Source organism: Stenotrophomonas sp. 01N47 (assembly GCF_056399165.1).
In genome coordinates this window covers 396803-507761 of the sequence record NZ_JBFTQU010000005.1, presented here as the reverse complement: position 1 = coordinate 507761, position 110959 = coordinate 396803, and the positions used below count along the sequence as shown (strand labels likewise).

The window sequence follows — 110959 nt, the reverse complement described above, 5'->3', positions numbered from 1 at the left end:
CGTGGCCAGTTCGTGCAGGATCATCGCGTGCAGGCTGATCGTGCCCGGCAATGCCTCCACACTTACCTGCAGCCGTGCAGCCAGTTGCGCAGCCACGGCCGGCCGAGCCTGAAGCGCGGCGGCGATGCCTTGATAGAGCTCCATCTGCGGCAGCGCCGCAGCTTCCGCCGATGCCAAGCCCTGCCGAGGCAGTCCCTCGGGCTCGGGGAAGAAATAGTCGAACGCCACCAGGGTGGTCAGCAGGTCGTTGGCCAGTTGTTCGCCGGGCAGATTGGCGCCGCACAGCGACACGCCGCCGTTGTAGTGCTGTGGCAGGCGTTCGAGGGTGGCGATGGCCACCGCACCGCCCATCGAAAAGCCAAGAATCCAAGTGCGACGCACGTCCTTCAATTCGGACAGGGCGCGTGCGCGCAGGTGTTCCATGTCCACGATCGCATCTGCCACCGCCCAGCCCTGGCTGGCATAGGCGCTCTGCGCCACGGCGTAGCCCGCTGCAAGCAGGCCGCCGGTGCTGTCGTTGGCCGGCATCGGTGATGGCTGCGGCACGCCGACCGGCTCATAGCCATGCGCCAGCATTACCAGTTCGCCGTTCCAGCCGGCGGGCACGTCCAGGCGCCAGCGCGCGCCCTGCAGCTCACCGCTGGAGGTGCGTGGCGTGGCGGGCGGCGCGGCGGCCTGCGACACGTGCGGAAGCAGCAGGACCAGTGCCAGGACCAGCCGGTGGAAGGTTCGCATCATGGTGTTTGCCCTGGCTGGTGCGGTCTGCGCGGAAGGTGCCGCCTGTATAGCGCTGCCCCTGCACGGTGGCTAGCCTCTGACGCAATGCAATCGAATTCGATACGATCTGCCGTATCTGCTCCCTTCCATTTGATCTGGGGTCCCGCCATGGTCGATCGCCTCGCCATCCTGCTCGAACGCTTCGCGGTCACCGCCTCGGTGTTCCATGCCGGCGCGCTGTGCGGCATCAACAGCCTGGAGGCCGAAGGCGACGCCGGCCAGCTGCACCTGGTGCGGCGCGGTCCGTTGCAGGTCAGTCATGGCACGCAGACGGTGCAGGTCGACGTTCCCAGCCTGCTGCTGTATCCGCGCCCGCTGCCGCATCGCTTCCACACCGATCCTCAGCACGGCGCCGACATGGCCTGCGCCAACCTCCATTTCGAGGGCGGCAGGCTCAACCCGATCAGTGCTGCGCTGCCCGACTTCATCTGCCTGCCGTTGGCCGAACTGTATGGCGGCCATGCCGCCCTGGAGCTGCTGTTCGAGGAGGCATTCGAGCAGCGCTGCGGTCGCACGGTGATGGTCAACCGCCTGTTCGAGGTGGTGATGATCCAGGTGCTGCGGCAGTTGATGGAGGGGGGGGAGATGCGCGGCGGCCTGTTCGCCGGGCTTGGCCATCCACGGCTGCGGTTGGCGCTGGTGGCCATGCACGAGGCACCCGCCCAGGCCTGGACACTGGAAGATCTGGCCGACGTTGCAGGCATGTCGCGCAGCGTGTTCGCCGCCAGTTTCCGCGAGGCCATGGGAACCACGCCCGGGCAGTATCTGCAGGGCTGGCGGGTAGGCCTGGCGCAGCAGGCGTTGCGGCAGGGGCGACCGTTGAAACGGATCGCCGACGAGGTTGGCTATGGCAGCGAGGCCGCGTTGTCTCGGGCGTTCAAGGCACACACCGGGCAATCGCCACGGCAGTGGCGCGGACAGGCGCGCGCTGCTGTCGGCTGACTGTTACCCCAGCGCGAGCCGGGTCAGCTTCATGCCGGCGAACAGCCCGGCCAGGCCCAGGGCTACCGAGCCGCCGGCGTACAGTGCGGCCAGGCCATGCTGGCCCCGCTGCAGCAGCAGGCCGGTTTCCAGCGAGAAGGTGGAGAACGTGGTGTAGCCACCAAGAATGCCGGTGGCCAGCAGCAGGCGCAGTTGCGGCGACGCGCCGTTGCGCAGCGCAAACGCCTCCACCACCACGCCCATCAGCACGGCGCCGCTGATGTTGACCAGGAACGTCGACCAGGGCCAGGTGCTGCCGGCGGCCACGCGGGCGCCGATCAGATTGCAGGCATGGCGCAGGCAGGCGCCGACACCGCCGCCCAGGAACACCAGCACATAGTTGTTGAACGTCTGCATTGCTTGCCTCGAGTGCGTGTTCGCAGGTTCGACGGCGTACGCAATGGCGGGCACGGCCTGCCATCGACGAACGCCGGGTTCGTCGCAGCAGGAGCCATCAGCCATCTCAGGCGATTATCGGGGGAGCCCCATCCCCATCGACCACCATGCTAACAGCACGCGCTGGGTCAGGGCAGGGCCGTCATCACCACGCGTGCGACCTTGCCGCGGCTGACGCCCTCCATCAGCAGGTCATGGGCCATCAGCCCCAGCGTGGCCTCACGGCGGTAGCCGACTTCCAGGCCACGCTCGGCAAGGATGTGGGCGACAAGCTCATAGGCCGCTTGCCAGACATCCAGATGGGCTTCGCTGGGCATGTGCATGTAAGCCGTGCCGCGTTCGCCGACACCGCGTCCCAACGGGCCGAACAGCAGCTCCCGCGGGTCCAGCTTGACCGCGTCGGCGATGCGGAACAGCTGTTCGGCTTTCACGTGGTTGGCTTTGACGTGGTCGTTGAGCCAGTTGCTGACCGTTGCAGTCGTCGTGTCGGCGGCACGCGCCAGGTCGGCAGGGCGTGCATGCCCGGCTTCCTTCATGGCGACCGCGAGTCGTTGTCCAAGAGTATTCATCTATGCAAGCCAGCTTAACGCGTGGAATCGAAAGAGGCCTTGGCGCAAGAATAAGTTTGATGATGAAAGGGATCGAAAATGGACGAATTCTGGAGCAAGCGGCAGGTCCGCACGCGGCTGGGCTTTTCCACCGACGCAGAGCTCGCCAGGTTGTTTGGAATCAGCAGATCCGCTGTCTCGCAATGGCCCAGAGGCTTTCCCATCCCGCCGCTGAGGCGCTACATCCTGCAGCAGCGATACCCTGCGCTTTTCCCGGTGGATCAGAACTCGCACGATGAAACCGCATGGGATGCGTCGAGGGTTGTCGCGGAAAGACCGTAAAGATCAATTCGCTAAGTAGGCTTAGCAATACGGCCAGGATTGATCCACTTGCCGGTGGCGATAACCTGATCTGTGATGGGCACCCGGGTTCGCGGGCGGGCAATGTCGACATCGGCACGGAGATTCCGGATCCCCGTCGTTGCGTTCTTTCATGAACGATTAATAATTTCAATCGCGAAAGTCGCGGCCTGTAATTGACGTGTCGTGAAATCTGTGACTAATTGGCATCAACCGGTTGTGAAGGCCGGGAGTCTTTCAGTAGCTCGCAAGTGAATTGGTCGACCGTCAACGATGCAGAACAAGTCAAACGGAGGTCGTATGGAATACGGCATGCATGGCTTGGCTGAACGGGTACGCCGCGAACTGGAAGCCAGTTATCACAAACACGGATGCGGTCCGGCGTTCTGGGATACCTACCAGCAGGTGCTTGATCGTCTGGTTCCGCAGGGGACCGGGCGAACTGATGTCACCAATGAAATGGCGCTGATCATCGAACAACTGGGCATCGTCCGTCGCGCCCAGCTGGTTCCGCCGCGCCCGGGCGACCCGGGCTGATTCAGAGCAGGCGCCAAGCGCCGCACACCAGCAGCGCCAACAGCAACGATGCCAGGGCCGTGGTGCGGGGACGCCACCACCGGCGCGGCTGGCCTGCCATCACCTGCGGGCTGCAGTAGCGCACCAGGCTGGGGCCGAAGCCTGCCTGATGCTGCTGCTGGGTGCAGGCTTCCAGACAGGCACCGCAGGCCAGGCAGTCGGCCTGTGGGCCATGGCGGATGTCCAGGCGCATCGGGCACGCGCGTACGCAGGCCATGCAATCGAGGCAGTCGCCCAACCGATCCGCACTGAAGGTGGGCATCGGTCCGGCCAGCAGTGGATGCGCGGCGCGGAAGACGTAGTCCTGCGCAGTGGTCGGATCGAGCCGGCCACGACCGCGGCCGAGTACGCCGCCCAATGCCGGCGGGCGGGCGCCGCGCGGCTCGCCACGGCATGGGTCATACAACATGCGTGGGGTGTGCGGGTCGGTCAGCAACGGCTGCATGCGCGCGAACGGACAGAGTGATCGGCACACCTGCTCGCGCAGGAACCCGGCATTGCCCCACGTGGCGCCGGCATAGAACAGCACCCAGAAGGTCTCCCAGCCACTCCATGCGCCACCGAACGCGCCGGTGACCAGTTCGCGGATCGGGCTGAACAGCCCGACGAACGTGATCCCGGTCCACAGCGACAGCAGCAACCAGGCCAGCTGGGTGGCCGGCCGCGCCAGCTTTGCTGGCAGCACGCGGGCCAATGCCTGCGCGATCCCGTCGAACGCTCGTGTCCACAGCGTCTGCGGGCAGGCATGTCCGCACCACACGCGCCCGGCCAGATGGGTGAGCAGGGCCAGACCCACCGCCATCACCGCCAACAGCCCCAGCAACACACCGATGTCATCCGGCCACAGGGTCCAGGCGAACAGGTCGAAGCGGCGCGCGTTGAGGTCCAGCAGCAGGGCCTGCCGTCCATCCCACTGCAGCCATGGCAGTGCATGGAACAGGACCAGCAACGCAAGGCCCAGGGTGCGGCGCCAATGCCATGCGCGCAGGGGCGAGGATGCGGTGATGCTCATCCCAGTGGCAGCTCCTCATCCTCTTCGTCCGGCATCGGCCGCAGCAGGTAGCCGGTCACCGCGCTGGAAAGTGCGGTGACCGCCCAGAACATGAAGAAGCCTGCGGTGTAGCCCAGCTCACGGCTGATGGCCGTACCCGGGAAGCTGATCGCCTGCAGCCGCAGTGGATCGACGAAGGCGAAGAACACCACGCAGGCCAGGCCGGCGGCGATGAAGCTGGGCCACAGGACTGCACCCCAATGCTGGATACGCCGCTGGCGGATGGAAGTCGGTGTGTTCATGCGGGTTCGGGTTGAAGAAGAGGGCGGCGCGTATACTTCGCCGTGGTTGGCGCAGCATCCGCAGGGCATGCTTCCTGCAAGCGTGCCAGCCTAGGTGCGCCGCAGTGCGCTGACATTGATCTGGATCAACAGCGGTGGTGGCGGCATGCGGCACACTGCCGATCCGCACTTGGTGCCCTGATGAACGCAACGCCCACGACTGCCCTTCCCATTGCTTCGCCAGAGTTGTGCAGCGAGGAGGAAGTGACCCGGTTGGTCCACGATTTCTATGCGCGCGTGCGTGAAGAGGAGCGTCTGGGGCCGGTATTCGACGGGCATGTGCGCGACTGGCCGGAACACCTGGCCCAGCTCGTCGATTTCTGGTCGGCGATGCTGCGCGGGACACGCAGGTTCAAGGGCTCGCCGATGTCCAAGCACATGGCGATCAATCTGGAAAAGGATCTGTTCGACCGCTGGCTGGTGCTGTTCCACATCACCACGGCCGAATGCAACAACCCGCCCATGCAGGCGCTGGCCGACGATGTGGCCGCCCGCATCGCCGACACCTTCTGGCGCCGCTACCAGATGCTGCGCTGGCCGCAGGTCATGCTGCCGGTGCTGGGCGTGCCCACCAAGGATTGATCTGGGTCAAGGCGCACCTGCAGGCTTGGGGCGATGCTGGCGCCATGGACACGTTCTCTCCCGCTGCCGGTGGCTTGGCCTGGACCTTCGATCCCGATCTGCTGCGACGGCATGACCGTCCCGGCCCGCGCTACACCTCCTATCCCACCGCGCCGCACTTCCATGACGGGTTCGACGCACCCGCGCTGCGCCAGGCGATCGCCGACAGCAACCCGTTGGCGCGCGCGTTGTCGTTGTACGTCCACGTCCCATTCTGCTCCAGCCCCTGCTTCTACTGTGGCTGCAACCGGGTGATCACCCGCGACCGCGGGCGTGGGCACAGCTACGTGTCACGCGTGCTGGCCGAGGCGGACCTGCTGGCACCGCAGTTCGCCGATGGTCGTGAAGTGATCCAGCTGCACCTCGGCGGTGGTACGCCGAATTTCCTCGATGCCGATGCGATGACCGCACTGGTCGAGGGCCTGCGCCGCCGCTTCGATTTCAGCGATTCGTCGCAGCGTGATTTTTCCATCGAACTGGACCCGCGTTTCATCGACACCAGCGACGTGGCGATGCTGGCCCGGCTGGGCTTCAACCGCGCCAGCCTGGGCGTGCAGGATTTCGACCCGCAGGTGCAGGAATCGATCAACCGCGTGCAGGGCGTACGGCAGACGCTGGATATCCTGCGTGCGTGCCGCGACAGCGGCATGCGTTCGGTCAACGTCGATCTGATCTACGGCCTGCCCGGGCAGAGCCTTGAGGGCTTCGGCCGTACCCTGGAACTGGTGCTGGCGCTGCGTCCGGATCGACTGGCGGTGTATGGCTATGCGCATCTTCCGCACCTGTTCCGCGCGCAGCGGCAGATCGACGAAAGCCGGATGCCTTCACCGGAAGACAAGCTGGCGCTGCTGGGCCTGGCGGTGGAGCGTCTGTCCGCAGCCGGCTACCAGTACATCGGCATGGATCACTTTGCTTTGCCGGAAGAAGACCTGTCGCGTGCCCAGCGCGCCGGCCAGCTGCATCGCAACTTCATGGGCTACACCACCCACGCAGACACCGATCTGCTCGGCCTTGGCGTAAGTGCGATCAGTCACATCGGTGCCACCTACAGCCAGAATCCGCGTGACCTGCCGTCGTGGGAGAGCGCGGTGGACCAGGGACAGCTGCCGGTCTGGCGCGGCGTCGCACTCAGTGCCGACGACCGGTTGCGCGCCGAGCTGATCCAGCAGTTGATGTGCCAGGGTGAGGTGGATGGAATGTCACTGGCCCAGCGCCATGGCATTGATTTCGAGACCTATTTCGCCGAAGACCTGCAGGCCGTGCAGCGCCTGCAGCAGGATGGCCTGGCCGAATACCGCGATGGCGTGGTGCGCACCAGCGAGCCCGGGCGGCCGCTGCTGCGCCTGCTGGCGATGTGCTTCGATCCCTATCTGCGCGCTGCGCAGGAGCAGCCGCGTTATTCGCGGGCGATCTGAGCGCAGGTCTCAGCGCTTTCCGACGCCGCGTTCGGGGTGGCGAGCGGCCATGCCACCACTGGAGGTGGTGCTCCAGTTGCCGCTCAGATCGCGCACGCTGGTGGAGTAGGAGCCGTCGCTGTACTCGGTGCGCCACCTGCCGCTCAGGTCACGCTTGCTGACCGAGTAGCTGCCGTCACTGTACTGGGTGCGGATGTTGCTGCTCAGGTCAGTGCTGCTGTTGGAGTAGCTGCCATCGCTGTGGGTGGTGCGCTTGCGGCCACTCAGATCGGTGGTGGTGGTCGAACGGCTGCCGTTGCTGTGCTCAGCGGTCACCCGGCCGGACAGGTCGCGCTTGATGCGGCTGGACGATCCGTCACTGTTGCGGATATCCAGGCTTCCGTCGAGGTTGCGATGGCTGTCCGAACGGCTCTGCGCCGATGCCGGTGCAGTAGCCTGGGCGAGCAGCGTGACCAGCGCCAGCGATGATGCGATCCCTATCCACCTCACGGGTGATCTCCTTATGCGTCGTTCGGCGGCCGGTATGGCGCGTTCGATTCTGCCATGCCGGCTTGGAGCCGTCTTGATCGCAGCGACGTCAGCCGAATGGCCGCATCCCTTTCAACGGGCTGCTGTTGAACCAGCGGTGCGTTGGCCCATTGCAGGGGCATCGACGCGTGATTGACTGGTGCCCGGAGCCGGAATCGAACCGGCATGGGGTTGCCCCCGGCGGATTTTAAGTCCGATGCGTCTACCAGTTTCGCCATCCGGGCCTGCAGCGCGCGCCGATTGTAACGGAATCGCCGCCGCTGCCGCCGGCTAACGCGCCTTTTACGCAGTCGGGCGCGGGGCTGGGTACAGTCCGCCAACATTTCCGGGAATGGCGATATGCGTGCACGTGGCGAGCGATGGATCGGATGCAGTGCCGTGCTGGGGCTGATGCTGGCGATCGGCCCGGCCGCCGCGCAGCAGGCACCAGCGCCCACTGGCCCGGTGGTGGATATGGACACGGTGCAGGTGACCGGTGAACAGCCCGGCCCCGGGCTCTGGAAGGTCACCGCTCCGCAGGGGCATGTGCTGTGGATCCTGGGAACGGTCTCGCCGTTGCCAAGCGGCGTGCAATGGCGTTCCGACGAAGTCGAACGGACCATCGCCGGTGTCGACCATGTGCTGGGTGATCCGGGTTTCAGCCTCGATGCGAAGATCGGTGTGTTCAAGGGCCTGATGTTGCTGCCGCTGGCGATGAAGACCGCGCGCGATCCGCAGGGGCGCACGCTGGATCAGATCCTGCCGGCCGCAACACACGCGCGCTGGCTGGCGCTGAAACAGACCTACATGGGCAATGACCGTGGCGTGGAAAAGGACCGTCCGCTGGTGGCCTCCGGCCGCTTGTACCAGGCCTTCCTCAAGCGCAACGGCCTGCGCGATGGCAAGCAGGTCAAGGAAGCACTCGGGCGCGCGTACAAGGCGCACGATCTGAAGCCGGAAGACGTGCAGGTCAAGCTGAAGGTCGACGACATCCGTGGCACGTTGAAGGAGCTGCAGGCCACCGAAGTCGATGACCGCGCGTGCTTCGAACGCACGCTCGACACGGTGGAATTCCAGGCGCCGGTGTTGCGCGAGCGCGCCAACGCTTGGGCACTCGGCGATGTCGCCGCACTGCGTCGGCTGTCGGGCTCGTCGATGGCCCAGACCTGCCGCGAACTGCTGCAGGATTCGGCCTTCGTGCGTAGGCGTGGCTGGAGCGATATGCCGCAGCAGGTGCGCACGCGCTGGCTGCAGGGCGTGGATGCGGCGCTGAGCCGTCATCCAGGCACCTTCGCGACGGTGCCGGTCAGCCTGCTGCTGGGCGAGGGCTATCTGGATGCGCTGGTGCAACGCGGCTACCAGGTCGAGTCGCCGCCGGAATAACCAACGCTTGAAGTCCTCGTGCTTCCTGTCATATTCCTCTGCACTCAGGAGGGGAGTGATGGACATGCCGTTGCATGCGTACGCCTATGTCAGCACGGCCAGGGAGGGACTGGACGTGCCCGAGCTCGATGCATTGCTGGCCGATGCGACCGCGTTCAACCGCATGGCCGGGGTGACCGGGGCGCTGATGTTCGATGGCAGCCGTTTCCTGCAGTACATCGAAGGCCCACGGGATGGGCTGGCTTCGGTGCACGCGCGGATCGGCAACGCACGTCGCCACGGCAGCATCATCCAACTTGCCGCAGGCCCAATCCCGAGCCGCTGGTTCCCGCGCTGGACGATGGCCAACCGGCACGTGGATGCGGCGACGCTGGGCAGCATCGTGGCGGCCCCGTGGCATGGTTTCAGCCTGGCGCAAGAGCCCCCGGAGCATGGCTTCTGCCTGTTGTTGCGGGCCTGGACGGGGCGGCACGGCGAACTCGAGCCGGCGGCCGTCAGCCTCGGATCCTGATCGGGGCGTGGTCTGGCGCCGCTGCCGCGGTTAACCTTGTCGGCATGTTTGCCTGCACCCGGACCCTCGCATGACCCAGTGGACACAGTTGCCGCCTGCTGGACGCCGCGCATGAGCGCGCCGATCGGCGCAGCACAGATGCCGTCCCCGGCCATCATCGGCCTGGGATATGTCGGGCTGCCACTGGCGGTGGCTTTCGGCCGCCAGCTGCCCACCCTGGGATACGATATCGATTCCGCACGCATCGCCGAACTTGCCGGCGGGCAGGACCACACGCTGGAGATGGAACCGGATGAACTGGCCAGCGCGTCGCTGCTGCGCTACAGCAGCGATCCGGCACAGCTCGACGCCTGCAACGTCTACATCGTCACCGTGCCCACGCCGATCGACGCCTACGAGCAGCCTGATCTGGAGCCACTGCGTTCGGCGACGCGACTGATCGCCAGCCATCTTCGCGCCGGTGACCTGGTGATCTACGAATCCACTGTTTACCCGGGCACCACCGAAGAAGTCTGCGTGCCGCTGCTGGAACAGGGCTCGGGCCTGCGCTTCAACGAGGATTTCTACTGCGGCTACAGTCCCGAGCGGGTCAGCCCGGGTGACCGCCAACGGCGCCTGACCGACATCCGCAAGATCACCTCCGGTTCAACGCCGGACGTGGCTGCGGTGGTCGATGGCCTGTACCAGCGGATCATCACCGCCGGCACGTTCCCGGTGCCGTCGATGCGGGTCGCCGAAGCGGCCAAGGTGGTGGAGAACATCCAGCGCGACGTCAATATCGCACTGGTCAACGAGTTGGCGCTGATCTTTGATCGGCTTGGCATCGACACCCAGGATGTGCTCGACGCCGCGGGCAGCAAATGGAACTTCCTGCCGTTCCGGCCGGGGCTGGTGGGTGGCCACTGCATCGGCGTGGACCCGTACTACCTGCTGCACAAGTCCGAAAGCATGGGCTACCACCCCGACCTCATCCACACCGCCCGGCAGGTCAACAACCGGGTGGGCGAGCATGTGGCCAAGCGCGTGCTGGCGATGCTGGCCGAACGTGGTCGCATGCCAGCGCATTCGCGCATCCTGGTGCTGGGCGTGACCTTCAAGGAGGACTGCCCGGACCTGCGCAACAGCCGCGCGCTGGAACTGGCCCAGCGGCTGGCCGGCAGCGGCGCGCAGGTGGACGTCAGCGATCCGTGGGTGGGGCCAGCTGCCATGGCGGACGAGGGCGTGAACTGGCTGGCCGAGCCGGTGCCCGGCAGCTACGACGCGGTGGTGCTGGCGGTGGCGCATGAGAGCTTCAAGGCGATGGACGATGCCCATATCCGCAGCCTGTTGGCGCCCGGTGGGCTGGTCTATGACGTGAAGTCCGCCTGGCCGCGCAGCGTGGTCGACGATCGCCTGTAGGTGCTTGCGCGGTAGACTCGGGGCAGTTGCAACCGAGGAACGCCATGCACCGGTATATCGTCTACCTGCTCGCCATCCTGATGTTTCCGATCTGCCTGAGGCTGGCCACGATCTGGCCGGCCTGGTACTGGGGCGTCGGCATTACAGCTGCGATGGTGGCGCTGGGGACCTGGGACCTGCTGCAGAAGCGCAGCACCCTGCGCCGCAACTATCCGGTGATGGCGCACTTCCGTTATGGCCTGGAATCGATCGGCCCGGAGATCCGCCAGTACTTCGTGCAGAGTGACCTGGAGGATGTGCCGTTCTCGCGGCAGCAGCGCGCGCTGATCTACCAGCGCGCCAAGAACCAGATGGACACGGTGCCCTTCGGGACCCTGCGCAGCACGTATGCGGTGGACTACGAATGGATCAACCATTCGCTGGCGCCCACCACCATCGCCAAGCATGATTTCCGCGTGCTGATCGGTGCGAACTGTGCCAAGCCCTATTCGGCAAGCGTGTTCAACATCTCGGCGATGAGTTTCGGTTCGCTGTCGGCCAATGCGATCCGCGCATTGAACGAAGGCGCACGCCTGGGGGGGTTCTACCACGATACCGGCGAAGGCTCGATTTCGCCGTATCACCGTGAGATGGGCGGTGACCTGGTCTGGGAGATCGGCTCGGGCTACTTCGGGTGCCGTGACGAGAAGGGCGGCTTCAGCGAGGAACGCTTCGTTGCCAATGCCAACCACGATCAGGTGAAGATGATCGAGATCAAGCTGTCGCAGGGCGCCAAGCCCGGCCATGGCGGGGTGCTGCCGGCGCCGAAGGTGACCGCCGAGATCTCGGTGACGCGTGGCGTGCCGATGGGCGTGGACTGCGTGTCGCCATCGCGCCATTCGGCGTTCTCCACGCCGGTTGAACTGCTGCAGTTCGTGGCCCGCCTGCGTGAACTGTCCGGTGGCAAGCCGGTTGGTTTCAAGCTGGCCATCGGCCACCCGTGGGAATGGTTCGGCATTGCCAAGGCGATGCACGAGACCGGTCTGCTGCCTGATTTCATCGTCGTCGATGGCGCCGAAGGCGGTACCGGCGCGGCACCGGCCGAATTCGTCGATCACGTGGGGGTGCCGATGCACGAAGCGTTGCTGCTGGTGCACAACACCCTGGTGGGCCTGGATCTGCGCGAGCACATCCGTATCGGCGCTGCCGGCAAGATCACCAGCGCGTTCGATATCGCCCGCACCATTGCAATGGGCGCCGACTGGTGCAATGCAGGGCGCGGTTTCATGTTCGCGCTGGGCTGCATCCAGTCGCTCAGCTGCCATACCGACAAGTGCCCGACCGGCATCGCGACCCAGGATCCGGCCCGCTGGAAGCATCTGGATGCACCGGACAAGGCCACGCGCGTGTACAGCTTCCACGAGCACACCCTGCACGCGCTGAAGGAGTTGCTGTGCGCGGCGGGCTTGAACGATCCGGCCGAGCTCGGCCCGGAACACATCCTGCGCCGGGTGTCGCCGGTCGAGATCCGCTCGCTGGCCTCGCTGTATCGCTACCTGGAACCGGGCGAGCTGCTGCACAAGGTGCCCGACCACGCGGTGTTCCATTCGTTCTGGGCGGACGCACGCAGCGATTCGTTCCAGCCGCCACCGAAGATCCAGGCGCTGCGGGCCAGCAAGTCGCGATGACCCGCGTCGCAGGGCCGAGCCCATGCTCGACTGCACGAAAACCATCCATGCAAGGAGGCTGCATGCAGTTCAGGACGGGTACCGACGATGATGTGGGCACGCTGTGGGCCCTGCGGACGCGCTGTGTGCGTGAACTGTGCAGCAGCCACTATCCGCCGGAGGTGATTGCACCCTGGTCGGCATCGCCGCCGCCGGTGCAGTATTCGCGGCTGCTGGGGCAGGGCGGCTGCGTCGTGGCCGAGGATGATCGGGGCAATGTGCTGGGGTTCGGTGTATTCGATGCCGAGGGCAACGAGATCGACGCGCTGTTCGTCGATCCGGATCGGGGCGGGCAGGGTATCGGCCAGGCGCTGATACAGCGGTTGCTGGCTCTGGCTGATCCGACGCGCGAGGTGGTGCTGTCGGCCTCGCTCAACGCGGTGCCGTTCTACCAGCGTCAGGGCTTCGTCGCCGAGCGCGAGGAACTGTATCCGCATCCCAGTGGCGTGGCATTGGCGTCGGTGAAGATGCGCCGGCCGGGGTGAAATTTCCGGCGCTATCGCGCGTTGATCAACGCGCGGCCAACCAAGCGGCCACGCCCTCTGCCGCACGCAGTCCGCTGGCATAGCACGCCGTCAACAGGTAGCCACCGGTCGGTGCTTCCCAGTCCAGCATCTCTCCGGCGCAGAACACGCCGGGCAATGCACGCAGCATCAGGCCCTCGTCCAGCGCATCCAGGCGCACGCCGCCGGCCGTGCTGATCACCTCGGCCATCGGCCGCGGGCGCAGCAGGCGCAATGGCAGGCGCTTCAACGTGGCGATCACCGCGGCCAGATCGTTGCCGGCATCCTTGCCCAGTGTTTCGAACACCAGTGCGGTCTTCACTGCGTCCAGTCCAGCCTGGCGACGCAGGTGCTCGCCGAAGCTTCGCCCCTTGCGCGGCTGCGAGAGATCGGCCTGCAGGCGTGCCTCGTCGCGGCCCGGAACCAGGTCCAGCCGCAGCGTGGCATGGCCATCGCGGTTGATGGTGTCGCGCAGGTCGGCCGACAGGGCGTAGATCAGGCTGCCTTCGATACCGTACTCGCTGGCCACGCACTCCCCTTGCAGGGTGCGGGGCTCACCGTCGAGGCCATGCCAATGTGCGACGACCGGCTTCAGTGGTGCGCCCGCATGGCGTTGCGCGAAGAACGGCGTCCATGCAACGTCGAATCCGCAGTTGGCCGATTGCAACGGCGCGATATCCACGGCGCGCGCCTGCAGCGCTGGAACCCATGTGCCGTCGCTGCCCAGCTGCGGCCAGCTTCCGCCGCCCAGTGCCAGTACGGTCGCATCGGCACGCACCTCCAGTTCGCCGTTGTCGGTGGCAAAACGCAGTGCGCCGTCGTCGCTCCAGCCCAGCCAGCGATGGTTGACGTGCAGGCGCACGCCCTGCTCCTTCAGCCGGCGGACCCAGCCGCGCAGCAACGGTGCCGCCTTGCGGTCGACCGGGAACACCCGGCCGGAACTGCCGACGTAGGTCTCCACGCCGAAGCCAGCGGCCCAGTCGCGCAGCGCCTGCGCGTCGAAACCATCCAGCCAGCGGCCGACGCGGGTGGCCTGCTCGCGGTAGCGGCTGTCGAACAGTGGGCGTGGGTCGGAATGGGTGAGGTTGAGCCCACCCTTGCCGGCGATCAGGAATTTGCGGCCCGGCGAGCCCTTGGCCTCGTACAGATCGACATCCAGGCCTGCCGCGCGCAGCCGCTCGGCGGCAAACAACCCGGCTGGGCCGCCGCCGATGACGGCGATGCGGCGCGGCGGGCGGACGTCACTGTTGGACATTGAGCAGCTCGACGTCGAACACCAGCGACGAACCTGCCGGGATCGGGCCGACCTGGCGGTCGCCATAGCCGAATTCCGGCGGAATCATCAGCGTGCGCTTGCCGCCGACCTTCATGCCGGCGACGCCTTCATCCCAGCCACGGATGACCTGGCCCGCACCCAGCGTGAAGGTGAACGGCTCGCCGCGCTCGACCGAACTGTCGAAGGTCTTGCCGTGCTTGTTGTCGGCGCGCTCGTCGTAGATCCAGCCGGTGTAATGCACGCTGACCTTCTGGCCCGGCACGGCCTCGGCACCACTGCCCGGCTGGGTGTCGATGCGCTCGAACGTGGCAATGGTGCCTCCCGGCGGCGGGCCGGACGGCTCCGACGAGCAACCAACGGCGGCGAGGGACAGCAGCAGGGGAAGCAGCAGGCGGCGCATCAGGCGTCTCCAGGGGCGATGAGTCGAGGGCGGCAAGGTTAGCGCATCGGCGCCGGGTATCATGGTGGCATGGCAAAACTCCTGCTCAATCTGCGCAATGTCGGCAACGACGAATATGCCGATGTCTGCACGCTGCTGGACCAGCACGGCATCGCCTGGTACCGCACCGAACCCAGTCCGTGGGGCATCTCCAATGGTGGCCTGTGGCTGCGCGAGGATGCCGACCAGCCGCGTGCCAAGGCGCTGATGGCCGACTACCAGGCGGCCCGCGGGGTGCGGGTCCGTGCCGAGCGCGAACAGGCCCTGCGCGACGGCACTGCCGAGACCTTTGGCAGCCTGTTGCGCCGCCGCCCTGTGTTCGTGGTGCTGGTGCTGCTGGGCATGGCGGTGGCGGCGGCACTGGTGCTGCTGCCGTTCATGCTGCTGCGGGGGTAGGGGGTCCGGCCGGGTTGCACCCGGCACCCGCAGAGGCAAGAGCAACAGCAACAGCGGGCGTTCCGTGGTGGGCGGGGCGGTGTGGGCAGGCGGGGGACGGCAAAAGCTGCTCCTGCGTGCCTCGTAGAGCGCCATCCATGGCGCTCTGCGCCCCCGCCTGTCCACACCGCCCCGCCCCGGACGCGTTCCAAGTGCTGTCGGTAGATGTCGACCTTGGTCGACACTGTGGTAGATCCACGACATGCGTGGATGAACGGTGGAGGCTGATACGGGGGCGGTCAGGCGCTAAAATGGCGGGATGATCGCCAATACCGCTGCCTATCATTTCGCCGTCATCGACGCCCCCCAGGCCCTGTGCGACCAGCTGCAGGCGCGTGCCGAGGCGTCCGGCCTGCAGGGGACGATCCTGGTGGCGGGCGAGGGGCTGAACCTGTTCCTGGCGGGTGCACCGTCCGCGATCGATGGCTTCTATGCGGAACTGCATGCTGATCCGCGCTTCGCCGATATGCGGGTCAAGACCAGCTTCAGCGAGCACCAGCCGTTCGCGCGGCTGAAGGCCAAGGTCAAGGACGAGATCATCAGCTTCCGTCGTGACGATGGCCAGCCGCTGGACTACCCGCGCGCGCCAGCGATTGATCCCGCCACCGTGCAGCGCTGGCTGCGGCAGGGGCACGATGATGCTGGCAAGCCGGTGGTGATGCTTGATACGCGCAACCTGCAGGAGATCGAGTACGGCACCTTCAAGGATGCGCTGGTACTACCCATCCACAAGTTCACCGATCTGCCTGAGGCGCTGGCGCCCCATCGTGAAGCGCTGAAGGACAGCACCGTGGTCAGTTTCTGCACCGGTGGCATCCGCTGCGAGAAGGCAGCGCTGTGGATGCTCAACGACGGCATGGACAACGTGCTGCAGCTCGATGGCGGCATCCTCGGCTACTTCGAGGAAGTCGGCGGTGAGGGCTACGAAGGTCGTTGTTTCGTGTTCGACGAACGGGTGGCGCTGGATGCCGAACTGAAGCCGTTGGTGGACGAGCCGTTGCCCGAGCCACGCCCCAGCGCGTTCTGACGCTTCTACATTGGCCTGCGGGCCTGAACCGGCCAGGCAGGAATCAGCGTCCCGCCACCGGCACTGGCCGTGGGGGCAGGGCGACCCCATCAAACGGGGATCTTGTGACGGAAAACCGCCTGATGATCCCGTTGTCGATCCTCGACCTGGCCCCGGTCTGCGAGGGCAGCGATACCACTGCCGCCTTTGCCAACATGCTTGAGCTCGCCCAGCATGCCGATGCGCTGGGCTACCGCCGCTACTGGCTGGCCGAACACCACAACATGCCTGGCATCGCCAGTGCCGCCACGGCGGTGCTGATCGGCCATGTGGCCGGTGGTACGAAACGTATCCGTGTCGGCGCCGGCGGCATCATGCTGCCCAATCACGCGCCTCTGCAGGTGGCCGAGCAGTTCGGCACCTTGGCCTCGCTGTACCCGGATCGCATCGACCTCGGCCTGGGCCGCGCACCGGGTACCGACCAGCCGACCGCGCGCGCCCTGCGCCGCTATTTCGACAGTGCCGACCAGTTCCCGCAGGACGTACGCGAGCTGCTGCACTACTTCGAACCGGTGCAGCCGGGGCAGGCGGTGCAGGCCGTACCGGGTGGCGGCCTGCGGGTGCCGACCTGGATCCTCGGTTCCAGCCTGTTCGGCGCACGCATGGCCGCCTCGATGGGCCTGCCGTACGCCTTCGCCTCGCACTTCGCCCCCGATTCCATGGATGAAGCGCTCGCGGTGTATCGCCGCGAATTCCGCCCTTCGGCCACGCTCAAGCAGCCGCACGCGATGCTGGCGTTGAACGTGGTGGCCAGTGACAGCGAGGCCGAATCGCGGCGGTTGTTCACCAGCCAGCAGCAGAGCTTCGTCAACCTGCGTCGCGGCCGTCCGGGCAAGATTCCGGCGCCGATCGATGACATCGAAGCGTTCTGGGAACCCCACGAGAAGCTGGGCGTGGAGCGGGCGCTGGCGTGCACCGTGCTGGGTGATCCGCAGCAGGTCGCCGATGGCATTGCGGCGTTCGTCGAACGCCATCAGCCCGACGAACTGATGCTCACTGCCAACCTGTACGACCATCGCGCGCGCCTTCGCTCGTTCGAGCTGGCAATGCACGCCTGGCATGCCCGCCACGCGGGCTGAACAATTGCGTCACGGCAATTTGCGGTGCGGACGCGTCTGATGGGGGCTCCCACTTCCGGAGTCCCCCATGGACGAATCGCGTACCGAGCACATTGCCCAGCTGGCTGAACTGATCAAGGACGTGGAGGTGGCGATGTTCACCACCCGTGGTGTCGATGGGCGCCTCTACAGCCGTCCGCTCGGCACCCAGCAGGTCGCCTTCGATGGCGACCTGTGGTTCGCCACTGCTGCCGACAGCCCGAAGGTGGCCGAGATCGCGCTCGACCCGCGGGTCAACGTGGCCTATGCCTCGCCATCGAAGAATACGTATGTGTCGGTAGCCGGCGTGGCACGGATCATCGATGACCGCGCGAAGGTCGAAGAGCTGTGGTCGCCGGCGATGAAGCTGTTCTTCCCCGGCGGCCCGGATGACCCGAGCCTGCGCTTGATCCACGTGCGTGCAGAGACCGCCGAGTACTGGGACGGACCGGGCACGCTGCTCGGCTCGGCGTTGAGTTTCGTGTTGTCGGCGGTGCAGGATGAGCCGGCACGGTTGGGCGACAACGGATTCATCGATCTGCGTTGATCCCAGCCCGTGGTAACGCGGGTTGATCCGGGCCCGAGGTAGTGCCGGCCGCTGGCCGGTAATCAGGGAAACGTGGCAGCCGGCCGGCGGCCGGCTCTACCACGGTGCGCTCAGAACCAGCGCTGGAACAGGTCGACGGTGTAGCCCACCAGCTGCCCGGAACTGAAGCCGAAGAAAGCGATCGCCACCAGCGCAGCCACCCAGTTGAACAACATCAGCGCGCCGTCGCGTTCAAGCAGGGCCAGCGCAAACAGCAGCAACTGGAAGCCGAACAGATAGTTGGTGAACGGAATCGGCAACGACAGCAGCAGGCCCAGCAGAACCAGCAGCAGACCGCTGAAGGCGTGGGCGGGGGCAGGCGTCAGCAGCTGTGGCATGCGCGGCTTGAGCATGCGGTCGAGACGGCGCAGGGCACCATCGATGCGATCCAGGAACCGGTGCATGGTGCCGCGCTTCGGCCCGCGACGGGCAATGAAGCCGGGCAGCCAGGGCCGGCGCATGCAGAACAGCATCTGCAGGCCGATCAGGATCACCAACGGACCGCTAACCGCGCCGCCCAGCCCCGGGATGGGGATGAAGGCCGGCAGGATGGCGACGAACAGGAATACACCAAAGGCACTCTGCTGCAGATCCTGCAGGATCTGCCCCAGCTTCATGTGCTGGGCCGGGTCACCGAAGGCGAACATCGCCAGCAGGGTCCGGATGCCCTCGTTGCGGTACTCCGGCGATGCAGCGCCGGGGCCGGCGTCAGGCGGTGAGCTCATCGGCCTGCTCGTCGGACAGGGTGCGCAGCAGCAGCTTGTCCACGCGCGCACCGTCCAGATCGACCACCTCGAAGCGCCAGCCGGCCCAGTCGAAGTACTCGCCCGCGTGCGGGATGCGACCGAAGAAGTGGATGCACATGCCGGCCAGGGTGTAGTAATCGCCATCCTCGGCGTCGGGCAGGTCGTTGCTGCCGATCAGCTCGCGCAGGTCCTCGATGGGCAGCGAGCCGTCCACCAGCAGCGAGCCGTCCTCACGGGTTACCACCAGCGCGTCCTCGTCGGCATTCTCCGTCGCCTGCAGGCGGCCGACCACCGCGCCCATCAAATCGCTGATGGTCACCAGGCCCTGGATCTCGCCGTACTCGTCCACCACCAGCGCCATCGACTGCTGTTCTTCGCGGAAGATCTCCAGCAGCTTCATCGCGTGGGTGGATTCGGACACATAAAGCGGTTCGCGCAACGTCTGGAACAGCGCGTTGTCGCCGCGTGCCATCCGCGTGGCCAGTGATTTCAGTTCAAGCACGCCAACCACGTCCATGTCGTTGTCGCGGTACACCGGGTACCGCGAGAACTCGTGCTCGGCCATGATCTCCAGGTTCTTGTCCAGGCCACCCAGGGTGTCCAGCCAGGCGATCCGGTTGCGCGGGGTCATCAGGCTGTCGGCGGTGCGGTCGCCCAGGCGCATCACGCGGTTCATCATGTCGCGCTCGTGGCTGTCGATCACGCCGGCCTCGTGGCTCTCGGCCACCAGCATGCGGATCTCCTCTTCGGTCACCGACGCGACCTCGTCCTTGCCCAGGCCGAACAGGCGCAGCACCAGCTGGGTGGTCTTGGACAGCAGCCAGACGAAGGGGAAGGCCAGCTTGGCCAGCCAGCTCATCGGTAGCGCCACCAGCCCGGCGATGTCCTCTGAACGGGTCAGGGCCAGGCGCTTGGGCACCAGTTCGCCGAAGATCAGCGTGATGAAGGTGATGAAGGTGACCGCCAGCGCCTTGCCAACCGCACCGGCATAGGCGAAGCCCGGCATCAGCCCCTGGATCCAGCCGCCGATGGCCTCACCCAGTGCTTCGCCGCCGAGGAAGCCGGTCAGCACGCCGATTACGGTGATGCCGATCTGGACGGTGGACAGGAAGGCTTCCGGCTTCTCCGACAGCTCCAGCGCCTTGGCCGCGCGCTTGGAGGTACCGGCCAGCTGCTTCAGGCGGCTCTTGCGCGAGGTCATGACCGACATCTCGGACATGGCAAAAAAGCCGTTCAACAGAACGAGCGCGAAGACAATCAGGATCATTTCAAACACGGGCATCGTCCCCGGTTGGTGACAGGGAGGGCGGGTGCTTGCGATGGCGGCAGGCGCTCAGGATCAGGGTCCGGCGCGGCGCTGGGGGATAAGGGTCGTCGTCCATAAGGTGCGCCCGAAGGCGCGCTGGCATCTTAGCAAAGGGCCGTGGTCGGGTGGCAAATGCCTGTTCAGTTTTGGGTGTCCCGACCCCCGGAAAGGGGCAGGGATACCCGTGATGGTCATCTAGCCGTCATAATTCGCACTGGTGCCGTCCTTCCCGCGACGGCTGACAGGTTTCTCAATGTTCTCTCTGCAGACCATTTTCGGTTCCGGCAAACAGTTCTACACCCTGCTTGATGAGGCTGCCGTCGCGGCTTCCGATGCCGCCAAGGCACTGCATTCGATGCTGCGCGACGCCGATCGCCAGCCCGCCCTGGATGCGTTCAAGCTGGCCCGTCTGCGCGAGCGCGCGGCCTCGGACAAGATCAGCCAGGCGCTGGTGGACAGCTTCATGACCCCGATCGAGCGCGAAGACATCGAAGCGCTGGGCTCGGCCCTGTACAAGATTCCCAAGCAGATCGAGAAGTTCGCCGATCGCTATTCGCTGGCCACGACCCACCTGGAGCACATCGACTTCGCGCCCCGCGCGGCGATGCTGGAGCAGGCCGCTGGCGTGGTGGTGGAGATGGTCGCCGACCTGCGCCACATGAACCTGGACCGGATGACCGCGCTCAACGAGCGTCTGCGTTCGCTGGAAAACGAAGCCGACCGCCTGATGCTCGAGCTGTACCGCGACATCTATTCCGGTCGCCTGGACAACCTGCAGATGTTCCTGCTGAAGGAATTCTTCGAGATCCTGGAAAAGGCCATCGACCGCTGCCGCGAAGCCGGCGTGGTGGCCTACCAGATCGTGTTGAAGAACAGCTGACGGACGCCACAGCATGCTGACCCTCGTTCTGGTGGTGATCCTGGCCGCGCTCGTTTTCGAGTTCATCAACGGCTTCCACGACACCGCCAACTCCATCGCCACCGTGGTGGCGACCAAGGTGCTCTCGCCCGGTTGGGCGGTGATGCTCGCCGCGTTCATGAACCTGCTGGGTGCGCTGACCGGCACCGCCGTGGCCCTGACCATTGCGTCGGGCCTGCTCAACACCAACGTGGTCGATGTGACCCCGCAGGTGATCCTGTGCGCGCTGCTGGGCGGCATCATCTGGAACCTGATCACGTGGTGGAAGGGCCTGCCGTCCTCGTCCTCGCACGCACTGATCGGCGGCCTGTGTGGTGCCGGCCTCGCCGCGGCCCACAACAACTGGGACGCGCTGATCTGGTCGGAACGCTTCGGCAGCTGGGCGCAGAACAAGGGCCTGCTGTGGAAGGTGTTCGTGCCGATGATCACCTCGCCGATTGCCGGCTTCCTGCTCGGTATTGTGGTGATGGTGCTGCTGTGGGCACTGATCGCCGGCCTGGCCAAGATCGGCGGCGCAATCGGCCGACTGGCACGCCCGCGCATCGTCAATGCCTTCTTCGGCAAGGCACAGATCGCCTCGGCGGCCTACATGGGCTTTGCCCACGGCCACAACGATGCGCAGAAGACCATGGGCATCATCGCGATGACCCTGATCGGTGCCGAAGCGACCGGCGCGTTGAACGACCTGCCGTCGTGGCTGGCCTTCATGCATCCGGACGCGCACGCCGGTGATGGCATTGCCATGTGGATCGTGCTGACCTGCGCCGTGGTGATGGCCGCCGGTACCGCCTCGGGCGGCTGGAAGATCATCAAGACCTTGGGCCACAAGATGGTCAAGCTGCATCCGATCCACGGTTTCGCTGCGGAGACCAGCTCGGCCACCGTGCTGACCGTGGCTGCCCACTTCGGCATGCCGGTGTCGACCACCCACAGCATCTCGACCGCGATCATGGGCGTCGGCTTTGCCAAGAACCCGCGTTCGCTGCGCCTGGGCGTGATCGAGCGCATCGTCTGGGCATGGATCCTGACCATCCCGGCGGCAGGCGGCTGCGCCTACCTGATCCTGAAGCTGTTCGAGCTGCTCGGCTGGGCCTGAGTTCCACGCCAATTCTGGAAACAAAAAGCCCGCCGGATTCCGGCGGGCTTTTTTCATGGGCAGATCATTTTCCCGTCTCCACGCATGGCGTGGATCTACCGTGTCGGCCAAGGTCGACACCTACCAACAGCAGCAGGAAGTCGACACCCACCAACAGCAGCCGGAACCTGTCGAAGGCGGGGTGGGTCCGGTTGCGGGGGTGTCCGCGGCATGGATGCCGCGGCCAAGCCCCCAAGGGTGAGGGCGCTTTGCTTGCGAAGCACTGCTTCGCAAGCGCCCGAACGCACAGCCGCCAGCGGCAGGGCCGGTCTGGGGGTTTACGGCGCCCCCCGCAACCGGGCCCACCCCGCCAACCCACGGAAAGCCCGCTTTTGACGTTGCCGTTGCGGTCGATTCCGCGGGTGCCGGGCCGCAGGCCCGGCCGACTTCCCCTCAATTGCGCTGGAACAACGCCTGCACGTCCCTGCGGAACGCCGCCTGGCTGTCAGCCCGGCTGTAGAACATGTGCCCGCCCGGATAGCTGCGCACCTGCACGCGGTCCGGATTGCTGCCCATCGTCGGCATCTGGTCCACCGTCAGGATCGAGCCCATGAACGGGCAGGACAGGTCATTCCAGCCGTGCACGATCAGCACCTGCAGATGCGGGTCGATCGCCACGGCCTGGCGCAGCTGGGTCACCGCGCCCTCGCGCAGATCGCCATTGCGATCCCACAGACGGTTCACGTCGTAGTTCAGTGCCTGGTAGCGCGCATCCACCTTCCAGCCGACCTCACGGGTGACGAAGTCGACCATCGCGGTGGTGGTCGGGGCGATGATGCTGTCCAGCAGCGGATCGTTGGCGCGCTGCTCCGGATCGTTCGGGAATGGATCGAATGCTGTGACGTTGGAGTCGTAGCGGCTTCCCAGCGTGCCCTTGTCGCGGAACACCTCGCGCAGGTAGGCCTGGGTTTCCAGGCGACCGCCGGCGCGGCGCACGAACTGCGGGTCCAGGCCGGTCAACTCGGCCACCCGGCGCAACATCACCTCGGTCGCCTGCGGATCGCTGCGGCCCTTCATCAACGCGGTGGCGTAGTCGCCGCGGGTGTACTCGACCACCTCGCGCATCGCCGCGTCGGTCAGCTTGCCCTGGCGCTCCAGGTGCGCGGCAGCGATCGACGGCAGGGTCTGCATCCACGCCATCGGCGAGACATCGGCGTTGTCTTCCAGAGTCGGGCTCAGGTAAGGCGACACCAGCACCAGGCCGTTCATCGCCACGCCCAGACGGGTCTGCAGGAAGTGGGTGATGCGCGGGCCGCGATAGCCGCCATAGCTCTCGCCGGTCAGGTACTTGCGCGAGGCCATGCGCTGGTTGCGCAGCAGCCAGTCGTAGATCGAACGCGACAGGTACTCGATATCGGCGCTGGGGTTGTACAGCTGCTTCTTCGCTTCGTCATCGCCGATGCGGGCACGGCTGAAGCCGGTTCCCACCGGATCGATGAACACCAGGTCGGTGAAGTCCAGCCAGGTGCCGGGATTGTCGTGCAGCTTCGCTGGCGCCGATGCGCTGTCGCCTTCCGACCCGAAGGTCACCACCTTCGGGCCGATGGCGCCCAGGTTGAGGTACACAGAAGACGCGCCGGGGCCGCCATTGAGCGCGAAGGTCACCGGCCGGTCCTTGCCCGGCATCGTGTAGGCGGTGAACACCACATCGGCGATCACCTTGCCCTTCGCATCGCGTACCGGCAGGGTGCCGACGGTGGCGGTGTAGTCGAGGGTGCGCCCAGCCAGGCGCATGCTCTGGCGAGCCGACGCATCGGCCGGCAGGGGCGCGGCTTCGGTCTTTTCTTCTTTCGTTTCGGAGGCGCCGTCAGCAGCAGGCGCGGCCAGCACGCAGGCAGGGGCGATCAGCAGGCCGACGCAGAGCGCGGCAGAGTGCAGCAGGAACTTCATGGCACCGGAACGGCAGCGGAAGGGACCCCGATGCTAGGGCGGGGTGCCGCGTACCGTATGTGTCCAAAGGCATGGGCCAGCGTTGCGGCCTGATCCGGTCAAGCGGAGGTGGCACCTCGCACAGCGTCGTCGGCCAGCAGCCCATACACGGCCGAGTCCGCCAGCTCACCGCGGATGCGCCAGCGCTGCCGCAGCAGGCCTTCGCGGTGGAAGCCCAGGCGTTCGAGCACGTGTGCCGAGGCGTGGTTGCGTGGATCGATCTCCGCTTCCACCCGGTGCAGTTGCAGGGTGTTGAACAGATAGGCCAGCACCTGCTGCAGCGCTTCATGCATGTAGCCGTGGCCCTGCCTGCCAGGTGCCAGCAGATAGCCGATTTCGGCACGTGCCGCGTCCCGATCCAGCGCAAACACCACGCAGATGCCCAGCAGCGGGCCGTCCACCGATTCGCGCAGGGCCAGCTTCAATTGCGTGCCGGTAGCCTGTGCAGCCAGGTCGTCGTCGATCTGCGCGCGTGCTTCGGCGGGGCGCGTCCACGCTGCGTGGTTCCACCAGTGCATCACGTCCGGGTCGGACTGCAGGGCGAACAGGGCCACGGCGTCATCGCGGCGGATGGGGCTCAGCACCAGGCGCGCGCTGTGCAGCGGCAGCCCGGGGAACAGCAGCGAGTTGGCGGGCAATGGGGTCGTCCACGCGGATGAACGCGCATTATGGACCCGCAGGGTTTGCCGATGGCGGCGGATCCATCGACCCAGCAATGCCGGCCGCTGGCCGGCAGCGTGGAGAGGTCTGGTAGTGCCGGCCGCTGGCCGGCAGCACGAAGAGGTCCGGTAGTGCCGGCCGCTGGCCGGCAACCCAGGTATCCCGCTGGTTCACGAAAAGCAGCCGGCCAGCGGCCGGCACTACCACGGGTTCGGGAATCAGACTTCCAGCGAAGCCAGATCGCCCTTGCTCTCCAGCCAGCCCTTGCGATCAGACGCACGCTTCTTGGCCAGCAGCATGTCCATCAGTGAATGGGTCTGCTCGCCATCGTCGATGGTCAACTGCACCAGGCGACGGGTGTCCGGATGGATGGTGGATTCACGCAGCTGCGGCGGATTCATCTCGCCCAGGCCCTTGAAGCGGGTCACGTTGATGGCGCCCTTGATCTTCTCGCGTTCGATCTTGTCCAGCATCGAGCGCTTTTCTTCCTCATCCAGGGCGTAGAACACCTGCTTGCCCACGTCGATGCGGAACAGCGGCGGCATCGCCACGAACACGTGGCCGGCATCGACCAGCGCCGGGAAGTGCTTCAGGAACAGTGCGGTCAGCAGCGTTGCGATATGCAGGCCGTCGGAGTCGGCGTCGGCCAGGATGATCACCTTGCCGTAGCGCAGGCCACTGATGTCTTCCTTGCCCGGGTCACAGCCGATGGCCACCGCCAGGTTGTGCACTTCCTCCGAGGCCAGCACGCTGTTGGAGGACACTTCCCAGGTGTTGAGGATCTTGCCGCGCAGCGGCAGGATCGCCTGGAAATCCTTGTCGCGGGCCTGCTTGGCGCTGCCGCCTGCCGAGTCGCCCTCGACCAGGAACAGTTCGGTGCGCGACAGGTCCTGGCTGATGCAGTCGGCCAGCTTGCCGGGCAGGGCGGGGCCCTGAGTGACCTTCTTGCGGACGACCAGCTTCTCGGTTTTCAGGCGCGCGCTGGCGCGCTCGATCGCGATCTGCGCGATCTTCTCGCCCAGCTCCACGTTCTGGTTCAGCAGCAGGCTGAACGCATCGTGCGCGGCACCTTCGACGAAACCGGCGGCCTGACGCGAGGACAGGCGCTCCTTGGTCTGACCGCTGAACTGCGGGTCGGTCATCTTCAGCGACAGCACGAACGACACGCGGTCCCACACGTCTTCCGGGGCCAGCTTGACGCCGCGTGGCAGCAGGTTGCGGAAGTCGCAGAATTCGCGCAGCGCTTCCGTCAGGCCGGTGCGCAGGCCATTGGCGTGGGTGCCGTGCTGCGCGGTCGGGATCAGGTTGACGTAGCTTTCCTGTACCAGCTCGCCTTCCGGCAGCCAGGCCACGGCCCAGTCGACGATCTCGGTTTCTTTCTTCAGCGTGCCGACAAACAGATCGGCCGGCAGCGATTCGCGATCGCCCAGCTCCAGCCGCAGGTAATCGCGCAGGCCGTCTTCGTAGTGCCAGGTGTCGACCTCGCCGGTGGCTTCGTCGGTCAGCTTGACCGTCAGGCCCGGGCACAGCACAGCCTTGGCGCGCAGCAGGTGCTTGAGCGCGCGCACGGCGAACTTGGGCGTATCGAAGTACTTCGGGTCCGGCCAGAAGCGCAGGCGGGTACCGGTGTTCTTCTTGCCTACGGTGCCGACCACTTCCAGCGGCGAGGCGCGGTCGCCGTTGCGGAAGGTGATGCGGTGTTCGGCACCGTCGCGCTTGATGTGGATTTCCACCAGGGTCGACAGCGCATTGACCACGCTGACGCCGACGCCATGCAGGCCGCCGGAGAAGGTGTAGTTGTTGTTGTTGAACTTGCCGCCGGCATGCAGGCGGGTCAGGATCAGCTCGACGCCCGGGATCTTCTCTTCCGGATGGATGTCCACCGGCATGCCGCGGCCGTCATCGCTGACCTCCACGCTGCCGTCCTTGAACAGGGTGATCTCGATCGAGCGGGCATGGCCGGCGAGGGCCTCGTCCACCGAGTTGTCGATCACTTCCTGCGCCAGGTGGTTCGGGCGCGCGGTGTCGGTATACATGCCGGGGCGGCGCTTGACCGGGTCAAGGCCGGACAGGACTTCAATATCGGCGGCGTTATAGCGGGCGTTCATCTGTCTTCGAAAGCGTGGAGCGACGGGCAAGTGTGCGGTCTGGACCGGGAATTTGCACGCCTGCGGTTCAGCCTCGTTGGCGGGGAGGGGGTAAAATGGCAGCCGCTGGAACCGAACACCGGCGCCCCCCACATCCGAGCCATACCGCGAGGAGGACTCCATGAAGAAGTTGCTGACCATTGCGATCCTGGCTGCCGCCGCTGTTGCAGTGCCGATGGTGCTGGCGCAGAACGCCGGCCAGCCTGCTCCGCAGCAGGGTGACCAGGCCGACAAGGCGCAGTCTGAAGCCGAGGCCAAGGCCAAGCGCCGCGCGCAGGCCAATGCCGAGATGAAGGCCAAGGGCCAGCCGGTGCCGCAGCAGGAAGAAGAGGAAGAGGCACGCAAGAAGAAGTAATTCTTCTGCCCCTCCGAAGCCCTTCCCGCAAGGGTTTCACCCTTGAACGCCCCGCCCAGCGGGGCGTTTCTTTTTGCCGATGGCGTCATCTGCCCCTTGGGTTGGCGGCCATCTATCTGTAAACTATGGCTTTCCGGGAGTAAGTGCGTGTCCACCATTTGCGAATGGGCTGGCACGGCCAAGCGTGGCCTCCAGCAAAGCGGGTCGCAGGTGACGGTCGAAGTGACCGGCACGGCCGCCCCGACCTCGCAGGGTGGTTCCCCGTTGGCGCTCGGCGCCGGCCAGGCCCGCACCTCCCTCGCTGCTCCAGCGAACCGGAAAACCCCCTTTCTGCTCCACGCCCGCCCCCCGGGCAGGCGTGGCGCTGCCGTTTTCCATTTCCAGACAGGATGCTTGCAGCCATGACTCCCTTGATTTTCGTAACCGGCGGCGTGGTGTCCTCGCTCGGCAAAGGTATTGCCGCCGCGTCACTGGCCGCCATTCTCGAAGCGCGTGGCCTGAAGGTCACGATGATGAAGCTCGATCCGTACATCAACGTCGACCCGGGCACCATGAGCCCGTTCCAGCACGGTGAGGTGTATGTCACCGACGACGGCGCCGAGACCGACCTCGACCTGGGCCACTACGAGCGCTTCGTGCGCACCCGCCTGAGTCGCAAGAACTCGGTCACCACCGGTCGCATCTATGAGGAAGTGATCCGCAAGGAGCGCCGCGGCGACTACCTGGGCGCGACCGTACAGGTCATTCCGCACATCACCGACGAGATCCGTCGCTGCATGGATGAAGCCACCGAGGGCTTCGACGTGGCCCTGGTGGAGATCGGCGGCACCGTCGGCGACATCGAGTCGCTGCCGTTCCTGGAGGCGATCCGCCAGGTACGCACCGAGCGTGGCCCGGAAAAGGCACTGTTCATGCACCTCACCCTGGTGCCGTACATCGCCGCCGCGGGTGAGCTGAAGACCAAGCCGACCCAGCACTCGGTGAAGGAGCTGCGCTCGATCGGCATCCAGCCGGACGTGCTGCTGTGCCGTTCGGAACAGCCGGTACCGGATTCGGAGCGTCGCAAGATCGCCCAGTTCACCAACGTCTCCGAGCGCGCGGTGATCAGCGTGCCCGACGTCGATGTGCTGTACCGCATTCCGATGGGCCTGCACGCACAGGGCCTGGACGAGATCGTCATCAACCAGCTGAAGCTGGCCGACAAGGCCGGCCCGGCCGACCTGTCGATGTGGGAAGACGCCGTCGATGCCACCCTGCATCCGCTGGATGCGGTGACCATCGCGGTGGTCGGCAAGTACATCGACCACCAGGACGCCTACAAGTCGGTCGGCGAGGCGCTCAAGCACGGTGGCCTGCGCCAGCGCACCAAGGTCACCCTGAAGTGGCTGGAAGCGCAGGACCTGGAAGGCAGCGACATGTCGGCGCTGGCCGATGTCGACGGCATCCTGGTGCCGGGTGGTTTCGGCGACCGTGGTTTCGAAGGCAAGGTGCTCACCTCGCAGTACGCCCGTGAGCAGAAGGTGCCGTACTTCGGCATCTGCTACGGCATGCAGGCTGCCGTGGTCGACTACGCGCGCCACGTTGTGGGCCTGGAAGACGCCAACAGCACCGAGAACGACCGCCAGTCGCCGAACCCGGTGATCGGCCTGATCACCGAATGGCGCACCGCCACCGGCGACGTGGAAAAGCGTGACGACAAGAGCGACCTGGGCGGCACCATGCGCCTGGGCCTGCAGGAACAGCGCCTGAAGCCGGGCACGCTGGCCCGCGAGCTGTACGGCAAGGACGTGGTCTCCGAGCGCCACCGCCACCGTTACGAGTTCAACAACCGCTATCGCACCCAGCTGGAAGACGCCGGCCTGGTGATCGCCGGCAAGTCGATGGACGACACCCTGGTGGAAGTGATTGAACTGCCGCGCGACCAGCATCCGTGGTTCCTGGCCTGCCAGGCGCACCCGGAATTCCTGTCCACCCCGCGTGATGGCCACCCGCTGTTCATCGGCTTCATCCGTGCCGCGCGCGAGCGCAAGGCCGGTGGCAAGCTGCTGCAGGAAGTGCGCGCCTGACTTGTCATGGGGGCCGCCGGCCCCCATCTTGCTCGCTTCAACCCCAGCGCACCGGCACTGCCGGTGTAGCGGACAACAAGGAAACGCCATGAAACTGTGTGGATTCGAGGTCGGGCTGGACCAGCCCCTGTTCCTGATCGCCGGCCCCTGCGTGATCGAGTCGATGCAGCTGCAGCTGGATACCGCCGGCAAGCTGAAGGAAGTGACCGACAAGCTCGGTGTGAACTTCATCTTCAAGTCCAGCTTCGACAAGGCCAACCGTACCTCCGGCACGGCCTTCCGTGGCCCGGGCATGGAAGAGGGCCTGAAGGTGCTGGCCGAGGTCAAGAAGCAGATCGGCGTGCCGGTGCTGACCGACGTGCACGAGTACACCCCGATGGACGAAGTGGCCTCGGTGGTGGACGTGCTGCAGACCCCGGCGTTCCTGGTCCGCCAGACCGACTTCATCCGCAAGGTGTGCTCGGCCGGCAAGCCGGTCAACATCAAGAAGGGCCAGTTCCTGGCGCCGTGGGACATGAAGCCTGTCGTCGAGAAGGCCAAGGCCACCGGCAACGAGCAGATCATGGTCTGCGAGCGTGGCGCCAGCTTCGGTTACAACAACCTGGTCAGCGACATGCGTTCGCTGGCGGTGATGCGCGATACCGGCTGCCCGGTGGTGTTCGACGCCACCCATTCGGTGCAGCTGCCGGGCGGGCAGGGCACCAGTTCCGGTGGCCAGCGCGAGCATGTGCCGGTCCTGGCCCGTGCCGCAGTCGCCGTGGGCATCTCCGGCCTGTTTGCCGAGACCCATCCGGACCCGTCCAAGGCACTGTCCGATGGCCCCAATGCGTGGCCGCTGGACCAGATGGAAGCCCTGGTCGAGACCCTGATGGAGCTCGATGCGGTGACAAAGAAGCACGGCTTCTCGCGCTTCGCGTGAGTCAGCACCCGCAGGCGGCGCTGGAGATCCAGCGTCGTCGCCGGCAGTGGCGGCGGTGGCCGTGGGGCCCGATCGCACTCGGTCTGGCCCTGCTCTCGGTATCGGGCGTATTCGCCATTGGCATGCTGTTCGGTGCCGGTATGCGCCCGTCCAGCGCCGGCGGCCCGGTAGTGAACCTGATGCCCTTCGTCATCGCCTTGGCGGTGGCCGAAGTGCTGACCATTTCCGCAGGGTTTTTCGCCGCGGTGCTCGGCTGGCGTCTGAACCGGGGCAGGGTCACCGCTGCACTGGCGATGGTCCTGCTGTCGCTGTGGGCGGGCATCCTGCTGCACGATCTTCTTTGATGAATACGATGCCTGAACCCTCGCGCAGCTGGCCGTGGGGCCTGATCGCCCTGTTGCTGTCGGTGCTCGCCTGGGGCGGCTTGCTCGTGGGCGTGCTGGCCTTCGCCGCCAGCTTCCGTCCGCCGGGGGATGGCAACAACGGCGTGCAGGCCATGCAGTACTGGATGCTGGGCGCGCTGGTCACGCTGGTGCTGTCCTTCGTGGGCAGCCTGGTGGCGATGGTGATGGCCTGGCGACGTCGGCGCGGGCCGGTGTGCGCGACCATTGCCGGTGCCCTGCTGGTGATGCTGGTGTCGCTGCTGCTGATCGTGATCGGGTCCAGCTGGGGCTGATGCCCATCACGCCATTTGGCAAGTGAGGGGTAGCCGGGGATAATCACGCGGCATTCGTTTTTGTCGCCCCCTCTCCATACAGGTAACCGGCCCGACCATGAGTACGATCCGCAGCATCCATGCCCGTGAAATCCTCGACAGCCGTGGCAACCCCACGCTGGAAGCCGAAGTCACCCTGGAGGACGGTTCGTTCGGTCGCGCCGCGGTTCCCTCCGGCGCATCGACCGGCACCAAGGAAGCGGTGGAGCTGCGTGACGGCGACAAGACCCGTTACCTCGGCAAGGGCGTGCGCAAGGCCGTCGACAACGTCAACGGCGCCATCGCCAACGCACTGAAGGGCTTCGAGGCCACCGACCAGGCCGGCCTGGACCGTCGCCTGATCGATCTGGATGGCACCGAGAACAAGGGCCGCCTGGGCGCCAACGCACTGCTGGGTGTTTCCATGGCCGCCGCGCATGCCGCTGCTGCCTCCAGCAAGCAGGCACTGTGGCAGTACCTGGCCGGCAAGACCGGTGCGACCCCGTCGCTGCCGGTGCCGATGATGAACATCATCAACGGCGGCGCGCACGCCGACAACAACGTCGATTTCCAGGAGTTCATGGTGCTGCCGGTCGGCTTCACCTCGTTCTCCGAAGCGCTGCGTGCCGGTACCGAAATCTTCCATTCGCTGAAGTCGGTGCTGAAGGGCCACGGCCTGAGCACGGCGGTGGGCGACGAAGGCGGCTTCGCGCCGGACTTCCGCAGCAACGTCGAAGCGCTGGACACCATCCTCGAAGCCATCGGCAAGGCCGGCTACACCGCCGGTGAAGACGTGCTGCTGGGCCTGGACGTGGCCTCCAGCGAATTCTTCGAGAACGGCAAGTACAACCTGGTCGGCGAGAACAAGCGCCTGACCTCCGAGCAGTTCGTCGACTTCCTGTCTGACTGGGCCGCGCAGTACCCGATCATCACCATCGAAGACGGCCTGGCCGAGAACGACTGGGCGGGCTGGAAGCTGCTGACCGATCGCATCGGCAAGAAGGTGCAGCTGGTCGGCGACGATCTGTTCGTCACCAATCCGAAGATCTTCCAGGAAGGCATCGATTCGGGCACCGCCAATGCGATCCTGATCAAGGTCAACCAGATCGGTACCCTCAGCGAAACGCTGGAAGCGATCGCCATGGCCGACCGTGCCGGTTACGCCGCCGTGGTCTCGCACCGTTCGGGTGAAACCGAGGACACCACCATCGCCGACATTGCGGTGGCGACCACCGCTACCCAGATCAAGACCGGCTCGTTGTGCCGCAGCGATCGCGTGGCCAAGTACAACCAGCTGCTGCGCATCGAGGAAGCCCTCGGCGCCGGCGCGCGTTACGCTGGTCGTGACGCGTTCGTGTCGCTGAAGCGCTGAGCCGATGCGCGACTGGCGCTGGCTGCTGTTGTTGCTGGCCCTGCTGCTGGCATGGCTGCAGTACCGTTTCTGGTTCGGCCCGGGCAATTCGGGTGAAGTGATGATGCTCGAAGCCCAGGTCGCCAACCAGGAGCGGGACAATGACGGTCTGCAGCAGCGTAATGACGCGCTTGCTGCCGAAGTGAAGGACCTCAAGGAAGGCCAGTCCGCCATCGAAGAGCGCGCGCGCAGCGAGCTGGGCATGATCAAGCCCGGCGAGAAGTTCTATCGCGTCGTGGAAGATGCACCGACGCGTCCGGCGCAGCCTGCGCCGGTTGCGGCCCCGGCCGGTGACCATCCGGCGGACGTGCCATGAGCGCGGCGATCTGGGTGGTTGTTCCGGCCGCAGGACGCGGCACGCGTTTCGGTGCGCCGTTGCCCAAGCAGTACCTGCAGGCGGGCGGGCAGACCCTGCTCGCCCATACCCTGGACACGCTGCTGGCACACCCGGCCGTGGCCGGGGCGATGGTGGTGATCGGTGCGGACGATGCCGACTGGCCGGGCTGGAGCGAATGGGCCGGAAAGCCGGTGCTGACCTGCACCGGTGGCGCCACCCGCGCCGCCTCGGTGCTGGCGGGGCTGCAGGCCCTGCCGGACAGCGTGCGTGCCGATGAATTCGTGCTGGTGCATGATGCGGCGCGTCCGAACCTGTCGCAGGCCGATCTTGGCCGCCTGCTGGAAGTGGGCCGCACCGATCCGGTCGGCGCCATCCTGGCCGCGCCGGTACGCGACACGCTCAAGCGTGCTGGCGACGATGGCGGCATCGATGGCACCGAGCCACGTGAGCGCCTGTGGCGTGCACTGACGCCGCAGCTGTTCCGCCGTCACCAGCTGATCCGCGCATTGTCCGAAGCGGCCGCTGCCGGTATCGACGTCACCGACGACGCCATGGCCATGGAGCGCCAGGGCCAGCGTCCGCTGCTGGTGGAAGGCAGCGAGGACAACTTCAAGGTCACCACCCCGGCCGATCTCGATCGTTTCGAATTCGTACTCTCCCGCCGCGCCGGCTGACCGCCCGCGCGGCCCTGCTGCAAGGGCTGCATCCATGAGCACCTCCCCGTTCCCGCCCGTCCGTATCGGCCAGGGCTACGACGTCCATGCCTTCGGTGAAGGCGACCACATCATGCTCGGTGGCATCGCGGTGCCGCACAGCTGCGGCGTGCTTGCGCACAGCGACGGCGACGTCATCCTGCACGCGTTGTGTGACGCCATGCTCGGTGCGATCGCGCTGGGCGACATCGGCCAGCACTTCCCGCCCACTGACGACCGCTGGAAGGGCGCGGACAGCAGCGAGTTCGTGCGCCATTGCGATGGCCTGCTGCGCGAGCGCGGCTGGCGTGTCGGCAACACCGACATCACCGTGATCTGCGAACGGCCCAAGGTCGGCCCGCATGCGCTGGCCATGCGCGAGCGCATCGGTGAACTGTTGCAGCTGCCGTTGGATGCGGTGAGCGTCAAGGCCACCACGTCCGAGAAGCTGGGCTTCACCGGCCGTGGCGAAGGCATCGCTGCGCAGGCGGTCGTGCTGCTGGTGCCCGCATGATCCCGTTGCCGCTCGCGTTTGGTGCGCCGCTGCTGCAGGCGCGCATCCGCACCACGCCGGAAGATTTCCAGGTCGATGAGTTGCCCGCTTTCGAAGCGACCGGTGAAGGCGAGCATCTGCTGCTGCATATCCGCAAGCGTGGCGCCAATACGGTGCACGTGGCCAAGGTCCTGGCCAAGTGGGCGGGCCTGCCGGAAATGGCGGTCAGCTACGCCGGCATGAAGGATCGCAACGCGGTCACCACCCAGCGTTTCAGCGTACATCTGCCCAAGCGCGTCGCGCCCGATCTGGCCGAGCTGGCCAGTGACGAGATCGAGGTGATCGACTCCACCTGGCACAACCGCAAGCTGCAGCGCGGTGCGTTGGCGGGCAACCGCTTCAGGCTGGTGCTGCGCGATGTGCAGGGAGATGCAGCGGCAATCGACGAACGCCTTCAGCAGATCGCCACGCGCGGCCTGCCGAACTGGTTCGGCGAGCAGCGCTTCGGGCGCGATGGCGGCAACGTTCCCGCTGCGTTGGCGATGTTCGGTGGCCGTCGCATGCGCAAGGACCAGCGTTCGCTGCTGTTGTCGGCGGCGCGTTCGGCCTTGTTCAACCGCGTGCTCGCTGCACGCGTGGAGCAGGGCAGCTGGGACCAGCCGCTGCAGGGCGAAGTGTGGATGCTGGACGGCAGCCGCAGCGTGTTCGGCCCCGAGCCCTACAGCGACGTGCTGGCCGAGCGCCTGGCACGTTTCGACATCCACCCCAGTGCTCCGTTGTGGGGCGAGGGTGAACTGCGTAGCAGTGACGCGGCCCGTGAGCTGGAGTTGGCGGCGCTGGATGATGACGAATCCAAGGCGCTGCGCGCCGGCCTGGAAGAGGCGCGGCTGAAGCAGGAGCGGCGCGCGCTGCGGCTGCGTCCGGCGCTGCTGCAGCACCAGTGGCTGGCCGATGATGTACTGGAGTTGTCCTTCGCGCTGCCGCCGGGCTGCTATGCCACCGCGGTCCTGCACGAGCTCGGCCAGGTCGAAGACGCTTCGCAGGCCTGACGGAAATGGTGGCGGAGGCGAAGAGCATCCACGCAGGCGTGGATCCACTTTCCTCCGCCCGCCACAGTAGATCCACGCCATGCGTGGATGCGTTACCTCAACGCCGCGCCAGCAGCACCAGCACTGCGCCGGTGCCGCCTTGCCCGGTCGGGGCGGAATGGAAGGCCAGCACGTCGTTGCGCAGGCGCAGCAGCCGGTCCACCAGGTTCTTCAGCACCGGCGCACTTCCATCGGACTGCAGGCCCTTGCCGTGGATGATGCGCACGCAGCCGTACTCGTGGGCGTGCGCCTCCAGCAGGAACTGGCGCAGCATCATCTCGGCCTGCGCGGCGGTGGCGCCGTGCAGGTCCAGTTCGTCCTGCACCGAGTACTGTCCGCGCTTCAGGCGCTGGAACAGGCGTGGCGGCAGGTTGTCGCGCCGGTAGCTGGCAACGTCGCCCGCTTCCAGCGGGGCGTTGTCGCGCAGCAGCCGGGCGAACTCACCGGCGGCTTCTGCGTCGTCGCGCTCGGCCATGCGCGCGCGCGGTCTGGGCCGCGGCGCGGCAGGCGCGGGCTCCACTTCCTTGCGCAGCGGCGTCACTTCGCCGATGGCTGCACGGAACAATGCAGCCGGATCTTCGTCTTCAGGGTGCGACATGCGCACAGGTTAAACCGCCTGCGCGGGTCTGCCTATGACCGTTGGATGTCGCCCGTGACCGCAGACAGGGTAGGACCCAGCGCCCGCTTGCGGCACAATAGTCGGCGCACTTGCGGAGCTGCCGCCTCCCTGGAGGAGACGGGCGGGCTTCGCCCACGTTGCAAGGTGACGGGATCGAATTCTTGGAAAATCAAGCGGTTAAATCGAAGATGCGCATCCTGGTCAGCAATGATGACGGTGTCGACGCGGCGGGCATCCGGATGCTTGCATCCGTGCTGCGCGAGGCCGGGCACGAAGTCACGGTGGTCGCACCCGACCGCGACCGCTCCGGCGCCAGCAATTCGCTGACCCTGGATCTGCCGATCCGGCTCAAGCGCATCGACCACTACACCGTGTCGGTGGCCGGCACGCCCACCGACTGCGTGCACCTTGCGCTGACCGGCCTGCTCGAATTCGAGCCTGACATTGTCGTGTCCGGTATCAACAATGCCGCCAACCTCGGCGACGACGTGATCTATTCCGGCACCGTCTCGGCAGCGATGGAAGGTCGTTTCCTCGGTCTGCCCGCTGTTGCGGTGTCGCTGGTGACCCGCAATCACGACCCCAAGCATTTCGAGACGGCGGCGCGTGCCGCAGTGGAGATTGTTGCCCGCCTCAAGGCCGATCCGCTGCCGGCCGACACCATCCTCAACGTCAATGTGCCGGACCTGCCGTGGAGCGAGGTCAAGGGCTTCGAAGTCACCCGCCTGGGTAACCGCCATCGCGCCGAAGGCTGCATTGCGCAGAAGGACCCGCGCGGCAACGAGGTGTACTGGATCGGTCCGGCCGGCCGCGAGCAGGACTCCGGCCCGGGCACCGATTTCCATGCGGTGCGCACCGGCCATATTTCGATCACGCCGATCCAGGTCGACCTGACCCGCTACCAGGCGCTGGAAAAGGTCGCCAGCTGGGTCGGCGGCCTCACCGCCGCGCTGGACCAGCCGGCATGAGCCCACGCCTGCGCCTGCAGCCGGAAGCGGTCGGCATCGGCATGACATCGCAGCGTGTGCGCGACCGCTTGGTCGACCGCCTGCGCGAAGCTGGCATCGTCGACGAGTCGACGCTGAACGCGATCCGGGTGGTGCCGCGCCATCTGTTCATCGATGAGGCCCTGGCCTCGCGCGCATATGAAGACACCGCGCTGCCGATCGGCCACGGCCAGACCATTTCACAGCCGTGGGTGGTCGCGCGGATGACCGAGGCCGTGTTACAGGTGGCGCCGAAGAAGGTGCTCGAAGTGGGTACCGGCTCCGGCTATCAGGCCGCAGTGCTTGGTGCGCTGGGGCTGGAGGTCTATACCGTCGAGCGCATCGGTGACCTGCTGCGGCAGGCGCGCAAGCGTTTCCGCGCGCTGGGCATGAACATCCGCACCAAGCACGACGACGGTCGCGTGGGCTGGGCCGAGCATGGCCCGTTCGACGCCATCGTGGTTACCGCCGCCGCACCCGCACTGGTCGATGCCCTGGTCGAGCAGCTGGCCGCAGGTGGTCGCCTGGTCGCCCCGGTCGGTGGCGCGGGCGCACAGTCGCTGGTGCAGCTCGACCGCAAGGACGACGGCAGCATCGAACAACGCGTGCTGGCGCCGGTCACCTTCGTGCCGCTGCTGTCTGGCATGCTCGATTGAATCCACGGAGCAGGGTTGCATGAAGATTTTCGGGCCGCTGTACGAGCGGGCGATGAAGTGGGCTGCGCATGAGCGCGCGCCGACCTATTTGATGGTGCTGAGCTTTTTCGAAGCCATCATCTTCCCGGTGATGCCGGAAGTGATGCTGGCGCCGATGTGCGTGGCCCAGCCCAAGCGCGGCTGGTGGTTCGCCACCCTCAGCCTGGCTGGCTCGATGGTTGGCGCGGTGATCGGTTACGCGCTGGGCCACTACGCGTTCGAAGCGGTCAAGCCGATGTTCGAGGCGCTGGGCATGCTGCCGGCGATCGAGCAGGGCATCGCTACCGTGCAGGCCAAGATGGTGGAATCGCCCTGGGCGGTGTTCACTTTCCTGGTGCTGGGTGGTTTCATGCCGATTCCGATGAAGGTCTTCACGTGGGCATCGGGTATCGTCGGCGTGCCGATGCCGCAGTACCTGTTGAGCATGTTGATCGGTCGTGGCAAGCGCGTGTTCGTGCTGGCTGCGGTCATCCGTATCGGTGGTGCGCGCGCCGAAGCAGCGCTGCGCCGATGGATTGAACCGCTGGGCTGGATCGCCACCGCGTTGGTGGTGGTGCTGATCGCCTGGCTTGTATGGAGGTCGAAGTTCGCATGAGTGCAGATCGTCTGAGCAAGGGAGTGCGCATCGGCGCGCTGGCGTTGCTGGTATCCACCCTGGCCGCCTGTGGCACCGCCACCGTGGTCCGGCCCAGTGGCGGCGGCAGCAGTGGCGTCAGCACGCCGAAGACGTCGGTGCCCAAGCCGGGGCAGACGGTGGTCGTGCGCAAGGGCGACACCATCTATGCGCTGGCCCGCATCCACGACATCACGCCGGCCGACCTGATCGCCTGGAACAACCTGGACAACCCGTCGACCATTTACCCGGGGCAGGTGATCCGCCTGTATCCGGCCGGTTCCGGTGGCGGCCGTGCGCCGACCACCGTGGTCACCGCGCCGCGTCCGGCTGGCAGCACGTCTGGCGGCAGTACCGCGCCGACGCCGGGTCCGGCTGGTCCGGTCAAGAGCAACATCGCCTGGCGCTGGCCGGCCGATGGCGCAGTCGTGGGCCGCTACGTGGCCGGCGATGCGACCAAGCAGGGCGTGGACATCGCCGGCACCAGCGGCGCGCCGGTGAAGGCCACGGCCAATGGCGTGGTGGTGTATTCCGGCGCCGGCCTGGTCGGCTATGGCGAGCTGATCATCATCAAGCACAGTGACCAGTGGCTGTCGGCCTACGGCCACAACCGCAAGCGCCTGGTCAATGAAGGGCAGAGCGTGAAGGCCGGCGAGCAGATCGCCGAGATGGGCCGTACCGGCGCCAACCGGGACATGCTGCACTTCGAGATCCGCTACAACGGCAAGCCGGTCGACCCGCAGCAGTATCTGCCGGCGAAGTAACCGGCCGCTCTTTTTACGGGCGGATCCCCGGCCCGGCGCAGCGCGCCGGGCGTTCGCCAAGGGCGCGTCCCATGGGCCGCAAGCGCCCTCGGCTCACCCGCTACAACGGCAAGCCGGTCGACCCGCAGCAGTATCTGCCGGCGAAGTAACCGGCCGCTCTTTTTCCGGGCGGATCCCCGGCCCGGCGCAGCGCGCCGGGCGTTCGCCGAGGGCGCGTCCCATGGGCCGCAAGCGCCCTCGGCTCACCCGCTACAACGGCAAGCCGGTCGACCCGCAGCAGTATCTGCCGGCGAAGTGACCGGACATTCGCCCGCCTTGCGGGCGGATCACGGGAGCGCCGGGCCATGCCCGGCGGCCTGGGGCCTCAGCCTTCCAGGATGAAAGCGGCCGCTACCTTGCGGCCTTCGCCGGCAAGGATGTTGAAGGTGCGCGCGGCAGCCGGATTGTTCATCACTTCCAGGCCGATACCACGCGACAGGCAGGCGGCCATGACAACCGCCGGCGGAAACGCCTGGCGCTCGCCGGTGCCGAGCAGTATCAACGCCGGCTTCAGTGCCAGGATCGGCTCCAGGTCCGCCACCTGCAGCGCCGCGACGTCGGTCACCGGCCACTGCTCGACCAGCTGGTCCGGGGTCAGGAAGAAGCTGTTGCCCAGAACGCGATCATTCACCCGTGCCGAGCGACCGTCAGCGGCGCGCAGGCTGTAGGCGTAGTCGGGCAGTTCGTGGTTCAGCTGCATGGCAGGGTCCGATCAGCCGCGCGGCAGCACGATCTGGCGGTGTTCCTTGCTCGGGCGATACAGCACGGCCACATGGCCGATACGCTGTACCAGCGCACTGTCGGTGGCCTGCACGATCTCGCCGATCATCACGTCGCGGGCGTCACGGTCTTCGGCGGCAACTTTCACCTTGACCAGTTCGTGGCGTTCCAGCACTTCGTTCAGCTCGGTCAGGAAGGCCGGAGTGACGCCCTTGCCGCCGGTCTGCAGCAGGGCCTTCAGGTCGTGGGCTTGGCCGCGCAGGAAACGGGTCTGGGAAGGGGTCAAGGCAGTGGGCATGCAGAAAACACGGTTGAATGGGACGATCAGGGTATCATGGCGACCCCATCAGCCCCTATTTCCAATGGCTACCCGCAGCAAAAGCAGCCAGCGCTGGCTCAAGGAACATTTCTCCGATCCCTTCGTGAAGAAGGCCCAGGCCGAAGGCATGCGCTCCCGTGCTGCCTACAAGCTTGAAGAACTGCTTGAACGTGACCGGTTGCTGAAGCCGCACATGGTGGTGGTCGACCTCGGTGCGGCCCCGGGCGGCTGGTCTCAGCAGGTTCGGAGACAGATCGGCGATACCGGTCGCGTGCTGGCCCTGGACATCCTGGACATGCCGCCGCTGGCCGGTGTGGAGTTCCTTCATGGTGACTTCAGGGAAGAAACCGTCCTATCGGAGTTTGAAGCCATGCTCGGGGATCAGCCGGTAGACCTTGTGCTGTCGGACATGGCCCCCAATAAGAGTGGTGTGGGCGCGGTCGACCAGCCGCGGATGATGCACCTGGCGGAGCTGGCTCTGGATTTTGCCGACAACCACCTCAAGACCGGTGGGGCATTCCTGATCAAGCTGTTCCAGGGCGAAGGCTTTGACGACTACGTGCGCGACATGCGCCGCCGGTACGACAAGGTCTCCATCCGCAAGCCGGAAGCCTCGCGCAAACGCTCTCCCGAGGTGTATGCCTTGGGTCAGGGAAAACGCGCCCACATGAAGTAAGCTCGACCCCGTAAGTTCGACCCCAACGCAACGCCAGCACTAAGAGGAACACCGGAGCCAATGAGGATGAACGACTTGACCAAGAACCTCCTGCTATGGGTGGTCGTCGCCGTCGTGCTGATGGTGGTCTTCCAGAGCTTCTCGCCCAAGACCTCGGGGGCCGGGGCGCAGGGCGCTTCGTACTCGCAGTTCCTGGACCAGGTGGACACCGGCAACGTGCAGAAAGTCGCCTTCGGCGGCGATACGCGCGGCGGCACCAGCCAGATCACCTACACCACCCGTGGTGGACAGTCGTCCACCATCACCGCGCCGTTCGATCGCGACCTGATCAACGTGCTGCGCACCAAGAATGTCGAGATCGTGCAGGAAGAGCCGTCCAGCGGCATCTCCCTTGGCGCGATCCTGATGAATTTCCTGCCGGTCATCCTGATCATCGGCTTCTGGTTGTTCATCATGCGGCAGATGCAGGGCGGTGGCGGCGGTGCCAAGGGCGCGATGTCCTTCGGCAAGTCGCGCGCCAAGCTGCAGGGCGAAGACCAGATCAAGGTCACCTTCGCCGACGTTGCCGGCTGCGACGAAGCCAAGGAAGAGGTCGGCGAACTGGTCGACTTCCTGCGTGACCCGTCCAAGTTCACCAAGCTCGGCGGCAAGATCCCGCGCGGCGTGCTGATGGTCGGCCCTCCGGGTACCGGCAAGACGCTGCTGGCCAAGGCCATCGCCGGTGAAGCCAAGGTGCCGTTCTTCTCGATCTCCGGTTCGGACTTCGTGGAAATGTTCGTCGGCGTCGGTGCCAGCCGTGTGCGCGACATGTTCGAGCAGGCCAAGAAGCACGCGCCGTGCATCATCTTCATCGATGAAATCGACGCCGTCGGCCGTCACCGTGGTGCCGGCCTGGGCGGCGGTCATGACGAGCGCGAGCAGACCCTGAACCAGCTGCTGGTCGAGATGGATGGTTTCGAAGGCGGCGAAGGCGTGATCGTGATCGCAGCGACCAACCGTCCGGACGTGCTGGACCCGGCGCTGCTGCGTCCGGGCCGCTTCGACCGCCAGGTGGTGGTCGGTCTGCCGGACGTGAAGGGCCGCGAGCACATCCTCAAGGTGCACATGCGCAAGCTGCCGCTGGCCGATGACGTCGTGCCGATGGTGATCGCGCGTGGTACCCCGGGCTTCTCCGGTGCCGACCTGGCCAACCTCTGCAACGAGGCCGCCCTGTTCGCCGCCCGTGGCAACGAGAAGGAGGTCCGCATGGACCACTTCGATCGTGCCCGCGACAAGATCCTGATGGGTGCCGAGCGCCGTTCGATGGCCATGAGCGAGGAGGAGAAGACCCTCACCGCCTACCACGAAGCTGGTCACGCCATTGTCGGTCGCCTGGTGCCCGAGCACGATCCGGTCTACAAGGTCACGATCATTCCGCGCGGCCGTGCGCTGGGTGTGACCATGTACCTGCCGGAAGGCGACAAGTACTCGATCAACCGCGTGGCGATCAACTCGCAGTTGTGCTCGCTGTATGGCGGTCGTGTCGCCGAAGAACTGATCTTCGGGCCGGACAAGGTCACCACCGGTGCGTCCAACGACATCGAGCGTGCCACCAAGATGGCCCGCAACATGGTCACCAAGTGGGGCCTGTCGGAGACCCTGGGACCGATCGCCTACGGTGAAGAGGACGATGAAGTGTTCCTCGGCCGTTCGGTCACCCAGCACAAGAGCGTGTCCAACGACACGGCGCGCCGCATCGATGAGGAAGTGCGCAGCATCCTGGACAAGGCCTATGCCCGGACCACCGAGCTGCTGACCGCCAACGTCGACAAGCTGCATGCGATGACCCAACTGCTGCTGCAGTACGAGACCATCGACGCGCCGCAGATCGACGCCATCATGGAAGGCCGCGATCCGCCGCCGCCGATGGGGTGGACCAAGTCGAGCAAGGACGATGGCGGCAATGACAAGGGTGGCGACGCCCGTCCGCTGCCGCCGATCGCCGGTCCGGCCGAATCGATCTGACGGCCTGCCGTACGCAATGCAAGACGAGGCCGGGGCAACCCGGCCTTGTTGTTTCCGGGCCCCGGCCCATCCGTCCCGACCGTCTGCTGGAGTCCGCATGTCCGCCCCCAAGCCTGAACCGATTTCCCACACTGCCGAGATGGTGATCGCCACCGTGGTCGGCGTCGCTGTTGGCCTGACCGTGGACAATCTGCTGCTGGGCTGTGGCGTGGGTATCGCAGTGGGCATCCTGCTGAGCATCATCAAGACGCTGTACGTGGACCGGAAGCGTCGGCGCAAGTAGGGTTCTGCGGCCGGGCTGCGCCCGGCACCCACGGTAGTGCCGGCCGCTGGCCGGCAACCTCAACAGCAACAGCAACAGCCGGCATTCCGTGGGATGGCGGGGCGGTGTCGGATTGCGGGGACGCCGTGAACCCATCCTTGGGGGCTTGGCAGCCGCATTCATGCGGCTGACACCCCGCAATCCGACACCGCCCCGCCATCCCACGGAAACCCGCTGTTGCTGTGGCTTGCGCCCTGGCCTCTGCGGGTGCAGGGCGCAGCCCTGCCGCCGTAAACTAACCTTCGTTGCCTGCAGGATTGACCATGTTCGACATCTCGCCCCAGCTCGATTGCGCCGGCCGCATCCTGCGCCTGGACCGTGCCCGGGTCATGGGTATCGTCAACGTCACCCCGGATTCGTTCTCCGATGGTGGTGCCCATGACACCAGCGAGGCGGCGGTCGCGCATGGCCTGAAGCTGGTGGAGGAGGGCGCCGACCTGCTCGACATCGGCGGCGAATCGACCCGTCCGGGCGCGGCACCGGTGTCGATCGACGAAGAACTGCGTCGTGTCGTGCCAGTCATCGAGCAGCTGGCAGCGCGCACGGCGGTCCCGATCAGCATCGATACCTTCAAGCCGGAGGTGATGCGTGCCGCGGTTGCTGCAGGCGCCGGGATGATCAACGACATCTTCGGCCTGCGCCAGGACGGTGCGCTGCAGGCGGCGGCGGACGCAGGCGTGCCGGTGGTGCTGATGCACATGCAGGGCGAGCCGGGTCACATGCAGGCCGACCCGCAGTACGACGACGTGGTCGGCGAGGTCCATGGCTTCCTGGTGCAGCGGCTGTTCGCTGCGGAGATGGCCGGCATCGCGAAGAAGAATCTGGTGATCGACCTCGGCTTCGGCTTCGGCAAGACCACGGCCCACAACATGACGCTGCTGGCCCGTTCGGAGCGTTTCCTTGAACTGGGCGTGCCGATGCTGGCCGGGCTGTCGCGCAAGCGCAGCCTGGGCGAGCTGACCGGTCGCCAGTCGCCGGCAGAGCGTGTTGCTGCGTCGGTGGCCGCGCATCTGATCGCCGTGCAGCGCGGCGCCCGTATCGTGCGCGTGCACGATGTGGCAGCGACGGTCGATGCGTTGAAGGTCTGGCTGGCGGTCGAGGCGGTACCCGCCGTGCGGGTGGATGCCAAGCCCACCCTCCGCTGGCCGGACGAAGACTGATGGCAGTGGATCAGCGGCCGCTGGCGATCGCCGTGATGGGGCCGACCGCCAGCGGCAAGACCGCCACCGCGATCGCGCTGGCGCAACAACTGGAAGGTGAAATCGTCAGTGTCGATTCGGCGCTGATCTATCGCGGACTGGATATCGGTTCGGCCAAGCCGGATGCTGCCGAACGCGCGCAGGCGCCGCACCACCTGTTGGACCTGCGCGATCCCTGGCAGACCTATTCGGCCGCCGAGTTCGCCGCCGACGCCGGCCGCGTGGTGGCCGACATCGTCGCCCGGGGCAAGACGCCGATCCTGGCCGGCGGCACGGGCCTGTACTTCCGTGCACTGCTGCAGGGGCTGTCGCCGATGCCGGAAGCAGACCCGGCGGTGCGCGACGCGTTGAGCGCCGAGGCCGCCGAGCGTGGCTGGGCGGCCCTGCACGCTGAACTTGCCACCGTCGACCCCGCCGCCGCAGCACGTATCCATGCCACCGACCCGCAACGCATCCAGCGGGCGCTGGAGGTCTACCGGCTGACCGGCACGCCGATCAGTGAATGGCAGCGCCGCCCCGGCGTCGCCCCGTTGCCGGTGCGCACATTGAAGCTGATTCTGGCGCCGCGCGACCGCGCCGTCCTGCACCAGCGCATCGAGGCCCGCTTCGACGCCATGCTCGCCCACGGCTTTCTCGACGAAGTACGCGCGCTGCGTGCGTTGCCGGACATGCAGGCGGTCGCCACGCCGCTGGACCTCCCGGCCGTCCGCGCGGTCGGGTATCGCCAGGCCTGGGAGTACCTGGACGGCGAGGGGGACGAGGCCCGCTTCCGTGACAAGTCCATTTTCGCCACCCGGCAACTGGCCAAGCGCCAGCTGACCTGGCTGCGCGGCGAGCTTGATGCACGCTGGTTCGACCCCCATATGGATGGGGAGCGCCTGGCAGCCGCGGTGTCGACCTTCGTTGCACGCTGAACCGACGCTGGCCGTGTACCATCATGGGCCGGCAAGCGGCTCGGGGGCCGCGGCAACCGCCGGCTACCAATAAGAACAATAATCAGGAGTGTGCAATGTCCAAGGGGCAATCGCTGCAGGATCCTTTCTTGAATGCACTGCGGCGCGAACGCGTGCCGGTTTCGGTGTACTTGGTCAACGGCATCAAGCTGCAGGGCACGATCGAATCGTTCGATCAGTTCGTGGTCCTGCTGCGCAACACCGTCAGCCAGATGGTCTACAAGCACGCCATTTCCACCGTGGTGCCGGCGCGCAACGTCAAGGTCGGCCCGGGTGGTGGGTACGTGCAATCAGGTGAGGATGGTCAGGCGGGTGATGAAGCAGACGAATGATGTTGGAGCGGTGAATGTTTGACCGCTCGAAGAAGGGCGAACACGCCCTGTTGATCCAGCCGCATTTCGGCAAGCTGGAAGACGATGTGCTGGAAGAATTCGGTGATCTGGCCCGCTCGGCTGGGGCCAGCATCGCGATGACCATCACCGCGCGCCTGGATCGCCCGAACCCATCGACCCTGCTCGGCAGCGGCAAGCTGGATGAGATCAAGGCCGCCGCCGAAGCAACCGGCGCAGATCTGATCCTGGTCAACCACGCGTTGAGCCCGGGCCAGGAACGCAATCTGGAACGTTTCCTGGAGCGTCGGGTGATCGACCGTACCGGTCTGATCCTGGACATCTTTGCCCAGCGTGCGCGCAGCCATGAAGGCAAGCTGCAGGTCGAGCTGGCCCAGCTGCGCCATATGGCGACACGGCTGGTGCGCGGCTGGACCCATCTGGAGCGCCAGCGTGGTGGTTCGATCGGTCTGCGCGGCCCGGGTGAAACCCAGCTGGAAACCGATCGTCGCCTGCTGCAGAAGCGGGTTGAACAGCTGCAGAAGCGGCTGGAAAAAGTCGAAGTGCAGCGCACCCAGATGCGCCGTGCGCGTGTGCGCAGCGAATTGCCGCGCGTGGCCCTGGTGGGCTACACCAATGCCGGCAAATCGACCTTGTTCAATGCGATGACCGGCGCCGAGGCCTATGCGGCTGACCAGCTGTTCGCGACCCTGGATCCGACCGTGCGCCGCATAGCCGTGCCTGGTGGCAACGTCGTGCTGGCCGATACGGTTGGGTTCGTACGCGACCTGCCGCATGACCTGGTGGCGGCCTTCCGTTCGACCCTGTCTGAAGCGCGGGAAGCGGATTTCCTGCTGCACCTTGTCGATGCCGCCGATCCGCACCGCGAGGAGCGCATCGCCCAGGTCGACGAAGTGCTGACCGCCGTCGGTGCCGGCGACCTGCCGCAGCTGCTGGTGTTCAACAAGATCGACCGCATCGAGGGTGCCGACGTGCGCCACGATGGCCAGGACGGCGTGCCGGACGAATCGCGGCGTGAGCGGGTGTGGATCTCCGCCCGCGACGGGCAGGGCATCGAGCTGTTGCAAGCCGTGCTCGGCAAGCGGTTGGGTCTGCAGCACGTCACCGGCGAGCTGCGCCTGCCACCCAGTGCCGGCCGCCTGCGCGCGCGCCTGCACCAGCTGGAAGTGGTCCGCAGTGAACAGGCCGATGAAGAAGGCTGGCTGTTGCAGGTCGATCTTCCCATTGCCGAGGCCGAGAAGCTGGCGGCCAGCGCCGATGGCGAGCCGATCCGGGCCCTGCTGCCGGAAAAGCTGCCCGAATGGTGAGGGAGTGCCGGCCGTTGGCCGGCATGTCCTGCGGCCGCGACACCACCCTGCCATCTGCGGTACAACGTGCAGGTTCTTCACTTTTCAGCTACCCCGATGGCCTTCCCGACCGACGCCGAACTCAATGCCCAGGCCGCTGCGCTGGGCCAGCGCCTGCAGCAGGCTTCGCTGCAACTGGTGACTGCTGAAAGCTGCAGCGGTGGCTGGATCGCCAAGTGCATGACCGACATCGCCGGTTCCTCGGCGTTCTTCGACTGCGGCATGGTGGTTTACAGCTACGAAGCCAAGCAGCGCCTGCTCGGCGTGCGCGCGCAGACGCTGGAACAGTTCGGTGCGGTCAGCCGCGAAGCCGTGCTGGAAATGGTGTCCGGGGCGCTGGTCAATTCCGGTGCCGGCATCGCGGTGGCGGTGACCGGTATCGCAGGTCCGGGCGGTGGCAGCCCGGACAAGCCGGTCGGCAGTGTCTGGATCGGCTGGAAGCGTCGCGGCGGTTATGCCCGTGCCGAGCTGTTCCAGTTCGATGGTGACCGTGAAGCCATCCGTCGGCAAACCGTAGCGGCGGCATTGCACGGTATCGACGCCCAGCTGTGACATGCTGCTCCGGCAATCAACCGGAGTAGGCAACGATGTGGGAGACGCTGGGCACCGTCCGTGACCTTGGGCGGCTGCAGGAAATCGCCGCCGTCCTGATCCGCTATGGCTTCGGCGACGTCGTGCGGCGCATCGGCCTGGCCACGGTACTGGAACGTGCCGGCCGCCTGCTGCACTGGAACGAGGAGCGGCAGGAAATGCTGCGGATGACCGCGCCGGTGCGCGTGCGCAGCGCCCTGCAGGATCTCGGGCCGACGTTCGTGAAGCTGGGCCAGGTGCTCGCCACCCGCGTCGACCTGCTGCCACCGGACTGGATCGCCGAACTCTCCGAGTTGCAGAACGCGGTCCCCGCATTGCCCTACGAGAAGATCCGCGAACAGCTGGAGGCCGACCTCGGTGCGTCTCCGTCGCAGGTGTTCGCCTTCCTTGATGAAACCCCGATGGCCGCTGCTTCATTGGCCCAGGCCCACCGTGCGCGACTGCGCGATGGCCGGGAAGTGGTGCTGAAGGTGCGTCGCCCCGGTATCCGTGACGTCGTTGAAGCCGATCTGCGATTGCTGGCACGGCTGGCCGAGATCGTTGAGGCGCGCCTGCCCGATCTGCGCCGCTACCGGCCCGCCGAGGTGGTGCAGCAGTTCACCGTGTCGCTGCGACGCGAGCTGGATTTCGCCGCTGAGTGCCGCAACGCCGAGCGCATCGCGCGCAACTTTGAGGGGCGTGACGACATCCTGATTCCGGCGGTCCACTGGCAATGGACCTGCGAAAGCCTGAACGTGCAGGACTTCGTTGATGGAATTGCTGGACGTGATCTGGCCGGTGTCGATGCGGCTGGTCTCGACCGCCGTGAACTGGCCCGGCGCGGCGCCGACATCGTATTGAAGATGGTGCTGGAGGACGGCAGCTTCCACGCCGATCCGCACCCGGGCAACATCATCTACCTGCGCGACGGCCGCATCGGCGTGATCGATTTCGGCATGGTCGGGGCCTTGTCGGAGGTACGCCGCTTCCAGGTCGCACAGCTGCTGCATGGCCTGGTGGAACAGGACCCGCAGGGCGTGGCCGACGTGCTGCTGGACTGGGCGGGCGGCGTGGAGGTGGACGAGAACCGGTTGCAGCATGACATCAGCCTGTTCGTCGACCAGTACCGTGGCGTGCCGCTGAAGGACCTGCGTATCGGCCTGATGCTGGGCGACATCACCCAGTTGCTGCGCAGCTACAACCTGACCCTGCCGGCGGATCTGGCACTGATGATCAAGGCCTTCCTGACCCTGGAGGGCATGGGCCGCCAGCTCGACCCGGACTTCGACATGGCCAGCGCCGCACGCCCGTTCCTGGAGCGGGTGGTGCTGCAGCGCTATGCGCCGCGGGCGCTGTTCAAGCGTGGCCGACGCAGCTTGCTCGGCATGATCGACTTTGCCGGTGAACTGCCGCGGGACCTGCGCAAGCTGGTCCAGGCGGCGCGCCGTGGCCGCCTGCAGCTCAAGGTGGAGACCAGCGCGCTGCAGGGCTTCGGCGACCAGGTCAATCGTGCGGCGAACCGCTTGGTGATGGGGATCGTCACCGCAGCCTTGATCATCGGCTCCTCGATCGTGATGCACAGCGTAGGGGGCGTCTCCAGCCGCTGGCTGCTGGCGCTGGGCGTGTGCGGTTTCATCGGCGCAGGGTTCTGCGGGGTGTGGATCCTGTTCTCGATCTGGCGCAGCGGCAAGCACACGTAGTGTGCTTGCCGCTGCGGTTCCCACCGGGAATCGCGGAATCGCGCAGCGATTCCTGCAGAGCCGACCGCTGGCCGGCTGCTTTTGCGTTTGCCGCCCGGCTATTCGCCCGATAACCGAGCATGGCCCTGCACTACAGGTCGGTTTCGGCCCGCATTGCGCCTTGACGCACCCGGCACTTGCAGCGCTGGGTATTAGTAGTAATACTACTAACCATGGACCTGACCGACACCCAGCAGGCGATCCTGCAGTTGATCGCCGAGCGTATCGAGAGCGAAGGCGCACCTCCTTCGCAGACTGAAATCGCGCGTGCCTTCGGCTTCAAGGGCGTACGCGCAGCGCAGTATCACCTGGAGGCGCTGGAGCAGGCCGGGGCGATCCGTCGCGTGCCGGGCCAGGCCCGCGGCATCCGTCTGGTGCAGGCACCGCCGGTGGAGAAGCTTGCCGAGCCGGGTCTGCCCGACAGCGTCCTGCGTCTGCCGATCCTGGGTCGGGTTGCTGCGGGTCTGCCGATCGGCGCCGACATCGGCTCGGATGATTTCGTGGTGCTGGACCGCGTGTTCTTCTCGCCGGCACCGGATTACCTGCTGAAGGTGCAGGGCGATTCGATGATCGACGAAGGCATCTTCGATGGCGACCTGATCGGTGTGCACCGCACGCGCGATGCCCATTCCGGGCAGATCGTGGTGGCCCGCATCGATGACGAGATCACCGTCAAGCTGCTGAAGATCGCCAAGGATCGCATCCGCCTGCTGCCGCGCAATCCCGATTACAAGCCGATTGACGTGCTTCCGGACCAGGATTTCTCGATCGAGGGCCTGTACTGCGGGCTGCTACGACCGAACCGTTGACGATTCACCCTGCATTTCCCGCGGTCTTTTGTGGCGATTCTCTGGTTCTGCTGAGGTTGGTACGGATGTCCGATAATTTTTTTCCGAACGCCGGGCAGAATCTCAGCCTGTGCGATACGCCAGCCTTAAAGTGAACCCATGGCCAAGAAGACTTCCAAAGACAGCACCTCCAACGACGTGACCTCTGCAAGGACCAATCCGATGGACGAGAACAAGAAGCGCGCCCTCGCTGCAGCTCTGGGCCAGATCGAAAAGCAGTTCGGCAAGGGCTCGGTGATGCGCATGGGCGACCGCGTGGTCGAGCCCGTCGAGGCGATCCCGACCGGTTCTCTGATGCTGGATATCGCATTGGGCATTGGTGGCCTGCCCAAGGGCCGCGTGGTGGAGATCTACGGTCCGGAATCCTCCGGCAAGACCACGTTGACCCTGCAGGCCATCGCCGAGTGCCAGAAGCTGGGTGGTACCGCCGCCTTCATCGATGCCGAGCACGCGCTGGACCCGATCTACGCAGGCAAGCTGGGCGTCAATGTTGACGATCTGCTGCTGTCGCAGCCGGATACCGGTGAGCAGGCGCTTGAAATCGCCGACATGCTGGTGCGTTCCGGTTCGGTGGACATCCTGGTGGTCGACTCGGTCGCCGCGTTGACCCCCAAGGCTGAAATCGAAGGCGAGATGGGCGACCAGTTGCCGGGTCTGCAGGCGCGTCTGATGAGCCAGGCGCTGCGCAAGCTGACCGGCAACATCAAGCGCTCGAACACCCTGGTGGTGTTCATCAACCAGCTGCGCATGAAGATCGGCGTGATGATGCCGGGCCAGAGCCCGGAAGTGACCACCGGCGGCAACGCGCTGAAGTTCTATGCCTCGGTGCGCCTGGACATCCGCCGTATCGGCGCGATCAAGAAGGGCGACGAGATCATCGGCAACCAGACCAAGATCAAGGTCGTCAAGAACAAGCTGGCGCCCCCGTTCAAGCAGGTCATCACCGAGATCCTGTACGGCGAAGGCATCAGCCGCGAAGGCGAGCTGATCGATATGGGTGTCGAAGCCAAGCTGGTCGAGAAGGCCGGTGCCTGGTACAGCTACGGTGAAGAGCGCATCGGCCAGGGCAAGGACAACGCCCGTGGCTATCTGCGCGACAACCCGCAGGTTGCCGCCAAGCTTGAGGCTGAGCTGCGCGAGAAGTTCCAGCCGACCGAAGCCGTCCGTGAGGAAGGCGAAGACGAAGGCGACGACGAGTAAAGGCTTGCTGTGGGGCAGGGCGGCGCCGTCAGTGACGTCGCCCTGTCCTGCAGATTCGGTTTCCCCGACGGGGGACGCGCCAGGGACGGCGCATTTGATTGAAGGCGAGAATGAACGATTCCGACGCCCCGGGACCCGGCCGCAAGCGCCGCGTACGCGAACAGACGCCTGTCCAGCGCGCCCTGGGCCTGCTGGTCCGTCGTGAGCACTCGCGCAAGGAGCTGACCCGCAAGCTGACGTCCCGGGGCATCGAGGACGAAGCCGCGAAGGCGGCGGTCGACAAGCTGACCGAGGCCGGTTGGCAGGACGACACCCGGTTTGCCGAGAATCTGGTGCGCATGCGCGCCAATACGGGCTATGGCCCCATCCATGTACGTGCCGAGCTGGGAACCCACGGGCTGGACAGCGAGCAGATCACTGCCGCGATGGATACCTTCGAAGGCGACTGGACGGAGAACGCCCGGGATCTGGTCCGTCGCCGCTTCGGTGAGGCCGGTCCGCAGGACCTCGTGCAGCGCCGCAAGGCTGCCGATCTGCTGGCCCGCCGGGGCTTCGATGGCGACAGCATCCGCCGCGCGACCCGCTACGATCCGGACGACTGAGACTGATGGCGCCGGGCCTGATACCCTTTGGAGTTTCGGCGGTCCGTTCGACCCTGGCCACTGCGGCCGGCGGCACGGGCCCCGGCCCGCAGACTGCCAGCCCCCATGAACGCATCCGCCAAATTCACGACATCCCAGATCCGCAGCGACTTCCTTGAATTCTTCAAGGGCAAAGGCCACACCATCGTGCCGTCGGCGCCGCTGGTGCCGGGCAACGATCCGACCCTGCTGTTCACCAACTCCGGCATGGTGCAGTTCAAGGACGTGTTCCTGGGCGCGGAAAAGCGCAGCTACGTTCGCGCGGCCGACGTCCAGCGCTGCCTGCGTGCCGGTGGCAAGCACAACGATCTCGACCAGGTGGGCTACACCGCCCGCCATCACACCTTCTTCGAAATGCTGGGCAACTGGTCCTTCGGCGATTACTTCAAGAAGGATGCGATCGCCTGGGCCTGGGAGCTGCTGACCCAGGTCTGGAAGTTGCCGGCCGAGCGCCTGCTGGTAACGGTCTACCAGACCGACGACGAGGCCTACGCACTGTGGCGCGACATGATCGGCATTCCGGAAGACCGGATCGTCCGCATCGGCGACAACAAGGGCGCGCCGTTCGCCTCGGACAACTTCTGGCAGATGGCCGATACCGGTCCCTGCGGTCCGTGCACCGAGATCTTCTACGATCACGGTGACCATATCGCCGGTGGCCCGCCGGGCTCGCCGGACGAGGACGGTGACCGTTTCATCGAGATCTGGAACCTCGTCTTCATGCAGTTCGATCGCCAGCAGGACGGCACGCTGATGCCGTTGCCGGCGCCGTGCGTGGACACGGGCATGGGCCTGGAACGCCTGGCTGCGATCCTGCAGCACGTGCATACCAACTACGAAATCGACCTGTTCCAGGCGCTGATCCGCAAGGCATCGGAGCTGACCGGCACCGCTGATCTGGAAAACAAGTCGCTGCGCGTGATCGCCGACCACATCCGCGCCTGTTCGTTCCTGATCGTCGATGGCGTGCTGCCGTCCAATGAAGGCCGCGGCTACGTGCTGCGCCGGATCATCCGCCGCGCACTGCGGCACGGCTGGATGCTGGGCGTGCGCCAGCCGTTCTTCAGCAAGCTGGTGCCGACCCTGGTCGAGCAGATGGGCGAGGCCTACCCGGAACTGCCGGCGCAGGCCGATACCGTGGTGCGTGCCCTGCAGGCAGAAGAAGAGCGTTTCGCCGAGACCCTCGACTCGGGAATGAAGATCTTCGACGACGTTGCGGCCAAGGTCAGCAATGGCGTGATCCCGGGCGTGGACGCGTTCCGCCTGTACGACACCTACGGCTTCCCGCTCGACCTGACCCAGGACATCGCCCGCGAGCGTGACCTGACCGTGGACATCGACGGCTTCAACGCCGCGATGGAGACGCAGCGCGAGACCGCGCGTGCCGCCGGCAAGTTCGGCGGTGGCGTGACGCTGTCGGCCGATCTGGTCGCCACGCTCAAGCCGACTGTCTTCCTGGGCTATGACCGCCTGCAGGCCGACGGCCTCGGCGTGGTCGCGATCCTCAAGGATGGCCGCCCGGTGGAAACTGCCCAGGCCGGCGACGAGGTCATCGTGCTGACCAACCAGACTCCGTTCTACGCCGAGTCCGGCGGCCAGGTCGGCGACACCGGCACCTTGTCCGCTGCCGGCGTACAGCTGCAGGTGAGCGATACCCAGAAGTTCGCGGGCCAGTTCCATGGCCACGTCGGCAAGCTCACCCAGGGCAGCCTGAAGATCGGTGACGTGCTGTCCGGCCAGGTCGATGGCGAGCGCCGTGGCGCCACCATCCTCAACCACTCGGCGACCCACCTGCTGCATGCTGCCCTGCGCGAAGTGCTGGGCACCCACGTGCAGCAGAAGGGCTCGCTGGTAGCGCCGGACCGCTTGCGCTTCGACTTCTCGCATTTCCAGCCGATCAGCGCCGAGGAACTGGCGATCATCGAGCGCAAGGTCAACCAGCAGGTGCGCGCCAACAACGCCGCCGAAGTGCACAACATGGGCATGCAGGAAGCGCTGGACTTCGGCGCGATGGCCCTGTTCGGCGAGAAGTACGGCGAGAACGTGCGCGTGTTGAAGATGGGCGACTACTCCACCGAGCTGTGTGGTGGTACCCACGTCAACCGGACCGGTGACATCGGTCTGTTCAAGATCACCTCCGAAGGCGGCGTCTCGGCCGGTGTGCGTCGTATCGAGGCCGTCACCGGCCAGGGCGCGCTGGACTACGTGGATGCCGAGGAGGCCCGTCTGGCCGAGGCCGCCGAGCTGCTGGGTGGCAGTGCTGCCGACGTGGTCGAAAAGATCCGTGCGCTGGGCCTGCGCCAGAAGCAGCTGGAGCGCGAGCTGGAGGCCGTGAAGGCCAAGGTCGCCGCCGGCGCCACCGCCGACCTGTCCGGCCAGGCCGTCGAGGTCGCCGGTGTGAAGGTTCTGGCTGTCCGCCTGGAAGGCTTCGACGCCAAGGCCCTGCGCGATGCCATGGACCGCCTGAAGCAGCAGCTGGGCGACGCGGTGATCGTGCTGGCCGGTGCCCAGGACGGCAAGGCAGCCTTGGTCGCGGGCGTGAACGGCAGTGCAATGGGCAAGGTCAAGGCCGGGGAACTGTTGTCCCATATCGCCGGTCAGATCGGGGGCAAGGGCGGCGGACGCCCGGACCTCGCCCAGGGTGGTGGCGAGGACGGGCCCGCCCTTGCCACCGCGCTGGCTGCGGTCGTCGAATGGGTCAGCCCCCGCCTGTGATGAACCCCTGCCGTCCCCCTCCTTGTAGGAGCGGGACGGCTGACGGTACCATTGCGAATCTTTTCCCTTTGTCGTGGGCGCGCTTCTTGACGAAGCGTCAAGCCGGTGGGGGATACCCTTCCACACGGTTCCATGGAGACTTAAAAAAATGTTGATCCTGACTCGCCGCGTCGGCGAAACCCTGATGATCGGTGACTCGGTGAGCGTCACCGTGCTTGGCGTCAAGGGTAACCAGGTGCGTATCGGCATCACTGCGCCGAAGGACGTCGCTGTGCATCGCGAAGAGATCTACCAGCGCATCCAGCGTGGTGACGAAGCCGGCAGCACCGGTGGTGAAAATTCTGCGGAATAAGGCTTTACCTTCGCGCGTGATTAACGTTATGATTCACGCCCCGCTGAGGTGCAACGCACCAGACGCGGAGAAAACCCCGGAGCGATGCCCGAGCGGCTGAAGGGGCTCCCCTGCTAAGGGAGTATAGGGTCAAAAGCTCTATCGAGGGTTCGAATCCCTCTCGCTCCGCCAGATGCAAAAGAACGCCCGCAGATCCAGGATCTGCGGGCGTTTTCTTTGTGCGTCGCGTTGACCTGCGGCCGACGATCGCGGTGCTAGGTTCGCACCATGACCGCCGAGCGGAGCACGCGATGACCAGTGCGAAGAAGGCCACCTTCCTGCAGCGACGTCTGGCGTTTCCGTGACGGCAGGATGGCTACGCTCCGGGCCTTTGTTGTCGACCCCGGATCAGCTGCCTGATGCAGCCAGCGCCTGCGAAGGTCCGGCCAACGGGCCGCAGCTGGGTATGATCGACGCATCATGACGCCGCCTGATTCCCCGCAGGACCCGCTGCAGCGCTTCCGTCCGGCGACGCAGGCGTGGTTCCGTGCCGCGTTCGACGCCTCCACGCCGGTGCAGGATCAGGCCTGGTCGTCGATCGGTGCCGGTCAACATACCCTGGTCATCGCGCCAACCGGATCGGGCAAGACACTTGCCGCATTCCTGCATGCCATCGACCAGCTGTTCGCCGAGCGTGATCGGCAAGCGCGTGCAGCGCCGTCGGCCAAGCCGGTGCGGCGCACCCGCGTGCTTTACCTGTCCCCGATCAAGGCGCTGGGCAGCGACGTGCAGCGCAACCTGCAGGTGCCGCTGCAGGGCATCATCGACGAGCGCGCCCGACGCGGCGAGCCGGCGGTGCAGCTGACCGTCGCATTGCGTACCGGCGATACCTCCAGCAGTGAACGTGCAGGCCTGGTGCGGCGGCCGCCGGACATCCTGATCACTACGCCCGAGTCGCTGTACCTGATGTTGACCTCGCAGGCACGCGAGATCCTGCGCGATGTGCATACCGTCATTCTCGATGAAATCCATGCAGTGGCCGGTGGCAAACGCGGTTCGCATCTGGCGCTGAGCCTGGAACGGCTGGATGCGCTGCTGCACGAGCCGGCGCAGCGCATCGGCCTGTCGGCCACGGTGCGGCCGGTCGACGAGGTGGCGGCGTTCCTGGGCGGCGACCGCGCGGTGAGCGTGGTCCAACCCGGCTCGGCGCGGCACCTGCAGATGCGCATCGTAGTGCCGGTGGAAGACATGTCCAGCCTGGCTACGCAGGGCACGCCCGGGGAGCGCGACGGCGGCGCGCGGATCGGCTCGATCTGGCCGCACGTGGAGGCAAGCATTCTCGACAACGTGCTGCGCCATCGCTCGACGATTGTCTTTGCCAATTCGCGTGGCGTAGCCGAAAAGCTGACCGCACGCCTGAACGAGCTGCACGCCGGACGCAGTGGCGAAGACGGCGCAATCCGTGGCGATTCGGGTAACGGGTTGGCCTATGGCTCTTTCACCGGCGGTACGGTCAACCGGGTCTCCGCTGCGCCGGCACTGATTGCACGCGCGCATCACGGATCGGTTTCCAAGGAGCAGCGCGGCGAGATCGAGCAGGCGCTGAAATCGGGTGCACTGCGCTGCGTGGTGGCCACGTCCAGCCTGGAGCTGGGGATCGACATGGGGCTGGTCGACCTGGTGATCCAGGTGGCCGCGCCGCCGTCGGTGGCCAGCGCCCTGCAGCGCGTTGGTCGCGCCGGCCACCAGGTGGGCGGCATGTCCCGCGGTCTGGTGTATCCGCGTACGCGGCGCGACCTGATCGATGCCGCCGTGGTGGTGGACAGCATGCTGGCCGGACGCATCGAGGCCATCGCTCCGCCGCGCAACCCGCTTGATGTGCTGGCCCAGCAGACGGTGGCGGCGGTGGCGATGGAGCCGTGGCAGGCCGATGCCTGGTATGCCCGGGTACGCCGAGCCGCGCCGTACCGCTCACTCCCGCGCAGTGCTTTCGACGCCGTCCTGGACATGCTTTCCGGCCGCTATCCGTCCGAGGATTTCGCCGGCTTCCGGCCGCGGCTGGTATGGAACCGGCAGAGCGGTGAGCTCAGCGCTCGCCCTGGTGCGAAGCAACTGGCGGTTACCAGCGGCGGCACCATTCCCGACCGTGGCATGTACAGCGTGGTGCTGCCTGAAGGAGAAGAGCGGGCCGGATCGCGTCGCGTCGGTGAGCTGGACGAGGAGATGGTCCACGAGTCGCGGGTGAATGATGTGATCACGCTGGGCGCGACCTCATGGCGGATCGACCAGATCACCCACGATCAGGTGGTGGTGACGCCCGCACCCGGACGTTCGGCGCGCCTGCCGTTCTGGCGTGGCGAAGGTGTCGGCCGCCCTGCCGAACTGGGACAGGCCATCGGCGCGTTTCTCGCCGTGATCGAGGCTGACATCGATGGCGGTGACACCCCTTCGAAGGCGCTGCACGCACGCCTGCAGGCTAGTGGCCTGGACGCCAACGCGATCAGCAACATGCTCGGCCTGATCGCCGAGCAGCGGCAGGCCACGGGCGTGCTGCCCACCGATCTGCGCCTGGTGGTGGAACGTTGCCGCGACGAGCTGGGCGACTGGCGGGTGATGCTGCATTCGCCGTATGGCCGCCGCGTGCATGATCCGTGGGCATTGGCGGTGGCAGCACGATTGCGCGAACGCTGGGGCATCGACCCGGCCGTGGTCGCCAGCGACGATGGCATCATCGCGCGGATTCCCGACAGTACCGGGCGCGTTCCGGGGGCGGACATGTTCGTGTTCGAACCGGAACGGTTGCGCCGCACGATCACCGCGGCGGTCGGTCATTCGGCACTGTTCGCGGCGCGCTTCCGCGAGTGTGCCTCGCGCGCACTGCTGTTGCCGCGTCGCACGCCGGGGCGTCGATCGCCGCTGTGGCAGCAGCGCCTGCGCGCCGGCCAGTTGCTGGAAATCGCGCAGGCCCATGCGGAGTTCCCGATCCTGATCGAGACCGCCCGCGAGTGCCTGCAGGATGTCTACGACCTGGATGCGCTGGACGCGCTGATGCAACGCGTTCAACGCGGCCAGGTGCAGTTGCTGGACGTCGCGACCGAGGTGCCTTCGCCGTTCGCGGCCAATCTGCTGTTCGGCTATGTCGCCGAGTTCATGTACGAGGCGGACGTGCCGCTGGCCGAGCGCCGCGCCTCGGTGCTGTCACTGGACAGTGGCCTGCTCGCCGAGCTGCTGGGCCAGGTAGACCTGGGCGAACTGCTGGATGCAGGGGTGGTCGATCAGGTTGAACGTGAACTGCAGCGGCTGGAACCTGCGCGCAGGGCCCATGGCATGGAAGGCGTGTCCGACCTGCTGCGCGAGCTTGGGCCGTTGGCTGCATTGGACCTGGCGCTGCGACTGTCCGATCCGGAATGCGTGGAAGTGCACCTGGCAGCGCTGCAGGCGCAGCAGCGCGCCATCCCGGCTTCAATTGCCGGCCACACGCAGTGGGTCGCCGTGGAGGACGCCGCACGTGTGCGCGATGCGTTGGGTACGGCGCTGCCGGGCGGGCTGCCCGAAGTGTTTCTTGCAGGCATGCCCGATCCCCTCGGCGATCTGCTGGCCCGCCACGCACGTACGCATGCGCCCTTCACCAGCAGGGCGCTGGCCACGCGGTTCGGGCTGGGTGTGGCGGTGGTCGACGGCGCGCTGGAAAGGCTGCAGGAGCAGGGGCGGGTGCTGCGTGGCAATTTCGGCGCAGCGCGGCGACAGCAGGGAAATGAGGGGGGGCATCCGTCGCCGGATGTAGTGCACGAATGGGTCAGCGAAGATGTGTTGCAGCGTCTGCGCCTGCGTTCGCTGCAGGCCGCACGTGAAGCCACCCGGCCGGTGCCACCGGCAGCCTATGTGCGCCTGCTGCTGGAGGGGCAGGGGGTGTTGCTGGAAGGCGGCGCCGGGCGTGCCCGCAATGGTGCCGTAGCGGCCATGCTTGAGGGCAGCGACGGCGTTGCCCGTGTGGTCGAGCAGCTGGCGGGGTTGCCGCTGCCGGTTTCGGTGTGGGAACACCAGGTCCTGCCGGCCCGGGTGCGCGACTACGCACCGGCCCTGCTTGATGAGCTGCTGGCCACCGGCAGGGTGCTGTGGGCCGGGCACGGGCGGCTGGGTGACGACGACGGCCTGGTGTCGCTGCACCTGCAGGAACATGCCGCCGAAACGTTGCCGCTGCTGCCGGAAGCGGATCCGGCGCTACGTACACCGATGCAGGACGCCATCGTGCAGGTCCTGGCCGATGGAGGCGCCTACTTCGCGCGGCAGCTGGCCACGCAGGTGCAGTCACGCCTGGCCGGTAGTGCGGCGGCGGCCGAGGACTTCCAGCTGGCGCTATGGCAGCTGGCCTGGAGGGGCGAAGTGAGCAGCGACCTGTGGTCGCCGTTGCGAGCCCTGGCCGGTGTGCGCCAGCAGCGGGCGCGCGTTGCGTCGGCCTCGCGGCGCACGCGGGGTTTCCGCTTCATGCCGACGCTGGACGCGCGGGCCACGGCGCTGGACCCGGCCATTGCCAGCGGGCCGACCCTGGCGGGGCGATGGTCGTTGCTGCCCCGCGAGCGCAGCAACGACACCGTGCGCGCGCTGGCGCTGGGCGAAGGCCTGCTTGATCGCTACCGGGTGGTGACACGGGCGGCGGCAATGACCGAAGCGGTAACCGGTGGGTTCCCTGCACTGCAGCCTGTCTATCGAGGCATGGAAGATGCCGGGCAGGTCCTGCGCGGCCGCTTCGTGGCGGGGCTGGGCGGAGCACAGTTTGCAGAGCGCGGCACCATCGACCATCTGCGCGAGCTGTCCGAGCGTGTGCCGCGTGAGCTGTCGGTCGTCGCGCTGTCAGCGCTGGATCCGGCCAATCCCTTCGGCAGCCTGCTGCCGTGGCCGCAGCCGGTGGCCGGTGCACGTCCGCTGCGGCGTTCCGGTGCGATGGTGGTGATCGGCAACGGCCGGTTGCTGCTGTACCTGGCGCAGGGCGGGCGGCAACTGTCCAGCTGGATCGAGGGCGGGGCAGAGGATGCGGCCAACACTCTGGTTGCCGCTGCACAGGCCCTGGCCGTGGCATTGCGCCGGGGGCGGCGCCTGTCCTTCACCCTGGAACGGATCAATGATGTGCCGGTGCATCGCGGCGCGCTGGTGGACGCGCTGCGGGCCGCAGGCTTCAGCAACGAGCCGCGCGGGCTGGGATGGAACGGCTGAGCGCGGCGGGATCACCTCGATGAATGCTCACCCCGTGGGGCCTGGCCCCGGATCGGACTGCCGGACTGTGATGCAGTTCGTTACGCGCCTGCCCCGGTGGCTGCAGAGTCCGGGTAGTGTGGCCATCGTGCACGTTGCGCAGACGGTTCTTCAATCGACAGGAGACTCACATGAAGCTGTTTTCTGCTGTGCTGCTGTCCCTTCTTTCGCTGCAGGCATCGACGGCGCAGGCAGCCGACGCTCTGCCTTCGCCCCTGCTCGGCCGCTGGTCGCTGGAGATCGCCACTTCCGCACTCCCTGAGGCACAGCGGCCGCAGCAGGTCGTGCTGGAATTCAAGGATGCCGGTGCGGGCAGGTGGAGCTCGCACGTGGATATCGTCCTGCATGACGGCAAGACCATGAAATCCGACGGTACGCTGGCGCTGGACGGTACGCCTGCGGCGCTGACCGGCAGCTACGGCGCCAACCAGGCAACGCTGAAACTGCCGGCGCCGAACACGCTGGTGATGCAGCTGGTCGATCATGGCGCGCCGGCGTCCACCCGCGTGTACACGGTGGCCGCCGATCGTTCAACGATGACCGAAACCAAGGCCTTCTTCGGCCATGACGGCACGCCGATCCTGCAGACCAACCTGTTCAAGCGGCTGCCGTAGTGATGTGATGCAACGGCACCCGCAGAAGCGTGCTCTGCGGGTGCTGTTGCTGTTCTGTCATGCCGCGGCGGGATCGCGCTTGCCGGTGTCGATGCCGTACCGGTCGATCGCCTGCTGCAGCAGGCCCCGTTCCACATGCCCGTCGTCGGCCAGTGCCTTCAGTGCCGCCAGTACGATGAAGTGGCGATCGACTTCGAAGAACGTGCGCAGCGATTCGCGAGTATCCGAGCGGCCAAAGCCATCGGTGCCGAGTGCGATGAATCGCCGGTCGTTGATGAAGGGGCGGATCTGGTCGCCGACGATCTTCATGTAATCGGTCGCCACCACCACCGGGCCGGCATGGTCCTGCAGGCACTGCTGCACGTAGGGAACGCGCGGCTCGTCGGCCGGATGCAGCAGGTTCCAGCGCTCGGCAGCCAGGCCATCACGGCGCAGTTCGGTCAGGCTGGTGGCACTCCAGACATCGCTTGCGATGGCGAAGTCCTGCTGCAGCAGATCGGCGGCGGCCAGCACCTCGCGCAGGATCGAGCCACTGCCCATCAGCTGCACGCGAGGCTGTGCCGTGCTGTCGGCAGCAGCGGGACGCAGCAGATAGAGCCCCTTCGGGATGCCGGCTTCGGCGCCGTCAGGCAGGGCCGGGTGCGGGTAGTTCTCGTTGAGCAGGGTGATGTAGTAGTAGATGTCTTCCTGGTCCACATACATGCGGCGCAGGCCGTCGTGGATGATCACTGCCAGTTCGAAGTTGTAGGTCGGGTCGTAGGACACGCAGCTTGGAATCACCGAGGACAGCACGTGGCTGTGGCCATCGTCGTGCTGCAGGCCTTCGCCCATCAGCGTGGTGCGGCCCGAGGTGGCGCCAAGCAGGAAGCCACGGGTGCGCGCGTCGGCCGCGGCCCAGGCCAGGTCGCCGACGCGCTGCAGGCCGAACATCGAATAGAAGATGTAGAACGGAATCGTGGCCAGATCGTGGTTGGCGTACGCGGTACCGGCGGCGATCCACGAACAGATTGCGCCGGATTCGTTGATGCCTTCCTGCAGGATCTGGCCGTCCTTGGACTCCTTGTAATAGCTCAGCTGGCCGGCGTCCTGCGGGGTGTACAGCTGGCCCAGGAAGGAATGGATGCCGATCTGGCGGAACAGCCCTTCCATGCCGAAGGTACGCGATTCATCGGGCACGATCGGGATCACCAGCCTGCCCAGTTCGGGATCCTTGAGCAGGGTGGTGAGGATGCGTACGAAGCCCATGGTGGTGGATTGGCCACGATCACCGCTGCCCTGCAACTGCCCGTTGAACGTGGACAGCGACGGCAGCGGCAACGGATCGACCTGGGTCAGCCGTGCCGGCAGCTGGCCGCCCTGCGCCTGGCGACGCTGCGCGAAGTAGAGCGCCTCGGCGCTGCCCGGTTGCGGGCGCAGGTAGGGCATCTCTTCCAGCTGCCCGTCGCTGACCGGCAGGTCGAAGCGGTCACGGAACGCACGCACCGCGTCGGCGCTCATCTTCTTCAGCTGGTGGTTGATGTTCTGGCCTTCGCCGGCCTCGCCCATGCCGAAGCCCTTCACCGTCTTGGCCAGCACCACGCTCGGGCGACCGCTGGTGTTCACCGCCTGCTGGTAGGCGGCGAATACCTTCTGCGGATCGTGGCCGCCGCGTGCCAGTGCCCAAATCTCGTCGTCGCTCATGTCCGCCACCAGCGCCAGCAGTTCCGGGTAGCGCCCGAAGAAGTGCTCGCGCACGTAGGCGCCGCTCTGCGACTTGAAGGTCTGGTAGTCACCATCCACGCACTCCATCATGCGCTGGCGCAGCAGCCCGCTGTGATCGCGTGCCAGCAGCTCGTCCCAACCGCTGCCCCAGATCACCTTGATCACGTTCCAGCCGGCGGCGCGGAAGGTGCCTTCCAGTTCCTGGATCACCTTGGCGTTGCCACGCACCGGTCCGTCCAGACGTTGCAGGTTGCAGTTGACCACGAACACCAGGTTGTCCAGGCGCTCGCGCCCAGCCAGCGAAATGGCCGCCAGCGATTCGGGCTGGTCCATTTCGCCATCACCGAGGAAGGCCCAGACCTTGCGACCCTGGTGCTGCTTCAGCCCCCGGTATTCCAGGTAGCGCATGTAGCGGGCCTGATAGGCCGCCGTCAGCGGGCCCAGGCCCATCGACACGGTGGGAAACTGCCAGAACCCTGGCATCAGCCGCGGGTGCGGATACGAGGACAGGCCCTCGCGTCCGGCTTCGCGGCGGAAGTTGTCCATCTGCTCGGCACTGAAGCGGCCTTCCACGTACGCCCGGCCGTAGATGCCCGGGGCCGAATGACCCTGGATGTAGATCATGTCGCCGTCGAAGGTTTCGGTCCGTCCACGGAAGAAGTGATCGAAGCCCACGTCATACATGACTGCTGCGGATTGGTAGGTGGCGATGTGGCCGCCGACATTGGAATGCCTGCCGGCACGCAGCACCATCACCATGGCGTTCCAGCGGATCATCGCGTTCAACCGCCGCTCGATTGCCAGGTCACCCGGGTACGCGGGCTGGCGTTCGAGCGGGATGGTGTTGGTGTAGGCGGTCCACGCGCGGGTGTGCAGGTCGCCATGCTGCTGCACATCGAGTGCATCGAGCTGGTCCAGCAGATAGTGCGCGCGGGGGCGGCCGCCGGCCTCGATCACCGCCTGCAGGGACTCGCGCCATTCGCGGGTTTCCTGCGGATCGGCGTCGAGAGGGAAGTGTGCCTGGTTCATGCTGCGTCTCCAGAGAGCGCCGGTTCTGCACCTGCACGGCACCGCCGGCAGGGCGACAGCTCTGGAGCGGAGTCGCGCCGGCAGGTCCGTGGCGCGGGGGCGGCCGTGGTGGCTGCCGAGGAGACAAGCGTAGGCGCCGTATCGGCTGGCGGGTAGACGGGCGACGATTGGGTCTGCGCGAACCTTCGCTTGGCCATGCGGCGCTGCAATGCGGATGTCATCGTTGGTGTGCACCCTGCTGGGTTTTCCAGCCTCGGGGTGGTTGGTCGGTTGTGAACAGCGTCAGGATCTGGGAGAAGAGCTACGCCTTGCGGCGCCGCCTGCTGCGTGGCTTCTTCCTTCGGCGTGGTTCACAGGCTGCCGATGCCGAGGACCTGGCCCAGGAGGTCTACCTGCGGCTGCTGCGCAGTACCGGCGAAGATGCCCAGGCGATCGAGAACCCCGAAGCCTATCTGTTCGCGGTGGCGGCCAACCTGGCGCGTGAACAGGCACGCTCGCGCTCCGGCCTGCCGCAGATCGAGGACGTCGACCTGCTGGCCGAGGTGCTCCGCAGCGAGGAGGACATCGAAGCTGATTTCGAGCGGGCGCAGCGCTGGAGCGGAATCCGCGGCGCCATCGCGCAACTGCCGCCGACGACGCGGCGGGTGATGGAGCTGCACTATCGCGATGGGCTGGATTGCCGGCAGGTGGGGGCACAGCTGGATGTGTCGGTGCACATGGTGCGCAAGCACATCGGCAAGGGACTGGATGCCTGCAGGAAGGCGCTCGGCGCCGGGAAGGATGGATGAACCGGCAGGAGCCTGCAGCGATGGATGACGAGGTGGCCGAGCAGGCCGCGCACTGGTTCCTGTGCAACCGCGAGGGTGACCTGAGCGCCGCTCAGCGCATCGAGTTCATGGCATGGATGAAGCGCTCTCCCGAGCACATACGCGCGTACCTGCATGTACTGCACGTGCACCGGCAGGTAGGCGCGGTGATGGTGGCGTACGGACAGGAGCAGGGGGACAGGGCCGCGCTGCCGGAGCTGCCGGCAACGGCGAAAGTCGTGCCGTTGTTTGCCGTACCGGTGCCCGTGCCGCGCGCCGTGGTTGCATCGCGATCACGCCGACCACTCTGGAGGCGGGTGGCTGCGGTGGCCTGCTGCCTGTTGCTGGTGGCCGGACTGGTGCCGTGGCTGATGCCTCGCGAACAGATGCTGATCGCCGGCCACGGGCAACTGCGTGAGGTGGTGCTGGCTGACCGGACGCAGGTGCGCCTGAACGCAGACAGCCGTCTGCGGGTGAACATCGGCTGGTTCAGCCGTCGGGTTGAACTGCTGAGCGGCGAGGCCACGTTTGATATCGCAGCGGATCGCCGGCCGTTCGAGGTGCAGGTCGGCGATCTGCAGATCCGCGACATCGGCACCGTGTTCGATGTGTCGCGCCGTTTGCAGAGCACGCGCATCGGTGTGGTGTCGGGCGAAGTGGAGGTCTGGACCGCCGGCAGCGGGCAACGACGGCTGGCGCAGTTGCCTGCCGGGAAGGTGGTCCAGGTCGATCACCGCAGCCATGCGGTGCAGCCATTGGAAATACCGGTGTCGATGCTGCTGGACTGGCAACAGCGCCGGGTGTCGTTCCGCGATGAGCGGCTGGACGAGGTGGCGGCAGCGTTCAACCGCCACAACCAGATACAGGTGCGGCTGACCGACGACGCGGCGCGGGCGGCGCGCCTGTCAGGCAGCCTGGAAGCGCATCGGGTCGCCGCGCTGCAGGCATTCCTGCAGCGGGACGCACGCTTCGTCATCCGCCGCGAACAGGACACGGTATGGGTCTCCAGCCGCTGATCCCGGTTCGGCGATGGGCTGTCAGAAAAAATTCATCGAATCGGCGTTCTCCACTTCCGCCGATGCCGGCTCTTACTTGGGAGAAGCCGCTGTCGAATGCCGACGCGGTAGCAGCAGTCCTCTCTCCTGCAAGGAACCGTGATGCGCAAGAAGCTCTATCTGTCGGTGGTACTGGCCTTGTCTCCCTGCCTGGGCGCACATGCGCAGGCGGCGTCGTCCAACGGGCTTGAGACCAAGGTCACTGCAGCGATCGCCGCGCAGCCTTTGAGCCAGGCACTGGAGCAGCTGTCACGCAGCTCCGGCGTGCAGTTCCTGTATGCCGGCGCGGGCAATGCACCCATGGCGGGCGCGGTACCGCGGGGGGCCACCGTCAAGCAGGCGCTGGACACGCTGCTGGCCGGCACCGGCCTGCGCTACACGGTGCTGGACGGCAACGTGATCGCCATCGATGCGGCACCGGCACAGCGCGAAACCGGGCCGGCCGCACCGGCACCGCAGCAGCCGCAAGCCGTGGTCGCTCCGACCCTGGGAACGATCAAGGTAATCGCCGCCCATGAGGTGATCGATCAGAAGAGAACCTCGCCGGTGATCAAGGATTCGGTGATCTACGATGAGATGGACAGCTACGGCGATGAGACGCTGGCCGAGAGCCTGATGGCCGCGCCCGGCCTGAGTGCGGTGGAAGATGCGGGCGAACCACGCTATGTGACCGTGCGCGGCGTGCAGGCCAATCTCAACTACACGACCATCGACGGCATCGCGATCGCAAGCGTGGGCGGCAGTGGCTCCGGCGAGCGCATGAACAACCTGCAGCTGATTCCCAGCGACATCGGCACCCGCACCGACATCTACAAGAGCTTCAGCGCCGAGCAGGCACCGGATGCCATCGGTGGTGTGATCGACATCATCAGCCGCAGCGCCTTTGACCGCTCCGGCAAGTACGTGTTCGCCGACGTGGCCGGCATCCATTCCACGGCCGAGACCAATGTGGGGCGCAGCGCGGGGGGCGACCACAAGACCCTGGGCCACTTCGGCAAGAGCGCCAAAGCGGTGTTCTCCAATCAGTTCGGCGGCGATGATCAGTTCGGCATCGTCGCGGTCGCGCGCTATGAACAGCGCTCGCGAAACAGCGTCAAGCGCTGGGTGGAATCGAACTACTACTACAACGATGCCGGCAAGTACCTCACCGATGGAACCACCGGCCCCGACGAGGCGAAAGGCTGGAACGGCCTGCGCGCGCCGGGCAACTTCAGCACCGGCACCTACACCAACTACATCACCAACTTCGGTGGCTCGGCCAAGCTGGAATGGAAGCCATCGGACGACCCGTTCTATGCCTCGCTGCTGCTGTACTCGTACCGGTTCTACGAGAACTCGACGATGAACAAGACCGATCTGTATGGCAACGCCAAGTTCCCGATACGCAACCAGAGCGAGGACGGCGGCACCACACAGATCAACAGCATCTACATCAAGAACCGCCACGACCGCTGGGACCGCAGCAACCGCGGCGCGATCGCCAGTTTCAACTGGGATATCGGTCACCTCTCGCGGCTGACCCTGCGTGCCGGCCACACCGAAGAGACCTTCCACAACAACCAGGTCTACTGGGGCGTGCGCGCCTACCCGAGCAACCTGTTCGTTGACTATGCCAACGACAGCCATGGTTTTCCGAACGCCGTGGGTGTTTCCGATTCCAGCCTGCTGACCAACTCGGCCTTCAAGCTCAATCCGGCGCAGGCCTATATCTCGCCGCGCGACGCCAAGGAAAGCATCGACAACCTGCGCGCCGACTTCAGCTACAACATCGATGCCGATGCACGCGGTTTCGGTCTGGCTGCCGGTGCCGAGTATCGCCACCTGAAGATCTGGCAGGACATCGATTTCGATTACTACAAGACCAGCGCGACCTTGAATGACTATCTGTACCCGGGTTCGACCCTGCTTGGCAGCGTTCCCGGTTTCCCGTTGATCGACAACCGCAAGTGGCATGACGAGCTGTACCCGAAGCTGGGCAACAACGATGCGGCGTACCCGAATGCCGACTTCACCAGCGATTACAAGTACGTGGAAGACATTGCCAACGCCTACGTGTCGGCGCATTACGCCTGGGACCGGCTGCTGCTGATCGGCGGCCTGCGCTACGACCACACCACCTTCGATGCGTTCAGCCCGTTCAGTGAGGATGGTGGCACCACCTACACATCGGCATTCCGCAAGAGCAGTGGCGGCTACAGCAACCTGCTGCCGTCGCTGAACGCCACCTTCAAGCTGAGCGAAGACCAGCGCCTGAGGTTCTCCGCCAGCCGCACGCTGGGCCGGCCGACGCCCAGCAACATCGCCCAGGCCACCAGCACCAGCTGCGGCGACGACGAGCTGGGCGGAGGCTTCTGCACCATCAAGCAGGGCAATGCCTCGCTGCAGCCGCGCCGCTCGACCAACCTCGATCTTGCCTGGGACCTGTACTTCAACGGCAACAACGGCCTGGTCTCGGTGGCGTTGTTCGACAAGGTCATCAAGGACGACATCTACCCCCTGACCACGTTCGAGAACGTCGGCGACATCCGCTACCGGATCACCCAGCCGATGAACACCGATGAGTCGACGCTGCGCGGTGTCGAGTTCGCGGTAGCCAACCGCAACCTGCAGTGGGGCCGCCACCGCTTCGACATGTACCTCAATGCCACCCGCCTGGACGGGCAGACCAACTACCGCATCAGCGACGGCAGCGAGCGCCGCCTGGACCGCCTGCTGTACCAGCCGGACTGGTCGGTGAACGGCTCGGTGATCTGGCGCATGCCGTGGAAGAGCTCGCAGCTGCGCGTGTCCGGTACCTACCGCAGCCGCATGCTGGTCGACTTCGGCGATACCCAGTGGCTGGACTCGTACTACGACCCGTACATGACCTTCAACCTGGCCTTCAGCCACAAGGTCAGCAAGCACGTGACGCTGAAGTACGAGGCGAAGAACCTGTTCAATACCCAGCCCACCTACAGCACCGGTCCGAACGGACGCTTCCGCACCGAGATCGACGACTACGGTCGCTTCTTCTACTTCCACATCATCTACAACTGAGGGCGGCCGTCTTGGATACGATCAATCGCAGGCGCTTCCTTGCCCTGTCGGGACTTTCCGCGTTGGGTGCGTGGGCCGGCACTGCCCGCGCGCTGGCTGCGCAGAGCGATGCGGCAGCACTGAATCCACGCAATCTGTTGGCCTCGCCGCGCTTTGCCAGTACGCCGTTCACCCTCGGCGTGGCGTCGGGTGATCCGTCGGCCGACGGCATGGTGCTGTGGACGCGGCTGGCCACCGAGCCCCTGGTGTTCGGTGGCGGCATGCCCACCCGGCCGATGGTGGTGGGATGGCAGGTGGCTGATGACGAGGGCATGCGCACCGTGGTGCGACAGGGTACCTCGCTGGCCCACCCCGAACTGGGCCATGCGCTGCACGTGGAACTGGACGGCCTCTTGCCTGGGCGGCCGTACTGGTACCGCTTCACCGTGGGAGGCCATGCCAGTGCGATCGGACGCACCCACACCCTGCCTGCGGCGAACGCGCCGATCAAGCGCGTGCGCTTCGCGGTGGCCGGATGCCAGCATTTCGAGGAAGGGCACTACACGGCCTGGCGGCACATTGCCGAGGAACCACTCGATTTCGTGTTCCATTACGGCGACTACATCTATGAGGGTGAAAGCCAGCCCGGCATGCGGAAGATGAACGGTCAGCCGTTCACCAACCTGCGCAACCACGTTGGCCCACAGACCTATACGCTCGACGACTATCGCCGCCGCTACGCGCAGTACAAGACCGATACGGACCTGCAGGCGGCGCACGCTGCGTCACCGTGGTTCGTGACGTTCGACGACCATGAAGTGGACAACAACTGGGCGGGTGCCGAAGACCAGGACGGTACGCCCAGCGAGCTGTTCCTGCTGCGCCGCGCACAGGCGTTCCAGGCGTATTACGAAAACATGCCGTTGCGCGCTTCGTCGTTCCCGCGCGATGGTCATATGCAGATGTTCCGTCGCGCGCGCTACGGCACGTTGCTGGACCTGCACCTGCTCGATACCCGCCAGTACCGCAGCAAGCAGGTGGACATGGCGCAGCTCGGACAGGTGGAATCTTCCGAGCGCAGCATTGTGGGCGCGAAGCAGGAGCAATGGCTGTTCGATGGCCTGGCCGATGCCGCGCCGCGCTGGCACACCATCGCCCACCAGGTTTCGCTGGGCAACTACCTGCGCGAGAAGGACGGCGTGGTGCAGGCCTCCGACGACCAGTGGTCCGGTTATCTATCCAGCCGCCGCCGCCTGCTCGATCACATCCAGAAGGTGGGCTTCGGCAACGTGGTAACCGCCTGTGGCGATGCGCACCGCCACTATGCCAGCGACCTGGTGCAGGACAACGCCGATTCCGGGGTTATTTCCAGTGAGTTCCTGGCCACCTCGATCACGTCGGGTGCGGACGGGCAGGGCGTGGATGCCTATGCAGAGAACCAGCTGCGGCACAGTCCGCACCTGAAGGCGACGACGGACAAGCGTGGTTATGTGCTGTGCGACGTCACCCGTGATGCCTGGATCGGTGACATGAAGACGCTCGATACGGTCATGCAGCCGAACGGCGCGCTGCAGAGCTGGAAGCGCTATGCCGTGGAGCACGGCCGGCCGGGGTTGCAGGAGGCCTGAGCGGGATGTTCCACCCTGTGGAGCCGAGCACGCGCCCGGCTCCACAGAATCACTTTCAGCCGTGATCGAAGCGCAGCGGTTCGCTGCCCATGGCAGGGTCGCTGGTGCCAGGCCGGCCGTCTTCGGCACGTCCGGCGAGGCGTTGCTCGACGCCCTGCGAGCGCACGATCAGGTCGTACCAGCCTGCGGTTGGTGCGGGATCCCAGGCCAGTACGGTTTCCGCGCCGGCCACCAGCTGCAGTTCGCGGGTGGGCATGTGGCCGGCGTAGGCGCCGGCCTGCACCTGGACCTTCCGCGCTGAAGGGGATGAATTGCGCAGTGTCAGGCGCATCTGGCCGTCCGCGCGCTCCACGTGCGCGTGCAGCGGCGCGAGCGTGCCATCGCCGCGATAATGGCGATGGAATCCATTCGGTCCCAGCAGCCAGAGATCGTAACGACCCTGCGCATCCAGCGGCCAGCGATCCTGCAGCGGGGCACCCGGTACCACGGTGTAGCGGCGCGGAACGGCGTCCAGGCGCAGGCGGTCGTAGACATGCAGCACGGCCGCGGCGCCATCGCTGGCCAGCTGCAGGGTGAGACCAGCACCATCCACCGATGTGGCCTGCACGTGCGGCCGATAGGGCAGTGCCCGTGCAGGACGTACGCCTGGCTCCTGGCGGGCCGGATGCAGGCCATCGGGCAACGCGGGCACGGTACGGCCGGGCAGGGCGGCGGCGCGCGCGGCGACAGCGGTGACATCGGGCAGCGCCTTGGCGAAGGGGCGGGTGTCGCGCTGGGCGAAGTCGAAGGCGTTGCTCAGATCACCGCAGACCGCACGCCGCCACGGCGAGATGTCCGGCGCGGCCACGCCGAAGCGGCGCTCGATCAGACGCAGCACCGACGTGTGGTCGTACACCTGCGAGTCGACCCAGCCGCCGCGGCTCCACGGTGAAATCACATACAACGGTACGCGCGGGCCAAGCCCATAGGGGCGCCCACGCAGCTCGGCGGCATCGTATTTCTCGTCGCCCGGTGCCGGGTGGTGGTGGTATTCGCCCTCGGTGCTGACCCCCGACGCACCGGCCCAGCCGGCACCAAGCGGGGAGGGCGGTGCCGGTGGCGGCACATGGTCGAAGAAGCCATCGTTCTCATCGAACATCAGCAGCAGGGCGGTACGGCTCCACACCTCTGGATCGGCGGTCAATGCATCCAGCAGGCGCGCGGTATAGGCGGCGCCCTGCGCGGGGCTGGACGGACCGGGGTGCTCGCTGCCGGCTGCGTCGGCGATGATGAAACTGACCTGCGGCAGGCGGCCGCTGATCGCGTCCTCGCGCAGCTGTGCCAGGCCACGGGTACTGACGCCGCGCGCGCGCAGCTCCGGGTCATGCCCCGGGTCGCCGCGGTACGCCTGGCGGAAGGTCTCGAACCCGGCAAGCGGGTTGTCGGTGAAGTTGTCGGCCATGTCCTGGTAGATCTGCCAGGACACGCCAGCCTGCTGCAGCCGCTCGACATAGCTGGCCCAGCGGTACGAGTCGGGATGGCCGCCCAGCTCGGGGAAATTGTCGTGCGAATTGGCGATCACCGGGCCGCCTGCCTGGCCCTGGGCGTCGTTGTGGCCGGTCCACAGGAACACGCGGTTCGGGTTGGTGCCGGCCTGCATCGCGCAGTGGTAGGCATCGCACAGCGTGAACGCATCGGCCAGGGCGAACTGGAACGGCATGTCGCTGCGCTGGAAGTAGCCCATCGAGTGGTTCTGCTTGGCCTTGGGCCAGTGCGCCATGCGCCCGTGGTCCCACGCCTGCAGTGCATCAGGCCAGGTGTGGGGCGTGCCTTCCACCCGCATGTAGCCGAAGTGCGCAGCGGTATCCAACGGGAAGGGGGCGATGGCGCGTTGTCCGCTGGCGTCGGGCTGCAGCCACAGGCTGCGCGGGCGGTCGCCACCGGGCAGCGGCGATGCCGGGGCAACGAAACGGTCACCGAAGCCACGCACGCCTGGCAACGTGCCGAAGTAGTGGTCGAACGAGCGGTTCTCCTGCATGAACACCACGATGTGCTGCAAGTCCTGCAGGCTGCGCGTGCGCGAAGCAGGGGCGATCGCTGCTGCCCGGGCGATGCTGGGCAGCAGCGGCGAAAGGCCGGCGGCGACGCCGGCCTGCAACAGTCGGCGTCGGCCGGTATCAGTCACAGGGTCACACTCACAAGTCCACGCGGAAGGAGATGCCGACGGTGCGCGGGGCGCCGATGAAGGCGTTGTCGCGGCCGTCCACCCCTGCAAGATAACGCTTGTCGGTCAGGTTGCTCACCACCAGGTTGGCGCCCATGCCCTTCAGGCGCGGCGACAGGCCCTGCAGGTCGAAGCCGATGTTGGCGTTGAACACGGTGGCCGAGGGCAGCCTGTTGACGTTGGCCGCATCCAGGTAGCGTTCGCCCAGGTAGCGACCGGACAGGCCGAAGTTCCAGTTCTCGCCCTGCCAGTCGGCCGACACCACCAGGATCTGCTCCGGCTGGCCGATCACCTTGGCGCCATCGACGATGCCCAGCTGCGTGTCGCGCGCGTCGTTGCCGCTGCCCAGGTACTTGGAACGGTTGTAGGTGTAGGCCGCATTGATGCGCCAGCCATTGTCCCAGCCGTAGCCGAAGGCCGCTTCCAGGCCGTTGCTCTCCACGCCGCCGAAGTTCTCGTAGACGCCATCGGTCTCGCCGAGGTAGTCGATGCCGCTGACCAGGCCGGCCGGCAGATAGACGATGCGGTTGTCGAACTTGATGTTGTACAGAGTGACCGAGGCGGTCAGCGGCCAGCGGCTGATGCGCATGCCCAGTTCGATGTTGTCGGCGGTCTCCGGTTCGACGTTGCGGAAGCGCTGCGGATCGGTTTCACCCAGCACGCCGGACGGGATCGCGGCGAAGTTCTGCGAGTAGCCGGCGAACAGTTCCATGCCCTCCACACCCGGGGCCCAGGTGAAGCCGGTGGACAGCAGCGGATCGGACTTCGAGTCGGACTTCACATTCTCGGCGGCGCCGATCACGCGGCGGCGGGACTGGTCGACGAAGAACTGCTTTACGCCCAGGCGCGCGCTGAACGGGCCGAAGCGGGCCACGTCCTCGACGTAGTACATCTGCTCATCGACCTTGTACTTGTCCTCGAACTGCACCCAGTAGGGCTGGTGGTCGAAGGCGATGTCCTGGCCGACGTTGAGCAGGCGGTGCCAGTCGCGGCGCACGGAACGGTCGAGCTTCTCTACCCACAGCCCGCCGCGTACGGTGTTGTCGATGGCGCCGAAGGTCTGCCGCCATTCGACGTCGGCGGTCACGCCCACGCGATCGTTGTCGTAGTGGGAGTGGCGGTAGGACTGCGCGCCCTGCACGTTGCCGGCGTAGCAGTTGGGGTCGTACTCGGCGCTGAAGCCGAGTCGCGGCGTGCAGCTGGCCAGGCGCTGGGCGGAACTGCCGTCGGGGTTCACGAAGTAGATCTGGCCGCGGTTGCTGCCACCGTACACCGTCCTGCCGCCGAGGTACTCCGACTGCGGGCGACCAGGACCGTCGTCGTTGACGTCGGCCAGGTACGGCGGCAGCCAGTCACCGCGGCCCTGCATGCGGTGCCCGTAGGCGGCCATCGAGGCCTTGAAACCGTTGCCGCCGTCGAAGGCCGCGCGCAGGTAGCCGAACGTGTTCTCGCGCAGTGCGCGCGAACCGGAGCGGTAGTTCTGGTCCAGATACGGAATGCCGGTCAGGGTGCCGACCAGGCCGTCGCGGTCGGGGTTGGTGGCGAACCCCTTCGGCGAAACGCTGGTGTACTCCGGCTCGTCGGCATCGTTGTAGGACAGGTAGCCGGTCAGGGTCCAGCGGTCCAGCTCGGTGATGAACTTGCCGGCGATGTTGTCGTTGCTGGTGTGGCCGGTGCCATCGATCCAGTCGTGCACGCGCGCCGACGATGCGCTGATCCACGCGCGGGTGTGTCCTGCAAGCAGGCCGGTGTCGTAGCGCACGTAGTACTTGCGCGCTTCATTGTCACCGGCACCCACCACCATGCGCAGTCGCTGTTCCTGCAGTGGGTCGCTGGTGAGGAAGTTCAGGGTGCCACCGAGTGCTTCGTTCGAGCGCGAGGAGATATCGGCCGTACCCTGGCTCACTTCCACCGTTTCCAGGTCGAGCGTGTCGATGTAGCGGTTGGCCAGCGAGCCGCCGCCATAACCGGAACCACCATTGGGCAGGCCATCGATGGTGGTGCCGATCTGCTGGGTGTCGCGGTTGGTGACAAAGCCGCGCATGCTGATCTGCGTGCCCCACACCGAGGAACCGGTGGCATCGGCTTCGCTGACGACCACGCCGGGCACTTCGTTGAGCGCGCCATTGACGCTGCTCAACACGGTCTGCCGGTTCAACGTTTCCTGGCGCACCGAGGTCTTGGCATAACTGGTGGCCTGGCCGATCACCTGCACCTGGTCCAGGGTCCGCGCGTCGGCGCTTCGCGTATCGGCCACATCGCCCTGCGGTGCTTCAGCCAGGGCATCCAGTGCGGGAGCAATCAGCAGGGCAAGCAGCGAGATACGGGGAAAGCGCGCAATCGTTCGCATCGAAACCGGACCTTCAAGGGAGGAAAGTCCGGGAGTGTCGGCAGCGCCGATGACATGGCGGTGACGCGCAGATGCAGGGAGTGTGTTGTGTGACGGCCGGCAAAACCGGGGCGTTGCTCAGTAGCGCGCGTCCTTCGGTTTCGGATCACGCGGCCAGTCCTTGGCCTTGCCGGCGAAGTCCGGGCGCGGCTGGTTGATGAAGTAGCTGGCGATATCCACCGCGTCCTGGTCGGGCATCACCTGCTGGCCCAGTGGCGGTTCACGGGTCATTGCCGGCGGCATGTTGTGCTTGACGAAGCCTGCGGCCTTGTACAGCCGCGCCATGCCGGCACCGATGTTGAAGCTGCGCTCGCCCCACAACGGCGGGAACGCGATATCGCCGCTGGCATCGCGCCGGCCTTCGCCGTTGTCGCCGTGGCAGGCGGCGCACTGCGCGGCATACAGCGCCTGTCCACGTATCGGGTCCGGTGTCAGCGTGCTGTCGATCGGCCCTTCGCTGGGCGCGGCCACGCGCGCACCCTCTGGTACCGGGCGGCTCAGCCACGCCATGTATTCCAGCATCGCACGCATCTCCGGTGCGTCCTTGGCCAGCGGCTTGCCGTTCATCGAACGCTGCAGGCAACCGTTGATGCGCTCGGCCAGGCCGATTTCCCTGCCCGGTCGCGGCATGTAGCGCGGGTAGCTGCCGCCTCCGGTGTTCAAGTAGTGGTTGCCGAACGGTCGCTTGCCCTCGGCCATGTGGCACGAATTGCAGTTCAGATCGTTGCCGACGTTGTCCGGCAGCAGGCGTGCGGTCTCGTTGAGCAGGCGACGGCCGAACATCACCGCGTCGGCGTTGCCGAGGCTGGCGATCTCCTCGGCACTGGGCACGTGGTACTGGCCCACCACCTGGCCGTGGCTGTCGAGGATGTCCAGGGTCCTCGCGACTTCCGCGTCCAGGTCCGGGTACAGGTGCTGGTACAGCAGCGTGCCAGCACCGGCCAGCAGCACCACAACGACCGCGCTGGCGATCAACGCTGTCGAACGCTTCTTCGAACGCCTCATTGCGCCGTCTCCTGCGGGACCACATGCGCCGGCTTGTCACGCACCACCCGGCGCATGCGTGCTACGTCCAGTTCAGTGACCGCGCTGGCCTGGTTGCCCCAGCTGTTGCGGATGAAGGTGAGGATGTCGGCGAGCTGCGCATTGGGCAGCTGCTCGAAGCCCGGCATGGTGAATGCCATGCGGTCATGCGCGGTACGTGGCGTGCGCCCGCCGGTCAGGGTTACCTGCACCAGCGAGCTGGGATCATCGGCGAAGACGATGGAGTTGCCCGCCAGGGCTGGGTAGACCCGTGGCATGCCGCGGCCATCTGCGCGATGGCAGGCCTGGCAGTGTTCGGCGTAGGCCAGCGAACCGGCCACCCGGTAGTCGCCACCGCGCAGTGCGGCGGTGGTGGTGTCGGTGCCCGGCGTCCACTGCGCGCTGCGCCCTTCGCGGGCCGGCAGCTGCTTCAGGTACCGCGCCATCGCCAGCAGATCTGCGTCGGACAGGTACTGCGTGCTGTGCTCGACCACATCGGCCATGCCGCCAAAAGCTGCGGAGCGATCGGTGCGGCCGGTACGCAGGAACTCGACGATTTCGGCTTCGCTCCAGCTGGCCAGGCCGGTCTGTTCATTGCGCAGGTTCTTCGCATACCAGCCTTCCAGCACCGAGCCGGACAGGAACTGGCGGCTGCCATCGTCGGCCATCGCCTTTTCCTGGAAGGCCAGCCCGCGCGGGGTATGGCACGCGCCGCAATGGGCCAGGCCTTCAACCAGTTCGGCGCCGCGCTGCTGGCCGGTATCCAGGGTGGGATCAGGGCTGAAGCTGCGCGGACGTGCGAACAACAGCTGCCACCAGGCAAGCGGCCAGCGCATGTTTGCCGGCCACGGAATCGTGCTGTCGGCGTTGTCCTGCCGGACCGGCTGCACCGCACCCATGAAGTAGGCGTACAGCGCCTTGATCTCGGCATCGCTGGCGATCACGTACGAGGCGTAGGGCATGGCCGGATACAGCGGCTGGCCGTCATGGCGGATGCCACGCCGCACCGCGCGCTCGAAATCGGCGTAGTCGTATGCGCCGATGCCGGTCTCCGTGTCCGGTGTGATGTTGGTCGAGTACAGCGTGCCCATCGGGGTCTGCATGCCAAGGCCGCCGGCGAACGGCCTGCCGCCCGGTGCTGTATGGCAGGCGGCGCAGTCGGCGGCACGCGACAGGTACCGGCCCTGCTCGATCAGGGCCGGGTCGTGGATGTCGACCTCGGCCTGTTGCGGCGGGGCGAACCAGTACGGTGTACTGCGGGCGATGCCGTAAGCGGCGGCCAAGGTGGCGGCCAGGGCAATGGCGAGCTTGAACGGGGTGCGCATGCCGGCACTGTGGCCATTCGTGCGATGGCGTTCATTGATCCGGATCAATGCTTTGGCCGGTCGCGACATTGTGACAAGCTGAATCGATCCTGCGCTGTCATCAACCCGTCATCCAGCTGCGATAGATGGCGCCGGGCGTGGCCGCTAACCTGCCACGCTGTCGCACTTTTCCCCTGACTGCCCATGAAGCGCCTGCTGCTGCTTTTGCTGGCGTGCGCCGGCCTGTGGCTGGCTGCATGCTCTTCTTCGATGACGGCCTCGTCCACCTCGCTCAGCGATCGTCTGATCGCGCCCGGTGGCGTCTCGACCCTGCTTGATCAACCGCGTATCGCCGCAGCTGTGGCCGCGCTGCCGAACCGGCATGGCTTCGCCCCGGGCCGTGATGGCGTGCCGATCTTCTGGCGTGCTTTCGATCCGGGCGACTACGGTGCGCGCTACCACTATCTGCCGCAGCAGCACCAGAACGGCCTGCCGCTGGATACCGGGTTGAGCCTGTCCGTACCGCAGCCGTTCCGCGCGCAGGCGCCGCGCGGCACCGTGGTGCTGCTGCACGGCTGGATGATGAACGGTGATTCGATGCTGCCATGGTCGCTGCAGCTGGCCGAGTCGGGCTACCGCGTGATCACCCTGGACCTGCGCAACCATGGCCAGTCCGGCGCCGGTCCCTCCGGCTACGGCACCTACGAGTCGGACGATGTTGTGGATGTCATCGCCGAACTGCGCGCGCGCGGCGAAGTGACCGGCCCGCTGTACCTGTTCGGTGTTTCCTACGGCGCTGCCACCGCATTGTTCACCGCCGACAAGTTGGGCGACCAGGTCGCCGGCGTGGTGGCGATGGAATCGTTCGCCAATGCTGGGGTTGCGATCCGCACCATGATTCCGCATCTGATGGCCCTGCAGCCGGAAGGGTTGAAGGCACAGGCCATCGCTTCGTATGCACGCTGGCGCTACGGCAGCCAGGACATCAACCAGGTGGTGGCCGCCGCCAGCCGCCGCATCGACGTGGATCTGGACAAGGTGGATGTTGCCCGCGCGCTGGCCGATACCCGCGCCTGCGTGCTGCTGCTGCACGGGCAGGGCGACCAGCACATTCCGGTCAGCCAAGGCCGCGCGTTGGCGCAGGCCAATCCGCGTGCGCACTACATCGAGATGCGCGGCGAAGATCACATCACCCTGCCGCTGCGGCTGGACCTGCTGGCCGGGGTGGTCGATGACTGGATGGCGCGCGACGAGCACCATCCGAAAGCCGCGTGTCCGGCACCGCAGTTGCCGGCCCAGGCCGAATGGCTGGTGCACGGCGTCGACACACCCGCAAAAACCCCAGCACGCGGCTGAGCGTCAGGGCAGGCGGCGGGCCAGTGAACGTGCAGATGCCGCTACACCCAGCAGCATCGCTGCCACGCACAGGAAGGCAAAGCCCAGGCTGGTGGCATGGGCGAGCGCGCCGATCGCTGCGGGGCCTGCAAGAATGCCGGCATAGCCCAGCGTGGTGACTGCGGTGATCGCAATGCTCTCCGGCATCGCGCGCTGCTGGCCCGCCATCGAGAACAGGGCGGGCACGATGTTGGCGCAGCCCAGGCCCACCAGCACGTAGCCGACCAGCGCCATGGCGAAGGAGGGCACCAGCGTGGCCAGCGCGAAACCGGCCGCAGCGGTGATGCCGCCAATGACGATGGTACGGGTTCGGCCGAGGCGCTCGACGATGCCATCGCCGAACAGGCGCATCGCCGTCATCGCCAGCGTGAACACGGCAAAACCGGCACCGGCCTGGTCGCGCGGCACGTGGCGTATTTCGGCCAGGAACACCGCGCTCCAGTCCAGCATCGAACCCTCGGCCAGGAACACCACGAAGGCGAGCACGCTGATGAACAGCACCACGCCGTGCGGCAGGGCCAGCATCGGGCCGTCATGCAGAATGCGCTGCGGGCGCCAGTGCGGTGCCGACAACAGGGCCACCAGCAACATTGCCGCCACGGCAACCAATGACGCCAGCCACAGGGGCGTGCCGAGAACCAGCAGGCCGGTCATGCAGCCGGCGCCGATGAAGCCGCCGATGCTGTAGAACGCGTGGAAGCCGGACATCATCGGCCGCCCTGCATCGCGCTCGACGGCCACCGCTTGCATGTTCATCGTGCAGTCCATCGCCCCCACACCCGCGCCGAACACGAACAGCGTTGCTCCCAGTGCCAGCGGCGTGGGGGCGAGCGTCAGCAGTGGCAGGGCGAGCAGGATCAAGGCCGTGGTCGCAATCATCAAGCGGCGCGAGCCCAGGCGCGCGGTCAACGCACCGGCCAGTGGCATCGCCAGCAGCGAGCCGAGGCCAAGGCACAGCAGCAGCCCGCCCAGGCTGGCGTCGGACAACCCAGCCTTGGCCTTGGCGAAGGGCACCATCGGTGCCCAGGCAGCGGTGGCAAAGCCGGGAATGAAGAACGCAGCGCGGGTCGCGTGCTGCTGGGCGCGGGGAGAAGAGGGCGTCATGCGCGAGGAAGGCTCCAGAAGATCCTCTTCATGAAAACGTTTTCAGAAGCCATCGGCAAGTGCCATGGATGACATCGGGCGACGCATACGAATGCAGTGGTCCGGATGCGTCACCGTTGATTAACGTCGCCAGCGCAAAGTAGCCCGACGGTCGGCATTCCGCCCGGCCGCCGCCGGAGATCAGCGCATGAGCACCACACCGACCATCCTCCTCGTCCATGGGTTCTGGGGCGGGGCCGCACACTGGGGCAAGGTCATCCTGGAGCTGCACCGCAAGGGCCACGACCAGGTGAAGGCGGTCGAACTGCCGCTGACCTCGCTGGTCAACGACGCCGAGCGGACGCGCAGGATGATCCGCCAGATCGATGGCCCGGTCGTACTGGTCGGGCACTCCTACGGAGGCGCGGTGATCACCGAAGCCGGCAACCAACCGAATGTGCAGGCGCTGGTCTACATCGCCGCATTTGCGCCGGACAGTGGTGAGAGCCCCGGTGGCATCACCCAGCAGCACCTGCCCGAAGCAGCACCGAACCTCGCTCCGGACAGCGATGGCTATCTGTGGCTGCGTGCCGACAAGTTCCATGAGAGCTTCTGCCAAGACCTCAGCGCCGACGAAGGCTGGGTGATGGCCGTGACCCAGAAGGCGCCGCTGGCCAGCACCTTCGGTGATGCGATCAGCGATCCGGCGTGGAAGCACAAGCCGAGCTGGTACCAGCTTTCCAGCCAGGACCGGATGATCGCGCCACAGAACCAGAAGGCCATGGCCGAACGCATGCAGCCAAAGCGCCTGCTGCAGCTGGAGGCAAGCCATGCCTCGCTGGCCTCGCATCCGGCCGAAGTGGCAGCGCTGATCCTGGAGGCCGTGGCTGCCGTCGACGGCTGACTATCGCCAGGCAGCAGTCCCTGGTCAGGCACTGGCGCCACCCCACGACAGCGGGGGCGCAGGAGAGTAAACTCCTGCGCCGGCCGCCCTTGGCCGCATTCCCCCCTTCCCCTCGAGCCGCCGCCAGAGGATCCCACCCCTTCGTGGAGGTCCCGTCGTGTCGTCTGTGCCTGTTCGTTTTTCCGTGCTGTCCCTGCGTCGCCGCCCATTGGCGAGGGCCCTTGCCAATGGTCTTCTGCTGACCACAGTGGCCACTGCCGGCGCCGCCTCGGCGCAATCGGCGCCGGCTGAAGAAGAGGGCAGGACGCCCTCGCAGACGCTGCAGACCGTGCAGGTCACCGCCAACCAGCTGGGCACCATCACCGAAGGCAGCGGTGCCTACACGCCGGGCACCATCGCCACCGCCACCCGCCTGGTACTGACCCCGCGGCAGACCCCGCAGACCATCAGCGTGATCACCCGCGCGCAGATGGACGACTTCGGTCTGGATGGCATCGATGACGTGATGCGGGTGACCCCGGGCATCAGCATCGTCACGTACGACAGTGAGCGCACCGAGTACTACGCACGTGGTTTTGCCGTGCAGAACTTCCAGTACGACGGCATTCCGATGTCACGCGACTCGGCGTACTCGGCCGGCAATACGCTCAGCGATACCGCGATCTACGACCGCATCGAAGTGCTCAAGGGCGCCACCGGCCTGCTGACCGGCATGGGCGACCCCGGCGCGACCATCAACCTGGTGCGCAAGAAGCCGGGCAAGGAATTTGCTGGCAGTGCGACGCTGGGCGTCGGCCGCTGGGACGACTACCGTGTCGAAGTCGATGTCGGTGGACCCTTGACCGCCGATGGCCGCGTGCGCGGGCGCGCGGTAGGTGCTTGGCAGGACAAGCATTCCAATCTGGATTTCTACCAGCGCACCAGCAAGGTCGGCTATGCCGTGCTGGAAGCCGATCTGGGCGAACGCACGCTGCTGACAGTCGGTGGCGACGTGCTGGAGAGCGATCCCAAGGGCTCGACCTGGGGCGGTATTCCGCTGCTGGACAGCCAGGGCAATTTCAACGACATGCCGCGCTCGTTCAACAACGGCACCCGCTGGAGCGGTTGGCGCCAATACGTGCGCACCGGCTTTGCCACGCTGGAACATACCTTCGACAACGACTGGGTAGCCAAGCTGCAGCTCAACCACCAGGTCAACGGCTACGATGCGGCACTGGCCGGTGCGGCCGGTGGCAATCCCGATCCGGTCACCGGCGAAGGCGTCTCGTTGTGGCTGGGCAAGTACGTCGGCAAGACGGTCAGCAACGCGGCCGACTTCTATCTGAGCGGCAATTTCGGCCTGTTCGGTCGCCAGCATGAACTGGTGGTCGGCGGCAGTGCATCGCGCAAGCGCTGGACCAACACCGGCTATTCGCCGCAGCCCGGGTACCCGACCGCCGTTGCCGACTACAACAGCTGGAAGGGTGACATCCCGGAGCCGGAATGGCAGCGCGGTTATGGCAACAATGAGGTGACCCGCGAGAACGGCCTGTACGTGGTCGGTCGCTTCGACGTGGCCGACCCGTTGAAGGTGATCGTCGGCAGCCGCTTGGCCAGCTACCGTTCGCCGCAGACGCGCGAGACGGGCGTGTTCGTGCCTTATGCCGGCGTGGTCTACGACCTTGGCCAGCACTATTCGGTGTATGTCAGCTACAGCACCATCTTCAAGCCGCACAGCGAACGCGACGAACAGGGCAAGGCACTGGATCCGCTGGAAGGCCGCAGCTATGAAATGGGCCTGAAGGCGGAGTTCCTCGACGGCCGCTTCAATGCCAGCGCGGCACTGTTCCAGCTCGACCAGGACAATTTCGCTCAGCCTACAGGCGGCAAAACGCCCAACGGAGAAGACGCCTATCGCGCACTGATGGGCGTACGCACCAAGGGGTACGAACTGGAGATGTCCGGGCAGTTGGCCGAGGGCTGGCAGGTGCAGGGTGGCTTTGCGCACAAGATCGCCCGCCAGGCCGGCAGCAAGGTGACCACGCTGGAGCCGGAAAACCAGTTCAGCCTGCACACCAGCTACCGCCTGCGCGGCGACTGGCAGGGCCTGACTGTCGGTGGCGGTGCGCGCTGGCAGGACTCCACGTTCGGCGACATCACCAACCCGGCCAGTGGCACGTCGGTGGTTCATCGCACCCAGCCGTACTGGCTGCTGGATGCCATGGCCCGGTATCAGTTCAATGATCGCCTGTCGGCCACGGTCAATGTCAACAACCTGCTGGACAAGCGCTATTACACGATCTTCAGCTGGTACAGCACCTACACCTGGGGCGAGCCGCGCAACGTTCGGCTGGCAGTGACGTACAAGTTCTGATCGCGTTGCAACAGGACATGCCCGCGCTGCCGGATGGCATCGCGGGCATGCTGGTTACAGCTTCAGGTCGAACACCAGCACTTCGGCGTCGTTGCCGTTTTCCAGGGTCAGCTGTGCCTCGTCGCTGACCTGCAGTGCGTCACCCGCTTCCAGGGTGATGCCGTTGACCTGCAGCTGGCCACGCGCCACCTGCACATACGCGCCGCGGCCGGCAGCCAAGGCGTGGTGCAGCTTCTGCTCGCCATCGAGGATGGTGGCGAAGATGCGCGCATCCTGATGGATGTGCAGCGAACCATCGGCGCCATCCGGCGAGGCGATCAGGCGCAGCTGGCCGCGCTTGCTCTCCGGCGTGAAGTGGGTCTCCTCATACGACGGCGCGATGTTCTCGGCCTCCGGGAAGATCCAGATCTGCAGGAAATGCACCGGATCGCTGGCCGAATGGTTGAACTCGCTGTGGCTGACGCCGCTGCCTGCGCTCATGCGCTGCACGTCGCCGTAGCGCAGCACCGAACCGGTGCCCATCGAGTCCTTGTGTTCCAGCGCGCCGCCCAGCACGTAGGAGACGATCTCCATGTTGCTGTGGCTGTGGGTGCCGAAACCCTGGCCGCCGATCACCTTGTCTTCGTTGATGACCCGCAGTGGGCCGAAGCTCACATAGCGGGGGTCGTAGTAGCTGGCAAACGAGAAGGTATGGCGCGAGGACAGCCAGCCATGCTCGGCCAGGCCACGGGTAGCGCTCTTGCGGATCTGCAGCATGATGGAATCTCCTTGTTCGATGGTTTCGATGGGGCGGGGTGGGCGGGTAGCCGCTGTGTTTCCCCGTTGAAGAGAAGTATCCGCTTGCACCTTGGGTTTGAAAAACGGATAGTTTTGACAGCCATCATCGAAAATTTCGAATGCTCAAACTCAGCCTCGATGCCCTGCAGATCCTGGACGCGATCGACCGCCGAGGCTCCTTTGCCGGCGCCGGCAAGGCCCTGCACAAGGTGCCTTCGACCATTTCCTACACCGTGGCCAAGCTGGAAGAGGACCTTGGGGTGCAGCTGTTCGACCGGATCGGGCCGCGGGCGGAGCCGACCGAGGCCGGGCGCGCGCTGCTGGAGGAGGGCAGGCACCTGCTGCGTGCGGCCCGGGAGCTCGAACTGCGAGTGCGGCGGGTGGCGTCGGGCTGGGAGGCGGAATTGACCCTGGCGGTGGATTCGGTGTTCCCGACCTGGCTGTTGGGGCCGGATATCGCCGCGTTCCGCGAGGTGGCGGCGCCCACCCGGCTGCGCCTGTTTGGCGAAGCACTGTCCGGTACCTGGGAAGCGCTGCTGGACCGGCGCGCCGACCTGTTGGTCGCGGCTCCCGGTGAGGGTCCCAGTGGCGGGGGCTACGTGGTCGAGCCGCTGGGCAGCGTTGATTTTGTGTTTGCGGTGGCACCCGGGCATCCGCTGGCGTCCGTACCGGGTGTGCTGGGCCGCGAGCAGTTGGCGCCGTACTGCGCGATCGCCGTGTCCGACTCGGCGCGGCGGCTGCTGCCACGAACGGTGGGGCTGTTGATGGGCCAGGAGACGTTGACCGTGCCGGACATGGCCAGCAAGTTGAAGCTGCAGTGCCAGGGGCTGGGATTCGGCTTCCTGCCCGAGCCCTGCGCGCGCGCGGCGGTGGCGCGCGGCCAGCTGGTGATCCGCGAGGTCGAGGAGCACAAGCCGGAAGAGACCTTCTGGTTGGCCTGGCGCACCGGCGAAGATGGCGCGGCCCTGCGCTGGTGGCGCGAGCGCCTGCGGCGGCCGGAGCTGCTGGCGCAATGGTGGCAGGCGATGGCAGAGGGGTAGGGTTCGGCAGGGCTGCGCCCTGCACCTGCCGAATCGACGGCAACGGCAACGGCAACAGCCAAAGCCGAAGCCGAAGCCGAAGCCGAAGCAACAGCGGGCATTCCGTGGGATGGCGGGGTGGGTCCGGTTGCGGGAGACGCCGTAAACCCGTCCATGGGGGCTTGGCCGCGGCATCCATGCCGCGGACACTCCCGCAACCGGACCCACCCCGCCTTCGACAGATTTTCGCGATCTGCCGGTGCTGGTGCGGTTAGTGGGTGTCGACCTTGGTCGACACGTAGATCCACGCCAAGCGTGGATGTCCTTCGTTCAACTGTCGAAATATTCGAATTCAATGGAGTCATCCACGCATGGCGTGGATCTACCGCAGATCGCGGTGATCTGTCAGAGGTGGGGCGGTGTCGGAGTGCGGGGTGTCAGCCGCATGGATGCGGCTGCCAAGCCTACAGGGACGTACTTGCGGCGTCCCCGCACTCCGGCACCGCCCCGCCACCCCACGGAATGCGTGCTGTTGCTGTTGCTCCGGCCGTTGCTTCGGCGGGTGCAGGGCGCAGCCCTGCCGAAAAACACGCAAAAAAAAACAGCAGGCCGAGGCCTGCTGTTTCGGTGTAATGGTGCGCCCGGAGAGATTCGAACTCCCGACCGCCTGGTTCGTAGCCAGGTACTCTATCCAACTGAGCTACGGGCGCCAATTACATAAACTTGTTGTGTTGATCGTGTGTGGTGCGCCCGGAGAGATTCGAACTCCCGACCGCCTGGTTCGTAGCCAGGTACTCTATCCAACTGAGCTACGGGCGCGCGGTACACAATCAAATTTTACTGCACTTCCAGCGGCGGATGCTGAAGGTCTGTCGAGTGGTGCGCCCGGAGAGATTCGAACTCCCGACCGCCTGGTTCGTAGCCAGGTACTCTATCCAACTGAGCTACGGGCGCCCTGCGACAGGAGCGGAATTATGCGGATGTCGGCGCGAGTCGTCAACGCTTTTGTGAAAATTTTCACCCAACTGAATGAAAAACGCCTCTGCAACAGCCTCCGGGTGTTTCATCCACGCGAAGTGATCGGCCTGCGTACCCAGCTCCTGCGCAGAAAGCACACGCAATTCCGAGGCGACATTCGGCAGTTTCGCCAGCAGCGCCTGCATTGATCCGCTGGGCGCCAGCCAATCGTCTTCCATCAGCACCGCCTGCGCACTGCCATGCACGCGCGCCATCTGCGCATCCAGGTCCTCGTCCATGCCTGCGGCGGCGTAGTGATTGCTCAGCCCTACGCGTGCCCAGTCGGCGATCAGTCCGCGTGCTTCGGTGCCGCCGAAACCGAGCCGGCGCCCGTGCAGCACGCCCTGGCGCCGCGCGATCCACGGCAGGAAGCGATAGATCAGTGGCAGCAGCCAACCGCGTGGTGGCGGGAACGTGCGCCAGAACGGTGTGCCGCTGGCGGCCAGCCACAATCGATCGAACGCCTGTGGCTGGCGTCCGGCGTGCACGCAGGCCAGCTGACCGCCCAGGCTGTGGCCACCGATGATCCATGGCAGCGCGTTCTGGCCAGCATCAGCGTCGGCGAGCAGGGCTTGGCTGGCAGGCAGATCGTGGTCGAGAATCTGCCTGTAGCCCCAATCCTGGCTGCGCGACGGGCGCAGCGAGCTGCTGCCATTTCCGCGCCATTCGTGCAGGTAGACCGCCACGCCCTTGGCTGCCAGTGCCTGTGCAAGCGGCAGGTAGTGGCGCGCGGCCACGCCCAGCGCCGGCAGCCACAACAGCCGCGCCAGTGGCTGTGCAGGCACGCAGGCGATGACCTCGTAACGGTGGCCATCGCCGCTTTCCACGGCGAGTGCGCGTGGCGAATCGCTCATGCGTGCGGTGCCGCGCCGAAGTGGTCCAGTACCAGCACCTCGCTGCGGCCGGGCGCATAGCCCTGCTGCAATCCGCGCGCCACGTAGTCGATGCCGGCTTCGCAGGCATTGGCCAGGCTCAGCCCGTTGCAGAGCTGCGCGGCGATGGCCGAGGCCAGCGTGCAGCCCGTGCCATGCGCATCCAGTGGCAGGCGGGCATGGATGAATTCTTCGCTGCTGACGCCGTCGAAGTAACGGTCGACCACGCGGTTGCCTTCGTGCAGGTGACCGCCCTTCAGCAGCACTGCACCGGCACCCAGATCAAGGAGCGAGGCGGCGGCCCGCTCTGCGTCGTTGCCATTGGCGATGCTGCGGCCCACCAGCAGCTCCGCTTCCGGCGCATTGGGGGTGATCAGGGTGGCCAGCGGCAGCAGCCGTTCGCGCATTGCCTGCAGCGCGCGGTCCTCCAGCAGGCGAGCGCCACTGGTGGCGACCATCACCGGGTCGAGCACCACGTGCGGCGGTCGATGGCGTTCCAGGGCATCGGCCACGGCGTGGATCACCTCGGCGTTGGCCAGCATGCCCAGCTTCACCGCGTGGATGTCGAAGTCGTCGAAGCAGGCCTCGATCTGCGCGCGCAGGAAGTCGATCGGTGGTACGTGCACGGCGCTGACGCCGCGGGTGTTCTGCGCGGTCAGTGCGGCGATCACCGACAGGCCGTGCACACGGTGCGCGGCGAAGGCCTTCAGGTCGGCCTGGACGCCGGCGCCGCCGCCGGAATCGGAACCGGCAATGGTCAGGGCGGAAACAGGGGTGGTCGGGCTCATGCAGTGATTGTGCCGTGCTGCCTTGCCAGGGGGTAGTGCCGGCCGGGCTGCGCCCGGCACCGGCAGAAGCAACAGCAACACCTGGAGCAACGGCGGCATGTGGTGGGATGCGGGGCGGTGTGGGCCTGCAGGACACGCCGTAGACCCGTCCGTGGGGGCTCGATGGCGCCATCCATGGCGCCAACGGTCCTGCAGCCCCACACCGCCCCGCATCTGACGGCTTCCTGCGCAGTAGATCCACGCCATGCGTGGATATCGCGGAAAAGATCGGATGGACAACGTAGATCCACGCCATGCGTGGATGGCGCCATGCTCAACGCCGCCAGCGTGCCCACTGCTGGTAGGACACATAGCCCAGTCCGGTCAGTCCGGTCAGCAGGGCAGGGGCCAGCAGGGCGTCGTATTGCCAGCGCACGAACAGCCAGGCGCCGATCACGCCGCCAGCAAGGAAGCCGCTGATGATCAGGCCGCTCAGGGTCAGGCGTCGTACCTGCAGCGGCAGTCCGCGCAGCAGGTGGCCCAGGCCGATGCCGAGATCGGTGAACATGCCGCTGAGATGAGTGGTGCGCACGACGGCGCCGCTGAAGGTGGTGGCCATCGCATTCTGCAGTCCGCACGCCATCGCGGCTGCCAGTGCGCCCCAGATCTGATGCTGCTTGAACAGCGGAATGGCCGCCAGCAGCAACAGTGATTCCAACGCCAGCGCTACGCCGTAGCGGCGGCCCAGCTGCAGTGCGCTGTCCTGGATCAGCAGCCCGCTGAGCATCGCGCCCAATGAAAACGCGATCAGCAGACCCCACAGGTGGCCGACCGCGCGCCAATCACCTTGCGCCAACGCCATGCCGAGCTGGCTGGTGCTGCCGGTCATGTGGCTGACCGCCTGGTGTTCAAAACCCAGGAAGCCGACCACATTGACCATGCCGGCCACGCACGACAGGGCGACCGCGCCGATCCAGACCCAGGTGGGCAGGCGGATTCCCATGGCAGGCCCTCAAGGCCCGCCGAAGCCGCCGTTGAACTGCAGCTCGTTGAAGGTGCCGCTGGCCGGATCGAAGACCGCGCCCCAGAACTGCGCGCCACCGTCGCAGACCCGCACCGCTTCGCGGGCGGGTCGCAGACTGTTGTCTTCAGGCAGGTGGAACGCGTTGATATAGATCACCCGCTTTCCGTCCAGTTCGATGCCCACATACTGACGGTCGAAATCCATGACGCGCGGCACCTGCGCTTCCAGCGATGCCAGCTTCGCTTCCAACTGGTCCACCTGCTGCCGGCTCGGTGCCCAGTAGCCGCTGACCCGCCCGGCCTCGCGGCCGGGACTGGGTCGCGAGCAGGTATCGAGTACCTGCGCGGCGATGATCGGGCGGGTGACCACCCAGGACTGGCCACTGCGTTCGGTGGTCGGCACGCTGGCCGGTCCCTGCGTGGTCGCGCAGGCACCGAGCAGCGTGGTGATGGCGACCGCCATCGATGGCAGCAGCAGACGGGGGCAACGGTTCACAACACCTCCGACGCGTAATCAGCCAGCCGCGAGCGTTCACCACGACGCAGCGTGATGTGCGCGCTGTGCGGCCAGTTCTTGAAGCGGTCCACCGCATAGGTCAGGCCCGACGTGGTTTCGGTCAGGTACGGGGTGTCGATCTGTTCGACGTTGCCCAGGCAGACGATCTTGGTGCCGGGGCCGGCACGGGTGATCAACGTCTTCATCTGCTTGGGCGTCAGGTTCTGCGCCTCGTCCAGGATCAGGTAACGTGACAGGAACGTACGGCCGCGCATGAAGTTCATCGAACGGATCTTGATGCGGCTGGCGAGCAGGTCGTTGGTGGCCTGGCGACCCCAGGTGCCGCCTTCCTGGTTGTGCGTCAGCACTTCCAGGTTGTCGGTCAACGCGCCCATCCACGGCGTCATCTTCTCTTCCTCGGTACCGGGCAGGAAGCCGATGTCCTCGCCGACGCTGACCGTGGCGCGGGTCATGATGATCTCGCGGTAGCGCTGCTGGTCCATCGTCTGCGCCAGGCCGGCGGCCAGTGCCAGCAGGGTCTTGCCGGTGCCGGCAGTACCGAGCAGGGTGACGAAGTCGATCTCCGGATCCATCAGTGCGTTGAGTGCGAAGTTCTGCTCGCGGTTGCGCGCGCTGATGCCCCACACGGCATGGCTGCCGTGGCGGAAGTCATCGACCAGCGACAACACCACCTTGCCATCGCCGACGATCCTGCTGACGCGCAGCTCGACTTCGTCTTCGCCCGGCAGGTACACGTACTGGTTCGGGTACCACTCTTCGCCGTCCTGGGCGAGGATTTCGTAGTGCGTGCGGCCCTTGTCGCTCCAGCTGCGCAGATCCTCGCCGTGGCGCTTCCAGAAATCTTCCGGCAGCTCGGTGGCGCCGGTGTAGAGCAGGCTGAAATCGTCCAGCGCGCGGTCGTTCTCGTAGTCTTCCGAGACGATGCCGGCGATGGCCGCCTTGATCCGCAGGTTGATGTCCTTGGAGACGAACACCACCGGGATCTCCGGCGTTTCTTCCTTCAGCGCCAGGATCGCGCCGAGGATGGCGTTGTCCGGGATGACCTTGCCAAAGCTCTTGCCCGCGTCGAAATGGCTGGTCTGGAAGCGCAGCAGGCCCACGCTCTGCTTGCCGCGCAGCTGCAGGCCCTGCGGCCGCTGCAGCGGAATGCCCTCGGCCAGGTTGTCCAGGCCCGAAGCCTGCACCAGCTCGTTGAGGAAGCGGCTGACCTGGCGCGCATTGCGGCTCGCTTCGGTCGTGCCCTTCTTGCCGTTGTCCAGCTCCTCGATCACCTGCATGGGCAGGTAGACATCGTGCTCCTCGAATTTGAACAGCGCGGTGGGATCGTGCATCAGCACGTTGGTATCCAGCACGTAGATGCGCTTGCCTCGGGTCATCATCGGTTCCTGGTTACGGACAGGGAAAAACCACCACGGCCTGCTGCAGGGCAGGGTGGTGGCGGACAAAGTGGGCGATGGGACTCACTTGGACTGATTGGCCTTCAGTTCGGCGAGGACGGCGTCGGCATGGCCGGCGACCTTGACCTTGCGCCATGACTGCACGATGCGGCTGTCGGGGGAAATCAGGAAGGTGCTGCGCTCGATGCCACGTACCTGCTTGCCGTACATGTTCTTCATCTTGATCACGTCGAAGGCGCTGCACAGCGCTTCGTCGGCATCACTGACCAGCGGGAACGCGAAGCCCTGCTTGGCACAGAAGTTGTCGTGGGACTTCACCGAGTCGCGCGAGACGCCAAGCACGACCGCGCCCGCTTTCCTGAAGTCGGGCAGCAGTGCGTTGAAGTCGATGCCCTCGGTGGTGCAGCCCGGGGTGCTGTCCTTGGGGTAGAAGTACAACACCAGCCACTGGCCGGCGTAATCGCCGAGGGTGGCCTGGGCGCCGCCGGACAGCGCCAGCGGCAGGGAAAGGGTGGTGCTGTCCAGGGTATCGCCGTTGTTCATGAGGTCCTTCTGTCGAGCCTGGGTTCTTTCTACGACAATTGCATGAAACGCCACGCGCCCGTGAGGAGCGCGCGAAGAATCAGGGTTTCAATCAGAACTTCATCGGGTCCATGATCGCGTCCAGGTTCAAGTGGTCGCAGAACTCGAGGAAATCGTCGCGCAGGGCAGCGATGTGCATGTTGGCCGGCACGCCGATGGTGACCTGTGCGCTGAACATTTCCGCACCGGTCTGCATGGCGCGGTAGCGCGTGCTCTGCAGGGTTTCGATGGTGATGCCCTGGCGATCGAAGAAATCGGCCAGCTGGAACAGGATGCCCGGCTTGTCGGCGGCGATCACCTCGACGATGTACGGCAGCAGGTTGGACTGCGCCTGCTTGGCTTCGGTGCGGTACCAGACCAGCTTCAGGCCTTCCTCGCGCTCGAGCCGGGTCAGCATCGCTTCCAGCTTGGCGACCGAATCCCAGGAGCCGGTGGCCAGCGCGGTCACCGAGACATCGCGGCCCACGGTGGCCAGACGTGCATCCACCAGATTGCACCCGCTGTCGGCGATGCGGCGGGTGACGGACAACAGGGGGGACTCCGGATGCGTCGTATAGGCGTTGATCAGGAGGTGGTTTTCGCTCGGCGCTGGGCGCGGGGTGGTGTCGGTCAAGGCGATTCCGGGTAATGCATGCGTTAGTCTGAATGCCCGCCAGAGGCGGGGATCCACCGGTGTCCAGCATACTTGCCCGTGCTTTCGCGCCGCAAGTAACATTCAGATCGCCCCCGCCCTTTCGTGGCGGGCGTTTTCCCTCCCCAGCCAAGAGCAGCACGTCCTTGTCCCTTTCCGGCCTCATCACCGCGCTGGCGACCCCCTTCCGGGCCGACGGTGCACTCGACCCCGACGGTTGGCAGCGCCTGCTGCACCTGCAGCTGGAGGGCGGCGTCCAAGGCGTTGTCGTTGCCGGCTCCACCGGCGAGGCAGCCACCCTGTCCGATGCGGAGTACGACCAGCTGCTGGCCAGCGCCGTCGAGCGCATTGCCGGCCGCGTTCCGGTCCTGGCCGGCACCGGCCTGTCCGGCACCGCCAAAACCATCGAGCAGACCCGCCGCGCAGCCGCGCTGGGTGCCACCCACGCGCTGGTGGTCACCCCGCCGTACGTGCGGCCGACCCAGGCTGGTCTGATCGCGCATTACCGCGCGGTGGCCGAGCAGGGGGGATTGCCGGTGGTGCTGTACAACGTGCCGGGCCGAACCGGCTGCGACATGCTGCCGGAGACCGTGGCGGAGCTGGCCAGCCATCCGAACATCGTCGGCATCAAGGAAGCGGTGGGTGACACCGGCCGCGTGCGTGCGCTGCTGGACCTGCGCAGCCCGGCCTTCGCCGTGCTTACTGGTGATGACGGCACTGCCGCACGTTCGATCCAGGCCGGCATGGACGGCCTGATTTCGGTTGGCTCCAACGTGCTGCCCGGCGCTTACCGCCGGATGTGCGACCTGGCTGCTGCCCATGACCATGAAGCCGTCGAATCCTGGGATGCGCGCCTGCAGCCGTTCCATGACTTCTGCGGTGTCGAATCCAACCCGATTCCGGTCAAGGCGCTGTTGCGTCGGATCGGCATCGGTCACGATCTGCGCCTGCCGCTGTTGCCGCTTTCGGCTGCACATGCGCCTGCCGCCGACCATCTCGCCGGCGATATCGCCGCCCTCGAAGCCCTTTCCAGCCACTGACCTTCCGTCTTGGTCTGATCCAGGAGATTCACATGCGCCAATCCGTTTCCGCCGTCCGCGTGCTGTCCTACGCCCTGCTTGCTGTAGCTGTCGCCGCCGGCACCACCGGTTGTTTCAAGCGTGGCGTCAAGGGTGACTATGCCCTGGCCCCGGAAGTGCGTCCGCTGGAAGTGCCGCCGGACCTGAACCTGCCGGCAGGCGCCGGCAACAACCAGGTGCCGACCCTGAGCTCGGCGACCAAGCCGGCCGCTCCGGCCGCCGCCGCTCCGGCGGTCAGCGCCACCGGCTTCACCATTGCCGGCACCAAGGAAGACGCCTTCGCCAAGGTCGGTACCGCGCTGGAAGGCGTGGAAGGCCTGACCATCGCCACCCGCGCGCAGCTGCTGGGCTCGTACGACGTGGCCTATGAAGGCAGCAACTTCCTGGTCCGCGTGGTCGCCGTCGACGCTGGTGCCTACATCTCCGCGGTCGACCCGCGTGGCCTGCCGGCCACCGCCGAAGCCCCGGTGAAGCTGATTGCCGCACTGAAGGCCAAGCTGGCCCCGTAATGGCCGGTTGGGCGGGTGCGGACCCTGCTGGTTCGCACCTGCCGTGGTAGAGGCCGCCCCTGGTCGGCGCCTTTATGCCAACCAAGGTTGGCAGCTACCAGGGCCAGAACGGAAAAGGGCGCCCTGGGCGCCCTTTTCATTGCCTGCGGGTTCTAGAGGCCGACCTTGGTCGGCGCCTTTGTGCCAACCAAGGTTGGCAGCTACCAGGGCCATGGTGCCTGCGCCTCAGCGCTCCAGCAGCTTCAGCTTGTCCGGCTTGCCATCCCACTCACCGGCGTCGGCCGGCGGGTCCTTGCGCACGGTCAGCACCGGCCATTCCTTCGCCAGTTCTGCATTGAGGGCGACGAAACCTTCCTGGCCTGCGGGAACATCGTCTTCCGGGAAGATCGCGTTGACCGGGCACTCGGGTTCGCAGAGGGTGCAGTCAATGCACTCGTCCGGGTCGATCACCAGGAAGTTCGGGCCTTCGTGGAAGCAATCCACGGGACACACTTCCACGCAATCGGTGTGTTTGCACTTGATGCAGTTTTCGGTGACGACAAAGGGCATGGGTAGAGGGCGAATCGCTTTCTGAACCTGCCAATTCTAGAACAGGTTGGCCCCCGGTGTCGGTCGCCGTGTGAAAGTGGGCCGGATTGGTACCCGGAACGCCCATTTGGCGGCATGCCCGCCCTGTGCGACGCTGCCAGGGCCGCCGGCCCGCTTCGGTCGGCCCCCTTCCCTGCAGGATCCTTCATGTCGCCAGTCCAGCCCGGTGCCGCCTCCAATGGCGGTGAGAACACTGCCTTCATCGTCCTGATCAGTTGCGCCGCCACCCTCGGCGGATTCCTGTTCGGCTTCGATAGTGGCGTCATCAATGGCACCGTCGACGGCCTGCGCCAGGCCTTCAACTCCAGCGAAGCCGCGCTCGGCTTCGAGGTCGCCTCGATGCTGCTGGGGTGCGCGATCGGGGCGTTCGTGGCCGGTTGGCTTGGCGATCGGCTGGGACGTCGCGGCGTGCTGATCGTGGCGGCCGTGATGTTCCTGGTATCGGCGCTGGGCGCCGGCGCTGCACATGCATCCTGGTTGTTCGTCTGCGCACGCGTGCTGGGCGGGTTCGCTGTCGGTGCGGCCAGCGTGATGTCGCCGGCCTACATCGCCGAGGTCGCCTCGGCGCGCTATCGCGGCCGGCTGGCGACCGTGCAGCAGATGGCGATCATCTGCGGCCTGTTCGCAGCGTTCCTCAGCAACTATCTGCTGGCCCGGGCGGCGGGTGCGTCGACCGAGCCGCTCTGGCTGGGGCAGGAAGCCTGGCGCTGGATGTTCTGGATGCAGGCACTGCCGTCGCTGCTGTTCCTGCTGCTCTTGCTGGTGATCCCGGAAAGCCCGCGCTTCCTGGTGATGAAGGGTCGGCAGGCGCAGGCGAGGGCGGTGCTTGGCCGGCTGTACGGCGAACGTGCCGCGGTGAACAAGCAGGCCGAGATCGAAGCAAGCCTGGCCCAGGACCAGCACAAGCCGCGATTCGGCGACCTGCTCAACAAGGCCACCGGCAAGCTGCGCCCCATCGTCTGGGTCGGCATCGGCCTGGCGATGTTCCAGCAGCTGGTCGGCATCAATGTGGTGTTCTACTACGGCGCGGTGCTGTGGCAGGCGGTGGGTTTCTCGGAAAGCGATGCGCTGCTGATCAACGTCCTGTCCGGTGCGCTGAGCATCGGCGCCTGCCTGCTGACGGTGGTGCTGATCGATCGCATCGGCCGCAAGCCGCTGCTGTGGGTCGGTTCGGTCGGCATGTCGGTGGCCCTGGTGCTGATGGTGGTGGCCTTCGCCAGTGGCAGCCTGGCCGAGGGGCGGCTGCAGCTGTCCGACGGCATGGGCCGGTTGGCGCTGGTAGCGGCCAACGTCTATGTGGTGTTCTTCAACATGTCTTGGGGCCCGGTGATGTGGGTGATGCTGGGCGAGATGTTCCCGAACCAGATCCGCGGCCCGGCGTTGGCCGTGGCCGGTGCGGCGCAATGGACCTCGAATTTCGCGATCACCGTGACCTTCCCGATGCTGCTGGCCGGCATCGGCCTGGCCGGTGCGTACGGCATCTACACCGTCGCCGCGATCCTCTCGATCATCTTCGTCGTCCGCTACGTGCGCGAGACCAAGGGCAAAGAGCTGGAGCAGATGGAAGGCTGACGTGTGCCTGGCTTCGGTTGCATTTTGTCGGCGCCTGATTGCCCCCTCCTGACAGCTTCATGGTGCCAGCGGATTGCACTGAAGCGCTGGTCGGCTGTTGCTGCAGCGCGCGGGAAACCGTCCAGAGCAGGCGGGGTCACCCAGGGCAGGACCGTTGGCGCCATGGATGGCGCCATCGAGCCCCCATGGATGGGTTCACGGCGTGTCCTGCCCTGGGTGACCCCGCCGGCTCAAGCCGAAAGCAAGGAGGCGCTCAAGCGACCAGCCCAGTCGGCGACACGATTCCGGAAAACAGAAAAGCCCGCACAAGGCGGGCTTTTTCGGTTCCTGCTGCGGCGACTGGTGCTCCCTAGGGGACTCGAACCCCTGTTTTAGCCTTGAGAGGGCCACGTCCTAACCACTAGACGAAGGGAGCAGTGTGTCGCTGCCGGTGCAGGAGCGCTAGTATATGCACCTCGATGCCATTGGGCAATCCCGAAACTTCAACCGGAAGCGCCAACATCATTTCCTCTGCTACATCACCGTTCAGCCTGCGCGTCATCCCGCGCGACCAGCACACGATCTCCCGCAAGGACATCAGCCCGAACGCTTTGCGCGTGCTTTATCGACTGCGCGATGCCGGCTTCGGCGCCTACCTTGTCGGCGGCGCGGTGCGCGATCTGCTGGTCAATGGCCAACCCAAGGATTTCGACGTGGCCACCGATGCCACGCCCGAACAGGTCAAGCAGTTGTTCCGCAACTGCCGCCTGATCGGCCGCCGTTTCCGCCTGGCCCATGTTGTGTTCGGCCGCGAGATCATCGAAGTCGCCACCTTCCGTGCCAACATCGATGACGGCAGCGGCGACCGCGAAATGGAAAACGGCATGCTCGTGCGCGACAACGTGTACGGCAGCATCGAAGACGACGCCATCCGCCGCGACTTCACCTGCAATGCCCTGTATTACGCCATCGAGGACTTCTCGGTGCGTGACTACACCGGCGGCTTCGAAGACGTGCAGGCACGCCTGATGAAGCTCATCGGCGACCCGGTGCAGCGTTACCAGGAAGACCCGGTGCGCATGCTGCGTGCGGTCCGCTTGGCGGCCAAGCTCGGCTTCCAGATCGAAGAGGGCACTGCCGCACCGATCCCGCAGCTGGCCGGCCTGCTCAACGAAGCCGCACCGGCGCGCCTGTTCGAGGAAGTCCTGAAGCTGTTCCTGTCCGGGCACGGCGTAGCCAGCTTCGAAGGATTGGAACGCTACGGCCTGTTCGACGTGTTGTTCCCGGAAAGTGCCAAGGCACTGAAGTCGAACCGTACCGGCGCACTGCGCCGCATGCTGGTCGAGGGCCTGGCCAACACCGATGCACGCGTGGCCAACGACGAGCCCGTGTCGCCGGCGTTCCTGTTCGCGCTGTTGCTGTGGCCGGCCTATTGCCGCGCGCAGGCAACGCTGCTCAAGCAGGGCGTGGCGCCGGAAGAGGCACAGCGTCGTGCCGCCGACCGTGTCACCGTGCAGCAGCTGAGCACCATTGCATTGCCGCGCCGTTTCTCGCTGCCGATGCAGGAGATCTGGCTGTTGCAGGCGCGCTTCAGTTCGCGCCAGCGCAAGCGTGTGATGCGCACGCTCAGCCATCCCCGTTTCCGTGCCGCCTTCGATTTCCTGGCCTTGCGCCAGGTGGCATCGGCAGAGCACGAAGCCGACGTCGCGTTCTGGCGCGAAGCGCAGGCGCAGTCCGGGCATGAGCTGGATTCGTCGCTGGATTCCCTGCACAGCGATGCCGGCGATGAGGAGGGTGGAGCGCCGCGCAAGCGTCGTCGTCGCCGTCGTCGTCCCGATGGCGCAGCTGCCGGTGCTGCCGAGTAATCCATGACCGGTGCCTGGATCGGGCTGGGCGCCAATCTTGGCGACGCAGCCAACACCGTCCGCGCGGCCATTGCCGCGCTGGACGAGCTGCCCGGAACCCGGTTGACGCAGGCCTCGCGGTTGTACGCGACGCCGGCATGGGGCAACGAGGACCAGCCACCGTTCGTCAACGCAGTGGCCTCGGTCGACACCGATCTGCCCGCCGTCGAGCTGCTGCAGGCCATGCTCGCGCTGGAGCAGCGCTTCGGCCGCGTACGTGACCCCGCCGTGCACTGGGGGCCGCGTGCGCTGGATCTGGACCTGCTGCTGTTCGGCGAGCAGGTGCTGGACCTGCCCGAGCTGAAGGTGCCGCATCCCTACCTGCACGAGCGTGCGTTCGTGTTGGTGCCATTGGCCGAAATCGCCGCCGATCTGGCCATTCCCGGCCACGGTCGCGTACGGGATGCAGTGATGCGGGTGGATGCCTGCGGGATCGCGCCGTTAGGGTGATAATGCCCGGGTTATCTCCCCCGGTTATCAGCACATGAGCACCCACGCAGACAGCAAGCCCTGGACCGTTCCCGCCCTGGCCGAGGCCAAGCGCAATGGCCAGAAGCTGGTCATGTTGACCGCCTACGACGCAGGCTTTGCCCGCACCTTCGATGCCAATGGCGTCGACCTGATCCTGATCGGCGATTCGCTGGGCATGGTCGTGCAGGGGCACGATTCGACCCTGCCGGTGACCGTCGCCGACATGGTCTATCACACCCGCGCAGTCGCCCGCGTGCTGCAGCGTGCGCTGCTGATCGCCGACCTGCCGTTCGGCGCCGATGCCACCCCGGAACGCGCGCTGGATGCTTCACTGCAGCTGCTGCAGGCGGGTGCGGAGATGGTCAAGATCGAAGGCGCCGGCTTCAAGGTCGACATCATCCGCTACCTGGTCGAGCGCGAGATCCCGGTCTGTTCGCACCTGGGCCTGACCCCGCAGTCGGTGCTGCGCCTGGGTGGCTTCAAGATCCAGGGCCGTGGTGATGCCGCGCGCCAGCTGGTGGACGATGCCAAGGCCGTGGCCGAAGCCGGTGCCAGCATCATGGTGCTCGAATGCGTGCCGACCCCGGTTGCTGCCGCCGTCACCGCCGCGGTGCCTGTGCCGACCATCGGTATCGGTGCCGGTCCGCAGTGCGACGGCCAGGTGCTGGTGCTGCACGATTTCCTCGGTCTGGACAGCGGCCATCGTCGCCCGAAGTTCGTCAAGGACTTCCTGGCTGAAGGCGGTTCGGTGGCCGGCGCCACCCGTGCCTACGCCGATGCCGTGCGCGATGGCAGCTTCCCCGACGAAGAACACGCGTACGCCCAATGATCCAGACCTTCAACGAACTCGGTGCGCTGCGCGCGCAGATCGCGCAGTGGAAGGGCGAGGGCCTGCGCGTGGCGTTGGTGCCGACCATGGGCAATCTGCACGGCGGGCACCACGCGCTGGTCACCCTGGCAAAGCAGTACGCCGACAAGGTGGTGGCCAGCATCTTCGTCAACCCGACACAGTTCGGGCCGAACGAGGATTTCAGCCGCTATCCGCGCACCCCCGAAGCCGATGTGGCCGGGCTGGAGCAGGTGGGCTGCGATGCGGTGTGGCTGCCCAGCGTCGAAGCGATGTACCCGCTGGGCGTGGACAAGACCACGCAGATGCATGCGCCTGGCGTCAGCGAGGTGCTGGAAGGCGCCAGCCGCCCGGGCCATTTCGATGGCGTGTGCACCGTAGTGGCGCGGCTGTTCCTGCAGGTACAGCCGGATGTGGCCGTGTTCGGCCGCAAGGACTACCAGCAGCTGGCGGTCATCAAGCAGATGGTGGCCGAGCTGTCGTTCCCGATCCAGATCGTCGGTGCCGAGATCGTGCGCGATGAGGATGGCCTGGCCAAGAGCTCGCGCAACCAGTACCTCAGCGCCGAGCAGCGCCCGTTGGCGACCACCCTTTACCGCACCCTGCTGGGCATGCGCGAAGGCTATGTGGCCGGGCACGCGCGTGAACGCATCGAGGCCGACGCCGTCGCTGCGCTGCAGGCAGCGGGCTTCCAGGTGGATTACGCGGTACTGCGCACGCCGGAGCTGGCCGAGCCGAGTTTCGATGGCGGCGGCCGCGTGGCCCTGATCGCCGCGCGCCTGGGCACCACCCGGTTGATCGACAACCTGGAGTTCTGAACCGCCCCGCGCGGTTGTGCAGGGCGCCCGCAGTGGGCGCCCGGTGTTCGCCGGACAAGGATGACCTGCCGATATGACCTCGTTTCCAGCCAGCCCCGGCCGCCGCGCCGTGGCGGCGATCCTGGCGGTGCTCGCCGCCGCGCTGCTGCCTTCGCTGGTGATCGGTGGCCTGATTGCCGGTCTCAGTCTCGGCCAGGAAGTAGCCACGGCCGCGCTGGCGGCCGCATTGATGTTCGTGCTGGCCTTCGCCCACGCCGTGGCGGTGCTGCTGCCGATGGGCCTGATCCTGCTGTCTTCCGGCGGCCTGCGCTGGGTGTGGTTCGCGCTGGTCGGGGCAGGGCTGGGCGCGCTGGCCATGGCCACCTGTGCCTGGCCCGTCGGCTCTGGCGGCACTCTGGTGAGCCAGCTGTCCTCTGCGGGCAACTTCGACTGGGCCAGCTATGCCTTCTCGGTACTGGTGGCGGCCGGATTCGGCCTGATGGCCGGATTGGCGTTCCATGCCGTGTTCCGGGCCGTGCTGGCCGGTGCCGCGGCGCCATCGCCGGGCGCGCAGCAGCGCACCGGCTGAACGGTCTTCAGCATCCTGCGGCCGCTACCTGACGGTTGCCGCGTGGGTGCTAGAATCCGCTCTTTCCTTTGCCGTTGCAGCGCCCCCATGCACCTGTCCCTGCTCAAGACCAAGATCCACCGCGCCACTGTCACCCATTCCGAGCTGAACTACGAAGGCTCCATCGCCATCGATGACAACCTGCTGGCTGCCACCGGCATCCGTGAGTTCGAGCAGGTGCACATCTGGGACGTGACCAACGGTGCGCGCTTCTCGACCTATGCGATCCGCGCCGAAGCCGGCAGCGGCGTCGTCTCGCTCAATGGTGGCGCCGCGCGCCACGTGCAGGTCGGTGACATCATCATCATTGCCGCCTTCGCCAGCATGACCGAGCAGGAAGCCGACAGCTTCAAGCCGAAGCTGGTGTACGTGGATGGCAACAACCAGATCTCCCACACCAACGACACGATCCCGACCCAGGCCGCATGACAACGAACAACGGATTCGACTCGCTGCATTCCCACGCCCAGCGCCTGAAGGGCGCAAGCATTCCCGGCCTGCTCGCCGCCGAACCCGGCCGTGTACAGGACCTGGCGCTGCGGGTCGGTCCGTTGTATGTCAACTTCGCCCGGCAGAAATACGATGCCGCAGCGTTGCAGGCGCTGTTGGCGCTGGCTGCCGAACGTGATGTCGGCGGCGCCATCACGCGCCTGTTCCGTGGCGAGCAGGTCAACCTGACCGAAGGCCGCGCTGCGCTGCATACCGCGTTGCGCGGGGATGTAGTCGATGCGCCGGTAGCGGCCGAGGCCTATGCCACCGCGCGCGGCATCCGCCAGCGCATGGGCGTGCTGGTGCGCGCGCTGGAAGACAGTGGCGTGACCGATGTGGTCAGCGTCGGCATCGGCGGTTCCGATCTCGGCCCGCGACTGGTCGCCGATGCGCTGCGCCCGGTCACAGGCGCACGCCTGCGCGTGCATTTCGTGTCGAACGTGGACGGCGCCGCCATGCAGCGCACGCTGGCCACGCTGGATCCGGCGAAGACCGCCGGCATCCTCATTTCCAAGACCTTTGGTACCCAGGAAACCCTGCTCAACGGCCAGATCCTGCATGACTGGCTGGGCGGCAGCGACCGTCTGTACGCGGTCAGCGCCAATCCGGAACGCGCCGCCAAGGCCTTCGCCATTGCCGCCGAGCGCGTGCTGCCGATGTGGGACTGGGTGGGCGGCCGCTATTCGCTGTGGTCGGCCGTCGGTTTCCCGATCGCACTGGCCATCGGCTTCGAGCGCTTCGAGCAGCTGCTGGAAGGTGCCGCGCAGATGGATGCGCATGCACTGGATGCGCCGTTGGAGCGCAACCTGCCGGTGCTGCACGGCCTGACCGACATCTGGAACCGCAATCTGCTGGGCCACGCCACGCATGCGGTGATGACCTACGACCAGCGCCTGGCGCTGCTGCCGGCCTACCTGCAGCAGCTGGTGATGGAAAGCCTGGGCAAGCGCGTGCAGCGCGATGGCCAGCCGGTCACCACCGACACCGTGCCGGTGTGGTGGGGCGGTGCGGGCACCGATGTGCAGCACAGCTTCTTCCAGGCGCTGCACCAGGGCACCAGCATCATCCCGGCCGATTTCATCGGCTGCGTGCACAACGATGATCCGTATACGGTCAACCACCAGGCGCTGATGGCCAACCTGCTGGCGCAGACCGAAGCACTGGCCAACGGCCAGGGCAGCGACGATCCGCACCGCGATTACCCGGGCGGCCGCCCGAGCACGATGATCCTGCTCGACGCGCTCACCCCGCAGGCGCTGGGCGCCTTGATCGCGATGTACGAACACGCGGTGTACGTGCAGTCGGTGATCTGGAACATCAACGCTTTCGACCAGTTCGGTGTCGAGCTGGGCAAGCAGCTGGCCAGTGGCCTGCTGCCGGCCCTGCAGGGCGAGGATGTCCAGATCAATGATCCGCTGACCCGTGAGCTGCTGGCGCAGCTGAAGGGCTGAGCGCGGCGCGCCGGATGCGTGCGTCGATGCACTGGCGCGACCTCGTTCGACGAAGGCAGCCCGAGGCGTGGGCGGGTCTGCACCTGACCGTGCCGGCTCCCGTGCGCCCTGCGCTTGTGGTTTCGGTCTGCCCGCCGGACCGGATACGGGTGGGTACCGAGGAACGCCCCATGTTGTGGGCGAGGGTGGAGCCCGACTACTTCGGTGTGGACCTGCTTCGCAGCGCCTCCCCGGCCTCGCCGGCGATCATTCCACCGATCACGGCTGCCGAGGCGAGGGCGTTGCATTCGGATGATCCGGTGCGGACTGCCGCAGCGTGGGCACGTCATTTCGCACGGGCCCTTACCCGTTCGGATCGATCTCCGCTGGCCCAGGGCGAATGGCTGCTGCAGCCGACGCTGCATGGCCTGGAGCGTGCGCGGATGCCGCTCACGCTCGCGTCAGATGCGCTGGCCCGACCGGCGGTCGATACCTTGGACTGGTCGAGCGTGACGCACGGCGAATGCCTGCCTCCCGTCCTGCTGCGGGCACCGTCACTGGCCACGGATGGGCGGGTCAAGGCCTGGGCCAGGCAGGCCCGGGCAGGATCACTGCCACCGGTGCTGCTGATGTGGGTCAGTGGCCTGCAGGCACACGTGGTGCTGGACGGACACGACCGGCTGCAGGCAGCCGTGCAGGAGGGCGCAGATGTGCCGGTGCTGGTTCTGCTGCGTCATGGCGAGCGGTGCGTGGATGAGCAGGGCCTGGCACGGGCTGACATCATCGTCGAGCGGTCTGGCGGCGCGGGCATGACAGTCGAGGCCCGCAACCGACTGCTGCTCGATCTGTATAGCCCTGCGCGCGACGTCCTGCCCAGTCGGGCTGATCTGATGCGTGGTGGGGTGGATCAATGGATTGCAGAAGTGGACGCCGAGGCCAGGCAGCAGAAGGTCGAGGTGGACGTGCTGCTCGGAGAGTGACCTGGCGTGCGCCAACGGCATCCCGTTGCGGGATGCCGGCCCTTCACCGGCTCGGATCGCGTTCCGGGCTCGGCCGCTTGGCCAGCTTGCGCTGCAGCGAACGCCGGTGCATGCCGAGCAGGCGCGCGGCCGCCGACACATTGCCGCCGGTTTCATGCATCGCCTGCTGGATGTGTTCCCACTGCAGGCGGCTGATCGGGGTCATCGCATCGGGCACTTCCATCTCGCCGTCATCGGCGGGGCCATCGTCTTCCTCGCCCAGCGCACGCAGGATCATCGGCACCGTCGATGGCTTCGGCAGGTAGTCGTCGGCGCCCAGCTTGATCGCCTCCACTGCGGTGGCGATGCTGGCATAGCCGGTCACCAGCAGGATCCGCATGTCTGCGCGCAGCGCGCGCAACGGCTGTATCAGGGCCAGGCCGGAATCGCTGCCCAGCTTCAGGTCGATCAACGCGAACGCCGGCGGATGCTGGCGGGCCAGTGCCAGCGCGCTGGCGGCATCCTGTGCGGTCTGCGTCTCCAGCCCTTTGCGGGCCAGGCTGCGCTGCAGGGTGCGCAGGTAGAGTTCGTCGTCGTCGACCAGCAGGCCAAGGGTGGAAGCAGTCATGGTCATTCCTCGCGGGGGGCCAACGGCAGGCGGAAGCCGACGCGGCTACCGGCCCCTTGGGCCGGGCGCATCCACATCTCGCCGTCCAGGCGTTCGATGGTGGCATGGGACAGGGCAAGACCGACGCCCATGCCTTCACTCTTGCTGCTGCCGAACAGCTTGCCCGGCAGCACGGCGGCGCGGGCATTGAAGCCATGACCGTAGTCGCGTACTTCGCCGATCAGGTCGTCGCCTTCGATGCGCAGGCTGAGGTCGACGCGCGGACGTCCAGCCTGCTCGCCGGCATCGGCAGCGTTGTTCAGCAGCACCATCAGCAGGTGGCCGACGCCCGGGTCCAGCGGCAGGCGCAGCGGTGCGTCGTCGTTGCGATGCAGGTCGATGGTCGGGCGCACCAGCCGCCACTGCTCCAGCACCTGCTGGGCCGTGGAGTGGGCGCGCCCAGGGCGGTCGTTGGAGGCCGGCGCGGCCAGTGCCAGAACACGCTCGCGGCACTGCACCAGCAGCTCGCGCAGGGTTTCCATGTCCTCGCGCACTTCCGGTTCTTCGCTGCGCTCGGCCACGTCGTCGGCGAGCAGGGTCATCGTCGCCAGCGGCGTGTTCAGTTCGTGCGCCACCGAGGCTGCGTGCGTGGCCAGGGCGACGATGCCCTCGTTGCGCGCGAAGCGTTCGCGCAGTGCCGAAAGTTCCAGCTCGCGCTCGCGCAGGGCGATCGCCAGCCGGGTGGAGAAGATCAGTACGACTGCAGCGGACAGCAGAAAGGTGGCGATCACGCCCCAGCGGTTGAGGTCCAGTGCGTTGAAATAGCCCGCCGGCAGCGGTTGCCCGAACAGTCCGCTGGCGGCGTAGCCCAGCAGGCAGGCGCTGGCCACGGCCAGGGCCCAGCGCAGGGGCAGGGCGAACGCCGCCAGGGCGATCAGGATCAGGAACAGGGAGCCGAACGGATTGGCGATGCCGCCGCTCCAGCTGACCATCCAGGTAAGGATGATCACGTCCACCAGGATATGGCCGAAGGCGGTCAGCGGCGCGGTATCGGCCGGCTCCGGGCGCAGCTGCGTATACAGGTTGAATACGGCGAGCACGGCCACGCCCGACCATAGCGGCAGTTGCGGCAAGGGCAGCCCCAGCACCCAGGTCGCGACCAGGATGGTGGCCGCCTGGCCAGCCACGGCCAACCAGCGCAGGCTGCACAGGGTTCGGAGAAACGGGGCGTCGGGACCGGTCATTCGCGCCCATCGTATGCGTTCGCAGGGATGGCTGCCTGCGACAATCGGCCGCAGCCGTGCTGTCGCCTGAATGCGACACACCCGGAAGGTCGGGGCGAGCGTTAGAATGCCCGCATGCATGACGCCGTCACCCGCCCTACAGCCCCCTCCGATGCCACTGCCTGGCCCCGTCGCCTGACCCAATCGGTCCAGATCGGTGGAGTCACCGTGGGCGGTGGCAAGCCGGTCGTGGTGCAGTCGATGACCAATACCGACACCTCCGACGTGGCTTCGAGCGTGAAGCAGGTCGCCGAGCTCTGGCGCGCCGGTTCGGAAATGGTGCGTCTGACCGTCAACACGGTTGAAGCGGCCGCGGCGATCCCGCGCATCGTCGACAAGCTGGCGATGATGGGCATCGACGTGCCGCTGATCGGCGACTTCCACTACAACGGCCACCAGCTGCTGACGGCCGAGCCGGCCTGCGCCGAAGCACTGGCCAAGTACCGCATCAACCCGGGCAACGTGGGCTTCGGCAAGAAGAAGGACCTGCAGTTCGCGCAGCTGATCGAGTTCGCCATCCGCTACAACAAGCCGGTGCGCATCGGTGCCAACTGGGGCTCGCTGGACCAGGCCCTGGCGGCGAAGCTGATGGACGAGAACAACCACCGCGAACAGCCCTGGGACGCGGGCCGCGTGCTGCGCGAGGCGCTGATCCGTTCGGCGCTGGATTCGGCAGAGCAGGCCGTGGACATCGGCCTGCCGCGCGATCGCATCATCCTGTCGGCCAAGGTCAGCGGCGTGCAGGAGCTGATCGCGGTCTACCGCGACCTGGCCCAGCGTTCGGACTTCGCCCTGCATCTGGGCCTGACCGAAGCCGGTATCGGCAGCAAGGGCATCGTCGCCTCGGCGGCGGCATTGAGCGTGCTGCTGCAGGAAGGCATCGGCGACACCATCCGCATTTCGCTGACGCCCGAACCGGGCCAGTCGCGCACGCAGGAAGTGATCGTCGCCCAGGAACTGCTGCAGACCACCGGCCAGCGCGCCTTCACTCCGCTGGTCACGGCGTGCCCGGGCTGCGGCCGTACCACCTCGGAATTCTTCCAGGAGCTGGCCAAGGTGGTGCAGAACCACGTCCGCGAAAAGATGCCGTTGTGGAAGATCCAGCACCCGGGGGCGGAGAACATGACCCTGGCGGTGATGGGCTGCGTGGTCAACGGGCCGGGTGAGTCGCGGCATGCCAACATCGGCATCTCGCTGCCCGGCACTGGTGAAGCACCGTCGGCACCGGTGTTCGTCGATGGCGAGAAGAAGGTGACCCTGCGTGGCGAGAACATCGCCCAGGAATTCGTCGCCCTGATCGATGATTACGTTGAACGCACCTATGTCCGAAGCGCCGGGTAAGCCGACGATCCTCGCTGCACCGGAGCCAGCCTCCGGCTTCCGCCACTGGATGGCGCGCAATGCCTGGCGGCTGCTGCTGCTGCTGTTTGCCGGCGTGCTGCTGCCGCTGGCCGGATTCGTCGCCCTGGCCGACGAGGTGCACGAGTTCGAATCCTTCCATTTCGATGCGCCGCTGCTGTGGCAGATGCACGGCCTGCATTCGCCGTGGCTGGACCACGTGTTCGTGCTGCTGTCGAAGCTGGGCTACGAGTGGTTCCTGATCCCGGCCGATGTGCTGATTGTCGGTGCACTGGCCTGGCACCGGCGTTGGCGTGAAGCGACCTTCGTGGCGGTGAGCTTCGTAGGGTCGGCGCTGCTCAACATGGGCAGCAAGCACTTCTTCCAGCGCGACCGGCCCAGCCTGTGGGAATCGATCGCGCCGGAATCCACGTTCAGTTTCCCCAGCGGCCACGCGATGGGCTCGATGACCCTGGCGGTCACCCTGGTGCTACTGGCCTGGAATACCCGCTGGCGCTGGCCGGTGCTGCTGCTGGCGCCGTCGTTCAGCCTGCTGGTAAGCGTTTCCCGGGTCTATCTGGGGGTGCATTACCCCTCGGACATTTTGGCCGGGTGGTGTGCCGCGCTGGTTTGGGTGGTAGGGTGCTATCTGGTCATGTTCAGCCGCCGTCATCCATGGCGACGGCACGGTTCGCCGCCAGCGACGGCCAGCGAAGCGATCACGCAAGGGGAGTGACGTGGATGCCCTCCCAAGGGCGTCTACCTGAGGGACGGGTTGTTTCGTTGTAACGGGTTCTGCAGGGCAAGGGGCACGATCAGGCGTGAAGAATGTGATGCGCAAGGCAGAACGCCCGAATTGCGCAACATCCGCGCTTGCAGTGGTCAGGTGCTCCTGCCTAGGTTGACCCGTATTGGCCGCATTCGAAGAGGTACGTGAATGACGATTCGAGTCTACCTGGTGGATGACCATGCGTTGGTCCGCACCGGGATGAAAATGATACTGTCGAGTGAAACCGACATTGAAGTGGTGGGCGAGGCCGAAACGGGCGAAGACGCGCTGCCCGCGATCCGCCAGCTGCAACCGGACGTGGTGTTGTGTGATCTGCACCTGCCCGGCGTGAGCGGGATGGAAGTGACCGAGCGCATCGTCCGTGGCCACCGCAGCACGCGGGTGGTGATCGTGTCGGTGCTGGAGGACGGTCCGCTGCCCAAGCGCCTGCTCGAAGCCGGGGCTGCCGGTTACATCGGCAAGGGCTGTGATGCGCAGGAACTGCTGCGTGCGGTGCGCGACGTTGCCGCCGGACGGCGCTACCTGGGCACGAGCATCGCGCAGAACCTGGCGTTGTCCACCGTGGAAGGCAACGGCTCGCCGTTCGACAACCTGTCGCCGCGTGAGCTGGAAGTGGCGTTGCTGCTGACCCAGGGCCTGCGCCAGGAAGACATCGCCCGCCGTCTGAGCCTGAGCGCGAAGACGGTCAATACGCACAAGGCGCGGTTGTTCGAGAAAATGGGAATCCACGACAACATCGCGTTGGCGCGGATGGCCAGCCAGTACGGGCTGGTGGATCCGGCACGGCCGCTGTAAGGGTTTCGGCCAACGGCTGAGCCCCTCGCGGTGGTGCGACGGAGTTCGTGGGGTTGGCCCTGCGGAGGGATCGCGCAGGGGACGCCGTGAATCCATCCCTGGAGGCTCGGGCGCGCCATCCATGGCGCTTACGCCCCTGCGCGATCCCTCCGCAGGGCCACGGACAGGTTCCGTGCGCTGCCACCGCGGAATGAAGAAGGAAGGGCGGGAGCGGGTCGCGCGCTTTGCGCGCTTGGGGACGGATCCCTTTCCCGGCGGGAAAGGGCTCTGACCCCGCAGTGCGTCAGTGGCCGCGTACGCGCTTGACGATCTTCGCGGCCTGCGCGGCGCTTTCGCGCACCTTGTCCCACTGGCCGGCGTCGATCCAGCTGCCCGGCACCATCCACGAGCCACCGATGCAGACCACGTTCTTCTGCTCCAGGTACTCGGCGGCGGTGTTCTCGGTGATGCCACCGGTCGGGCACAGCTTGAGGTCGGCGATCGGGCCGGCTACGCCCTTGATCATCGCCAGGCCGCCCACGGCCGTGGCCGGGAACAGCTTGCACACGCGGAAACCGCGCGCGTAGAGCGCCAGCAGTTCGGTCGGCGTCGCCGCACCCGGTACCACCGGCAGCGGTGCCGCAGCCAACGCATCGGCCAGCACCGGCGGCGTGCCCGGAGTCACCAGGAAATCCGCGCCCGCATCGATCGACTGTTGCATCTGCTCCACCGTCAGCACCGTACCGGCGCCGACCACCACATCCGGCAGCTCACGCTTGAGCATCGCCAGCGCTTCCATCGCCACCGGCGTACGCAGCGTCAGCTCGATCGCCGGCAATCCGCCTTCCAGCAGCGCCGCGCTGACCGCACGTGCCTGGTCCAGCGTATGAATCGTCACCACCGGCAGGATGCCGGCCGCATGCAACAACTCCGCCGCCCGCACCTGATGTTGTTCGATACCCATAGCTCTGCTTCTGCCTTTGCTTTCGAATTTGATTTTCAGTGATCACTTCGCGGCGCGAGGGCGCCGGGAAACTGTCCGGAGGCGGCGGGTAGCCCCCACCAGGACCGTGAGCGGCATGGATGCCGCGACCGAGCCCCCATGGATGGGTTTACGGCGTGTCCTGGTGGGGGCTACCCGCCGCCTCAACCAGGACACTTACCGCCCACGCATACCCGCAACGCTTTTCAATCCCTCAGGCGTCCTTCGCCTCATGCGGCGCCGCCGCCGCAGCAGCATCGTGCCCCAGCTCATACTCCGCGTCGTAGTCCCACGGCCCACCGTCAGCCGCCGCCGGACCGCACGAAATCGAGATCGCGCCCTGATCGGCCGGACCCACCACACGCCGGTTGATCGCGAACAGGTTGCGGCCCAGGTCATTGGCGGCCGGCGCCGTATTCGGCGCATGAGTACGCGCGGCCCATTCGGCTGCGTCCACCAGCACTTCAAGCGTGCCAGCCTCACCATCCAGGCGGATGATGTCGCCCTCGCGCACCTTGCCCAGCGGACCGCCGCGTGCAGCTTCCGGCGTCACGTGGATGGCGGCGGGAATCTTGCCCGACGCACCAGACAGGCGACCATCGGTGACCAGCGCCACGCGCCGACCCTGGTTCTGCAGCAGGCCCAGCAGCGGCGCCAGCGAATGCAGTTCCGGCATGCCGTTGGCGCGCGGGCCCTGGTAGCGCACCACCGCCACGAAATGCTCCGGCAGCATGCCAGCGGCGTGCAGCTTGTTCAGCACCTGCGGCGCATCGACCACTACCGCCGGTGCTTCAATCGTGCGGTACTGCGGCTTCACTGCCGACAGCTTGATCAGTGACTTGCCGAGGTTGCCGCGCAACAGGCGCAGGCCTCCCTGATGTTCGAACGGATTGTCGACACCACGCACCACCTCTTCGTCGGCGCTGCGTTCCAGGCCCGGCAGGTAGACCAGCTTGCCGTCGCGCAACTGCGGTTCGCGCGCATAGTCGGCCATGCCGCCGCGCGCCACGCTTACCAGGTCGCCGTGCATCAAGCCGGCCTTGATCAGTTCGCCGAACACGAAGGCCGGGCCGCCTGCTGCGGCGAAGCGGTTTACATCGGCTTCGCCGTTCGGGTAAACGCGGGCCAGAAGCGGAATCAGCTGCGACAGCTCGTCGAAGTCGTCCCAGGTCAGCACGATGCCAGCTGCGCGTGCCACGGCGATCCAGTGGATGGTGTGGTTGGTCGAGCCGCCGGTGGCCATCAGCGCGATGATCGCGTTGATGATCGCGCGCTCGTCGATGATCCGGCCCAGCGGACGGAAGTCGTCGCCCAGCGCGGTGATGTCCAGTGCACGCTCGGTGGCTTCGCGGGTCAGTGCATCGCGCAGCGCCGTGTCCGGATTGACGAACGATGCGCCCGGCAGCTGCACGCCCATCGCTTCCAGCAGCACCTGGTTGGAATTGGCGGTGCCGTAGAAGGTGCAGGTGCCCGCGCCGTGGTAGGAGGCCGATTCGGCTTCCAGCAGTTCTTCGCGGGTGGCTTCGCCGGCGGCGTAGCGCTCGCGCACTTCCGCCTTCTGCTTGTTGGGAATGCCCGGCGTCATCGGGCCTGCCGGCACGAAAACCGCCGGAAGGTGGCCGAAGGCGAGGGCGCCGATCAGCAGGCCCGGCACGATCTTGTCGCACACACCGAGGTACACGGTGGTATCGAACATGTCGTGGCTGAGCCCGATCGCGGTGGCCTGGGCAATGACATCGCGCGAGAACAGCGACAGCTCCATGCCGCCACGGCCCTGGGTGACACCGTCGCACATCGCCGGCACGGCACCGGCCACCTGCGCGGTCGCGCCGAGTTCGCGGGCCACCGCACGGATCTGTTCGGGATAGGTCTCGAACGGCTGGTGCGCCGACAGCATGTCGTTGTAGGCGGTGATGATGCCCAGGTTGGCCGTCACGCCGCCGCGCAGGCGGCTCTTGTCGGTGCCGCCACAGGCGGCGAAACCGTGGGCGAGGTTGCCGCAGCTGAGGCGGCTGCGGAACGGGCCATCGCGCAGGGAGGCGTCGATCGCTGCCAGATAGGCGGCGCGCGAAGCGGCGCTGCGGCGGATGACGCGCTCAGTGATGGCTTGCAGTTGCGGATGGAGGCTCATTGGCTACCGGCGTTCGAGGTGGCGAGAGGCAAGCGGCAGCAGGGCGCCGCCGCCGACATCAATCAGCCCAGTGGACGCGCAGGCGCGCGCCTTCCAGGTTGATCGCGTTGAGGATCGGATACTGCTGCGGGTCGTTGCTGTCCAATGCCTGGCGCAGCACCTGCAGCTTCTGCTTGCCGCGCAGCAGCAGCAGACGCTGGCGGCACTGGGCCAGGCCGCGCGGGGTCAGGGTGATGCGCAGCGGCCACTGGTTGGCACCGGGGCATCCGGTGGCATCCAGCGCGGCGTACGGCAGGGTGCTTTCCAGCGCGCGGGTCAGGTCCTTCGAGCCCGGGAACAGCGAGGCGGTATGGCCGTCGTTGCCCATGCCCAGTGCGACCAGGCTTGGCGCCTGGCTGTGCTGGGCCTGCAGGTTGGCGGTGTACACGCATTCGGGCAGCGGCTTGCCGATCCGCACCAGCGGATCGAAGTGCGCACCTTCGGCACGTGTGAGCAGGTTCTCGCGCACCAGCCATGCATTGCTGTCGCGATCCTGCGGCGACAACCAGCGCTCGTCGGCCAGGCTCACTTCAACGCGGTCCCAATGCACGTCCAGCTCGGCCAGCGCCTGGTACACCGGTGCCGGCGTGGTGCCGCCGGACAGCAGGATGCGTGCGCGGCCCAGTTCGGTGATGTCGTGGTTGATCGCCTGCGCCATTTCGGCTGCAACCGCTTCGATCCAGCCATCGGCATCGCCATGGTTGATGAAGTCGATACGGTCGTCCTGGAAGATGGGGGTCATGCGGCAACTCCTGGTGCGTCACGTTCGGCGTCGGCAGCATAGGCAGCGGCGCCCAGCAGTCCGGCGTGGGGATGCATCACGGCCAGCGACGGCACCCGCGCCATGATCGAAGAGAACCGGCCCTTGTGTTCGAAGCGCTGGCGGAAACCAGAGTGCTGCAATGAATCGAGCATCTTCGGAGTCAGCCCACCGGTCAGGAACACACCAT

General features: G+C 66.4%; 105 protein-coding genes, 6 tRNA genes and 1 riboswitch (2 of these 112 cut by a window edge). Of the genes, 69 read left to right on the top strand and 42 right to left on the bottom strand.

The genetic code is table 11. The features are described from left to right. Positions 1-735, bottom strand: partial view of an alpha/beta hydrolase gene (locus AC1DKR_RS12160; RefSeq protein ID WP_478033247.1) — the 5' portion only. Its footprint begins 348 nt before the window's first position; only the first 735 of its 1083 coding nucleotides appear in the window; it begins with the start codon at positions 733-735; the stop codon falls past the left edge of the window. Between the two features lie 150 nt (positions 736-885). Here AC1DKR_RS12160 and AC1DKR_RS12155 point away from each other — a divergent pair, with 150 nt between their 5' ends. Further along, the gene (locus AC1DKR_RS12155) at positions 886-1719 is read left to right on the top strand and encodes a cupin domain-containing protein (protein WP_478033048.1); all 834 of its coding nucleotides are present in this window, start codon (positions 886-888) and stop codon (positions 1717-1719) included. A gap of 3 nt (positions 1720-1722) precedes the next feature. Here the strand turns inward: AC1DKR_RS12155 and crcB are convergent, their stop codons facing one another. Together crcB and AC1DKR_RS12145 are read right to left on the bottom strand one after the other, a co-directional pair. Continuing rightward, positions 1723-2115: a fluoride efflux transporter CrcB gene (gene crcB / locus AC1DKR_RS12150; RefSeq protein WP_025875171.1), complete on the bottom strand. Its 393-nt coding sequence runs from the start codon at positions 2113-2115 to the stop codon at positions 1723-1725. Positions 2116-2196: 81 nt separating this feature from the next. Further along, positions 2197-2260: riboswitch (Fluoride riboswitch) on the bottom strand. A gap of 22 nt (positions 2261-2282) precedes the next feature. Next, positions 2283-2723: a helix-turn-helix domain-containing protein gene (locus AC1DKR_RS12145; RefSeq protein WP_223494745.1), complete on the bottom strand. Its 441-nt coding sequence runs from the start codon at positions 2721-2723 to the stop codon at positions 2283-2285. A 78-nt stretch (positions 2724-2801) separates the two neighbouring features. Here AC1DKR_RS12145 and AC1DKR_RS12140 point away from each other — a divergent pair, with 78 nt between their 5' ends. Further along, positions 2802-3044: a helix-turn-helix domain-containing protein gene (locus AC1DKR_RS12140; RefSeq protein WP_428704147.1), complete on the top strand. Its 243-nt coding sequence runs from the start codon at positions 2802-2804 to the stop codon at positions 3042-3044. A gap of 318 nt (positions 3045-3362) precedes the next feature. After that, positions 3363-3599: a hypothetical protein gene (locus AC1DKR_RS12135; RefSeq protein WP_025875165.1), complete on the top strand. Its 237-nt coding sequence runs from the start codon at positions 3363-3365 to the stop codon at positions 3597-3599. 1 nt (position 3600) lies between these two features. Here the strand turns inward: AC1DKR_RS12135 and AC1DKR_RS12130 are convergent, their stop codons facing one another. Continuing rightward, positions 3601-4650: a 4Fe-4S dicluster domain-containing protein gene (locus tag AC1DKR_RS12130; protein WP_478033044.1), complete on the bottom strand. Its 1050-nt coding sequence runs from the start codon at positions 4648-4650 to the stop codon at positions 3601-3603. Further along, on the bottom strand, positions 4647-4931 hold the full coding sequence (locus AC1DKR_RS12125; RefSeq protein WP_312786228.1) for a hypothetical protein: 285 nt from the start codon (positions 4929-4931) through the stop codon (positions 4647-4649). Before AC1DKR_RS12125 ends, AC1DKR_RS12130 begins: the two co-directional genes overlap by 4 nt. A 180-nt stretch (positions 4932-5111) precedes the next feature. On the opposite strand from AC1DKR_RS12125, the gene AC1DKR_RS12120 reads away from it, so the two are divergent. Both AC1DKR_RS12120 and hemN read left to right on the top strand, forming a co-directional pair. Further along, the gene (locus tag AC1DKR_RS12120; protein ID WP_478033042.1) at positions 5112-5552 is read left to right on the top strand and encodes a group III truncated hemoglobin; all 441 of its coding nucleotides are present in this window, start codon (positions 5112-5114) and stop codon (positions 5550-5552) included. Between the two features lie 44 nt (positions 5553-5596). Further along, positions 5597-7006: an oxygen-independent coproporphyrinogen III oxidase gene (hemN, locus tag AC1DKR_RS12115; protein WP_478033040.1), complete on the top strand. Its 1410-nt coding sequence runs from the start codon at positions 5597-5599 to the stop codon at positions 7004-7006. Positions 7007-7015: 9 nt separating this feature from the next. Here the strand turns inward: hemN and AC1DKR_RS12110 are convergent, their stop codons facing one another. Then, positions 7016-7495 (bottom strand): hypothetical protein, encoded by a 480-nt coding sequence (locus AC1DKR_RS12110; RefSeq protein ID WP_478033038.1) that lies wholly within the window; start codon positions 7493-7495, stop codon positions 7016-7018. A 176-nt stretch (positions 7496-7671) separates the two neighbouring features. Further along, positions 7672-7758 (bottom strand) — tRNA-Leu (locus AC1DKR_RS12105). Positions 7759-7873: 115 nt separating this feature from the next. Here AC1DKR_RS12105 and AC1DKR_RS12100 point away from each other — a divergent pair. The 5 genes from AC1DKR_RS12100 to AC1DKR_RS12080 all read left to right on the top strand — a co-directional run bounded on the left by AC1DKR_RS12100 (position 7874) and on the right by AC1DKR_RS12080 (position 12996). Then, positions 7874-8896 carry a TraB/GumN family protein gene (locus AC1DKR_RS12100; RefSeq protein ID WP_478033036.1) on the top strand — a complete coding sequence of 341 codons (1023 nt, stop codon included), beginning with the start codon at positions 7874-7876 and terminating at the stop codon, positions 8894-8896. Between the two features lie 58 nt (positions 8897-8954). Next, positions 8955-9407: a BLUF domain-containing protein gene (locus AC1DKR_RS12095; RefSeq protein ID WP_312786223.1), complete on the top strand. Its 453-nt coding sequence runs from the start codon at positions 8955-8957 to the stop codon at positions 9405-9407. A gap of 111 nt (positions 9408-9518) precedes the next feature. Continuing rightward, positions 9519-10805 (top strand): nucleotide sugar dehydrogenase, encoded by a 1287-nt coding sequence (locus AC1DKR_RS12090; protein ID WP_394195703.1) that lies wholly within the window; start codon positions 9519-9521, stop codon positions 10803-10805. A gap of 44 nt (positions 10806-10849) precedes the next feature. Beyond that, entirely contained in the window at positions 10850-12472 is a 1623-nt protein-coding gene (locus AC1DKR_RS12085; protein WP_478033031.1) for an FMN-binding glutamate synthase family protein, read from the top strand. 62 nt (positions 12473-12534) lie between these two features. Next, entirely contained in the window at positions 12535-12996 is a 462-nt protein-coding gene (locus tag AC1DKR_RS12080) for a GNAT family N-acetyltransferase (protein ID WP_478033029.1), read from the top strand. 25 nt (positions 12997-13021) lie between these two features. On the opposite strand, the gene AC1DKR_RS12075 is transcribed toward AC1DKR_RS12080, so the two are convergent. Together AC1DKR_RS12075 and AC1DKR_RS12070 are read right to left on the bottom strand one after the other, a co-directional pair. Next, positions 13022-14269, bottom strand: coding sequence for a TIGR03862 family flavoprotein (locus AC1DKR_RS12075; RefSeq protein ID WP_478033027.1), 1248 nt, complete (start codon positions 14267-14269; stop codon positions 13022-13024). Beyond that, entirely contained in the window at positions 14256-14690 is a 435-nt protein-coding gene (locus AC1DKR_RS12070) for an FKBP-type peptidyl-prolyl cis-trans isomerase (RefSeq protein WP_025878883.1), read from the bottom strand. Before AC1DKR_RS12070 ends, AC1DKR_RS12075 begins: the two co-directional genes overlap by 14 nt. 69 nt (positions 14691-14759) lie before the next feature. Between AC1DKR_RS12070 and AC1DKR_RS12065 the strand changes: the two genes are divergently transcribed. The 4 genes from AC1DKR_RS12065 to AC1DKR_RS12050 all read left to right on the top strand — a co-directional run bounded on the left by AC1DKR_RS12065 (position 14760) and on the right by AC1DKR_RS12050 (position 17874). Next, positions 14760-15125 carry a DUF6164 family protein gene (locus AC1DKR_RS12065; protein ID WP_032976499.1) on the top strand — a complete coding sequence of 122 codons (366 nt, stop codon included), beginning with the start codon at positions 14760-14762 and terminating at the stop codon, positions 15123-15125. Positions 15126-15423: 298 nt separating this feature from the next. Further along, the gene (locus AC1DKR_RS12060; RefSeq protein ID WP_312107457.1) at positions 15424-16191 is read left to right on the top strand and encodes a sulfurtransferase; all 768 of its coding nucleotides are present in this window, start codon (positions 15424-15426) and stop codon (positions 16189-16191) included. A 122-nt stretch (positions 16192-16313) separates the two neighbouring features. Then, on the top strand, positions 16314-17309 hold the full coding sequence (locus tag AC1DKR_RS12055) for an LLM class flavin-dependent oxidoreductase (protein ID WP_180167592.1): 996 nt from the start codon (positions 16314-16316) through the stop codon (positions 17307-17309). Positions 17310-17376: 67 nt separating this feature from the next. Next, entirely contained in the window at positions 17377-17874 is a 498-nt protein-coding gene (locus AC1DKR_RS12050) for a pyridoxamine 5'-phosphate oxidase family protein (RefSeq protein ID WP_025878887.1), read from the top strand. A 110-nt stretch (positions 17875-17984) separates the two neighbouring features. Here the strand turns inward: AC1DKR_RS12050 and AC1DKR_RS12045 are convergent, their stop codons facing one another. Together AC1DKR_RS12045 and AC1DKR_RS12040 are read right to left on the bottom strand one after the other, a co-directional pair. Beyond that, a complete protein-coding gene (locus tag AC1DKR_RS12045; RefSeq protein ID WP_025878888.1) occupies positions 17985-18638 on the bottom strand; it encodes an exopolysaccharide biosynthesis protein in 654 nt (217 codons plus the stop codon). Next, positions 18622-19941: a hemolysin family protein gene (locus AC1DKR_RS12040; protein ID WP_089240219.1), complete on the bottom strand. Its 1320-nt coding sequence runs from the start codon at positions 19939-19941 to the stop codon at positions 18622-18624. Before AC1DKR_RS12040 ends, AC1DKR_RS12045 begins: the two co-directional genes overlap by 17 nt. A 277-nt stretch (positions 19942-20218) precedes the next feature. On the opposite strand from AC1DKR_RS12040, the gene AC1DKR_RS12035 reads away from it, so the two are divergent. Further along, a complete protein-coding gene (locus AC1DKR_RS12035) occupies positions 20219-20845 on the top strand; it encodes a DUF47 domain-containing protein (RefSeq protein WP_025878890.1) in 627 nt (208 codons plus the stop codon). A 13-nt stretch (positions 20846-20858) separates the two neighbouring features. Continuing rightward, on the top strand, positions 20859-21980 hold the full coding sequence (locus AC1DKR_RS12030; protein WP_312107468.1) for an inorganic phosphate transporter: 1122 nt from the start codon (positions 20859-20861) through the stop codon (positions 21978-21980). A 432-nt stretch (positions 21981-22412) separates the two neighbouring features. Here AC1DKR_RS12030 and AC1DKR_RS12025 read toward each other — a convergent pair whose 3' ends face one another. From AC1DKR_RS12025 to parE, 3 genes are all read right to left on the bottom strand, one after another. After that, entirely contained in the window at positions 22413-23909 is a 1497-nt protein-coding gene (locus tag AC1DKR_RS12025; RefSeq protein WP_442244572.1) for a S10 family peptidase, read from the bottom strand. Between the two features lie 98 nt (positions 23910-24007). Further along, a complete protein-coding gene (locus AC1DKR_RS12020) occupies positions 24008-24586 on the bottom strand; it encodes a GNAT family N-acetyltransferase (protein WP_394195698.1) in 579 nt (192 codons plus the stop codon). 240 nt (positions 24587-24826) lie between these two features. After that, positions 24827-26716: a DNA topoisomerase IV subunit B gene (parE, locus tag AC1DKR_RS12015; protein WP_312107474.1), complete on the bottom strand. Its 1890-nt coding sequence runs from the start codon at positions 26714-26716 to the stop codon at positions 24827-24829. Positions 26717-26876: 160 nt separating this feature from the next. On the opposite strand from parE, the gene AC1DKR_RS12010 reads away from it, so the two are divergent. The 10 genes from AC1DKR_RS12010 to truD all read left to right on the top strand — a co-directional run bounded on the left by AC1DKR_RS12010 (position 26877) and on the right by truD (position 34771). After that, positions 26877-27110: a hypothetical protein gene (locus AC1DKR_RS12010; RefSeq protein WP_025878895.1), complete on the top strand. Its 234-nt coding sequence runs from the start codon at positions 26877-26879 to the stop codon at positions 27108-27110. Between the two features lie 401 nt (positions 27111-27511). After that, the gene (locus AC1DKR_RS12005; RefSeq protein ID WP_478033018.1) at positions 27512-29176 is read left to right on the top strand and encodes a CTP synthase; all 1665 of its coding nucleotides are present in this window, start codon (positions 27512-27514) and stop codon (positions 29174-29176) included. An 88-nt stretch (positions 29177-29264) separates the two neighbouring features. Further along, a complete protein-coding gene (kdsA, locus tag AC1DKR_RS12000) occupies positions 29265-30095 on the top strand; it encodes a 3-deoxy-8-phosphooctulonate synthase (protein WP_478033016.1) in 831 nt (276 codons plus the stop codon). Beyond that, complete coding sequence (locus AC1DKR_RS11995) at positions 30092-30439, top strand: hypothetical protein (protein WP_353099751.1); 348 nt, start codon at positions 30092-30094, stop codon at positions 30437-30439. Before kdsA ends, AC1DKR_RS11995 begins: the two co-directional genes overlap by 4 nt. Then, a complete protein-coding gene (locus tag AC1DKR_RS11990) occupies positions 30439-30771 on the top strand; it encodes a hypothetical protein (protein ID WP_032976505.1) in 333 nt (110 codons plus the stop codon). Before AC1DKR_RS11995 ends, AC1DKR_RS11990 begins: the two co-directional genes overlap by 1 nt. 97 nt (positions 30772-30868) lie before the next feature. Then, positions 30869-32161, top strand: coding sequence for a phosphopyruvate hydratase (eno, locus tag AC1DKR_RS11985; RefSeq protein ID WP_312786311.1), 1293 nt, complete (start codon positions 30869-30871; stop codon positions 32159-32161). A gap of 4 nt (positions 32162-32165) precedes the next feature. Next, positions 32166-32516 carry a cell division protein FtsB gene (ftsB, locus tag AC1DKR_RS11980; RefSeq protein ID WP_025878900.1) on the top strand — a complete coding sequence of 117 codons (351 nt, stop codon included), beginning with the start codon at positions 32166-32168 and terminating at the stop codon, positions 32514-32516. Next, positions 32513-33211, top strand: coding sequence for a 2-C-methyl-D-erythritol 4-phosphate cytidylyltransferase (ispD, locus tag AC1DKR_RS11975; RefSeq protein WP_363731130.1), 699 nt, complete (start codon positions 32513-32515; stop codon positions 33209-33211). The genes ftsB and ispD overlap by 4 nt, the downstream gene beginning before the upstream one ends. A gap of 34 nt (positions 33212-33245) precedes the next feature. Further along, on the top strand, positions 33246-33743 hold the full coding sequence (gene ispF, locus AC1DKR_RS11970; protein WP_478033013.1) for a 2-C-methyl-D-erythritol 2,4-cyclodiphosphate synthase: 498 nt from the start codon (positions 33246-33248) through the stop codon (positions 33741-33743). Then, complete coding sequence (gene truD, locus AC1DKR_RS11965) at positions 33740-34771, top strand: tRNA pseudouridine(13) synthase TruD (RefSeq protein WP_363731134.1); 1032 nt, start codon at positions 33740-33742, stop codon at positions 34769-34771. The genes ispF and truD overlap by 4 nt, the downstream gene beginning before the upstream one ends. Before the next feature lie 97 nt (positions 34772-34868). On the opposite strand, the gene AC1DKR_RS11960 is transcribed toward truD, so the two are convergent. Beyond that, positions 34869-35408 carry a Smr/MutS family protein gene (locus tag AC1DKR_RS11960; RefSeq protein WP_363731137.1) on the bottom strand — a complete coding sequence of 180 codons (540 nt, stop codon included), beginning with the start codon at positions 35406-35408 and terminating at the stop codon, positions 34869-34871. 209 nt (positions 35409-35617) lie between these two features. Here AC1DKR_RS11960 and surE point away from each other — a divergent pair, with 209 nt between their 5' ends. The 4 genes from surE to AC1DKR_RS11940 are packed head-to-tail and all read left to right on the top strand — an operon-like array spanning position 35618 to position 38487. Continuing rightward, a complete protein-coding gene (surE, locus tag AC1DKR_RS11955; RefSeq protein WP_089240247.1) occupies positions 35618-36397 on the top strand; it encodes a 5'/3'-nucleotidase SurE in 780 nt (259 codons plus the stop codon). Further along, positions 36394-37071 carry a protein-L-isoaspartate(D-aspartate) O-methyltransferase gene (locus tag AC1DKR_RS11950; protein WP_025878906.1) on the top strand — a complete coding sequence of 226 codons (678 nt, stop codon included), beginning with the start codon at positions 36394-36396 and terminating at the stop codon, positions 37069-37071. The genes surE and AC1DKR_RS11950 overlap by 4 nt, the downstream gene beginning before the upstream one ends. A 19-nt stretch (positions 37072-37090) precedes the next feature. Next, complete coding sequence (locus AC1DKR_RS11945) at positions 37091-37705, top strand: YqaA family protein (RefSeq protein ID WP_100464718.1); 615 nt, start codon at positions 37091-37093, stop codon at positions 37703-37705. Then, the gene (locus AC1DKR_RS11940) at positions 37702-38487 is read left to right on the top strand and encodes a peptidoglycan DD-metalloendopeptidase family protein (RefSeq protein WP_032976511.1); all 786 of its coding nucleotides are present in this window, start codon (positions 37702-37704) and stop codon (positions 38485-38487) included. Before AC1DKR_RS11945 ends, AC1DKR_RS11940 begins: the two co-directional genes overlap by 4 nt. A gap of 364 nt (positions 38488-38851) precedes the next feature. Here the strand turns inward: AC1DKR_RS11940 and AC1DKR_RS11935 are convergent, their stop codons facing one another. Together AC1DKR_RS11935 and yhbY are read right to left on the bottom strand one after the other, a co-directional pair. Beyond that, positions 38852-39226: an Mth938-like domain-containing protein gene (locus tag AC1DKR_RS11935; protein ID WP_032976512.1), complete on the bottom strand. Its 375-nt coding sequence runs from the start codon at positions 39224-39226 to the stop codon at positions 38852-38854. Positions 39227-39238: 12 nt separating this feature from the next. After that, positions 39239-39544, bottom strand: a complete 306-nt coding sequence (yhbY, locus tag AC1DKR_RS11930) for a ribosome assembly RNA-binding protein YhbY (protein WP_025878910.1) — start codon at positions 39542-39544, stop codon at positions 39239-39241. A gap of 64 nt (positions 39545-39608) precedes the next feature. Between yhbY and rlmE the strand changes: the two genes are divergently transcribed. The 17 genes from rlmE to AC1DKR_RS11845 all read left to right on the top strand — a co-directional run bounded on the left by rlmE (position 39609) and on the right by AC1DKR_RS11845 (position 60323). Further along, the gene (gene rlmE / locus AC1DKR_RS11925; protein WP_100464728.1) at positions 39609-40241 is read left to right on the top strand and encodes a 23S rRNA (uridine(2552)-2'-O)-methyltransferase RlmE; all 633 of its coding nucleotides are present in this window, start codon (positions 39609-39611) and stop codon (positions 40239-40241) included. A gap of 66 nt (positions 40242-40307) precedes the next feature. Then, positions 40308-42245 (top strand): ATP-dependent zinc metalloprotease FtsH, encoded by a 1938-nt coding sequence (gene ftsH / locus AC1DKR_RS11920; RefSeq protein ID WP_162292006.1) that lies wholly within the window; start codon positions 40308-40310, stop codon positions 42243-42245. A gap of 97 nt (positions 42246-42342) precedes the next feature. Further along, positions 42343-42528, top strand: coding sequence for a hypothetical protein (locus tag AC1DKR_RS11915; protein WP_100464731.1), 186 nt, complete (start codon positions 42343-42345; stop codon positions 42526-42528). A 302-nt stretch (positions 42529-42830) separates the two neighbouring features. After that, positions 42831-43727 carry a dihydropteroate synthase gene (gene folP / locus AC1DKR_RS11910; protein WP_478033006.1) on the top strand — a complete coding sequence of 299 codons (897 nt, stop codon included), beginning with the start codon at positions 42831-42833 and terminating at the stop codon, positions 43725-43727. Continuing rightward, a complete protein-coding gene (miaA, locus tag AC1DKR_RS11905; RefSeq protein ID WP_478033001.1) occupies positions 43727-44680 on the top strand; it encodes a tRNA (adenosine(37)-N6)-dimethylallyltransferase MiaA in 954 nt (317 codons plus the stop codon). Before folP ends, miaA begins: the two co-directional genes overlap by 1 nt. A gap of 95 nt (positions 44681-44775) precedes the next feature. Beyond that, complete coding sequence (gene hfq / locus AC1DKR_RS11900) at positions 44776-45051, top strand: RNA chaperone Hfq (RefSeq protein WP_025878916.1); 276 nt, start codon at positions 44776-44778, stop codon at positions 45049-45051. Positions 45052-45065: 14 nt separating this feature from the next. After that, positions 45066-46376: a ribosome rescue GTPase HflX gene (gene hflX, locus AC1DKR_RS11895; protein ID WP_478032996.1), complete on the top strand. Its 1311-nt coding sequence runs from the start codon at positions 45066-45068 to the stop codon at positions 46374-46376. Between the two features lie 96 nt (positions 46377-46472). After that, positions 46473-46967 carry a CinA family protein gene (locus tag AC1DKR_RS11890; RefSeq protein WP_025878918.1) on the top strand — a complete coding sequence of 165 codons (495 nt, stop codon included), beginning with the start codon at positions 46473-46475 and terminating at the stop codon, positions 46965-46967. A 35-nt stretch (positions 46968-47002) separates the two neighbouring features. After that, positions 47003-48685 (top strand): 2-polyprenylphenol 6-hydroxylase, encoded by a 1683-nt coding sequence (ubiB, locus tag AC1DKR_RS11885; RefSeq protein ID WP_313250762.1) that lies wholly within the window; start codon positions 47003-47005, stop codon positions 48683-48685. A gap of 212 nt (positions 48686-48897) precedes the next feature. Beyond that, positions 48898-49533: a transcriptional repressor LexA gene (lexA, locus tag AC1DKR_RS11880; RefSeq protein ID WP_025878920.1), complete on the top strand. Its 636-nt coding sequence runs from the start codon at positions 48898-48900 to the stop codon at positions 49531-49533. A 201-nt stretch (positions 49534-49734) separates the two neighbouring features. Continuing rightward, positions 49735-50772 carry a recombinase RecA gene (recA, locus tag AC1DKR_RS11875; protein ID WP_025878921.1) on the top strand — a complete coding sequence of 346 codons (1038 nt, stop codon included), beginning with the start codon at positions 49735-49737 and terminating at the stop codon, positions 50770-50772. A 110-nt stretch (positions 50773-50882) separates the two neighbouring features. After that, complete coding sequence (recX, locus tag AC1DKR_RS11870; RefSeq protein ID WP_312108103.1) at positions 50883-51374, top strand: recombination regulator RecX; 492 nt, start codon at positions 50883-50885, stop codon at positions 51372-51374. Between the two features lie 105 nt (positions 51375-51479). After that, positions 51480-54128, top strand: a complete 2649-nt coding sequence (gene alaS / locus AC1DKR_RS11865) for an alanine--tRNA ligase (protein ID WP_223494784.1) — start codon at positions 51480-51482, stop codon at positions 54126-54128. A 148-nt stretch (positions 54129-54276) separates the two neighbouring features. Then, positions 54277-54480, top strand: a complete 204-nt coding sequence (gene csrA, locus AC1DKR_RS11860; RefSeq protein ID WP_025878924.1) for a carbon storage regulator CsrA — start codon at positions 54277-54279, stop codon at positions 54478-54480. A 78-nt stretch (positions 54481-54558) separates the two neighbouring features. After that, positions 54559-54651 (top strand) — tRNA-Ser (locus tag AC1DKR_RS11855). Positions 54652-54939: 288 nt separating this feature from the next. Then, positions 54940-59670 (top strand): ATP-dependent helicase, encoded by a 4731-nt coding sequence (locus tag AC1DKR_RS11850; protein WP_478032989.1) that lies wholly within the window; start codon positions 54940-54942, stop codon positions 59668-59670. A 170-nt stretch (positions 59671-59840) separates the two neighbouring features. Continuing rightward, entirely contained in the window at positions 59841-60323 is a 483-nt protein-coding gene (locus tag AC1DKR_RS11845; protein WP_099842256.1) for a LuxR family transcriptional regulator, read from the top strand. 57 nt (positions 60324-60380) lie between these two features. Here AC1DKR_RS11845 and aceE read toward each other — a convergent pair whose 3' ends face one another. Continuing rightward, positions 60381-63053, bottom strand: a complete 2673-nt coding sequence (gene aceE / locus AC1DKR_RS11840) for a pyruvate dehydrogenase (acetyl-transferring), homodimeric type (RefSeq protein ID WP_478032985.1) — start codon at positions 63051-63053, stop codon at positions 60381-60383. A 272-nt stretch (positions 63054-63325) separates the two neighbouring features. Here aceE and AC1DKR_RS11835 point away from each other — a divergent pair, with 272 nt between their 5' ends. The 4 genes from AC1DKR_RS11835 (at position 63326) to AC1DKR_RS11820 (ending at position 69557) form a co-directional block, all read left to right on the top strand. Beyond that, positions 63326-63841, top strand: coding sequence for an RNA polymerase sigma factor (locus AC1DKR_RS11835; protein ID WP_025878928.1), 516 nt, complete (start codon positions 63326-63328; stop codon positions 63839-63841). Beyond that, a complete protein-coding gene (locus AC1DKR_RS11830; RefSeq protein WP_478032981.1) occupies positions 63838-64875 on the top strand; it encodes a FecR family protein in 1038 nt (345 codons plus the stop codon). The genes AC1DKR_RS11835 and AC1DKR_RS11830 overlap by 4 nt, the downstream gene beginning before the upstream one ends. Before the next feature lie 141 nt (positions 64876-65016). Next, positions 65017-67950: a TonB-dependent receptor gene (locus AC1DKR_RS11825; protein ID WP_478032979.1), complete on the top strand. Its 2934-nt coding sequence runs from the start codon at positions 65017-65019 to the stop codon at positions 67948-67950. An 11-nt stretch (positions 67951-67961) separates the two neighbouring features. Then, on the top strand, positions 67962-69557 hold the full coding sequence (locus AC1DKR_RS11820) for an alkaline phosphatase D family protein (protein WP_478032976.1): 1596 nt from the start codon (positions 67962-67964) through the stop codon (positions 69555-69557). 55 nt (positions 69558-69612) lie between these two features. Here the strand turns inward: AC1DKR_RS11820 and AC1DKR_RS11815 are convergent, their stop codons facing one another. The 4 genes from AC1DKR_RS11815 to AC1DKR_RS11800 all read right to left on the bottom strand — a co-directional run bounded on the left by AC1DKR_RS11815 (position 69613) and on the right by AC1DKR_RS11800 (position 76497). Beyond that, on the bottom strand, positions 69613-71721 hold the full coding sequence (locus AC1DKR_RS11815) for a phosphocholine-specific phospholipase C (RefSeq protein ID WP_478032974.1): 2109 nt from the start codon (positions 71719-71721) through the stop codon (positions 69613-69615). A 10-nt stretch (positions 71722-71731) separates the two neighbouring features. Beyond that, a complete protein-coding gene (locus tag AC1DKR_RS11810) occupies positions 71732-74110 on the bottom strand; it encodes a TonB-dependent receptor domain-containing protein (RefSeq protein ID WP_312786424.1) in 2379 nt (792 codons plus the stop codon). A gap of 117 nt (positions 74111-74227) precedes the next feature. Then, positions 74228-75154 (bottom strand): c-type cytochrome, encoded by a 927-nt coding sequence (locus AC1DKR_RS11805; protein ID WP_312108351.1) that lies wholly within the window; start codon positions 75152-75154, stop codon positions 74228-74230. Then, a complete protein-coding gene (locus AC1DKR_RS11800; RefSeq protein ID WP_478032971.1) occupies positions 75151-76497 on the bottom strand; it encodes a c-type cytochrome in 1347 nt (448 codons plus the stop codon). Before AC1DKR_RS11800 ends, AC1DKR_RS11805 begins: the two co-directional genes overlap by 4 nt. Positions 76498-76680: 183 nt before the next feature. Here AC1DKR_RS11800 and AC1DKR_RS11795 point away from each other — a divergent pair, with 183 nt between their 5' ends. Then, positions 76681-77832: an alpha/beta fold hydrolase gene (locus AC1DKR_RS11795; protein WP_032976526.1), complete on the top strand. Its 1152-nt coding sequence runs from the start codon at positions 76681-76683 to the stop codon at positions 77830-77832. 3 nt (positions 77833-77835) lie between these two features. Here AC1DKR_RS11795 and AC1DKR_RS11790 read toward each other — a convergent pair whose 3' ends face one another. Continuing rightward, a complete protein-coding gene (locus AC1DKR_RS11790) occupies positions 77836-78975 on the bottom strand; it encodes an MFS transporter (RefSeq protein WP_032976527.1) in 1140 nt (379 codons plus the stop codon). A 187-nt stretch (positions 78976-79162) separates the two neighbouring features. Here AC1DKR_RS11790 and AC1DKR_RS11785 point away from each other — a divergent pair, with 187 nt between their 5' ends. Then, the gene (locus tag AC1DKR_RS11785) at positions 79163-79858 is read left to right on the top strand and encodes an alpha/beta hydrolase (protein ID WP_312786421.1); all 696 of its coding nucleotides are present in this window, start codon (positions 79163-79165) and stop codon (positions 79856-79858) included. A gap of 157 nt (positions 79859-80015) precedes the next feature. Beyond that, a complete protein-coding gene (locus tag AC1DKR_RS11780) occupies positions 80016-82211 on the top strand; it encodes a TonB-dependent siderophore receptor (protein ID WP_478032968.1) in 2196 nt (731 codons plus the stop codon). Positions 82212-82265: 54 nt separating this feature from the next. Here AC1DKR_RS11780 and AC1DKR_RS11775 read toward each other — a convergent pair whose 3' ends face one another. Then, a complete protein-coding gene (locus tag AC1DKR_RS11775) occupies positions 82266-82967 on the bottom strand; it encodes a pirin family protein (RefSeq protein WP_025878940.1) in 702 nt (233 codons plus the stop codon). A gap of 140 nt (positions 82968-83107) precedes the next feature. Between AC1DKR_RS11775 and AC1DKR_RS11770 the strand changes: the two genes are divergently transcribed. Then, on the top strand, positions 83108-84028 hold the full coding sequence (locus tag AC1DKR_RS11770) for a LysR family transcriptional regulator (protein WP_025878941.1): 921 nt from the start codon (positions 83108-83110) through the stop codon (positions 84026-84028). Positions 84029-84640: 612 nt separating this feature from the next. Here AC1DKR_RS11770 and AC1DKR_RS11765 read toward each other — a convergent pair. The 10 genes from AC1DKR_RS11765 to AC1DKR_RS11720 form a co-directional block, all read right to left on the bottom strand. Then, positions 84641-84717: transfer RNA gene (locus AC1DKR_RS11765), tRNA-Arg, on the bottom strand. 32 nt (positions 84718-84749) lie between these two features. After that, a tRNA-Arg gene (locus AC1DKR_RS11760) sits at positions 84750-84826 on the bottom strand. A gap of 58 nt (positions 84827-84884) precedes the next feature. Next, positions 84885-84961 (bottom strand) — tRNA-Arg (locus tag AC1DKR_RS11755). Continuing rightward, positions 84952-85878, bottom strand: coding sequence for an alpha/beta hydrolase family protein (locus AC1DKR_RS11750; protein ID WP_478032966.1), 927 nt, complete (start codon positions 85876-85878; stop codon positions 84952-84954). Before AC1DKR_RS11750 ends, AC1DKR_RS11755 begins: the two co-directional genes overlap by 10 nt. Further along, entirely contained in the window at positions 85875-86684 is an 810-nt protein-coding gene (thiD, locus tag AC1DKR_RS11745) for a bifunctional hydroxymethylpyrimidine kinase/phosphomethylpyrimidine kinase (RefSeq protein WP_312787139.1), read from the bottom strand. Before thiD ends, AC1DKR_RS11750 begins: the two co-directional genes overlap by 4 nt. A gap of 313 nt (positions 86685-86997) precedes the next feature. Continuing rightward, positions 86998-87666, bottom strand: coding sequence for a YoaK family protein (locus tag AC1DKR_RS11740; protein ID WP_478032963.1), 669 nt, complete (start codon positions 87664-87666; stop codon positions 86998-87000). 9 nt (positions 87667-87675) lie between these two features. Next, positions 87676-88182, bottom strand: a complete 507-nt coding sequence (locus AC1DKR_RS11735; protein ID WP_230112520.1) for a hypothetical protein — start codon at positions 88180-88182, stop codon at positions 87676-87678. Then, the gene (locus AC1DKR_RS11730) at positions 88179-89579 is read right to left on the bottom strand and encodes a PhoH family protein (protein WP_025879446.1); all 1401 of its coding nucleotides are present in this window, start codon (positions 89577-89579) and stop codon (positions 88179-88181) included. Before AC1DKR_RS11730 ends, AC1DKR_RS11735 begins: the two co-directional genes overlap by 4 nt. An 84-nt stretch (positions 89580-89663) precedes the next feature. Beyond that, positions 89664-90143, bottom strand: coding sequence for a peroxiredoxin (locus tag AC1DKR_RS11725; protein ID WP_032977901.1), 480 nt, complete (start codon positions 90141-90143; stop codon positions 89664-89666). 91 nt (positions 90144-90234) lie between these two features. Beyond that, on the bottom strand, positions 90235-90795 hold the full coding sequence (locus tag AC1DKR_RS11720; RefSeq protein ID WP_025879444.1) for a glycine cleavage system transcriptional repressor: 561 nt from the start codon (positions 90793-90795) through the stop codon (positions 90235-90237). 164 nt (positions 90796-90959) lie between these two features. Here AC1DKR_RS11720 and dapA point away from each other — a divergent pair, with 164 nt between their 5' ends. Then, positions 90960-91853: a 4-hydroxy-tetrahydrodipicolinate synthase gene (dapA, locus tag AC1DKR_RS11715; RefSeq protein WP_478032961.1), complete on the top strand. Its 894-nt coding sequence runs from the start codon at positions 90960-90962 to the stop codon at positions 91851-91853. A 32-nt stretch (positions 91854-91885) separates the two neighbouring features. Beyond that, positions 91886-92401 (top strand): hypothetical protein, encoded by a 516-nt coding sequence (locus AC1DKR_RS11710; protein WP_478032959.1) that lies wholly within the window; start codon positions 91886-91888, stop codon positions 92399-92401. Positions 92402-92626: 225 nt separating this feature from the next. Here the strand turns inward: AC1DKR_RS11710 and fdxA are convergent, their stop codons facing one another. After that, on the bottom strand, positions 92627-92950 hold the full coding sequence (fdxA, locus tag AC1DKR_RS11705) for a ferredoxin FdxA (protein ID WP_005409054.1): 324 nt from the start codon (positions 92948-92950) through the stop codon (positions 92627-92629). Positions 92951-93136: 186 nt separating this feature from the next. On the opposite strand from fdxA, the gene AC1DKR_RS11700 reads away from it, so the two are divergent. Then, positions 93137-94561: a sugar porter family MFS transporter gene (locus AC1DKR_RS11700; protein WP_478032957.1), complete on the top strand. Its 1425-nt coding sequence runs from the start codon at positions 93137-93139 to the stop codon at positions 94559-94561. Positions 94562-94901: 340 nt separating this feature from the next. Here AC1DKR_RS11700 and AC1DKR_RS11695 read toward each other — a convergent pair. Further along, positions 94902-94976 (bottom strand) — tRNA-Glu (locus AC1DKR_RS11695). A 49-nt stretch (positions 94977-95025) separates the two neighbouring features. Between AC1DKR_RS11695 and pcnB the strand changes: the two genes are divergently transcribed. From pcnB to AC1DKR_RS11655, 8 genes are all read left to right on the top strand, one after another. Beyond that, positions 95026-96405, top strand: coding sequence for a polynucleotide adenylyltransferase PcnB (pcnB, locus tag AC1DKR_RS11690; protein WP_033830828.1), 1380 nt, complete (start codon positions 95026-95028; stop codon positions 96403-96405). 3 nt (positions 96406-96408) lie between these two features. Further along, complete coding sequence (gene folK, locus AC1DKR_RS11685; RefSeq protein ID WP_025878795.1) at positions 96409-96894, top strand: 2-amino-4-hydroxy-6-hydroxymethyldihydropteridine diphosphokinase; 486 nt, start codon at positions 96409-96411, stop codon at positions 96892-96894. Positions 96895-96928: 34 nt separating this feature from the next. After that, a complete protein-coding gene (gene panB / locus AC1DKR_RS11680) occupies positions 96929-97744 on the top strand; it encodes a 3-methyl-2-oxobutanoate hydroxymethyltransferase (RefSeq protein WP_025878796.1) in 816 nt (271 codons plus the stop codon). Further along, the gene (gene panC, locus AC1DKR_RS11675; RefSeq protein ID WP_478032954.1) at positions 97741-98580 is read left to right on the top strand and encodes a pantoate--beta-alanine ligase; all 840 of its coding nucleotides are present in this window, start codon (positions 97741-97743) and stop codon (positions 98578-98580) included. The genes panB and panC overlap by 4 nt, the downstream gene beginning before the upstream one ends. 73 nt (positions 98581-98653) lie before the next feature. Beyond that, positions 98654-99148, top strand: a complete 495-nt coding sequence (locus AC1DKR_RS11670; RefSeq protein ID WP_478032952.1) for a hypothetical protein — start codon at positions 98654-98656, stop codon at positions 99146-99148. 87 nt (positions 99149-99235) lie between these two features. Beyond that, positions 99236-99616: an aspartate 1-decarboxylase gene (gene panD, locus AC1DKR_RS11665; RefSeq protein ID WP_004153087.1), complete on the top strand. Its 381-nt coding sequence runs from the start codon at positions 99236-99238 to the stop codon at positions 99614-99616. Further along, positions 99613-101127, top strand: coding sequence for a glucose-6-phosphate isomerase (pgi, locus tag AC1DKR_RS11660; protein ID WP_059063792.1), 1515 nt, complete (start codon positions 99613-99615; stop codon positions 101125-101127). The genes panD and pgi overlap by 4 nt, the downstream gene beginning before the upstream one ends. 26 nt (positions 101128-101153) lie before the next feature. Beyond that, positions 101154-102086 (top strand): hypothetical protein, encoded by a 933-nt coding sequence (locus AC1DKR_RS11655; RefSeq protein ID WP_478032950.1) that lies wholly within the window; start codon positions 101154-101156, stop codon positions 102084-102086. A 43-nt stretch (positions 102087-102129) separates the two neighbouring features. Here AC1DKR_RS11655 and AC1DKR_RS11650 read toward each other — a convergent pair whose 3' ends face one another. Next, positions 102130-102699: a response regulator transcription factor gene (locus AC1DKR_RS11650; RefSeq protein WP_032952096.1), complete on the bottom strand. Its 570-nt coding sequence runs from the start codon at positions 102697-102699 to the stop codon at positions 102130-102132. After that, positions 102696-103916, bottom strand: a complete 1221-nt coding sequence (locus AC1DKR_RS11645) for an ATP-binding protein (protein WP_093819996.1) — start codon at positions 103914-103916, stop codon at positions 102696-102698. Before AC1DKR_RS11645 ends, AC1DKR_RS11650 begins: the two co-directional genes overlap by 4 nt. Before the next feature lie 114 nt (positions 103917-104030). On the opposite strand from AC1DKR_RS11645, the gene ispG reads away from it, so the two are divergent. The 3 genes from ispG (at position 104031) to AC1DKR_RS11630 (ending at position 106878) form a co-directional block, all read left to right on the top strand. Then, positions 104031-105296 carry a flavodoxin-dependent (E)-4-hydroxy-3-methylbut-2-enyl-diphosphate synthase gene (gene ispG / locus AC1DKR_RS11640; protein ID WP_099820139.1) on the top strand — a complete coding sequence of 422 codons (1266 nt, stop codon included), beginning with the start codon at positions 104031-104033 and terminating at the stop codon, positions 105294-105296. Beyond that, positions 105277-106029, top strand: coding sequence for a phosphatase PAP2 family protein (locus tag AC1DKR_RS11635; RefSeq protein ID WP_478032948.1), 753 nt, complete (start codon positions 105277-105279; stop codon positions 106027-106029). The genes ispG and AC1DKR_RS11635 overlap by 20 nt, the downstream gene beginning before the upstream one ends. A gap of 201 nt (positions 106030-106230) precedes the next feature. Beyond that, positions 106231-106878 (top strand): response regulator, encoded by a 648-nt coding sequence (locus AC1DKR_RS11630; protein ID WP_025878804.1) that lies wholly within the window; start codon positions 106231-106233, stop codon positions 106876-106878. A gap of 283 nt (positions 106879-107161) precedes the next feature. Here AC1DKR_RS11630 and AC1DKR_RS11625 read toward each other — a convergent pair whose 3' ends face one another. The 4 genes from AC1DKR_RS11625 to glk all read right to left on the bottom strand — a co-directional run. Beyond that, positions 107162-107821 carry a bifunctional 4-hydroxy-2-oxoglutarate aldolase/2-dehydro-3-deoxy-phosphogluconate aldolase gene (locus AC1DKR_RS11625; RefSeq protein ID WP_100436096.1) on the bottom strand — a complete coding sequence of 220 codons (660 nt, stop codon included), beginning with the start codon at positions 107819-107821 and terminating at the stop codon, positions 107162-107164. A gap of 232 nt (positions 107822-108053) precedes the next feature. After that, positions 108054-109970, bottom strand: a complete 1917-nt coding sequence (edd, locus tag AC1DKR_RS11620; RefSeq protein WP_478032944.1) for a phosphogluconate dehydratase — start codon at positions 109968-109970, stop codon at positions 108054-108056. A gap of 58 nt (positions 109971-110028) precedes the next feature. Next, positions 110029-110751 carry a 6-phosphogluconolactonase gene (gene pgl, locus AC1DKR_RS11615; protein ID WP_025878807.1) on the bottom strand — a complete coding sequence of 241 codons (723 nt, stop codon included), beginning with the start codon at positions 110749-110751 and terminating at the stop codon, positions 110029-110031. After that, on the bottom strand, positions 110748-110959 hold the 3' portion of the coding sequence (glk, locus tag AC1DKR_RS11610) for a glucokinase (RefSeq protein ID WP_312785917.1). Its footprint extends 796 nt past the window's final position; only the last 212 of its 1008 coding nucleotides appear in the window; the start codon falls outside the window, past its right edge; its stop codon occupies positions 110748-110750. The genes pgl and glk overlap by 4 nt, the downstream gene beginning before the upstream one ends.

Bases quoted from the DNA above. Each gene is read 5' to 3' on its own strand.
- AC1DKR_RS12065 (WP_032976499.1), top strand. From the start codon at position 14,760: ATGGCAAAACTCCTGCTCAATCTGCGCAATGTCGGCAACGACGAATAT.
- ftsH (WP_162292006.1), top strand. From the start codon at position 40,308: ATGAACGACTTGACCAAGAACCTCCTGCTATGGGTGGTCGTCGCCGTC.
- eno (WP_312786311.1), top strand. From the start codon at position 30,869: ATGAGTACGATCCGCAGCATCCATGCCCGTGAAATCCTCGACAGCCGT.
- panD (WP_004153087.1), top strand. From the start codon at position 99,236: ATGCACCTGTCCCTGCTCAAGACCAAGATCCACCGCGCCACTGTCACC.
- AC1DKR_RS12140 (WP_428704147.1), top strand. From the start codon at position 2,802: ATGGACGAATTCTGGAGCAAGCGGCAGGTCCGCACGCGGCTGGGCTTT.
- AC1DKR_RS11795 (WP_032976526.1), top strand. From the start codon at position 76,681: ATGAAGCGCCTGCTGCTGCTTTTGCTGGCGTGCGCCGGCCTGTGGCTG.
- AC1DKR_RS11890 (WP_025878918.1), top strand. From the start codon at position 46,473: ATGGCCTTCCCGACCGACGCCGAACTCAATGCCCAGGCCGCTGCGCTG.
- AC1DKR_RS12120 (WP_478033042.1), top strand. From the start codon at position 5,112: ATGAACGCAACGCCCACGACTGCCCTTCCCATTGCTTCGCCAGAGTTG.
- crcB (WP_025875171.1), bottom strand. From the start codon at position 2,115: ATGCAGACGTTCAACAACTATGTGCTGGTGTTCCTGGGCGGCGGTGTC.
- ispF (WP_478033013.1), top strand. From the start codon at position 33,246: ATGAGCACCTCCCCGTTCCCGCCCGTCCGTATCGGCCAGGGCTACGAC.
- pgl (WP_025878807.1), bottom strand. From the start codon at position 110,751: ATGACCCCCATCTTCCAGGACGACCGTATCGACTTCATCAACCATGGC.
- folK (WP_025878795.1), top strand. From the start codon at position 96,409: ATGACCGGTGCCTGGATCGGGCTGGGCGCCAATCTTGGCGACGCAGCC.
- AC1DKR_RS11990 (WP_032976505.1), top strand. From the start codon at position 30,439: ATGAATACGATGCCTGAACCCTCGCGCAGCTGGCCGTGGGGCCTGATC.
- AC1DKR_RS11710 (WP_478032959.1), top strand. From the start codon at position 91,886: ATGCGCCAATCCGTTTCCGCCGTCCGCGTGCTGTCCTACGCCCTGCTT.
- AC1DKR_RS11700 (WP_478032957.1), top strand. From the start codon at position 93,137: ATGTCGCCAGTCCAGCCCGGTGCCGCCTCCAATGGCGGTGAGAACACT.
- AC1DKR_RS11750 (WP_478032966.1), bottom strand. From the start codon at position 85,878: ATGAGCGATTCGCCACGCGCACTCGCCGTGGAAAGCGGCGATGGCCAC.
- yhbY (WP_025878910.1), bottom strand. From the start codon at position 39,544: ATGCCCACTGCCTTGACCCCTTCCCAGACCCGTTTCCTGCGCGGCCAA.
- hemN (WP_478033040.1), top strand. From the start codon at position 5,597: ATGGACACGTTCTCTCCCGCTGCCGGTGGCTTGGCCTGGACCTTCGAT.
- parE (WP_312107474.1), bottom strand. From the start codon at position 26,716: ATGAACGCCCGCTATAACGCCGCCGATATTGAAGTCCTGTCCGGCCTT.
- lexA (WP_025878920.1), top strand. From the start codon at position 48,898: ATGGACCTGACCGACACCCAGCAGGCGATCCTGCAGTTGATCGCCGAG.
- AC1DKR_RS12135 (WP_025875165.1), top strand. From the start codon at position 3,363: ATGGAATACGGCATGCATGGCTTGGCTGAACGGGTACGCCGCGAACTG.
- AC1DKR_RS11740 (WP_478032963.1), bottom strand. From the start codon at position 87,666: ATGGGAATCCGCCTGCCCACCTGGGTCTGGATCGGCGCGGTCGCCCTG.
- AC1DKR_RS11770 (WP_025878941.1), top strand. From the start codon at position 83,108: ATGCTCAAACTCAGCCTCGATGCCCTGCAGATCCTGGACGCGATCGAC.
- AC1DKR_RS11645 (WP_093819996.1), bottom strand. From the start codon at position 103,916: ATGACCGGTCCCGACGCCCCGTTTCTCCGAACCCTGTGCAGCCTGCGC.
- miaA (WP_478033001.1), top strand. From the start codon at position 43,727: ATGGCAGTGGATCAGCGGCCGCTGGCGATCGCCGTGATGGGGCCGACC.
- AC1DKR_RS12050 (WP_025878887.1), top strand. From the start codon at position 17,377: ATGGACGAATCGCGTACCGAGCACATTGCCCAGCTGGCTGAACTGATC.
- ftsB (WP_025878900.1), top strand. From the start codon at position 32,166: ATGCGCGACTGGCGCTGGCTGCTGTTGTTGCTGGCCCTGCTGCTGGCA.
- AC1DKR_RS11725 (WP_032977901.1), bottom strand. From the start codon at position 90,143: ATGAACAACGGCGATACCCTGGACAGCACCACCCTTTCCCTGCCGCTG.
- AC1DKR_RS11915 (WP_100464731.1), top strand. From the start codon at position 42,343: ATGTCCGCCCCCAAGCCTGAACCGATTTCCCACACTGCCGAGATGGTG.
- AC1DKR_RS12130 (WP_478033044.1), bottom strand. From the start codon at position 4,650: ATGAGCATCACCGCATCCTCGCCCCTGCGCGCATGGCATTGGCGCCGC.
- truD (WP_363731134.1), top strand. From the start codon at position 33,740: ATGATCCCGTTGCCGCTCGCGTTTGGTGCGCCGCTGCTGCAGGCGCGC.
- AC1DKR_RS12080 (WP_478033029.1), top strand. From the start codon at position 12,535: ATGCAGTTCAGGACGGGTACCGACGATGATGTGGGCACGCTGTGGGCC.
- AC1DKR_RS11945 (WP_100464718.1), top strand. From the start codon at position 37,091: ATGAAGATTTTCGGGCCGCTGTACGAGCGGGCGATGAAGTGGGCTGCG.
- AC1DKR_RS11845 (WP_099842256.1), top strand. From the start codon at position 59,841: ATGAAGCTGTTTTCTGCTGTGCTGCTGTCCCTTCTTTCGCTGCAGGCA.
- AC1DKR_RS11805 (WP_312108351.1), bottom strand. From the start codon at position 75,154: ATGAGGCGTTCGAAGAAGCGTTCGACAGCGTTGATCGCCAGCGCGGTC.
- AC1DKR_RS11935 (WP_032976512.1), bottom strand. From the start codon at position 39,226: ATGCAGCTGAACCACGAACTGCCCGACTACGCCTACAGCCTGCGCGCC.
- AC1DKR_RS11730 (WP_025879446.1), bottom strand. From the start codon at position 89,579: ATGACCCGAGGCAAGCGCATCTACGTGCTGGATACCAACGTGCTGATG.
- fdxA (WP_005409054.1), bottom strand. From the start codon at position 92,950: ATGCCCTTTGTCGTCACCGAAAACTGCATCAAGTGCAAACACACCGAT.
- AC1DKR_RS12040 (WP_089240219.1), bottom strand. From the start codon at position 19,941: ATGCCCGTGTTTGAAATGATCCTGATTGTCTTCGCGCTCGTTCTGTTG.
- AC1DKR_RS11790 (WP_032976527.1), bottom strand. From the start codon at position 78,975: ATGACGCCCTCTTCTCCCCGCGCCCAGCAGCACGCGACCCGCGCTGCG.
- AC1DKR_RS12055 (WP_180167592.1), top strand. From the start codon at position 16,314: ATGATCCCGTTGTCGATCCTCGACCTGGCCCCGGTCTGCGAGGGCAGC.
- AC1DKR_RS11775 (WP_025878940.1), bottom strand. From the start codon at position 82,967: ATGCTGCAGATCCGCAAGAGCGCTACCCGTGGCCTGGCCGAGCATGGC.
- AC1DKR_RS12085 (WP_478033031.1), top strand. From the start codon at position 10,850: ATGCACCGGTATATCGTCTACCTGCTCGCCATCCTGATGTTTCCGATC.
- csrA (WP_025878924.1), top strand. From the start codon at position 54,277: ATGTTGATCCTGACTCGCCGCGTCGGCGAAACCCTGATGATCGGTGAC.
- AC1DKR_RS11655 (WP_478032950.1), top strand. From the start codon at position 101,154: ATGCACTGGCGCGACCTCGTTCGACGAAGGCAGCCCGAGGCGTGGGCG.
- ispG (WP_099820139.1), top strand. From the start codon at position 104,031: ATGCATGACGCCGTCACCCGCCCTACAGCCCCCTCCGATGCCACTGCC.
- ispD (WP_363731130.1), top strand. From the start codon at position 32,513: ATGAGCGCGGCGATCTGGGTGGTTGTTCCGGCCGCAGGACGCGGCACG.
- AC1DKR_RS12075 (WP_478033027.1), bottom strand. From the start codon at position 14,269: ATGTCCAACAGTGACGTCCGCCCGCCGCGCCGCATCGCCGTCATCGGC.
- recX (WP_312108103.1), top strand. From the start codon at position 50,883: ATGAACGATTCCGACGCCCCGGGACCCGGCCGCAAGCGCCGCGTACGC.
- AC1DKR_RS11830 (WP_478032981.1), top strand. From the start codon at position 63,838: ATGAACCGGCAGGAGCCTGCAGCGATGGATGACGAGGTGGCCGAGCAG.
- AC1DKR_RS11960 (WP_363731137.1), bottom strand. From the start codon at position 35,408: ATGTCGCACCCTGAAGACGAAGATCCGGCTGCATTGTTCCGTGCAGCC.
- AC1DKR_RS11950 (WP_025878906.1), top strand. From the start codon at position 36,394: ATGAGCCCACGCCTGCGCCTGCAGCCGGAAGCGGTCGGCATCGGCATG.
- AC1DKR_RS11630 (WP_025878804.1), top strand. From the start codon at position 106,231: ATGACGATTCGAGTCTACCTGGTGGATGACCATGCGTTGGTCCGCACC.
- AC1DKR_RS12155 (WP_478033048.1), top strand. From the start codon at position 886: ATGGTCGATCGCCTCGCCATCCTGCTCGAACGCTTCGCGGTCACCGCC.
- thiD (WP_312787139.1), bottom strand. From the start codon at position 86,684: ATGAGCCCGACCACCCCTGTTTCCGCCCTGACCATTGCCGGTTCCGAT.
- ubiB (WP_313250762.1), top strand. From the start codon at position 47,003: ATGTGGGAGACGCTGGGCACCGTCCGTGACCTTGGGCGGCTGCAGGAA.
- AC1DKR_RS11825 (WP_478032979.1), top strand. From the start codon at position 65,017: ATGCGCAAGAAGCTCTATCTGTCGGTGGTACTGGCCTTGTCTCCCTGC.
- AC1DKR_RS11800 (WP_478032971.1), bottom strand. From the start codon at position 76,497: ATGCGCACCCCGTTCAAGCTCGCCATTGCCCTGGCCGCCACCTTGGCC.
- rlmE (WP_100464728.1), top strand. From the start codon at position 39,609: ATGGCTACCCGCAGCAAAAGCAGCCAGCGCTGGCTCAAGGAACATTTC.
- AC1DKR_RS12060 (WP_312107457.1), top strand. From the start codon at position 15,424: ATGATCGCCAATACCGCTGCCTATCATTTCGCCGTCATCGACGCCCCC.
- AC1DKR_RS12100 (WP_478033036.1), top strand. From the start codon at position 7,874: ATGCGTGCACGTGGCGAGCGATGGATCGGATGCAGTGCCGTGCTGGGG.
- panB (WP_025878796.1), top strand. From the start codon at position 96,929: ATGAGCACCCACGCAGACAGCAAGCCCTGGACCGTTCCCGCCCTGGCC.
- AC1DKR_RS12010 (WP_025878895.1), top strand. From the start codon at position 26,877: ATGAAGAAGTTGCTGACCATTGCGATCCTGGCTGCCGCCGCTGTTGCA.
- folP (WP_478033006.1), top strand. From the start codon at position 42,831: ATGTTCGACATCTCGCCCCAGCTCGATTGCGCCGGCCGCATCCTGCGC.
- AC1DKR_RS12095 (WP_312786223.1), top strand. From the start codon at position 8,955: ATGGACATGCCGTTGCATGCGTACGCCTATGTCAGCACGGCCAGGGAG.
- AC1DKR_RS12005 (WP_478033018.1), top strand. From the start codon at position 27,512: ATGACTCCCTTGATTTTCGTAACCGGCGGCGTGGTGTCCTCGCTCGGC.
- pgi (WP_059063792.1), top strand. From the start codon at position 99,613: ATGACAACGAACAACGGATTCGACTCGCTGCATTCCCACGCCCAGCGC.
- AC1DKR_RS12035 (WP_025878890.1), top strand. From the start codon at position 20,219: ATGTTCTCTCTGCAGACCATTTTCGGTTCCGGCAAACAGTTCTACACC.
- recA (WP_025878921.1), top strand. From the start codon at position 49,735: ATGGACGAGAACAAGAAGCGCGCCCTCGCTGCAGCTCTGGGCCAGATC.
- hfq (WP_025878916.1), top strand. From the start codon at position 44,776: ATGTCCAAGGGGCAATCGCTGCAGGATCCTTTCTTGAATGCACTGCGG.
- AC1DKR_RS12145 (WP_223494745.1), bottom strand. From the start codon at position 2,723: ATGAATACTCTTGGACAACGACTCGCGGTCGCCATGAAGGAAGCCGGG.
- hflX (WP_478032996.1), top strand. From the start codon at position 45,066: ATGTTTGACCGCTCGAAGAAGGGCGAACACGCCCTGTTGATCCAGCCG.
- AC1DKR_RS12030 (WP_312107468.1), top strand. From the start codon at position 20,859: ATGCTGACCCTCGTTCTGGTGGTGATCCTGGCCGCGCTCGTTTTCGAG.
- AC1DKR_RS11670 (WP_478032952.1), top strand. From the start codon at position 98,654: ATGACCTCGTTTCCAGCCAGCCCCGGCCGCCGCGCCGTGGCGGCGATC.
- AC1DKR_RS12090 (WP_394195703.1), top strand. From the start codon at position 9,519: ATGAGCGCGCCGATCGGCGCAGCACAGATGCCGTCCCCGGCCATCATC.
- edd (WP_478032944.1), bottom strand. From the start codon at position 109,970: ATGAGCCTCCATCCGCAACTGCAAGCCATCACTGAGCGCGTCATCCGC.
- AC1DKR_RS11785 (WP_312786421.1), top strand. From the start codon at position 79,163: ATGAGCACCACACCGACCATCCTCCTCGTCCATGGGTTCTGGGGCGGG.
- AC1DKR_RS12070 (WP_025878883.1), bottom strand. From the start codon at position 14,690: ATGCGCCGCCTGCTGCTTCCCCTGCTGCTGTCCCTCGCCGCCGTTGGT.
- AC1DKR_RS12025 (WP_442244572.1), bottom strand. From the start codon at position 23,909: ATGAAGTTCCTGCTGCACTCTGCCGCGCTCTGCGTCGGCCTGCTGATC.
- AC1DKR_RS11810 (WP_312786424.1), bottom strand. From the start codon at position 74,110: ATGCGAACGATTGCGCGCTTTCCCCGTATCTCGCTGCTTGCCCTGCTG.
- AC1DKR_RS11635 (WP_478032948.1), top strand. From the start codon at position 105,277: ATGTCCGAAGCGCCGGGTAAGCCGACGATCCTCGCTGCACCGGAGCCA.
- AC1DKR_RS11625 (WP_100436096.1), bottom strand. From the start codon at position 107,821: ATGGGTATCGAACAACATCAGGTGCGGGCGGCGGAGTTGTTGCATGCG.
- aceE (WP_478032985.1), bottom strand. From the start codon at position 63,053: ATGAACCAGGCACACTTCCCTCTCGACGCCGATCCGCAGGAAACCCGC.
- kdsA (WP_478033016.1), top strand. From the start codon at position 29,265: ATGAAACTGTGTGGATTCGAGGTCGGGCTGGACCAGCCCCTGTTCCTG.
- AC1DKR_RS12125 (WP_312786228.1), bottom strand. From the start codon at position 4,931: ATGAACACACCGACTTCCATCCGCCAGCGGCGTATCCAGCATTGGGGT.
- panC (WP_478032954.1), top strand. From the start codon at position 97,741: ATGATCCAGACCTTCAACGAACTCGGTGCGCTGCGCGCGCAGATCGCG.
- AC1DKR_RS11850 (WP_478032989.1), top strand. From the start codon at position 54,940: ATGACGCCGCCTGATTCCCCGCAGGACCCGCTGCAGCGCTTCCGTCCG.
- AC1DKR_RS11940 (WP_032976511.1), top strand. From the start codon at position 37,702: ATGAGTGCAGATCGTCTGAGCAAGGGAGTGCGCATCGGCGCGCTGGCG.
- AC1DKR_RS12045 (WP_025878888.1), bottom strand. From the start codon at position 18,638: ATGAGCTCACCGCCTGACGCCGGCCCCGGCGCTGCATCGCCGGAGTAC.
- AC1DKR_RS11650 (WP_032952096.1), bottom strand. From the start codon at position 102,699: ATGACCATGACTGCTTCCACCCTTGGCCTGCTGGTCGACGACGACGAA.
- surE (WP_089240247.1), top strand. From the start codon at position 35,618: ATGCGCATCCTGGTCAGCAATGATGACGGTGTCGACGCGGCGGGCATC.
- alaS (WP_223494784.1), top strand. From the start codon at position 51,480: ATGAACGCATCCGCCAAATTCACGACATCCCAGATCCGCAGCGACTTC.